Origin of the sequence: Kitasatospora sp. CB01950 (genome assembly GCF_001905465.1) — a bacterium.
In the GTDB taxonomy this organism is placed as follows: Bacteria; Actinomycetota; Actinomycetes; order Streptomycetales; family Streptomycetaceae; genus Kitasatospora.
Genome location: NZ_LISX01000001.1, coordinates 1 through 115343, shown reverse-complemented (window position 1 = coordinate 115343; position 115343 = coordinate 1). Strand labels below are relative to the sequence as shown.

The window sequence follows — 115343 nt, the reverse complement described above, 5'->3', positions numbered from 1 at the left end:
ATCGAGCTGGCGTGAATGTCCTTCAGCCGGGCCCGGCTCGCCTCGTCCAGAGGCGCCGCCCGCACTTCCTCCAGCAGCTGCTTGATCATGCTGCCGATCCGCATCACCTTCGCGGGCTGCTCGACCATCTCGGTCACCGGCAGCTCGCGCGGCTCGTCGTCCTCGCCACCCCGGCCGAGCCCGCCGGCCGGGGCGGTGCCCACCGCCATGCCGTCCGGTCCGACGATCAGCACCGTCGGGCCGTCCTCGGACTTCCCGCTCGACGTCTGGCGAGGCTCCTGCTGCGACCGCTCGTTCATCGGGTTGGTCATAGCTCCTTCATATGCTTCGTCCATTGCGGAGGTCAACGGACCTGGCCCCCGGATCGTCCCACCCTGCGGGTACCCGCGTCGCGCGACCTCACCGCCGACGCAGCCGCATTCCGACCAGGCCGAGACCCAGACCGATCATGCCCAGTCCGACGCCCAACGGCAGCTGTTTCGCGGACGGGTCGCCCAGGCGCAGCGGGCCGACCGGCACCACCGGGCCGGCCATCGGCGCACCGCCCGCGACCACCGCATCGTCCCCGCCCGCCCCCGCCGCCGGCTCGACCGCGTCCTCGTCGCTCCCCGCCGCCCCCTCACGCTGCGCCCCCTGATCCGGTCCGGCTGTCCCCACGGACGGCTCCGCCTGCACCCGGGCCGGGGCCTGCGCCGGTGACGGTGCCGGTGCCGGTGGCACGGCTGGCCGGTGGTGGTGCCCGCGCCCGGGCCGGCCGGGCGGCGGGCCGCCCGCCGGTTCCTCGCTCGGCACTCGCACCGGGGGCTCGGCAGAGGGCTGTGCCGAGGGCTCCGGCCTCGGGCTCGGCTCCGACGTCGGCTCCGGCTTCGACGCGGCCGCAGTGGGCTCGCTCGGCGCGGGGCCGGCCGCGGACGGCGCGGCGACGGGTATCGGTGTCCGGGACGACACGGACGGTACGGACGGCACGGACGGCACGGACGGCACGGACGGTGCGACGGGAGCGGGGCTCGGGGAGCCTGCCGTCCGGGTCGCGCTGGGAGCGGCGGGCACCGGAACCGGTACGGGGACGGTCGGGACCGCCCCGGATATCGCGCCGTCGGTCGGCGCGGCCTGCTGCCCGGACTGCCCCGACGCGGCGGCCTGCCCGAGCTGCTCCTCGGCCTGCCCGCGCGCGGCGTCGAACTGCTCTCCGGCCTGCTGCCGGGCGGCGTCCACCTGCGCCTGGGTCTGCTGACGGGCATCGGCCGCCGGATCGACGGCGAAGACGGGGGCGGCCAGCAGCAGCGGCAGCGCCAGGCCGGTCAACGCGGCCCTGCGGAGCAGCGCGCCGGGGCGGGCGGTGGGGGTGCGGCGCGGGGCCGGGGGCACGGGGCGGCGGCGAGCGAGCATGGAAAGCAGGTCCTCCCGACGGCCGCCCGCAACGAGGTGCGGGCGGAGGCGGAACAGCTTTCGACCAGCCTCACACACCCGGGCATTTCGGGCATTTCCGCCGCCCCGGGCCCCGGTCTCACACCTCCAGGACGACCTTCCCGACCTGGCTGCCGGCCTCCACCACGCGGTGCGCCTCGGCGGCCTCGGCGATCGGCAGGACCCGGTCCACCACCGGCCGGACCACACCCGACTCGACCAGCGGCCAGACGTGCTCGCGGACGGCAGCGACGATCGCCGCCTTCTCCGCGAGCGGCCGCCCGCGCAGGTTGGTGGCGACCACGGCGGCCCGCTTGCGGAGCAGGGTCGCCAGGTTGAGCTCGGCCTTGACGCCGCCCTGCATGCCGATCACCACCAGCCGGCCGTTGACGGCGAGGGCGTCCACGTTCCGCTCCAGGTACTTGGCGCCCATGATGTCGAGGATCACGTCGGCCCCGCCGAGCGCGGCAAGCTCGGCGACGAAGTCCTGCCGCCGGTAGTCGATCAGCACGTCCGCGCCGAGTTCCGCGCACCGGGCGAGCTTCTCCGGGCTGCCCGCGGTGACCGCGACCCTCGCCCCGACCGCCTTGGCCAACTGGATCGCCATGGTGCCGATGCCACTGGCGCCACCGTGCAGCAGCACCGTCTCGCCGGGGCGCAGGTGCGCGACCTGGAAGACGTTCGACCACACCGTGCACGCCACCTCGGGCAGCGCGGCGGCCTGCGCCGGCGTCAGCCCCTTCGGCACCGGCAGCAGTTGACCGACCGGCACCGCCACCTGCTGGGCGTAGCCGCCGCCCGCCAGCAGCGCGCACACCTCGTCGCCCACCGCCCAGCCCGCAACACCCGGGCCGAGCGCGGAGATCCGGCCCGCGCACTCCAGGCCCGGATAGGGCGAACTGCCCGGCGGCGGATCGTAGAAGCCCTGACGCTGCAGCAGATCGGCCCGGTTGACCGCGGTCGCGACGACCTCGACCAGCACCTCGCCGGCCGCCGGAACAGGATCGGGAACCTCGGCCCACACCAGCCGCTCGGGGCCGCCGGGCTCGGGAATCGTGATGGCTCGCATGGCCGCCACGCTACGCCCCCGCCCACCGGACACCCCCTCCCCCCGCCGTCAACCGGCAGTCCGTCAAGGGCTGCCGCCGGTACCGGACAGGGTGGCGACACTCCGCCCCCGGGGTCGGCCGGTGACGCCTCCACCCCTCATCCTTGTGCCTGTGCCGAACTCCAATCCGCCCGCCGACCAGGGCGCCCGGCCGTCCCGGCTGACACTCAGTCGCTTCCGGGACCAGGGCGCCGAAGACACCGACCCCGCCCGCCGGATCGCGCTGCCCGCCCGCCGAACCCGCCCACCGACGCGGCAGGTCGCCTTCCGCCTGCTGCTCGCGCTGGGCGTGCTGGTCGCCACCACGCTGATCGTGTACCTGGATCGCGGCGGCTACAACGACAACGCGGACACCTCGGTCAGCTTCCTCGACTCGGCGTACTACGCCACCGTCACCCTCTCCACCACCGGCTACGGCGACATCACTCCGGTGAGCGACAGTGCCCGCCTGGTCAACATCTTCGTGATCACGCCGCTGCGCGTGGTCTTCCTGATCATCCTGGTCGGCACGACTCTCGAAGTGCTCACCGAACGCACCCGCCTGCAGTGGCGGATCGAACGCTGGAGGCACACCGTGCGGGACCACACCGTCGTCATCGGCTACGGAACCAAGGGCCGCAGCGCCGTGGACACCCTGCTCGGACAGGGCGTCCCGAAGGACTCCATCATCGTCGTCGACCCGCAGGCCCGCGCCATCGACCAGGCCACCCACGACGGCCTGGTCGGCGTCCTCGGCGATGCCACCCGCACCGCCACCCTGATGCGCGCCGAGCTCCCCCGCGCCGCCCAGGTGGTGGTCGCCCCCGAACGCGACGACACCGCCGCCCTGATCACCCTGACCGCCCGCCAGCTCAACCGGGGCGCCACCGTGGTCGCCGCCGTCCGCGAGGACGAGAACGCCCCGCTGCTGCGACAGAGCGGCGCCGACGTGGTCGTCACCTCCTCCAGCTCCGCCGGCCGCCTGCTCGGCATGTCGATGCTCAGCCCGAACGCCGGCGCCGTGATGGAGGACCTGCTCACCTACGGCAACGGCCTGGACGTCGCCGAACGCCCCGTCACCAAGGCCGAAGCCGGCCGCAGCCCGCGCGAACTGCCCGACCTCGTGGTCGCCGTGGTCCGCGGCCGCCGCGTGCTCAACTACACCGAACCGGAGGCGGCCGTGCTCCAACTCACCGACCGCCTGATCGTCATCAAGCCCGGCGCACCCGTCCCCCAGTGACCCCCGGTTCCACGTGGAACACCCCACCCGGCCCGGGTTCGGCAAGGATGCGCGGCCCGGGCCGGGCAGGTGTTCCACGTGGAACACCCCCCAGTCCGCAGCGACATCGCCGGACCACCGTGCACCGGCGGGACGAACCCGCCCGGGCAGGGCGCAACGGCGGAATCACGTCCGGGCAGGTCAGGGCAGGGGCAGGACCTCGACGTGCTCCCCCGCCGGCAGACCGCCGGGCGGCACCACGGCCAGCGCCTCCGCCCGGGCCAGGCCGCGGAGCATGGCCGGGCCGTCGTGCGGCAGCGGGACGAGGCCGGCCGGGGTGCGGCGGACGGGGTGCAGACGGGTGTCCGCCGGGTGGCCGGGCAGTGCGGCGGCCAGCGTCCCGGTGGGCCCGGCCGCGACGGCGGCGCCGCGCCCGGACAGGGCGTCCAGCAGCGGCAGCGCGAGCGTGACGGTGCCCGCGACGGCCGCCAGCGGATTGCCCGGCAGCCCCACCAGGCACCGGCCGCCGGGCAGCGCCGCCAGCAGCATCGGGTGCCCGGGCCGCACCGCGACCCCGTCCACCAGCAGGTGGCCGCCGGTCGCTTCCAGCGCGGCGTGCAGGAAGTCCACCGGCCCGGCGGCGGTACCGCCGGTGGTCAGCACCAGATCGGCGGGCGAGTGCCGGATCGCGTCCCGCAGCAGCCCGAAGTCGTCCCGGACGTAGCGGCTGCCGAGCAGTTCCGCCCCGGCCGCGGCCAGCCACGGTGGCAGCAACGGTCCCAGCGCGTCCCGCACCCGGCCCGGCGCGGGCAGCCCCGAGGTCAGCAACTCGTCGCCCAGCAGCAGCAGTTCGACGGTCGGACGGCGCCGAACGGCCAGCCGGTCGTGCCCGGCGGCAGCCGCCAGCCCGAGCACCGCCGGGGTCACCGGCAGCCCGGCGGGCAGCAACTCCTCGCCCCGACGGCACTCCTGGCCGCGCGGCCTGACGTCCTGGCCCGGGCCGACCTCACCGCACAACTGTCCGGTGCCGTCCGGGAGTTCGACCAGCCGGCCGTACTCACGGCGGAGCACCCCGGTGGCCCCCGGCGGCAGCTGGGCACCGGTGGCGATCTCCACCGCCGCACCGTCCGCCAGCGGGGCACAGTCCTGGCCCGCCAGCACCCGCCCCGACAGCCGCCACGGACCCGGACCCGCCACCGCCCAGCCGTCCATCGCCGAGGTGTCGAAGGCGGGCAGATCGGTGAGCGCGGCCAACGGCTCGGCGAGCGTCCGGCCGACCGCGTCCGCCGACGGCACCCGCTCCACCGGCAGCGGACCCGCCACCGCCAGCGCGGCGGCACGCCGGGCCAGCGGCCACGGGCAGCCGCGCAACGTCTCCGGGCGCGCGGACGTCCGCACCTCGCCGACCGCCCCGCCGCTCACCGCTCCGCCGGGCCGTCCGCCTCGGCGGCCCACCGCTCCGCCAGCACCGTCGCCTTCGCGGACGCCTCGGCCACGGCGGCCGGCCCACCGCCGTTCAGCGCCGCCGCGTACCCCACCAGGAACGCCGTCAACGGCGCCGCCGGACGCTCCACCCCGTGCGCCACCACCCGCGTCATGTCCAACAGCCCCCGGACGTCCACCGCCAGGTCCAGCCCCAATTCGGCGGCGGCCACGGCCATCCACTCGTCCAATGTGCGCTCCATGACGCCCATGCTGCCCGATCGCGCCTGCCGCGGGCCCCCTCCACCACCAGCGCCACGCGCCCATTCACGAGTACCCACCAGCTCCGGCGCTCCCCCCGCACCGACCACGCCGCCGAGCCGGCAGGCCCGCACCCGCCGGGCGGAGCCACGAACGCACGGGAGCCGTTGGCCTGCAACACCGCCAACCGCCCCGGCGCTCGTTCGCCGCCCAAGCCCCCAGTTCGCCTCCGTCTGCCCACCCGCCCACCGCGGCGCAGCAGCCTGCAGCCCGAGGTCCACTCAGCATTCTCCCGCTGCCCGGCGGCGGGCCGCCGCCAGTTCCTCCGGGGTGTCGCAGTCGAAGGACGCCCCCGCCTCGTCGGGCACCCGGGCCAGGGTCAGGCCGCGGGTGAGGGCGCGCAGCGGACGGCCGGTCGGGTCGGCCTGCGCGGCGAGCGCCTCGCGCAGGGCGGCCGTGCGGTACGCACCCGTCAGCGGCTGGTCGCGGCCCTCGGCGTCCACCAGCAGGGCCCCGTCCGCGTCGCCGACCGCGTCGAGCAGCCGGGAGACCGTCGCCGCGCCCAGGAACGGCAGGTCGGCGGCCAGCAGCAGCACCAGCGGCGCCGCCACCTCCGGCAGTGCGGCGGCCACCGCCGCCAGCGGGCCGCCGCCCGGCGGGTCCTCGCGCAGCCAGTGCACCCCACCGCACGCCGTGGGCCGCCGGGGGCCGACCACCAGGATGCGCCGGGCCCCCGCACAGGCCGTCAGCACCCGGTCCAGCAGCGGACGGCCGCCGACCGTCAGGGCCGGCTTGTCCGCGCCACCGAGCCGCCGCCCCGCCCCACCGGCCACGACCACCGCGTCGTACTGCGTCATCCGGGCAGTATCACCGGTCGTCGCCGGCCCCGCCCCCGGCCGAGTCATCGCGGTCCTCGTCCGACTCCTCGACGATCTCCGCGTCCACGATCCCGTTGTCCTCCTCCGGCACGATCGCCCGGGCGACGTTCGCCGCCGCGCCGAGTTCCAGGATGGCCGGCAGGGTCAGGCCGCCGTAGCGCTCGTTCACCGCCGTGGCCAGCGCCTCCGCGTCCTGCGGGTGGTCGGCCAGCGCCTCGTCGAAGTCGCGCAGGTACTCGGCGGTGAAGCCCAGCACCCGGTGCGCCGCGTCGTCCATGCCGGGGGCGCGGTGGCCGGCGATCACCCGGTCGACGCCCAGGTCGGCGATCCGGCTCAGGTTGTGCGACCACCGGCCGCGGGCCGCCGGGTCGGTGTCGGCCGTCCACACGTGGGTGCCGTTGTAGACGAAGTCGCCCGCCACCACGGTGCGGACGCTCGGCAGGTACACCGCCGTGGAGCCCGCGCTGTCGGCCTGGCCGAGCGGCAGCACCCGGATCAGCTGCCCGTCGATCATCAACGGCTGCGGCAGCAGCGGGGCGGGCAGCAGCGGCCGGTCGGGGATGTCGTCGCCGTACACCGGCTTCCACTGCGCGACCTTCGCCGCCGCGGTCTGCCGGATGCCGTCCACCACCGAGGGCGCGGCGAGCAGCGGCGCGGCCGGGAACAGCCGCAGCACCTCCTCCGCGCCGAAGTAGTGGTCGGGGTGCTGGTGGGTGATGACGATCGCCAGCAGCTGCCGGTTCTTGCCCGCGATCCACTCGGCGAGCTCCCGGCCCGCGCTGCGGGTCAGCTGGGCGTCCACCAGGATCGCCGTCCGCTCGCCCATGATCAGACTCGACGTGGCGAAGAACGCGCTCTCCGGGCCGGTGAAGACCTCGACCTCCAGCGGGCGGAACGGCGGCACGGCACCCGCCCCACGGCCCTCGGCGCTCTCGTCGGGCGACGACGCGGTCACGGCTGCTCCCCTGGTCGGTGTTCGGTGGCGGGCCCGATCGAGCCCGGTCACCGTCCACCCTCTCCGGAACACCCCTCCGATGCCGGGTCGGCGCGCCCAGGAGAGTGATCACCGGGCACCATCGGGCCGCCGGATACGTCAGCTATTGTCGGTGGTCCTCGCGCACCGGCCACCCCAGCGCACGCACGTCCGCACGCATCTTGGAGTACTTGATGGACCGGCTCGACAACACCGTCCGCGACTACGCCTGGGGGTCGGCCACCGCCATCCCCGCGCTGCTCGGGCGGGCCGCCACCGGGGAGCCGCAGGCCGAACTGTGGATGGGAGCCCACCCCGGCGCGCCCTCGGTGATCGACCGCGGCGACGGCCCGGTGCCGCTCGACCGGGTGATCGCCGCCGACCCGGCGGCCGAGCTCGGCGCCGCCGCCGTCGAGCAGTTCGGGCCGACCCTGCCGTTCCTGGTGAAGGTGCTGGCCGCCGCCGTCCCGCTGTCCATCCAGGCCCACCCCACCCGCGCCGAGGCCCGGGCCGGCCACGCCGACGAGGAGCGCCGCGGCATCCCGGTCGACGCCCCGCACCGCAACTACCGCGACGACAACCACAAGCCCGAACTGATCTGCGCGCTCAGCGAGTTCGAGGGCCTGTGCGGTTTCCGGACGCCCGCCGACGCGGCCGACCTGATGGCCTCCCTCGACGTGCCCGGCCTCGACCCGCTGATCGACCTGCTGCGCAACAAGCCGGAGTCCGAGGCGCTGTCCGGCGCGCTCGCCGAGGCGCTCGCGCTGACCGACGAGCAGGGCCGCGCCACCGTGGACGCGGTGGCCCGCGCCGTCACCGCCGCCGCCCCGTCCGACCCGAGCGGCGCGCTGGCCGGCTACGCCTTCGCCGCCGCCGAGTACCCCGGCGACGCCGGCCTGGTCGCCGCCCTGCTGCTGAACTACGTGCGCCTGCAGCCCGGCGAGGCGCTGTACCTCGGCGCCGGCCTGCCGCACGCTTACCTGCGCGGCACCGGCGTGGAGATCATGGCCAACTCCGACAACGTGCTGCGCTGCGGGTTCACCCCGAAGCACGTGGACGTCCCCGAGCTGCTCAAGGTGGTGGGCTTCCACGGCGGCAGCCCCGAGATCATGCGCCCCGAGCCCGGCGCGGACGGCGAGCGGCTGTACCCGGTGCCGATCGACGAGTTCCGGCTCTCCCGCTACGACCTCGCCGAGCAGCCCGTCGTACTGCCCGGCGACGCCCCGCAGATCCTGCTCTGCACCGGCGGAACCGTCGAACTCGCCTCCGGCGGACAGACGTTGACGCTCCACCGGGGCGAGTCGGCGTTCCTCCCGGCGAACGGGGCCGCGACCACCCTGACCGGCCCGGGCGCCGCCGTCTTCCGCAGCACCGTCACGCTGGCCTAGGCAGTCGGGAAGAGCGCCTGGTACGCCAGGCGCTCCTCCGCGCCGTCGCCGATCGCGGTGAGCAGCTCGTCCAGCGCGAGGAACACCTCCCACCGCTCGCCGCCGCCGGCCCGGGCCGGCGCGGTGACCAGCAGGTCCTCCAGGTCCGGGACGCGCCTGTTCTTCCAGGCCTTGTCGGCCAGCGACACCAGCAGGTCCTCCACGGCGGAGTCCGGACCCCACTGCGCGTGGCCGGCCGCGAAGCGGGCCAGCTCCGGGGGGACGCCCGCCGCCAGCAGCAGGCCCCGGCCGGCCGGCTCGTGCGCCGACCCGGGGGCGGACAGCTCCGCACGGTGCACGGTCTTCCCGATGTCGTGGGTGGCCGCGCCGAACAGCACCGCCGCCCGGTCGAACGCCAGGCCCGGGCAGTACGCCGCCACCCCGTCCGCCAGCCGCACCGCCACGTCGTGCACCAGCCGCAGGTGCGCCACCAGGCGCGGCGGCGCCGCCAACTCGGCCAGCAGCAGCGTCACTTCGTCGGGCAGCGGGCGCAGCCGCAGATCGTTCCGATCCGTCACGACGGGCGAGGCTACCAGTCGCAAATTCGCTTGACCCGGGGCGCGCAGGCCGCATGCACTGAGGCCCCGAAACGGCGACTGCAGGGAGACAGCACAGCCATGGAGATCCGTTCCACCACCGAGAAGGACCACGACGTCTTCGTCGACACCGTGTTCGCGGCGTTCGGGAAGCACCCGACGCCGCCGAACGAGGACGGCACCGGCGTCTGGTGGTCCGCGCTCGAACTCGACCGCGGGCTGCTCGCCGTCACCGACGAGGGGCGGCCGATCGGCACCACGTGCGCGTACTCCTTCGAGCTGACGCTGCCCGGCGGGGCGACCGTCCCGGTGCCCGGGATCTCCTGCGTCGGCGTGCTGCCCACCCACCGGCGGCAGGGCGTGCTCACCGCGATGAAGCGCCGTCAACTCGCCGACCTGCGCGAACGCGGGGAGCTGATGGCGGTGCTGCTGGCCTCCGAGGCGGTGATCTACCGACGGTTCGGCTACGGGCCGGCCACCTACACCCGGAAGCTGACCGTCCCCCGGCACCGGGCCGCGCTCACCCCGCCGCGGGCCGGCCAGGAGCCCGCCGGCACGGTCGAACTGCTCCGGCTCGGCGACTGCCGCGAGCTGGTGGAGCAGATCTACGACCGCTACCGCCGCACCCAGCCCGGCGCGATCTCCCGCCCGCCCCGGTGGTGGTCCCGCCAGGCCGGCCACCCGCCGACCGCGCCCACCCAGCGGTACATCGCCCTCCACCGGGACGCCGACGGCACCCCGAACGGGTACGCCAGCTACTCCCTCGACGACTCGCTCGCCATGCTGGTCGACGAGATCATCACCCTCGACGACGCCGCGTACGCCGCGCTGGCCCGCTGCCTGCTCGGCCACGACCTGGTCACCGAGGTCGCCTTCCGGCACTTCCCGCCCGGCAACCCGCTGCGCTGGCAGCTGACCGACTTCAACGCCGGCGCGGTCACCAACGACACCGACTGGCTCTGGGTCCGGCTGCTCGACATCCCGCGCGCCCTCACCGCCCGCAGCTGGTCCGCGGACGGCGAACTCGTCCTCGACGTCGACGACCCGTTCCTCGGCGAGCACACCCGCCACCTGCTGACCGTCACCGACGGCCGCGCCGAGTGCACCCCCACCGACCGCGAGCCCGACCTGTCGATGGACGTCAGCGACCTCGGCTCGATCTACCTCGGCGGCACCACCCCCGGCACGCTGGTCCGGGCCGGCCACATCCGCGCCCACCACCCGGACGCGGCCGCCCGCGCCGACGCCATGTTCCGCGCCGACCGCGAACCGCACTGCCTGCACTGGTTCTGACGGCCCGCCGGCGGACCGGCCGTCAGGTCACGTCGCGGGTCATGTCCACGAAGCGCGAGTAGTGGCCCTGGAACGCGACGGTGATGGTGGCGGTCGGGCCGTTACGGTGCTTGGCCACGATCAGGTCCGCCTCGCCGGCCCGCGGGGACTCCTTCTCGTAGGCGTCCTCGCGGTGCAGCAGGATGACCATGTCGGCGTCCTGCTCGATCGAGCCGGACTCACGCAGGTCGGAGACCATCGGCTTCTTGTCGGTGCGCTGCTCGGGGCCACGGTTCAGCTGGGAGAGCGCGATCACCGGGAGCTCCAGCTCCTTCGCCAGCAGCTTCAGGTTTCGGGACATGTCCGAGACCTCCTGCTGGCGGTTCTCGGCCCGCCGCGAACCGCCGGACTGCATCAGCTGCAGGTAGTCGATGACCACCAGGCGCAGGTCGTTGCGCTGCTTCAGCCGACGGCACTTGGCGCGGATCTCCATCATCGACAGGTTCGGCGAGTCGTCGATGTACAGCGGCGCGGCGCTCACCTCGGGCATCCGCCGGGCCACCCGCGTCCAGTCGTCGTCCGTCATGTTGCCGGAGCGCATGTGGTGCAGCGCCACCCGCGCCTCCGCCGAGAGCAGACGCATGGCGATCTCGTTGCGGCCCATTTCGAGCGAGAAGATCACGCTCGGCAGGTTGTTGTGGATCGAGCAGGCCCGCGCGAAGTCCAGCGCCAGCGTGGACTTGCCCATGGCGGGACGGGCTGCGATGACGATCATCTGGCCGGGGTGCAGGCCGTTGGTGAGCTGGTCGAAGTCGGCGAAGCCGGTGGGCACGCCCGACATTTGGCCGGAGCGGGAGCCGATCGCCTCGATCTCGTCGAGGGCGCCCTCCATGATGTCCGCGAGCGGGGCGTAGTCCTCGTTGGTGCGCTGCTCGGTGACGGCGTAGATCTCGGCCTGCGCGGCGTTGACGATGTCGTCGACATCGCCCTCGGCGGCGTAGCCCATTCCGGCGATCCGGGTGCCGGCCTCGACCAGGCGACGCAGCACGGCGCGCTCGTGGACGATCTCGGCGTAGTACTCGGCGTTGGCCGCGGTGGGCACCGAGTTGACCAGGGTGTGCAGGTAGGAGGCGCCGCCGACGCGGACCAACTCGCCGCGCTTGGTGAGCTCGCCGGCCACGGTGATCGGGTCGGCGGGCTCGCCGCGGGCGTACAGGTCGAGGATCGCGCCGTGGATCAGCTCGTGCGCGGGCCGGTAGTAGTCGGCGGGCTTGAGCACCTCGACGACGTCGGCGATGGCGTCCTTGGAGAGCAGCATGCCGCCCAGCACCGACTGCTCGGCCGCCAGGTCCTGCGGGGGGACGCGCTCGAAGCCCTCGCCGCCGAAGCCGCCCTCGCGCTCGCCGTCCCGGTCGCGCCGCTCGCCCTTGCCGGGGAACCGGTCGCCCTTGCCGAAGCGCTCGCCCTTGCCGCCGCCCTGCGCGCCGGAGCCGTTGACGGCGTTGTTCGAGCGGCGGGTGACGGGAAGGCGGTCGCCGGGCACGTCGGGGAAGGCGTCCAGCGGGAAGGCGTCGTCGGACGGCTGCCAGTCGTCCTCCGGGGGCGGAGGGGCGTCGTGGTCGTCGTACTGGGGGCCGGTCACGCGTGTTCCCCGATCAGCGGTTGGTGCGAGTTGGTGCGGGCCTGTCCGGTGCGGCGCTCTGTCCTTCATACGCCACCGAGCCGACAGTTCCGGCCGTGTGCGGGGCGGTGTCGCGCGGTACCGGGGGTCTGGTCCTGAGCCACGGTACGGGTGGCCGGGCGGTTCCTCCAAGACGGTTATCCACAGGGCATGTGGACAACTGTCCGCAGGCTGTGGAGAACCCCCGGAAAGCTGTGCACAACCCTGTGGACACCGCTGTGGATAACCACACGATCGCCCTGGTGTCAACTCGCTGACCTGCGAGGACCTCATCCACGGCCTGTGCATGAGAAATTCTTCACACAGCGGGGAGCGAAGCCGCCCAGCTGTTCGATCGACCGTTCGATCCGCCGTCCGTCCACAGGAAAGGTAATAGTCACAAGCCAGTAGCAATCATTACCTGTGGATGAGTAGGGTGAACCCCATGCCCGCGACGCCCGTCCGTCCCACCCCCGCCCCCGAACGCCGCCGCCACGACCGCGAGATCCTCGCCCTGGCGGTCCCGGCCTTCGGCGCGCTGGTCGCCGAACCGCTCTTCCTGATGGCCGACTCCGCGATCGTCGGCCACCTCGGCACCGCCCAACTGGCCGGCCTCGGCATCGCCTCCGCCGCCCTCACCACCGCCGCCGGGATCTTCGTCTTCCTCGCCTACGCCACCACCGGCGCGGTCGCCCGCCGACTCGGCGCCGGGGACCGCCGGGCCGCCGTCCAACAGGGCATCGACGGCATCTGGCTGGCCCTGCTCCTCTCCGCCGGCATGGTCGTGCTCACGCTGGCCTTCGCCCCGCAGGCCGCCCACCTGCTCGGGGCCTCCCCCACCGCCGCCCCGTACGCCGTCACCTACCTGCGGATCAGCGCCCTCGGCGTGCCCGCGATGCTGCTGGTGCTGGCCGCCACCGGCGTGCTGCGCGGGTTCCAGGACACCCGCACCCCGCTGCTGGTCGCGATCGGCGGGTTCACCGCCAACCTGCTGCTCAACCTCGGCCTGGTCTACGGCGCCGGCCTCGGCGTGGCCGGCTCCGCCTGGGGCACCGTGATCGCGCAGAACGCGATGGCCGCGGTGTACGTGGCCGTGGTGGTCCGCGGCGCCCGCCGGGAGGGCGCCGGCCTGCGGCCCGACCTCGCCGGGATCAAGGCCTCCGCCCGGGCCGGCGGCCCGCTGATGGTGCGCACCCTGAGCCTGCGCGCCGCCCTGCTGCTCGCCACCGCGGTGGCCGCGCGCCTGGGCGACACCGAGATCGCCGCCCACCAGATCACCATGACCATCTGGTCGTTCACGGCCTTCGCGCTGGACGCCGTGGCGATCGCCGGGCAGGCCATCATCGGCCGCTACCTGGGTGCCGGAGACCTGCCGGGCACCCGGGCGGCGACCCGGCGGATGATCGAGTGGGGCGTCGGCGCGGGCGTGCTGCTGGGCCTGCTGATGGTGCTGGCCCGGCCGCTGTACGTCCCGCTGTTCACCGACGACCCGTCGGTACGGGCCCAGCTGTCCACCGTGCTGCTGCTGGCGGCGCTGACCCAGCCGCTCGGCGGCCTGGTGTTCGTGCTGGACGGCGTGCTGATGGGCGCCGGCGACGGCGGCTTCCTCGCCTGGGGGATGCTCGCCGCCCTGCTGCTGTTCGCGCCGGCCGCGCTCGCGGTACCCGCCCTGGGCCTGGGCCTGGTCGGGCTGTGGTGGGCGATGAACCTGTTCATGCTGGCCCGGGCCGCAGTCCTGTCCGGCCGGATACGCACCGGCCGGTGGATGGTCACCGGAGCAGTCCGGGCCTAGACCCGGCAGGCCGAGCAGGCCTGCCACGGCAGCCCGCCACCGCACGGCGAAGGGGCCGGACTCCGAGTGGAGTCCGGCCCCTTCGTCAGCTCTGCGGCAGAGATCAGGCAGCGACGACGGCGACGTCGAGGTTGGCCTGAACGTCCGAGTGCAGCTTGACCGAGACCTTGTGGGTGCCCACGGTCTTGATCGGCGAGCCGATCGCGACGGCGCGCTTGTCCACGGCCGGGCCGTTGGCGGCCTTGATGGCCTCCACGACGTCGGCCTGGGTCACCGAGCCGAACAGGCGGCCGGCGTCGCCGGAGCGAACGGCCAGCTTGACCTGCAGGCCCTCAAGGGTGGCCTTGACCTCGTTGGCGGCCTCAAGGGTCTGGATGGCGTGGATCTTCCGGGCGCGACGGATGGCGTCGACGTCCTTCTGACCGCCCTTGGTCCAGCGGATGGCGAAGCCACGCGGGACCAGGAAGTTACGGGCGTAGCCGTCCTTGACCTCGACGACCTCGCCGGCGCTGCCGAGGCCGGGGACCTCGTGAGTGAGGATGATCTTCATTGTTCGGTCACCCTCTCTTAGCGCGTGGTGGAGGTGTAGGGCAGCAGGGCCATCTCACGGCTGTTCTTCACGGCCGTGGCGACGTCACGCTGGTGCTGGGTGCAGTTGCCGGTGACCCGGCGGGCACGGATCTTGCCGCGGTCGGAAATGAACTTCCGCAGCAGGTTCGTGTCCTTGTAGTCCACGTAAGTGGCCTTGTCCTTGCAGAAGACGCAAACCTTCTTCTTCGGCTTGCGAGCAGGCGGCTTCGCCATTGTGTGCTCCGTTGAGTACGAGATCTGTCAGCGTTGCCGGTCCCACGGGAGGACCGACATGCACCGCTTTAGAACGGGGGCTCTTCCGAGTAGCCGCCACCGGACGGGGCGCCCCAGCTACCGCCCTGGTTGCCACCGGACGGGGCGCTGGACGCCCACGGGTCGTCGGACGGGCCGGACTGACCGCCACCGGAGTTTCCACCCCAGTTGCCGCCGCCCTGCTGGCCGCCGCTGTAACCGCTGCCGCCCTGCTGGCCGCCGAAGCCGCCACCGCCGCCGGGACCGCCGGAGCGGTTGGCACGGGTGACCTTGGCGGTCGCCGAGCGCAGGCTCGGGCCGACCTCATCGACCTCGACCTCGAAGACCGTCCGCTTCTCGCCTTCCTTGGTCTCGTAAGACCGCTGGCGCAGTCGGCCCTGCACGATGACGCGCATGCCGCGCTGCAGCGACTCGGCCACGTTCTCCGCCGGCTGACGCCAGACGTTGCACGTGAGGAAGAGGCTTTCGCCGTCCTTCCACTCGTTGGTCTGACGGTCGAAGGTGCGCGGGGTCGACGCGATGCGGAACTTGGCCACCGCGGCGCCCGACGGAGTGAAACGCAGCTCGGGGTCGTCGACGAGATTGCCGACGAGGGTGATGACGGTCTCGCCTGCCATGTGGTGATGACCTCTCGGAAAGAAGTTCTGCGGTGCTCGTCAGCGGTGTTCCACGTGGAACACCGGACGCGAGCCCTCCGGCATCAGTGCCGGAAGTGGGCTCAGTGGGTGTCCGGGCGCAGGACCTTGGTCCGCAGAACCGACTCGCTCAGGCTGAGCTGGCGGTCGAGCTCCTTGACGACCTCGGGCGTGGCCTTGAGGTCGATGACCGAGTAGATGCCCTCGGACTGCTTGTTGATCTCGTACGCCAGGCGACGACGGCCCCAGGTGTCGATCTTCTCAACCTTGCCGCCGCCGGTGCGGACGACGTTGAGGAAACCTTCGATCAGGGGGGCGACAGCGCGCTCCTCGACCGACGGGTCGAGGATGACCATCAGCTCGTAGTGACGCATGTGAACCCACCTCCTTTGGACTCAGCGGCCACGGTCTCTCCGTGGCAGGAGGGTTGTGCGCGTCAACACCGGGATCGGGGCGTGCGGGCACGCTCCTACACCAGTGCAGAGGGGCCAGCCTACCGGGTGAGCCGACCGACGGACAAAACGCGGGATCCCCGGGTTGTCATTTCGGGCATATCGGTCGCAATCTGGACGGAGCGAACGTTCCCTCCACCACGGGAGGTGGGTCCTATGGCGCAGAACGTCCACCGGCCGCAGTTCACCCTCAACACCGACGGCAATCCGCACCCGCGGGAGAACGCCCTCGTCGGGGTGACACTGCTCCTCGGCGCGGTCGCCTTCGTCACCTCGTTCTTCTACCACCTGCACCTGCTCAGTTCGTGGACCGGACTGGCCGGGATCATCACCGGAATGATCGGCCTCTTCGTGTCGGTCACCACCGCCGAGCGCTTCCTGGTGGTGATCGGAACGGGCGCCGCCGCATTCGGACTGTTCCTCGGCGTGGCGCACGGAGGACTGTTCGGGGGCGTGTGGTGACCTTCGCGCGCGGCGGAGCCGGGTGAACCCGGCGAAGAGCGCGCAACCTCCTGTGCCCTCCCGGCGTAGTACCTGTGCCAGCACAGGTGCGAGCGGGAGGGCACAACCATGTCGGACCGCTTCCCGGCCGAATCGGACCATTCGGGCGATAGGGTCACCTTGGACAAGCCCGACGAGGAGGAGCACGGAGCATGAGCCTGCGTCTGCGGACGATCACGCGTGAGGAACACCTGGCTTTTGTGCAGAGCCGGCCTTCGGCGAGCCACATGCAGGTGCCCTCCTGGGCGGACGTCAAGGCGGAGTGGCGCGCCGAGAGCCTCGGCTGGTTCGACGCGGCCGGCGAGCTGGTCGGCGCCGGGCTGGTGCTCTACCGCCAGCTGCCCAAGGTGAAGCGGTACCTGGCGTACCTGCCCGAAGGCCCGGTCATCGACTGGTTCGACCCGGACCTCGACCGCTGGCTGAAGCCGATGCTGGCGCACCTGAAGGCGCAGGGCGCGTTCACGGTGAAGATGGGCCCGCCGGTGGTGGTCCGCCGCTGGGAGGCCTCCACCATCAAGGAGGCGATCGCGGGCAAGGAGGCCAAGCGGCTGCGCGACGTCGAACCGGACTGGTCCGAGCCGCGCGCCCTGGAGGCCGCCGAGCGCCTGCGCCGCTCCGGCTGGCTGCAGGGCGAGGACGGCGGCGCCGGCTTCGGCGACGTCCAGCCCCGCTACGTCTTCCAGGTGCCGCTCGCCAACCGCTCGCTGGACGACGTCCAGCGCGGCTTCAACCAGCTGTGGCGGCGCAACATCAAGAAGGCCGAGAAGAGCGGCGTCGAGGTGGTCCAGGGCAGCTACGAGGACCTCGCGGTCTTCCACCAGCTGTACGTGGTCACCGCCGAACGCGACCACTTCACCCCGCGCCCGCTGTCCTACTTCCAGCGGATGTGGAAGGCGCTCACCGCCGAGGACCCGAACCGGATGCGGCTCTACCTCGCCTACCACGACGGCGAGGCGCTGGCCGCGACCACCATGCTCACCGTCGGCGAGCACGTCTGGTACTCCTACGGCGCCTCCGCCAACCACAAGCGCGAGGTCAAGCCGTCCAACGCCATCCAGTGGCGGATGATCCGCGACTCGTACGCGCTCGGCGCGAGCGTCTACGACCTGCGCGGCATCAGCGACACCCTGGACGAGAACGACCACCTGTTCGGACTCATCCAGTTCAAGGTCGGCACCGGCGGCCAGGCCGCGGAGTACCTCGGCGAGTGGGACTACCCGCTCAACAAGCTGCTGCACAAGGCGCTCGACCTCTACATGTCGCGCCGCTAGCTCACGTCAGAACTTTCACGGGGAGAACGCGATGACCTTGACGATGTACGTGGACGGCGACCGCTGGCGCGCGCACCAGCGCGGGCTGCTGGCCGAGTTCCCCGGTCTCGTCCCGGTCGCCAAGGGCAACGGCTACGGCTTCGGGAACCGGCGGCTCGCCGAGGAGGCGGCCCGGCTGGGCAGCCCCCTGCTGGCCGTCGGCACCGCGGACGAGGCCGCGGCGATGGCCGACGCCTTCCCCGGCGACCTGCTGGTGCTCACCCCCTACCGGGCCGGCGAGCCCGAGGTGGAACTGCCCGCCGACCGGGTGGTGCGGACGGTCGCCCACCCGGAGGCGCTGGCCGCACTGCCCGCCGGCGCCCGCGTGGTGGTGGAGTGCATGACCAGCATGCGCCGGCACGGCATCCGGATCGGCGACCTCGCCGAACTGCCGGTCGGCCACCTGAAGGTGGAAGGCTTCGCACTGCACCTGCCGCTGGACCGGCCGGACGGCTCGGACCCGGTGGACGAAGTGACCGGCTGGGTCCGGGCACTCGAAGCCGCCGGGCTCCCCACCGGCACCGCCTACCTCAGCCACCTGGCCGCCAAGGACGTCCAGCGGCTGGCCGAACGCCACCCCGACACCGAGTTCCGCTCCCGGATCGGCACCCGGCTGTGGCTCGGCGACGTGGGCGCGCTGTCCTCCCGGGCCACCGTCCTGGACGTCACCCCGATCGGGCGCGGCGAGCGCTACGGCTACCGGCAGCACAAGGCCCCGTCCGCCGGACACCTGCTGGTGGTGGCCGGCGGCACCGCGCACGGCGTCGGCCTGGAGGCTCCCAAGTACGTCAACGGGATACTGCCCCGCGCCAAGGGCCTGGCCCGGGCCGGCCTGGCCACCATGAACCGGACGCTCTCCCCGTACACCTGGCAGGGCAAGCAGCTGTGGTTCGCCGAGCCGCCGCACATGCAGGTGTCGATCCTGTTCCTGCCCGGCGAGCTGAAGGCGCCCGCCGTGGGCGACGAACTGTCGCTGACGATCCGTCACACCACCACACACTTCGACCAGGTGGTCGAACGCTGAGACCGGCCGCTCAACGGGCCGAGCCCGCCTCCCTTCCGGGAGGCGGGCTCGGTTGCTTCCGGCCTACTTGGGCTGCTGCTCGGGTTCGATCTTGACCAGCCAGTCGGCCTCGCCCTGCGGGGCGTAGTCGGCGTAGCTCTCCTCCTCGCGCAGGCCGCGCGCCGAGCCGAGCACGAACCGGTCCGGGGCGCCGTCCAGCACACCGCCCGACGGGTCGTCGCTGCCGTCCCAGCGCACCGGATCGCGGTCCGGGTAGAGGATGTCGCGGACCACCAGGTAGCAGATGTACAGGGTGCCGACCAGGTGCAGCGCGATCGAGAAGTGGTACCACTGCAGGTCGATGCCGTGGTGCTTGGTGTCGCCGTTGTAGGCCAGGTACGACCAGATGCCGAGGAAGTACAGCACCTCGCAGGCCTGCCAGATCAGGATGTCCCGCCAGCGCGGCCGGGCCAGCACCGCCAGCGGGATCAGCCAGAGCACGTACTGCGGCGAGTACACCTTGTTGGTCAGCACGAACGCGGCGACCACCAGGAAAGCCAGCTGCGCGAAGCGCGGGCGGCGCGGGGCGCTGATTGCCAGCCAGCCGATCGCCAGGCAGCTGACCACCAGCAGGATCGCGATCCAGGTGTTCAGGCTCTCCAGGTGCTGCCCGTTGCGTACCGCCTGCATCAGGATCAGCCAGAACGAGCCGTAGTCCTCGGTGCGGACCTGGCTGAAGCTGTAGAAGGTCAGCCAGCCCTTCCAATTCGCCAGCATGATCGGCACGTTGACGATCAGCCAGGCACCGGCCGTGCCGCCGAAGACCAGGCCGAAGTCCCTCCATTTGCCGGTTCTCAGACAGAGCACCAGCAGGGGTCCGAGCAGCAGCAGCGGATAGAGCTTCGCGGCGGTCGCCAGACCGATGAACACACCCGCCAGGACCGGCCTGGAGCCCGACCAGTACGCCATCGCCACGGCGGCCAGTGCCACCGCGAGCAGGTCCCAGTTGATGGTGGAGTCCAGCGCCAGGCACGGGGCCAGGGCGAACAGCAGCGCGTCCCACGGGCGGCGGCGGTTGGTGCGGGAGACCGCGACCACCGCGATCACCGCGCAGATCAGCAGCATCCCGGCGTTGACCAGCCAGAACCACTGCTCGCGGCTCATCATGTCGCCGCTGTGGGTGGTCAGCCAGGCCGCGATCTGGATGAACAGACCGGTCAGCACCGGGTACTCCAGGTACTGCATGTCCGGCGAACCCTGCGGGATCGGGTCCAGGTACGGCCGGCTGCCGTCCGCGAAGCCGCGCGCCGAGAACAGGTGCGGGATGTCGCTGTAACAGGCGTGCGTGTACTGGCTGGTGGCGCCGAAGAACCAGCCCTCGTGGAAGCACGACGCCTTCTGGAACAGCCCCAGCACGTAGACGACGATCACCGCCACCGCCAGGAACTTCGCGGGCGTCCACCAGGACACCCCGAGCAGCGCCCGACGCCCGGGCGGCCCGCCCAGCAGCTCGCTGCCGGCCTCCGCCACCGGGTCCTCGTCCGCAGGCACCACCACGGTGTTCGGCAGCGGCCCCGCGGCCGGAGCCGGTCCGGGCGCTGAGGTCTCGTCACGCAGGCTGGACGTCATGGCGCACATACTGCCGCACCCTCGCCCGCAACCGAAGAGGGGCACAGGATCGCGGTCCGCGATCCGGTGCCCCTCTGTGGCGGTTGCGCCGGGATTCGACCAGACCTGGCCCCGCCACTGTGGCCAAGAGGTCAGGCCTGCCTACCGGCCAGGCGCTTCGCGGCCTCCAGACGCTCGGGCTGGAGCGGATCGGTCATGCTCCCCGCACCCCGTCCGGGGGTGAAGGCCCACTCGCGGAGCCTGCGCAACCGGTCACCGTCGGGGCCCGGGGGTGGGTACCGCCGCATGACCGGGCACCGCGAACACCTGTGATCCGATCACGGCGCCTGCGGCAACGCCACTGGCACGGCGCAGCACGCTGCGCCGAGGAGTGTTCGCCGTCACGGGGTTCTCTCCTTGGTTCGAACGATCGCGAATGCGGTGAGCGTCACGGCACAGACCACGAGCACGGCCAGCACCGGGTTGATGTACGAAGGGACGACCACGGAAGCCGTGTGGCCATCGGAGCCGATGCAGTCGAACCGCAAGGGGACGAACGAGGGGTCGTACCCCACAAGGGACTTCCCCAACGCCGCGTCGCACGCCCTTGCCTCGGTGTAGTCGTCGGCTATGAACAGGTGCAGCAGGCCCCAGGTGTAAAGACCGATCGTCATGGCCCACGCCAGAACGGAGCCTGCCACCAAGATCGCCGCCCGGGAGACGGCTTGCCTGGCACGGAGCAGTCCCCTGACGCCGTAGAGGATCAACACCGGAGTGGTGAGAAAGCCGAACAGCAACATCAGGAGGACGACGGTCCCCTCGTGCCTGACAAACGGCTGGTCTGCGGGCATCGCGCTCTCAACTCCACTAGCGGTTGCGGGAGATGGCGTTGTACTTCGCCATGATGCAGTAAAGCCCAACCCGCTTCTTGGCCTCGTCGTACACCTCCTGTCCAGGCCCCTGGTAACGGCGCAGCACGTCGTAGATCTCCGAGTCCACGTAGTCCAGGCGCGGTGACCTCATCGCAAGGGCATCCAGATGCAGCCGCGCGCAGCCGCCCAAAACTGCCTCAACGCCTGGGGCAACACCGGCGCGGGCGGCACACGCTCACACCTGCCTGGACGTCTCCAACGAGAACTCCGCCTGACGGGTCGTTCGCCGGCCTGCCCGCAATACACCGAAGAGGGGCACCGGATCGCCGTCCGCGATCCGGTGCCCCTCTGTGGCGGTTGCGCCGGGATTCTGCTGGTGCGCTAGTGGCCCATGAGTCCGACCAGGCCGCCGGGCCCGCCGCCCGGCGGCGCGCTCGGGCTGCCGCTGGCGCTCTCGCTCGGGCTCTTGCTCGGCTTCGGCGACCGGGAAGGACCGCAGTTGCCGTTGCCGTTGCCATTGCCCTGGCAGGTCGAGCTGCCGCTCGGCGACGGCGACTCGCCGGCGTCCGGCGACTTGGAGCCGGACGGCTCGGTCGACGCGCTCGACTCCGCGGACGTCGAGGACGAGGCCGAGGCGGGCGCCGACGGGCTGATCGGGGCGCCCGAGGAGTCGACCTGGGTGCCCCACGGCGCGGGGTTCGGGAAGTCCTTGATCGGCTTGTCCTTCATGACGATCTTCATGTACCGGGTGAAGATGTCGGTCGGGAAGTCACCACCGTGCACGGACTCGTGGCCCGCGGTGCCGTTCAGCGACAGCAACTTGGGGTTGCCGGGCTCCTCGCGCCACATGCCGACCGCGGTGGACAGCTCCGGGGTGTACCCCACCCACCAGGCCGAGGTACCGGCATCGGTGGTACCGGTCTTGCCGGCCACCGGCCGTCCGAGCGAGTTGGTCTTGGTGCCGGTGCCGTTCTTCGCCACGTTCTCCAGCACGTCGGTGACGTTGTCGGCGACCGCCTGCTCCAACACCTTCTTCGGCTGCGGGTTCCTGGTGAGGTTCGGCATCTCCTTGCCGTCGCGCTCCACCTTCGACACCGAGTACGGGTCGATCTGCTGCCCGCGGGCCGCGAACACCGAGTAGGCCGAGGCCATCCGGATCGAGCTCGGGTGCGAGGTGCCCAGCGGGAAGGTGATGGTCGAGGACGGCTCCAGGCTGCCGGGCAGGATTCCCAGCTCGGTGACCATCTTCTCCACGGTCTTGCCGCCCACGTCCTGGCCGAGCTGCACGAACGGGACGTTGTACGAGTTCTGCATGGCCCGCTTCAACGACACGTAACCGGGCTTCCCCGGGCCGTCGTTGCGCTGCTTGTAGGGCTTGCCGTCGTCGCCCGTCAGCGGCTTGCCGTCCTTGGAGTAGATCGGCGACATGTTGTCCGCGAGGTACAGCGAGTCCGAGTTGATCTGGGTCGGCTGACCGTTCGCGCCGCTCTTGGTCTGCACGCCGTACTGCATCGCGGCAGCCAGCACGAACGGCTTGAAGGTCGAGCCGACCGGGACCTTGGAGTCCGCGTTGTTGCTGTAGTGGCCGTTCTCGATGCCGTCGCCGCCGTACATCGCCACGATCGCACCATTGCTGGGGTTCACCGAGGCAGCACCGACCTGGACGAACTTGTCCGCCTCACGCTTGTTGGTGTCCAGCGACTCATTCTTGACCTGGTCCACGGCCGTCTTCAGGGCATCCACCTTGTCCTTCTCGAAGGTGGTGTGGATCTGGAAGCCGCCGCGGTTCAGCTGGGCCTCGTTGATGGACTTGTCATTGGCCATCACGAACTGGTTGGCGGCCTCGACCAGGTAGTAGACCTCGCCCTGCATGCTGGCCGGGGCCTTCACCGAGATCGGCTCGGGGAACTTCTGCCCGCACTTGGCGCGCTCCTCGGCCGTGATGACCTTGGTGGCCTCCATCCGGTTGAGGACGTACTCCCAGCGCTCCTGCATCCGGTCGTGGTTGCCCTGGTTCAGGGTCGGGTCGTACAGCGCCGCACCCTTCAACAGGCCTGCCAGCATGGCGCCCTGACAGACGTCCACCTTGTTGGCGTCCACCCCGTAGTACGCCTGCGCGGCGGCCTGGATGCCGGTGGCGCCGCGGCCGTACCAGCTGGTGTTGAGGTAGCCGGTGAGGATCGTGTCCTTATCGTCCGCGATCTTCAGCGCGATGATGAATTCCTTGGCCTTGCGGCTGAGCGTCTGCTCCTGCGACAGGTAGACGTTCTTCACGTACTGCTGGGTGATGGTCGAGCCGCCCTGGGTCTCGCCGCCGCTCGCCATGTTGTAGACGGCGCGGGCGATGCCCTTGGGGTCGATGCCCTTGTCGGTGCGGAAGGTCTCGTTCTCGGCCGCGATCACCGCGTCCTGGGCCGGGCGGCTGATCTCCGAGAGCTCCACCCACTGCTTGTTGGTGTCGCCCTTGCGTGCCATCTCGGAGCCGTCGGCCCAGTAGTAGATGTTGTTCTGGAGCTTGATGGAGTCCTTGGCGTTCGGCACTGGAATGAAGGCGAACGCCGCGCCTATGGCGGCCACACTGCCGCCGAAGAAGATCAGGAACAGGCTCAGCACCTGTTTCCAGGACGGCATCCACCGCTTGAAGCCGGACTTGCCGAAGCGCGGGTAGTCGATCAGCCGCTTCTTGCCCGGCTTGCCGTTGCGGCCGGCATTCCGACCGTTCGGCGGACCGTCGGAACCGCCGCCCCCGCCGCCCTTGCGGGACTGCTTGCGCATCTCCGCCCGGGTCAACCTGGGCTGCTGGGCCGTCTCCCGCGGCGCACGGCGGCCACCGGCGGGGCCGGGCCCTCCCGGACCGGGACGACCGGGACCACCGGGGCCGGCCAACTGGTCGCGCGCGTAGTCGGGTGCACCCTCGACGGGACTGCCGTAGGCATACGGGCGCCCGGCGGATGCCCGCCTGGGGGGCTGCTCTTCGCCCCCGGGGTTGGCCGACCTACGCCGGTGTTCGCTCATCTCTCAGCAAGCTCCTCGCTCAGGGTGCACAGGCGACAGAGTACGGCCCCCAGAAAGGTCTCCAATCGGGCATCGGAGGCCAACCCGGACGAACCGACCGGGATTCATTACACGCCCGTTGCCCAAAGGCCTTGTGATCGCGGTTACGCGTGCCCCTCTTGCTCCTTCCGTGACCCAGGGTTACTGTTGCCGATATATCGAGCCGATACATCGGCGCGACACATCGGCTCGGCATACCCTGCGGGCCGGGCCCGCATCCGAAGAGCAGGACCCCGCTACGGAAGGAGGAAGGCGGCATGAGCCGACGCTCCGGCGTCCTCGAATTCGCCGTCCTCGGCCTGCTCCACGACGCGCCCATGCACGGGTACGAGCTGCGCAAGCGGCTCAACGTCCTGCTGGGCTCGTTCCGGGCCTTCTCCTACGGAACGCTGTACCCGTGCCTGAAGAACCTGGTCGCCCAGGGCTTCCTGGTCGAGGACAACCCGGACGTCGAGTACGTCCCGGCCACCGCGCTCAACGGCAAGCGGTCGAAGATCGTCTATCGGCTCTCCCCCGAGGGGAAGCAGCGCTTCGAGGAGCTGCTCGCCGAGTCCGGTCCGGACGCCTGGGAGGACGAGCACTTCGGTGTGCGCTTCGCCTTCTTCGGCCAGACCGACCGGGCCGTCCGGATGCGCGTGCTGGAAGGCCGCCGCAGCCGGCTGGAGGAGCGGCTGGAGCGGATGCGCAGCTCCATCGCCCGCACCCGCGAGCGGTTCGACGACTACACCCTCGAACTCCAGCGCCACGGCCTGGAATCCGTGGAACGCGAGGTCCGATGGCTCAACGAGCTGATCGAGACCGAGCGGGCCACCAGAAACGGACGCGGCCCCGCGTCCCCCCCAACTTCGGACGGCCGTGGTCCGGCCGCCGGGTCCTCGGACCCGCCCGGGCCACCGTACGACCGCCCGGGGCGCTCCTGACCGGAGCGCTGTAGCAGCACCGCGCCGGCCTTGCCGCCGCTCGCGGCGAGGCGTGGGCGCCCCGCGCGCCCGTCAGACAGTCAGAACAGATGTGGAACGAGTGCCGCCACACCACGGCGACCCTCATGAGATTCAGGGAGCAACCGGAATGGGTTCGGTTCGCGTAGCCATCGTCGGCGTGGGCAACTGCGCCGCCTCGCTGGTGCAGGGTGTCGAGTACTACAAGGACGCCGACCCGGCCGGTAAGGTCCCCGGCCTGATGCACGTCCAGTTCGGCGAGTACCACGTGAAGGACGTCGACTTCGTCGCCGCCTTCGACGTGGACGCCAAGAAGGTCGGCTTCGACCTGGCCGACGCCATCGGCAACAGCGAGAACAACACCATCAAGATCTGCGACGTGCCGCCGACCGGCGTCACCGTCCAGCGTGGTCACACCCTCGACGGCCTGGGTAAGTACTACCGGGAGACCATCGAGGAGTCCGACGAGACCCCGGTCGACGTCGTCCAGATCCTCAAGGACCGCCAGGTCGACGTTCTCGTCTGCTACCTGCCGGTGGGCTCCGAGAACGCCGCCAAGTTCTACGCCCAGTGCGCCATCGACGCCAAGGTCGCCTTCGTGAACGCCCTCCCGGTGTTCATCGCCGGCACCAAGGAGTGGGCCGACAAGTTCACCGAGGCCGGTGTCCCGATCGTCGGCGACGACATCAAGTCCCAGGTCGGCGCGACCATCACGCACCGCGTGATGGCCAAACTGTTCGAGGACCGCGGTGTCATCCTCGAGCGCACCATGCAGCTGAACGTCGGCGGCAACATGGACTTCAAGAACATGCTCGAGCGCGAGCGCCTGGAGTCCAAGAAGATCTCCAAGACCCAGGCCGTCACCTCGCAGATCCGCGACCGTGAGCTGGGTGCCAAGAACGTCCACATCGGCCCGTCCGACTACGTCGCGTGGCTCGACGACCGCAAGTGGGCGTACGTCCGCCTTGAGGGCCGTGCGTTCGGCGACGTTCCGCTGAACCTGGAGTACAAGCTCGAGGTCTGGGACTCCCCGAACTCGGCCGGTGTCATCATCGACGCCGTGCGCGCCGCGAAGATCGCCAAGGACCGCGGCATCGGCGGCCCGATCCTCTCCGCGTCCTCGTACTTCATGAAGTCCCCGCCGGTTCAGTACTTCGACGACGAGGCCAGGGAGAACGTCGAGAAGTTCATCCGCGGCGAGGTCGAGCGCTGAGCGCAGGCGAAGCCTGCTCGCTGCAGTGGCTGAGCGCTGAGCGCAGGCGAAGCCTGCTCGCTGTAGTGACTGAGCGCTGAGCGCAAGCGAAGCCTGCTCGCTGCAGTGACTGAGCGCCGAGCTTGTGAGCTCTGAGCACTGACGTTCGTCAGTCTCGACCTGAGGGCCGTCCCGCACACGCGGGGCGGCCCTCAGGCGTTTGCGGCGCCTCTCAGTTCCAGGCCTCGTTCCAGGTGACCGGCCCGACCACGCCGTCCACCGACAGGCCGTGGCGCTGCTGGAAGGCCCGGCAGATCTGCGCCGAGGCGGGGCCGTACCAGCCGTCGGCGGTGATCGCCCAGCCGCGCCAGGCCAGCCGCTGCTGCCACATCAGGACGTCGTCGCCGTGCAGCATCGGCGACTGCACCCGCAGGTAGCGGCCCGGCCAGGTGGGCGTTCCGGGCGCGGGGGTGGTCGACTGCCCGGACGTCCGCGCCGCCGGGATCCCCCCGAGCGCCGGGTCCGCCGAGACCGTGCCCTCCGGGTAGGCGGGCACGCCGTAGCCGTACGGGGAGCCGGGGCCACGCCGGGCCCGGGACTTGCGGTAGACCCCGTCGCCCTCGGTGGAGCCGGAGTCGTTGGTGTTGCCCTCCACCGTGTAGATGGTGTCGGCGTCGTAGGCGTAGACGACGCCGGTGTGATCGCCGCCGCCGGGGCCGAGGTAGAAGGGACCGCCGAGGACGGGGTACGGCGTCCAGCGGTTGTGGCCACGCCACCAGGCGACGGCATCGAGGCAGGACGCCGTCATCGGCCAGATGCCGTCCATACCGGTGCGGTGTGCGCCCCAGGCCTCGAAGGTGGCGCACCAGGGCTGGCCGTCGGACCATTCGAGGCCGGGGGTTTCCTCGCTGTAACGCTGGCGGTTGTTCCAGGTGCCGTCGCCGTCCCGACCCTCGTGGTAGCCGGTTTGACCGAGCAACAGGGCAGTGAACTCGTCTCGCATGGGAGCCTCCCGTCGTTCCGAGATGGTTCTTCCCCCTCAAGTGCCCAACGACATCGATTCGGTGACGTCACCGGTAGTGCGGGGGTGCACAGGGGGCGCGCGCCGCACGAAGTTGGCGAATGTTTCACGTGAAACGCCGTCGGCCTCGTGGCACCCTTGGCGGGTGATCACCGAACGGCCCCCGCGAGAGGCCACCCTGCGCGGTCTGCTGCACGGCGCCGGTTTCCGCCGCCTGCTGACGGTGCGCCTGCTCTCGCAGCTGTCGGACGGGGTGTTCCAGGCCTCACTGGCCAACTACGCGATCTTCTCCCCGGAGCACCAGTCCTCCCCCGCGGACATCGCGGTGGCGCTGGCGGTGGTGACCCTGCCGTTCTCGGTGGTCGGCCCGTTCTCCGGGGTGCTGCTGGACCGCTGGCGGCGCCGGCAGGTGCTGCTGATGGGCAATCTGGCCCGGTTCGGGCTCTGCCTGGCCGCCGTCGCCCTGATCCTGGGCGGGGCGCCGCGCTGGTCGTTCTACACGGCTGCACTGCTGATGATGGCGCTCAACCGGTTCATCCTGTCGGGGCTGTCCGCGTCGCTGCCCCGGGTCGTGGCCCCGGCCGACCTGGTCACGGCCAACGCCGTCTCGCCGACGCTGGGCACGGTCGCGGCGGCCGGCGGCGCCGGTCTCGGCTTCCTGGTGGGCGTGGCGGTGCCGTCCGGCTCGGGCGCGGAGGCCTTGACGGTGCTGCTGTCCGCGCTGCTGTACCTGTCCGCGGCGCTGGCCGCGCAGTGGATCGGGCCGGACGAACTGGGCCCCGCGCACCGGGCCGCACTCCCCTCGCTGCGCGAGGCGTTGGCCACCGCCTGGCACGACCTGTTGGCCGGCCTGCGGCACCTGGTGCGGGACTGCCGTCCGGCCGCCCACGCGCTGGCCGCCGTCACCCTGGCGCGGTTCTGCTACGGCATGTTGACCGTCATGGTGCTGATGCTCTCCCGCTACACCTTCAACAGCGCCGAGGACACCGCGGGCGGCCTGGCCACCCTGGGCCTGGCGGTCGCGATGTCCGCGGCGGGCTTCGGGCTGGCCGCGGTGATCAGCCCGTGGTGCACCCGCCGGCTCGGCCTGGCCGGGTGGATGACGGTGTGTCTGGCGGGCGCGGCGGTGTTCGTCCCGGCGCTCGGACTGCCGTTCCGGGAAGGGCCCGCGATGATCGCCGCGCTGCTGCTGGGCGTGGTCACCCAGGGCACCAAGATCTGCGCCGACACGCTGGTGCAGGAGTCGGTCGAGGACGAGTTCCGCGGCCGGGTGTTCGCGATCTACGACGTCCTGGTGAACGTCGCCTTCGTCGGTGCCGCCGGAGCAGCGGCGCTGGTCCTGCCCCTGAACGGCCGTTCGGCGCCGGTCGTGCTGGCCCTGTCGGCGCTGTACGCGCTCGGCGCGCTGCTGTACTTCCGCGCGGCACGCCGTACCTGACCGGGCAATGGCCGCTAGGGTACGTGGGCGCACGGCACCGTCTTCGTCGCCATTGGGGGGAACACAATGAGCACGCCGCCACCGCCCGGCCCCTACGGCCAGCCCGGCCCGTACGGCCAGCAGCCTCCCGCGCCGTACGGCCAGCAGCCTCCCGCGCCGTACGGACAGCCCTCCGGCTACGGCCAACCCGCCCCGGCATACGGCCAGCCCTCCGGCTACGCCCAGCCCGCCCCGGCATACGGCCAGCCCCCGGCCTACGGCGAGCAGCCGCCCGCGTACGGCCAGCAGCCTCCCGCCCCCGGGCAGGAGCCCCCGTACGGCCAGCAGCCCGCGTACGGCCAACCGCCTGCGGGGGACGGCCAGTTGCCCGCCTGGGGGCAGCAGCCGCCGCCCCCCAAGCCGCTCAGCCGGCGCTCCAAGATCCGCAGCGTGACCGTCGGCCTGGGGCTGATCGCCGTCGGCATCGGCGCCCTGCTGGGCTTCCGCGCGCTGACCGGCGGGAGCGACAAGGGCGCGAACGTCGGCGACTGCCTGACCGCCGACCACAAGACGGTGACCTGCAGCGCGGCGGACGCCCACTGGAAGGTCGTCGGGCGCCACACCGGCCTCATCAGCACGTACAACTGCGCCAATGAGCACCCGGGGACGACGGCCTACGACAGCCAGTACCGGTCCAAGAAGAAGACGGTCAAGTACCGGCTGTGCATCGGCCCGCTGAACGGCGTCCCCGCTCCCGCGCCCACGAAGCACTGAGCGGACGTCAGTCCTGCGGCTGCGCCGCCCACCACTCGCGCAGCGCGGCGACGGCCGCCTCGTGCTCCATCGGGCCGTGCTCCAGGCGCAGTTCGAGCATGTGCTTGTAGGCCCGGCCGACCGCCGGGCCGGGGCGCAGGCCCAGCAGCTGCATGATCTCGTTGCCGTCCAGCGCGGGCCGGATCGCGTCCAGTTCCTCCTGCGTCTGGAGGACGGCGATCCGCTCCTCCAGCGAGTCGTAGGTGCGGGCCAGCGCGGCGGCCTTGCGCTTGTTGCGGGTGGTGCAGTCGGAGCGGGTCAGCTTGTGCAGGCGGGTCAGCAGCGGGCCGGCGTCGGTGACGTAGCGGCGCACCGCGGAGTCGGTCCACTCGCCGCCGCCGTAGCCGTGGAAGCGCAGGTGCAGCTCGACCAGCTTGGACACCTCGGCGACCAGCTCGTTCGAGTACTTGAGCTCGCGCATCCGCTTGCGGGTCATCTTGGCGCCCACCATCTCGTGGTGGTGGAAGGAGACCCGGCCGTCGGACTCGAAGCGGCGGGTGCGCGGCTTGCCGATGTCGTGCAGCAGCGCGGCGAGCCGCAGCACCAGGTCGGGGCCCTCGGTCTCCAGCGCGATGGCCTGCTCCAGGACGGTCAGCGAGTGCTCGTAGACGTCCTTGTGACGGTGGTGCTCGTCGCTCTCCAGGCGCAGCGCCGGGAGTTCGGGCAGCACGTGGTCGGCGAGGCCGGTCTCGACCAGCAGCCGCAGGCCCTTGACCGGGTGCTCGGCGAGCAGCAGCTTGTTGAGCTCGGCCTGGACGCGTTCGGCGGAGACGATGGTGATCCGCTCGGCCATCGCGGTCATCGCGGCGACCACCTCGGGCGCCGGCTCGAAATCCAGCTGGGCGGCGAAGCGAGCGGCCCGCATCATCCGCAGCGGGTCGTCGGAGAAGGACTCCTCGGGGGTGGCGGGGGTGCGCAGCACCCGGGCCTCCAGGTCGTCCAGGCCGCGGTGCGGGTCGACGAAGCTACGGCCGGGCAGGTCGACGGCCATCGCGTTGACGGTGAAGTCGCGGCGCACGAGGTCCTGCTCGATCGAGTCGCCGTAGCTGACCTCGGGCTTGCGGGAGCTGCGGTCGTAGGCCTCGCTGCGGTAGGTGGTGATCTCGATGAGGAACGAGCCCTCGGGAGTGTCCTTGCGCGCGCCGACGGTGCCGAAGGCGATGCCGACGTCCCAGACCGCGTCGGCCCAGCCCTTGACCAGCTTGAGGATCTGCTGCGGGCGGGCGTCGGTGGTGAAGTCGAGGTCGTTGCCGAGCCTGCCGAGCAGGGCGTCCCGGACCGAGCCGCCGACCAGCGAGAGCCGGTGGCCGGCGTCCTGGAAGCGGCCGGCGATCTCGTCGGCGACCGGGGAGACCCGCAGCAGCTCCTGCAGGCCGAGGGTCTGCGCCTCGGTCAGTCCGGGCAGGGCGACCCGGTCGGCGGAGCTGGAATGATTGGTGCTGGACGCATTGGCAGTGGACACGGCTCACAAGGGTACGTGCCCGCCCTGCCCCGCCGCCTTCCCGTTCCGTTCACCCCACCGCTCCTCAGCTTCCGGCCCGCAACACTGCGGGCCGCACAGCGTCGTTACCATGCCGGGTGAATGCTCCGTGTCGGAGGCCGCCGGGGTCGGGCGGGGCCGCGTCGGTGCGTGGGGCGATCGAGACGACCAGGAACGGCGAGGACGCGCGTGAACGAGCGGACCGGGCGGGGCGCGGCAGGGGCCGGGCACCGCGGACGGTGGACGGGCCTGCTGGCCAGGAGCACCGCCGCCCTGCTGGCAGGTGGGCTGGTCGGGGCCTTCGCGGCCGCCCCTGCGGCGGCCGGGCCGGGCACTCTGGTGACCGCGGCGGGCGAGTACCCGGCGGCGGTGCAGATCGACACGGTGCAGGTCGGCACCGGCGCGCCGAGAATCGCGCACGAGAACGACACCGTGACGATCACCGGCAAGGTCACCAACTCCGGTTCGGAGAAGCTGAAGTCGCCGAAGGTCATGGTGCGGGTGCCGTCCGCGGGAAAGCCGATACTGGCCACCCGCAGCGACATCGACCTGATGGGCTCCTGGAACACGCCGAGCACCAAGGACGGCACCGCGCTGGAGAGCCCGACCCAGGAGGTCGGCGACCTCGACCCGGGGCAGAGCAAGGACTTCACCCTGCCGGTGCCGGTGTCCGCACTGGGTGCCAAGGAGACCGGCAGCTACGAGCTCGCGGTGGACCTCTGGGGCAGCACCTCCAACGAGGCGGCGCACCCGCTGGGCATCGCCCGCACCTACCTGCCGTTCCAGGGCCGCACCAACGCCCAGCCCTCCAAGGTCTCGGTGGTCTGGCCGCTGACCCACGCGCCGGTGCTGGTCGCGCAGACCATGCCGGACCAGGACCAGACGCCGGTGCTGCGCGACGACAGCCTGGTCGGCGAGCTGACCGGTGACGGCCGGCTGAACAAGCTGGTCGAGCTCGGCGCCACCATGCCGGGCCTGACCTGGGCGATCGACCCGGACCTGCTGGACACCGTGCTCGCGATGACCAAGCCGTACCGGGTGCAGAAGCCCGGCACCTCCGGCGAGTCCGCACGCGAGGACAACACCGTGCCCGGCACCGGCCGCGACGCGGCGACCGCCTGGCTGACGAACCTGCGGAAGGCGGTCGCGGCGCAGCCGGACTCCGAGGTGGTGTCACTGCCGTACGCCGACCCGGACCTCGCCTCGATCGCGCACAACGGCGCCCACCTGAACGGTATGGACGCCGCGCTGCGCAAGGCGATGACGGCCGGGCAGGTCACCACCGAGGCCCGTCTGCCGGTGGACGCCCGCTCGGACGTCGCCTGGCCGTACCGCGGTCTGCTGGACCAGCGGACCGCCTCGGTGGCCGGCGCGGCGGGCGGCCGGCTGGTGCTGGTCAACGGCACGTCGATGCCGGAGTCCGACAAGCTGACGTACACGCCGAACGCGGCCCGTCCGATCGGCAACGGGCAGACCGCGGTGGTCTCCGACGCCGTGCTCGCCTCGCTGTTCCAGGGCGACCTGAGCAGCCCGCACGACCGCACCATGGCCCAGCAGCGGTTCCTGGCCGAGACCCTGGCGATCGCCCACCAGGAGCCGGAGCACCCGCGCGGCGTGCTGGTGCTGCCGTCCCGGTCGCTGACCGTCGGCACCGCGCAGGCGCTGCACGACTCGATGCAGGCGGCCACCGGCAACGGCGGCCCGGTCGCCCCGGTCTCGCTGCAGAAGGTCGCCGACCTGCCCGCCGACCCGAACGCCAACACCAACGTCCCGAACGACTACCCGGGCGACGCCACCGGCGCCGAGCTGTCCGCCGCGGAGATCAGCGCCACCATGGGCCTCCAGGACGGCGTGGACCAGCTGATGATAATCCTCACCCAGCCGGAGCGGGTGCGCGGGCCGTTCAGCGCGGCCATGGTGCGCTCGATGTCCACCAGCTGGCGCGACCAGCAGAAGGCCGGCGTCGCCTACCGGGCCGGGGTGCAGCACTACCTGGACAACCTGAAGTCGGCCGTCCGGGTGCCGAAGAAGAGCACCGTGACGCTGCCCGGCGACAACGCGACGCTGCTGATCAGCGTGAAGAACGACCTCACCCAGGCCGTCGGCAACCTGGAACTGCGGGTCACCTCGATCCAGCCGAACCGCCTCAACGTCGGCGAGAACCAGCCCGTGGTGCTGGACGCCACCACCGCCCGCACCTTCCGCTTCCCCGCCGAGGCGCAGGTCAACGGCCAGGTCCAGGTGACCGCGGAGCTGTGGACCACCGGCCCGAACCCGCAGCGCTACGGCGAACCGGTGGAGTTCACCGTCGACGTCACCTCGGTGGCCAGCGGCGTGACGTACGTGATCGCCGGCGGCACCGCGCTGATGATCCTCGCCGGCATCCGGTTCTACCTGCAGCGCAAGAAGCGCCGCGCGGCCGGCGAGATCGACGAGGACCCGGACCGTCCGCTGTCGGACGGCGGCGGCACCGACGGCAGCGACGGCAGCGACGGCCCGGACGGCGACGACCGGAACGACGGCAAGGACGGCGGCAAGGACGACGGCAAGGACGACGGCAAGGACGGCGACGACGGGAAGCCGGCCGACGCGGACCCCCCGTCCGACCGCGATGTCAGCGATCGGGTCGCCGGTGATGAGAAGGTGGATCACTAGCGCCTCACCCCCCGGGCGCACGTCCCCCCTCTGACGTGGATTGGTGGCATGAACGAGCGGAGCGAGCGAGCAACACAGGACCAGGGCGGAGGTAGGCCCCAGGACCGCGCCGCCGCCGCAGGCCCCGCCGCCGACTGGTACGTCGCCGACACCTACGCCCGTGACCCGTACGCCGCCGAGGCGTACGGGAGCACGGACCCGTACGGCGAGGTCGACCTGCCGGACGCCGTCCCGGACGCCGCGGGCGCCCAGGACGCCCCGGAAGGCACGGCGGCGGTGCCCGGCCAGTCCAGCCGCGACGCCGACGACACCCTGCAGCTGACCGCGCCGGCCCCGCGCTGGGCGTCGATCGCCGCCGAGGTGGCCGCGGAGGCCGCCGAACCGGCCGGGTCGCGCCGGGACGCCGAGGCCGCCGAGTACGTCGGCGTGGAGACCCTGCTGGCGGCCCCGGAGCAGGCCCCGCCGGCCGCGCCGCCGGTGCCCCCCGCGCCGGCCGCCACGCCCGCCCCGGAGGCTCCACAGGCCGCTCCGGAGGACGCCGAGGGCCTCGCCGGGCCGGCCCAGGCCCTCGGCCCCGAGCCGGCCCCCGCCGCGGGCGAACGCCACCCGTACGTGCCGCCGATCGAGTTCGACCCGCCGCTGTCCGAGGAGGAGGCGGTGATGCGGGCCGACGCGGCCGTACTGGAGGCCAACGCCGCCGCCGCACCGATCGCCCCGGCCGCGCCGACCGCCGAACCCGCGCAGGCCCCGACCCCGTCCCCGTCCCCGGAGGGGCCGACCGGCGGTGGCGGCGCCGGCCGGGTCACCGGGCTGCTCAACTCCAGCGCCATCATGGCGGCCGGCACCCTGGTCTCCCGCGGCACCGGCTTCCTGCGCACCATGGTGATCGCCGCCGCGATCGGCGTGGCCTCGATGGGCGACTCGTACAACGCCGCCAACACGCTGCCCACCCTGCTGTACATCCTGATCGGCGGCGGCGCGCTGAACGCGGTGTTCGTCCCGCAGCTGGTCCGCAGCATGAAGAACGACGAGGACGGCGGCACCGCCTACGCGAACCGGCTGCTCACCCTGGTGGTGACCGGCCTGGCGGGCGTGGTGTTCGTCGCGGTGCTGGCCGCGCCGGTCCTGGTGCAGCTGATCTCGCACGCGCTGATGCGCGACCAGCAGAGCGCCGAGACCACCGTCGCCCTGGCCCGGTACTGCCTGCCGACCATCTTCTTCATGGGCGTGCACGTGGTGATGGGCCAGATCCTCAACGCCCGCGGCCGGTTCGGCGCGATGATGTGGACGCCGGTCCTGAACAACCTCGTGGTGATCTTCACCTTCGCGATGTACATCGGCGTGTACGGCACCTTCCAGCACACCGGGGTCACCCCGCAGGGCATCTCCCCCGAGGGCGTCCGGCTGCTCGGCATCGGCACCATGCTGGGCCTGGCGGTGCAGGCGCTGTCGATGATCCCGTACCTGCGGTCGGCGGGCTTCTCGTTCCGGCCGCGCTTCGACTGGCGCGGCCACGGACTGGGCAAGGCCGCCCGGCTCGCCAAGTGGACCTTCCTGTTCGTGCTGGCCAACCAGGCGGGCTTCCTGGTCGTGACCCAGCTGGCCACCGCCTCCGGCAAGGCCGCCGAACACGACGGCCACCTCGGCGTCGGCCTGGCCGCGTACTCCAACGCCCTGCTGATCTGGCAGCTGCCGATGGCCGTCATCACCGTCTCGGTGATGAGCGCGGTACTCCCCCGGCTGTCCCGGGCGGCCGCCGACCAGGACGCCGGGGCGGTCCGCGACGACCTCTCCTACGGCCTGCGCACCTCGGCGGTGGCGATCGTCCCGGCGGCGTTCCTGTTCCTGTCGCTGGGCCCGGTGATCGGCTCCTCGATCTACGGCCTGGGCAACGGCGGCGCGGCCGCGCACGGCACCACCGCGGTCGGTTTCATGCTCTCCGCCTTCGCCCTCGGCCTGATCCCGTACTCGGTGCAGTACGTGCTGCTGCGCGGCTTCTACGCGTACGAGGACACCCGCACGCCGTTCTCCAACACCGTCTGGGTGGCCCTCACCCAGGCCGGCACCGCGGTGCTGTGCTGGCTGGTGCTGCCCGCGCAGTGGGCGGTGACCGGCATGGCGCTGGGCTACGGCCTTTCCTACGCGGTGGGCGTGGCGGTCGCACTGCCGAAGCTGAAGGCGCGGATCGGCGGCCTGGACACCGCCCGGATCACCAAGACCTACGTCCGGCTGGCGATCGCCTCGCTGCCGGCCGCCGTGGTCGGCCTGGTGATCGAGGTGTTCGCGCTGCAGGCGCTGGACGGCTGGGGCTGGCTCGGCAACGTCCTGACGCTGGCGGCGGCGGCCGTCGTCCAGCTCGCGGTGTTCCTGCTGCTGGCCCGCCGGATGCGCATAGAGGAACTCAACGCGCTCACCGGAATGGTCCGGCGGCGGCTCGGCCGCTGACCGGAGCGCCGGTCACGGGTTGACGACGCGTCAATCGGAGTGCCGACGATCCGTCGGTGACTCAGTCCCCCTACGGTGGGCCGGAGTCGGGGCGAACCCCCGATTCCGGCCCATTCGTCTGCCGTTCGCCCGGAAGTGGGTAAGGGGGCAACCCCTCGGCACTCTCAGCGGTCGTACCAGGGTGCCGGGAGTGGGCACAATTGACCTTGCAGCACAGCCGACCACTCCGGCAGCGGCTCGTCGACCGTCCCGGCCCGTACCGGGACGACACAAGGGGAGGCAGGACCACGGTGGCTGACGGCACCAAGGCGATCGTCGACACGTCCGAGACGGACGGGGCGGCGACCGAGGCCGCGCCCGGAACCTCGCAGCGCGACACCGGACCCGACCGCGGCCCCGCCGCGAAGGGCGCCGCCGACGGCGCGGTGAAGAGCACCGCGAACGGCTCCCCGAAGAGCGCGCCCAAGGGCGCCTCGAAGACCGGGGCGAAGGACACCCCGGCCACCCCGCTGCGGCCCTCCGCCGCCACGCCCGCGAGCGAGGAACCGCGGCCGCCCGCCGACGCCACCGCCCCGCTCTCCGCGCAGGAGATCGACGCCGAGCTGTCCGCCCAGGGCAACCGCCCCGAACGCCCCTCCCGCAGCCGCGGCGTGCGCCGCCCGCTGCCCCCGGTCGAACCCTCCGAGCCCGCCCCGGCCACCAGCACCGAGACCCTGGACGCCGACACCGCCACACTGCCCGCCGTGCTGCCCGCCCCGCAGCGGCACAGCGGCGACAAGATCGGCGCCCGCTACCGGCTGGAGGAGTGCATCTCCGAGTCGGACACCTTCACCAGCTGGCGCGCCGTCGACGAGAAGCTCCGCCGCGCCGTCGGCGTCCACCTGCTCTCGGCCGGCCACCGCCGCGCCAAGTCGGTGCTCACCGCCTCCCGCAGTGCCGCCCTGCTCGGCGACCCCCGCTTCGTCCAGGTGCTGGACGCGGTGCAGGAGGGCGAGCTGGTCTACGTGGTCCGCGAATGGCTGCCCGGCGCCCGCGACCTCGCCGAACTGCTGGCCGACGGCCCGCTGGAGCCGTACGACGCCTACCAGATGGTCCGCCAGGTCACCGACGCCATCGCCGCCGCCCACCAGCGCGGCCAGGCCCACCTGCGGCTCACCCCCAAGTGCGTGCTGCGCACCGACGGCGGCCAGTACCGGATCAACGGCATCGCGGTGGACGCCGCCCTGCGCGGCCTGCCCACCGAGGACGCCGAACTGACCGACGTCCGTGCGATCGGCGCCCTGCTGTACGCCTCGCTCACCCACCGCTGGCCGTACCCGGAGGACCGCTACGACCTCCAGGGGCTCCCCAAGGACCTCGGCTGCGTCCCCCCGGACCAGGTCCGGGCCGGCGTCCACAAGGGCCTGGCGGAGCTCGCGGCCCGGATCCTGTGCGAGCACAAGGAGCCGATCACCACCCCCGCCGAACTGGCCGCGGCGATCGCCGAACTGCCGAAGATCCGCCCGCCGGAGCAGCCCGCTCCGCCCGCGCTGCGCGCCCTGTCCACCTCCCGGCCGCCGCGCTACTCCGCCGCCGCGCCCACCCAGACGATCCCCGTCGCCGAGCCCGCGCCCGCCCCGGCCGCCCCCCGGCCCGCCCCGCGCCGACGCCGCCGCGGCCTGCGCCGGGTGCTCAAGTGGACCGCCTCGCTGGTGGCGCTGTCCGCCGTCACCGTCGGCTCCTGGCAAGCGGTGGATCACTACAACAAGCAGGGCGGGACACCCGCCAACCACAGCGCGCCCGCCCCCGACCCGACCGGCAAGGCCCCCGTCACCACCGGCGAGAAGCTCGCCATCACCTCGATCTCCCCGTTCAACGCGTTCGGCGAGACCAAGGACGAGCACCCCGGCGAGATCCCCTACGCCACCGACGGCAACCCGACGACCGCCTGGACCACCCAGCGCTACAACGACCAGTTCGGCACCTACCGGCCCGGCACCGGCCTGCTGATCGACCTCGGCTCGGCCCGCCCTGTCAGCTCGGTGGACGTCCAGTTCATCGGCGACACCAAGGTCGAGCTGAAGGCCGCCCCGGCCGGCGCCACCACCGCGCCCACCACCGACGAGAGCGGCTACCGGACCCTCACCACGATCGCCACCGGCTCCGGCAGCAAGGCCACCCTGAAGCCCACCGCACCGGTCAACACCCGGTACCTGCTGGTCTGGCTCACCGCCGTGCCCAGCACCGACGAGGGCTACCGCGGCAAGATCGCCGAGATCCAGGTCAACGGCTGAGCCACGGAGAGGCCGCGCCTCCTGATCCGCCGCGCCTCCTGATCCGCCCCGGCTCTTGATCCGCCCCGGCGGATCCCCAACGATGGTGACCCACGGCCGCCGGAGCGACGGCCGGACCGCAAGGAGGGGGCGGATGGCCGAGGAGCCCACCGACGCCGAACTGCTCGCCCGGCACACGGCGGGCGACCCGGACGCCTTCGGGCTGCTGGTGCACCGCCACCGCGACCGCCTCTGGGCGGTCGCGGTGCGCACCCTCGGCGACCGCGAAGAGGCCGCCGACGCGCTCCAGGACGCCCTGGTCTCCGCGTTCCGCGCCGCGGCCGGCTTCCAGGGCCGCTCGGCGGTCACCACCTGGCTGCACCGGATCGTGGTCAACGCCTGCCTGGACCGCGCCCGCCGCGGCGCCGTCCGCCGGGCCGACTCGCTCGACCAGCACCCCGGCGGCCCGACCGACACCGCGCTCGGCACCAGCGAGGGCGCGGAGAGCCACGCGGTGCGCGCCGAGACCCGCCGCGAGGTGGCCGACGCCCTGGCCGCGCTGCCCGCCGACCAGCGGGCCGCCCTGGTGCTGGTCGACATGCAGGGCTACCCGGTCGCCGAGGCCGCCGAGGTGCTCGGCGTCCCGGTCGGCACCGTGAAGAGCCGCTGCGCCCGCGGCCGGGCCCGCCTGCTCCCACTGCTGCGCCACCTCGGCCCGGGCGATGTTCCACGTGGAACATCCGGCCCGCGGGAGGCCGGCTCACCGGATTCCGCCACCGGTGTTCCACGTGGAACACCGCCCGCGCCCCGGTCCGGGAACCCGCACCGGCCCTCCCCCGTCCCACCCACGGATCCCGCCACCGCGCTGGAAGGAGATGCGACCCCGCGATGACGCCGCACCCGCCTTCCGAGCACCCCGAGCTGGACGCCCTGGCCGATCTCGCCGAGGACCTGCTGCCGTCCGAGCAGGCCGAGCCGCTCCACCGCCACCTGGCCGCCTGCCCGGCCTGCGCCGAGGACTACGCCGCGCTGTGCGGCCTCCCGGAGCTGCTGGCGGACGTCCCCGCCCCGCCGATGCCGCAGGAGGTCGCCGACCGGCTGACCGCCGCACTGGCCGCCGAATCCGCCGCCCGCGCCCAGACCCGCGCCGAGGACCCGCCGAAGCCCGCCGCGGCCCCGTCCGGCCCGACCGCCCCGCTGCGCACGGACGCTCCGGCCGGCGCCCCGCGCGCCGCCACCGGCCCGGGACGCCCCGCCCGCCCCCGCCGTCGCCGCCGCACCGCGGGCCTGCTGCTCGGCACCGCCGCCGTGGCCCTCGCCGCCACCCTGGGCGGGCTGCTGATCGCCCGGAACCAGCCCACCGGCAGCTTCCCGACTGCCACCGGCGACAGCGCCGTCGACGCGGCCTCCGGCGGCAGCTCGCACCCCCACCCGAACGCCGCCGGCGGGCAGCTGCCGGAGTTCACCGCCGACCGACTCCCGGCGCAGATCCGCGAACTGCTGGCTGCCAAGCCCGCCGCCGGACTCTCCCCCGCCGACCCGGGCAGCGACACCCCGACCTGCATGCTGGCCGCCGCCGGACACCCGGCCGACCCGCCGCTGACCACCGGGCCGGGGACCTACCGGGGCCGCCCGGTGCTGGCCCTGGTGTTCCGCCCCCCGGGCGGCAGCGGACCGCTCGACGTCTACCTCGCCACCCCGGACTGCCCCGGATCGACGATCCTGCTGCACAGCACCGTCCCGGCCCCCTGATTCCTCACCGTTCCCAGCCACCCACGCCCGGACCGCGGGTGGCTGGTGCGGTCGGGCCTGGGAATGCGGGAGACTGGTAAGCCGTTGTCCGGGGCGGTGGAACATCCGCCCTCCTCCGCGCAAGCGGGACGCCATGCCAACCAGGAGATGCAGTGAGCGACGACGTCCGTAACGTGATCATCATCGGTTCCGGCCCGTCCGGGTACACCGCTGCGTTGTACACCGCGCGCGCCTCCCTGAAGCCGCTGGTCTTCGAGGGCGCAGTCACCGCCGGCGGCGCGCTGATGAACACCACCGAGGTGGAGAACTTCCCCGGCTTCCGCGACGGCATCATGGGCCCGGAGCTGATGGACAACATGCGCGCCCAGGCCGAGCGCTTCGGCGCCGAGCTGGTCCCGGACGACATCGTCTCCGTCGACCTCACGGGCGACATCAAGACCGTCACCGACTCCGAGGGCACCGTGCACCGCGCCCGCGCCGTGATCGTCACCACCGGCTCCCAGCACCGCAAGCTCGGCCTGCCGAACGAGGACAAGCTCTCCGGCCGCGGCGTCTCCTGGTGCGCGACCTGCGACGGCTTCTTCTTCCGCGACCAGGACATCGCGGTCGTCGGCGGCGGCGACACCGCGCTGGAGGAGGCCACCTTCCTCTCCCGCTTCGCCCGCAGCGTCACGATCGTCCACCGCCGCAACACCCTGCGCGCCTCCAAGGCCATGCAGGAACGCGCCTTCGCCGACCCGAAGATCCGCTTCGAGTGGGACAGCGCCGTCGAGGAGATCCACGGCGACCCGAAGCTCAGCGGCGTCACCCTGCGCGACACCAACACCGGCGACCTGCGCGAGCTCCCGGTCACCGGCCTGTTCATCGCCATCGGCCACGACCCGCGCACCGACCTCTTCAAGGGCCAGCTCGACCTGGACGCCGAGGGCTACCTCAAGGTCGACGCCCCCTCCACCCGCACCAACGTCCCCGGCGTCTTCGCCGCGGGCGACGTGGTCGACCACACCTACCGCCAGGCGATCACCGCCGCCGGCACCGGCTGCTCCGCCGCGCTGGACGCCGAGCGCTACCTCGCCGCGCTGACCGACGCCGAGGCCGAGACCGCCGCCGTCGCGGTCTGACCTGCCGGGGGCCGAGCAGCCCCCCGGCCGGGGGCGGCCACCGTTCCGGCACCGAAACAGAACCGCCCCCGCCGTTGTTACACCTCTCGCACCTCACCTCCGACCCCAAGGAGTTCCCGTGGCCGGCGCCACCAAGGAAGTAACCGACGCGACGTTCGACGCCGAGGTTCTCAAGAGCGACAAGCCCGTCCTGGTCGACTTCTGGGCCACCTGGTGCGGCCCGTGCCGCCAGGTCGCCCCGGTCCTGGAGGACATCGCGGCCGAGCACGGCGACAAGCTCTCCGTCGTCAAGCTCGACGTGGACGCCAACCAGGAGACCGCCGCGGCGTACAACGTGATCTCCATCCCGACCCTGAACGTCTACAAGGGCGGTGAGTTGGTGAAGACCATCACCGGCGCCCGCCCGAAGGCCGCGCTGCTCCGCGAGCTGGCCGAGTACCTGTAGTCCGTTCCGGATGCCGTCACCGAGGCGGCCCGCCCGGGGAGTCCTCTCCCCCGGGCGGGCCGCCTCGGTGTTTCCGCAGCCTCGTCTCCGCAGCCTCCTGAGGATTCGTCAGGATGCCCCGGGAGCCCTGGCGGCCGGCTCCGCACCGAAGGGCCCGGAGCGGAGAAAGCCTCCCTCAGAACGGCCGCAGCGCCGGTTCTTTGCGCCGCCCGCCGAGCAGCCGCTCCAACGCACCCTCCATGTCACCCCGCCAGGACAGCGTGGAACGCGCCTCCAACCGCAGCCGCGGGTACCGGTGGTGCGGCCGGACGGTCTTGAAACCGACCGCCAGCAGATGGTCGGCGGGCAGCAGACAGCTGGGGACCTCGCTGCCCTGCGCACCGAACGCCTCGATCGCACGGAAGCCGCGCCGGATCAGGTCCTTGGCCACCGTCTGCACCAACACCCGCCCCAGGCCCTGCCCCTGAAACTCCGGCAGCAGCCGGGAGACCATCAGCTGCACCGCGTCCGGGGAGATCGGGCTGGTCGGGAACGACTGGCCGCGCGGCACGTACGCGGGCGGCGCGTAGAGCACGAAACCGGCCGGACGGCCGTCCACGTAGACGACTCTGCCGCAGGACCCCCAGTCCAGCAGCACCGCGGAGATCCAGCCCTCCTTCTCCAACTCGCCCTTGCCGGCGTCCTGCGCGGCCCGCCCACTGACCGGGTCGAGCTCCCAGAACACGCAGGAGCGGCAGGTGTTCGGCAGATCGGAGAGGTTGTCCAGCGTCAGCGGAACGACCCTTCGCCCCACGCCCGTACCTCCTCCTCCACGCGGAAACGGCCCAGAAGTCCAGTCTGCGCCGCCCAACGAAACGGGTGCACGTTTCACGTGAAACATGCACCCGTTGTTCGCCGTTCGGGGTCACCGACGTCAGGACAGCCGCAGCCCCTGCTCGCCCGGCGCGAGGCTGTCCAGGATCCGGTTCAGATCCTCGGCCGAGGCGAACTCCAGCACCACCTTGCCCTTGCCGATCCGCCCGTCGCGCTGCGCGGCCTCGACCTTGACCCGGGTCTCGAAGCGGTCCGAGAGCCGGTCCGACAGCTCGCTGAAGGCCGGCGAGTCCATCCGGCCCGCCCGCGGGGCGGCCTTCTTCGGCTTCGGCGTGCCACCGGCCATCAGCCCGGCGATCTCCTCGGTGGCCCGCACCGTCAGCAGCTCGGCCACCACCCGCTCGGCCAGCAGCTCCTGACCCGCCGCGTCCGGCACCATCAGGATCGCCTTCGCACAGCCGGCGCTGACCGTCCCGGCCGCGACCTTCAGCTGCACCGAGACCGGCAGCTTCATCAGCCGCAGCGTGTTGGACACGTGCGAACGGGACTTGCCGACCCGGGCGGCCAACTGGTCGTGCGTGCAGGCGAAGTCGCGCAGCAGCTGGTCGTACGCGGCGCCCTCCTCCAGCGCGTTCAGCTCGGCCCGGTGCAGGTTCTCCAGCAGCGCGTCCAGCAGCAGCTTGTCGTCCTCGGTGGCCCGGACGATCGCCGGGATCACGTCGAGACCGGCCTCCCGGGAGGCCCGCCAGCGGCGCTCACCCATGATCAGCTCGTAGCGCTCCGGCCCGGTCTGACGGACCACCACGGGCTGCAGCAGGCCGACTTCCTTGATGGAGCTGACCAGTTCGGCGAGCTTGGTCTCGTCGAACACCTCGCGCGGCTGGCGCGGGTTGGGGCTGATCGAGTCCAGCGGCAGCTCGGCGAACCGGGCGCCCTCCACCGGGGACAGCGCCGCCTCCAGCACGCTGCGGCGCTTGTCGCCGGCCAGCTCCCGCAGACTCTCCGCGGCGGCCTTGGCGGCCACCGTGCCGCGATCGGTGGGAACCACCGGGGCCGGCGGGTCCGCCGGTGCGGCCGTTCCCCCGGCCGCCGGCTGGGCCGCCGGAATCAGCGCCCCCAGACCCCTGCCCAGACCCCTGCGCGTACCACTCACCGATTGCCCTCCATCGAACTGTGCTGTGCCGTCGACGCGGACGGCTCCGCGCCGCTGCGCGGCGGAACGACCGCCGCGCCTGCCCGGTGACGACCGCCCTCGGCCTTGACGACCGCCCGCAGCGCCAGCTCGCGGCCGGCCTCCAGGTAGGAGAGCGCACCGCTGGAACCGGGGTCGTAGGTGAGCACGGTCTGCCCGTAGCTCGGGGCCTCGGAGATGCGCACCGATCGCGGGATGGCGGTGGGCAGCACCTCGTGCGCGAAGTGCGTCCGCACCTCCTCGGCGACCTGCGCGGCCAGCCTGGTCCGGGCGTCGTACATGGTCAGCAGGATGGTCGACACGTGCAGCGCCGGGTTCAGGTGCGCCCGCACCAGCTCCACGTTCTTCAGCAGCTGGCCCAGGCCCTCCAGCGCGTAGTACTCGCACTGGATCGGGATCAGCACCTCCTGACCGGCCACCATGGCGTTGACGGTCAGCAGCCCGAGCGAGGGCGGACAGTCGATCAGCACGTAGTCGAGCGGCTGCTCGTAGGCGGCGATGGCCCGCTGCAGCCGGCTCTCCCGGGCCACCAGCGAGACCAGTTCGATCTCCGCGCCGGCCAGGTCGATGGTCGCCGGGCAGCAGAACAGCCCCTCGACGTCCACCACCGGCTGCACCACGTCGGCCAGCGGCTTGCCCTCCACCAGCACGTCGTAGATCGACGGCACCTCGGCGTGGTGGTCGATGCCCAGGGCGGTCGAGGCGTTGCCCTGCGGGTCGAGGTCGATGACCAGCACCCGCAGGCCGTGCATGGCGAGCGAAGCGGCCAGGTTGACGGTGGTGGTGGTCTTGCCCACCCCACCCTTCTGATTGGCCACCACCATGACCCGGGTGACGGCGGGTCGGGGAAGCCCCTCCCCGGCGTACCCGGTGACCGGGACGGTGGCGTGCGCGGCACGTGCGACGGGGGTTTCATCCACCTGATCGACGATCTCCGACTCCTGCATGGGGGTCAGTGTTTCACGTGAAACCGGAGCCGCGACAGTCACTGCCCGGTCCCGTTCACGGGTCCGCTGCAGCTCCTGATCAAGGATGCCGGTCAACAGGAAGCGACGTTTCACGTGAAACACGATGCCCGGAATGTCCGGGTCCACCGGGCCGACACTCCGGGGCGCCGACAAGCGAACGGGGCGGGTGACCCGATCGCCACCCGCCCCGCCGACACATCCTCAGAACTCAGCGCCGCCCGCGGCCGCCGCCACCACGACGGCCCCCGCCCTCGGCGCCCTTGCCGCCGCGACCGGCCCGGGCCGCCTTGGCCCGCCGGGTCGCCGCCCTGACGCCGCCCGGGCTCTCGCCGGCCTCCACCCGGACCACCCGGGTCTGGGTCTCCAGCACGCCCTCGCCGACGCCGATCACCGACCACTTCACCGCGCCCAGCCGGGTCAGCGCCGCCCGCGAGTCGGTCAGCTCCTGCTCCGCGGTGTCGCCCTTCAGCGCCAACATCTGGCCGTAGGGCCGCAGCAGCGGCATGCCCCAGCCGGCCAGCCGGTCCAGCGGCGCCACCGCGCGGGCGGTCACCACGTCCACGGCCAGCTTCCCGACCGTCTCCTCGGCCCGGCCCCGCAGCACGGTGACGTTGTCCAGACCGAGCTCGCGGACCACCTCCTCCAGGAAGGTGGTGCGCCGCAGCAGCGGCTCCAGCAGCGTCACCGAGACGTCCGGCCGGGCCAGCGCCACCGGGATGCCGGGCAGACCGGCACCGGAGCCGACGTCGCACAGCGAGACCCCGGCGGGCAGCAGCTCGGCCAGCACCGCGCAGTTGAGCACGTGCCGGTCCCACAGCCGGGGCACCTCACGCGGACCGATCAGTCCGCGCTGCACTCCGGCGGTCGCCAGCAGCTCGGTGTAGCGCACGGCCTGCGGCAGCCGATCACCGAAGACCCGTCCCGCCGCCTCCGGGGCTTCGGCCGGCCCCTCCAGCGGCGCCTCGGGCACCGTGCCGTCCCTGTCCATCTCTGCCTCTCCGCTCACCGTCGAATCCACCCACCCGTCCCACACTGTTCCACGTGAAACATCAGTCCACCGCAAAGGCAACGACCCCGCCCGCGAGAGGCGGGCGGGGTCGGACGCCGTTCCGACGGCACCACCGGCATCAGGCCGGCAGTACGACCACACAGCGCTGGGGCTCCTCGCCCTCCGACTCGCTGCGGAGACCCGCGGCGGCCACCGCGTCGTGCACCACCTTGCGCTCGAACGGGGTCATCGGCCGCAGCTTGACCTGCTCGCCGGTGCTCCTGACCCGCTCGGACGCCTCGGCGCCCAGCTCCGCGAGCTCGGCCCGCTTGCGGGCCCGGAAGCCCGCGACGTCCAGCATCAGTCGGCTGCGCTCACCGGTCTCCCGGTGCACGGCCAGCCGGGTCAGCTCCTGGAGCGCCTCCAGCACCTCGCCGTCCTGGCCCACCAGCCGCTGCAGCGTCCGGTCGTCGCCCTCGCCCACGATGGAGACCAGTGCCCGGTCCCCCTCGACATCCATGTCGATGTCGCCGTCCAGGTCCGCGATGTCCAGCAGACCCTCCAGGTAGTCGGCGGCGATGTCACCCTCGCGCTCCAGACGCGCAAGGGCGCTCTCACCGGCCGGCGCGGTGTCGACGGCGGAAGTGGTGCCATCCGTCACAGGTGGACTCCTTCAGAAATGGGGCCCTCGGATCGGGGGCCGAGAACGAGGGGTCGGGACTACTTCTTCTTCGGCCGCTGGCCCTGGCCGCCGCGCCGCGGCTGCTGGCGCTGGCCCTGGCCCTGGCCCTGTCGGTCCGCCGGCTTCGCCCCGTCCGGCTTCGCATCGGACTTCCCGTCCCCGGCCGGTTCGGCGTCCGCCTCGTCCGCCGGGCCCGGCTCGTCCGCGCCGTGCGCCTGGTGCGCCGCCGTGGCCTGCCGCTGGGCCTTGCTCTGCTTGCGCGGCTGCTGCCGGCGCACCTGCACGCTCTCCTCGGCCACCGCCTTGGCCTCGGCCTCGGCGCTGTTCTTGGAGCCGGTCAGCGAGGCCAGCACGCCGACCTTCTTGATCGAGCCGTCCGGGTTGATCCGGCCCTGCTTCTTCAGCCGCACCTGACGCTCGTTCCAGGCCTGGCTGCCGGGCGTCGGGTTGTTGCGGATGACGATCAGCTGCTGGCCCATCGACCAGACGTTGGTGGTGAGCCAGTAGACCAGCACACCGACCGGGAAGTTGATGCCCATGCCCGCGAAGATGATGGGGAAGACGTACATCATCATCTTCTGCTGCTGCATGAACGGCGTCTTGACCGTGAGGTCCACGTTCTTGGTCATCAGCTGGCGCTGCGTGATGAACTGCGACAGCGACATCAGCACGATCATGACCGCGACGACGATCTGCACCTGCAAGCTGTCCGCGCCGACGAACTTCGCCGACAGCGGGGCGCCCAGGATGTGCGCCTGCTTGGCGCTCTCCAGCAGGCTCTGGTCGATGACGCCGATCGGCTTGTCGTTGGCGACCGAGGCCAGCACACCGTAGAGAGCGGTGAAGAACGGCGCCTGAACGATGATCGGAAGGCACGAGGAGAACGGGTTGGTACCCGCGTCCTTGTACAGCTTCATCATCTCTTCGGACTGGCGCTGCTTGTCGTTCTTGTAGCGCTCCTGGATGGCCTTCATCTTCGGCTGGATCGCCTGCATGGCCCGGGTCGCCTTGATCTGCTTCACGAAGAGCGGGATCAGGCAGATCCGGATGACGACCACCATCATCACGATGGACAGGCCCCAGGCCCAGCCTCCGTCAGGATCGAAGACGTGGCTGAACAGCGAGTGGAACTGGACGATGATCCAGGACACCGCGTAGTAGAGGGGACTCAGAAAACCGAAGGTCACCGGTCAGACTCCTTGGACGTCGGGCTTCGCCACCGGCTCCGGCTCGGCGGTCCCGCTCGTGGGGCTCAGCAGATTGCGCAGCCGGCGATGCCACACCGGATGCTTTCGCGGAGGAACATGGTCGACCCCACCGGGAGACCAGGGATTGCAGCGCAGGATGCGCCAGACGGTCAGCCCGCCTCCCTTGATCGCCCCATGGACGCGCACCGCCTCGTACCCGTAGCGGGAGCACGAGGGGTAGTAACGGCACACCGGGCCGAGCAGCGGACTGATCGTCCACTGGTAGAGCCTGATCAGGCCCATCAGCAGGTACTTCATCGCCCTGTTCCCGTCGGGGCACTGCCGGCCGGTTCCGACCTGAGCAGGCGGCGCAACGCCGCGTCCAGGTCGTGCCCGAGTTCTGCGTACGAGGCCGTCGCCGCAGCAGGCAGCGCCCGTACCACTATCAGGCTACCTGCGGGCAACCGGGACAGACGCTCGTGGACCAGGTGGCGCAGCCGACGCTTCACCACGTTGCGCACCACAGCAGGCCCCACGGCCTTGCTCACGACGAAACCCGCACGCGCCGAAGGAAGCCCCTCGGCGACGTGCGGGCGGGAGTCGCTGTTCCGGTCGGCGCCCTCGTCGGGTCCAGTCTCTCTGTGGAGGTGGACCACCAGGAGGGGCCGACCGGCGCGGCGACCGCGTTTCACCGCGGTCGCGAAGTCCTGGCGCCGCCGCAGCCGATTCTCGGTGGGCAGCACTGCAGACCCTTTTCGCGGATCAGGCGGACAGGGCGCTGCGGCCCTTGGCGCGGCGCGTCGCCAGAATGGCGCGACCGGCACGGGTACGCATGCGCAGCCGGAAGCCGTGGGTCTTGGCGCGACGACGGTTGTTCGGCTGGAAGGTGCGCTTGCTCACTCGGGGGCTCCTGGGGTGAATCGTAGGATGACGGGGGGTCGCTTGGCCGTCACCGTGCGTCCGCGCGATCTCCCCTTGCACTTGGGAAATCCCGTCCCGGGACCCAGATCTGCTGGACCGGGACCACCACGGCGCCCGTGCTGCGCGCGTCATGGAAGCGGGCGGACCCGCGGACATGCGGCAGCGGCCATCGACAACTCGACCTGGTTACGGTACGTGGCATCAGGTCCGAGGGTCAAACCCGGTGGATGTCGGCCCGTTGCCCACAGCCTGTGGACAACGACTTGAATCAGCTCTGCGCGCTGACTACCGTTGCAGGACTTGTCTCTTTTGTTCTGTGCCGGCGGCCGCCTCCGTGCCGCAGCGCCCCAACCTCTCCCGCCCTTGACTGACTGCCCCTGCCCGGGGAACGAGAAAGCGTGTACCAGTGGCTGATGTCAACAGCGATCTCGTCCTGATGTGGTCGAGGGTCGTCGAGCGACTGGTCAGCGACAGCGATGTCGTGGAGAAGGACAAGCAGTGGATCCGCCGCACCCAGCCGATGTGGATGATGCACGACACGGCTCTGCTCGCGGCGCCCAACGAGTTCGCCAAGCACGTGCTGGAGGGCCGGCTGCTGCCGCAGCTGACCGAGGCCATCTCGCAGGAGTTCGGCCGCCAGGTGCGGATCGCCGTGATGGTGGACGCCAACGCCGCCCCGCCCGCCGAGCCGGAGCCCGAGCCGGAAACCGGTGGCGCCGAGCAGTGGCCGCACCCGCGGGGTGAGCAGGGCTACCCGTCCGAGCAGGGTTACCCCGCCGAGCAGGGCTATCCGTCCGAACAGGGCTACCCCGCCGAGCAGCAGGGCTACCAGTCCGGCCCCGCCCACCAGCCGCAGCCGGGTGCCTGGCCGGGCCGTCCCGTCGACGACTACCAGCGCCCCGCGTACCAGTCGGGCTACCCGCCGGCCGAGCCCTACGGCTCGGTGCCGCAGGACCCGTACCGGGAGCAGCCGGACGCGAACGGCGGCAGCTGGGAGCCCCAGGCGGCGCCCGAGCGCCGTCCGGAGCCGGCCCCGCGGCGGACCAGCCGTCCGGGCCCGGACTCCGCCCAGGGCGACCTGTTCGGCGGCGCGCTGGGCTCCCCGGACGAGGACCGGCCGCGGCACGGCGGCGCCCGGCGGGGCGCCCACCGTCCGGCCGACCGACCGGGCCCGCCCGAGCGGCGACCCGCGCCCGGCGTCCCCGCCCCGCCCGGCGCTCCCCCGGCCGGCGGCTCGCGCAAGGACGAGCCGAACGCCCGGCTGAACCCCAAGTACCTGTTCGACACCTTCGTGATCGGTGCCAGCAACCGCTTCGCGCACGCCGCGGCGGTGGCCGTCGCCGAGGCCCCGGCCAAGGCGTACAACCCGCTGTTCATCTACGGCGAGTCCGGCCTCGGCAAGACCCACCTGCTGCACGCCATCGGGCACTACTCGCGCAGCCTGTTCCCGGGCACCCGGGTGCGGTACGTGAGCTCGGAGGAATTCACCAACGAGTTCATCAACTCGATCCGGGACGGCAAGGCGGACGCGTTCCGCAAGCGCTACCGGGACATCGACATCCTGCTGGTCGACGACATCCAGTTCCTGGCCAGCAAGGAGTCGACGCAGGAGGAGTTCTTCCACACCTTCAACACCCTGCACAACGCCAACAAGCAGATCGTGCTCTCCTCGGACCGGCCGCCCAAGCAGCTGATCACGTTGGAGGACCGGTTGCGCAACCGGTTCGAGTGGGGCCTGATCACCGACGTCACCCCGCCGGAGCTGGAGACCCGGATCGCGATCCTGCGCAAGAAGGCGATCCAGGAGCAACTCAACGCTCCCGCCGACGTGTTGGAGTTCATCGCGTCCCGAATCACCCGCAACATCCGGGAGTTGGAGGGCGCGCTGATCCGGGTCACCGCGTTCGCCAACCTGAACCGGGCGCCGGTCGACCTGGAACTGGCCGCGGTCGTCCTGAAGGACCTGATCCCGGGCGGGGACGAGGACGCCGGGCCGGAGATCACCGCGCAGGTGATCATGCAGCAGACGGCCGCCTACTTCGGCCTGGGCGTGGAGGACCTCTGCGGATCCTCGCGCAGCCGGGTGCTGGTGACGGCCCGTCAGATCGCGATGTACCTGTGCCGGGAGCTGACCGACCTGTCGCTGCCGAAGATCGGTGCGCAGTTCGGCGGCCGGGACCACACCACGGTGATGCACGCGGACCGGAAGATCCGCTCGCTGATGGCCGAGCGGCGGTCCATCTACAACCAGGTCACCGAGCTCACCAACCGCATCAAGAGCTAGCCGCCGGGCGGCAGTTGACGCATCGGGAAGGGGAGTCCGGCCAAGCGGGCCGGGCTCCCCTTCGGCGTGCCCGCCCAAGGCTCGCCCAAGGCCCGCTAGGGGCTTCGCGGCGCCCGTCCGAGGAATCCGGGCGGCCGGCGGGTGTGTGGAAGGGCCGCCGGCGGGGCAGGAGTCGTCCGAACAGCCGGGGCGGCCGATCCGCCGCCCGCCCGAACATTTGCTCAGCAATTCGAACCGTTCGGGTGCGTACGGGAGTTGTCCACAGGAACGGGTGATTTTCCCCGTCCACAGGCTCCACCGGCCGAAAGTTATCCCGAGGTTCCTCCACAAGGGGATCGCAGCTACGCTCTTCGGCGCAGGTCAGACCCCTGTGGACTTGTGCACAACAGTTATCCACAGCCTGTGGAGAACTGAGCACCCGTCAGGATGACCCCAGGACTGTCCACAGCTCGTCCACAGGACGCGGGCAGTTGTCCCCAGGTTTTCCACAACGGCGTCCACAGTTCGACAACATCAACTCCCTTGTCAGGCCTGAGTGTGAAAGGCGTCACGTGAGGTTGATCGACGCCCGTGGATAACCCGGACGATTTCTGTGGATGAACCTGGGGACAACCTGTGGATACCGAGGGTGCCCTGTGGATTACGCTCCGCTGTCCACAGCAGGCCCTGCTTGTCCACAGCGGCCGTCCACAGTCACTGTGGACAAAAAACCTGCTCTGACCTGCGGAAACAGGGTTATCCACGGTATCCACAGGCCCTACTACTACTGCTACACATAGAGACCAGGTGACTTGATCAACAGTGGGGGTGGCCCGAATCTGTGGACAACCGGGCCCCGACATCTGTTCGGCCTGCTTCCGCCCATCTGCCCCGACTGTCGGCCGAGTACGTCAGACTGTCCTTCGGCACCTGGAAGCCGAGCGGAGCGAATCCGGTCGGCGGGGAGCCGGAAGACGATCAACAGCGCCGGTCGGACGTACGAGTCGACGGCGCGGCGACAGCAGCCAGGAGGCGGTTACCGGTGAAGTTCCGGGTGGAGCGTGATGTCCTCGCGGAGGCGGTGGCCTGGGCCGCCCGCAGCCTCCCCGCGCGGCCGCCGGTGCCGGTGCTGGCCGGCCTGCTGCTGACGGCACAGGAAGGCACGCTGGCGCTCTCCGGGTTCGACTACGAGGTGTCGGCCCGGGTCGAGCTGGAGGCGGACGTCGAGGAGGCCGGCACCGTCCTGGTCTCCGGCCGCCTGCTCAACGACATCTCGCGCAACCTGCCGAACCGCCCGGTGGAGATCTCCACCGACGGCATGCGGGTCAGCGTGGTCTGCGGCAGCTCGCGGTTCACCCTGCCGACCCTGCCGGTCGACGAGTACCCGTCGCTGCCGCAGATGCCGACCGCCACCGGCACCGTCCCGGGCGACGTGTTCGCCTCGGCGGTCAGCCAGGCCGCGGTCGCCGCCGGCCGCGACGACACCCTGCCGGTGCTGACCGGCGTCCGGGTCGAGATCAACGGCAGCGGGATCACCCTGGCCGCCACCGACCGGTACCGGTTCGCCGTCCGCGAGCTGCTGTGGAAGCCCGAGCAGGACGACATCAACGCCGTCGCGCTCGTCCCGGCCAAGACCCTGCAGGACATCGCCAAGTCCCTGGGCAGCGGCGACCACGTGTCGATCGCGCTGTCCACCGGCGGTGCCGGCGAGGGCCTGATCGGCTTCGAGGGCGCCGGCCGGCGGACCACCACCCGCCTGCTGGAGGGCGAGTTCCCGAAGTTCCGGTCGATCTTCCCGACCGAGTTCTCGGCGGTCGCCGCGGTGCAGACCCAGCCGTTCCTGGAGGCGCTCAAGCGCGTCTCGCTGGTGGCCGAGCGCAACACCCCGGTCCGGCTGAACTTCGAGCAGGGCGTGCTCACCCTGGAGGCCGGCTCGGGCGACGACGCCCAGGCCTCCGAGCGGGTCGAGGCGGACCTCGAGGGCGACGACATCTCGATCGCGTTCAACCCCGGCTACCTGGAGGAGGGGCTCAAGGCGATCGACGCCGCGTACGCGCAGCTGAGCTTCACCACCCCGACCAAGCCGGCCCTGCTCACCGGCAAGGCCGCGGTCGACGCGGAGCCGGACGAGGCCTACCAGTACCTGATCATGCCGGTTCGGCTGTCCGGCTGACCCGAAGTCACGTCCACAGGGGCGCGAGAGGCACCGGCCTCCGCGCCCCTGTGGCTGCCCGGAGCGGCCTGATCGTCGGCGTAGGCTCGGGGAGCGCGGCAACGGCGCCGCCGTCAGGCACGACACCACAGTGAAGGACTTGTCATGCAGCTCGGCCTCATCGGTCTCGGCAAGATGGGCGGCAACATGCGCGAGCGCATCCGCCGCGCCGGCCACACCGTCATCGGCTACGACCGCAACCCCGACCTCGCCGACGTCGACAGCGTGGAGCAGCTGATCGCCAAGCTCGAGGGCCCCCGCGTGGTGTGGGTGATGGTCCCGGCCGGCGGCCCCACCCAGGAGACCGTCGAGCACCTGGCCGAGCTGCTCTCCCCCGGCGACGTGGTGGTGGACGGCGGCAACTCGCGCTGGACCGACGACATCCAGCACGCCGAGCTGCTGGCCGCCAAGGGCATCGGCTTCGTCGACTGCGGCGTCTCCGGCGGCGTCTGGGGCCTGGAGAACGGCTACGCGCTGATGTACGGCGGCGACGCCGCGCACGTCGCGAAGGTCCAGCCGATCTTCGACGCGCTCAAGCCCGAGGGCGAGTTCGGCTCGGTGCACGCCGGCAAGGTCGGCGCCGGCCACTTCGCGAAGATGGTCCACAACGGCATCGAGTACGCGATGATGCAGGCCTTCGCCGAGGGCTGGGAGCTGCTGGAGGCGGCCCCCGAGGTCACCGACGTGCGCGAGGTCTTCCGCAGCTGGCAGGAGGGCACCGTCATCCGTTCCTGGCTGCTCGACCTGGCGGTCCGGGCACTGGACGACGACGAGCACCTGGCCAAGCTCAAGGGCTGGGCCGCCGACTCCGGCGAGGGCCGCTGGACGGTCGAGGCCGCGATCGACCACGCGGTGCCGCTGCCCGCCATCACCGCCTCGCTGTTCGCCCGCTTCGCCTCCCGCCAGGAGGACTCGCCGCAGATGAAGATGATCGCCGCGCTGCGCAACCAGTTCGGCGGCCACGCGGTCGAGTCCAAGTAAGTACCCACGGCCAGAAGGCGAGCGCAGTCCACCGTCATGCACGTCGCGCACCTGTCGCTCGCCGACTTCCGTTCCTACGCCCGAGTCGAGGTTCCGCTCGACCCGGGCGTCACCGCGTTCGTGGGGCCCAACGGGCAGGGCAAGACCAACCTGGTCGAGGCGATCGGCTACCTCGCCACGCTGGGCAGCCACCGGGTCGCCTCCGACGCCCCGCTGGTGCGCCTGGGCGCGGAACGCGCGGTGGTCCGGGCCAGTGTGGTCGGCCAGGGCGGCCGGACCACCCTGGTGGAGCTGGAGATCACCCCCGGCAAGGCCAACCGGGCCCGGCTGAACCGCTCCGACAACGTCCGCCCGCGCGACGTGCTGGGCGTGCTGCGCACCGTGCTGTTCGCCCCCGAGGACCTCACGCTCGTCAAGGGCGACCCGGGCGAGCGCCGACGCTTCCTGGACGAGCTGCTGACCGCCCGCGCGCCCCGGCTGGCCGGGGTCCGCTCCGACTACGAGCGGGTGCTGAAGCAGCGCAACGCCCTGCTGAAGACCGCCGCGACGGCCCGGCGGCACGGCGGCGGCAAGGCCGCCGACCTGGCCACCCTGGAGGTCTGGGACGGCCACCTGGCCCGCACCGGCGCCGAACTGACCGCCTTCCGGATCCAGCTGGTGGCCGCCCTCCAGCCGCTGGTCGCCGAGGCCTACCGCCAGCTCGCCCCCGATGCCGGGGAGACCGTGCTGGAGTACCGCCACTCCTTCGAGGGCGAGCTGCCGAGCAGCCGCGAACAGGCCGAGCAGCAGCTGCTGGACGCCCTGCAGGCGGCCCGGCCGCAGGAGGTCGCGCGCGGCCTGACCCTGGTCGGCCCGCACCGCGACGAACTGCTGCTGCGACTCGGCCCGCTGCCCGCCAAGGGCTACGCCAGCCACGGCGAGTCCTGGTCGTACGCGCTGGCCCTGCGCCTCGCCTCCTACGAACTGCTGCGCTCCGAGGGCGGCGAACCGGTGCTGATCCTGGACGACGTCTTCGCCGAACTGGACGCCCGCCGCCGCGACCGGCTGGCCGAGCTGGTGGCCGGCGGCGAACAGGTCCTGGTCACCGCCGCGGTCGCCGAGGACGTCCCGAAGGCCCTCACCGGCGCGCGCTACGCGGTCTCCGACGGCGCCGTGACCCGGCTCACGCCGTGAACCCCGCCGAGCCCGTACCCTGGACCGCTCGTCGAGTCGGTTGTCCACAGCCTGGGGATGGAGCGTGATGTCGGAGGGCTCGGAGCTTTCGGGTGTGGACCTGGCCCGGGTGGCGCTGCGCGCCGCCAAGGAGCAGGCCCGCCAGCGCGGGGAGCAGGTGCGCGAGCGCCGGGAGGCCAAGCGCACCGGCCTGCGCAGCGGCGCCCGCGCGGACGGCCGCGACCCGGTGCCGCTGGGCGCCGCACTGAACCGGCTGATCACCGAACGCGGCTGGGAGGCCCCGGCCGCGGTGGGCGGTGTGATGGGCCGCTGGTCGCAGATCGTCGGGCCGGACATCGCTGCGCACTGTGAACCCAAGTCGTACGCGGAAGCCGAGGCGGTGCTCACCGTGCAGTGCGACTCCACCGCGTGGGCCACTCAACTCCGGCTGCTGGCACGCCAGTTGGTGGCCCGGCTGAACCACGAGCTGGGGCACGGCACGGTCCGCGTGATCAAGGTGCTGGGCCCGGACGCCCCGGTGCGCGGTTACGGGCGGTTGCGGGCGCCCGGCAGCAAGGGACCCGGGGACACCTGGGGCTGAGCCCGGCGGAGCGGATCGGGGCCCTCCGGAATCGCTGACGGCCCGTCCAGGCGCTCTGAGCCCCCCTGCCAAGTATCGGGACTCGTCCCGAGGGGATTCAGGGCGGCACATCTGCCCTCAGGGGCTGCCAAACGCCCCTCTCTGTCGCTCGTACCGGTAGACTGAACCGCAAACACCGTTGCGTAGAGCAACAGAGTCGAAACGCCGTGGTCGCACACCTGCCCGGGAAGCGGGAAGGGGCGCGGCCCCGCTGTGCCAGAGAGGGCGCTTCGTGGCCGATTCCGGCAACCCCAGCCAGACCCCAGACCCGTCCGACAACAAGGCGTACGACGCCAGCGCGATCCAGGTGCTGGAGGGACTCGACGCCGTCCGCAAGCGCCCCGGCATGTACATCGGCTCGACCGGCGAGCGCGGCCTGCACCACCTGGTCTACGAGATCGTCGACAACTCGGTCGACGAGGCGCTGGCCGGCCACGCCGACACCATCGACGTGACGATCCTGGCCGACGGCGGCGTGCGGGTGGTGGACAACGGCCGAGGCATCCCGGTCGGCATCATGCCCGGCCAGGACAGGCCGGCCGTCGAGGTCGTCCTGACCGTGCTGCACGCGGGCGGCAAGTTCGGCGGCGGCGGCTACGCGGTCTCCGGCGGTCTGCACGGCGTCGGCATCTCCGTGGTGAACGCGCTCTCCAACCGCCTCGCGGTGGACATCCTCACCGACGGCGCCCGCTGGACCCAGGAGTACAAGGCCGGTGCCCCGACCGCCCCGCTGGCCAAGCACGAGGCCACCGAGGAGACCGGCACCACCGTCACCTTCTGGGCCGACCCGGAGATCTTCGAGACCACCGTCTACTCGTTCGAGACGCTCTCCCGGCGCTTCCAGGAGATGGCCTTCCTCAACAAGGGCCTGACCATCTCGCTGACCGACGAGCGCGCCGAGCACGCGGACGAGGAGGGCAAGCCGCTCTCCGTCACGTACAGGTACGACGGCGGCATCGCCGACTTCGTCGCCCACCTCAACTCCCGCAAGGGCGAGGTGATCCACCCCTCGGTGATCGACTTCGAGGCGGAGGACAAGGACCGGCGGATCTCCGCCGAGATCGCGATGCAGTGGAACTCGTCCTACACCGAGGGCGTGTACTCGTTCGCGAACACCATCCACACCCACGGCGGCGGCACCCACGAGGAGGGCTTCCGGGCCGCGCTGACCGGTCTGATGAACCGGTACGCGCGCGACAAGAAGCTGCTCCGCGACAAGGACGACAACCTCTCCGGCGAGGACATCCGCGAGGGCCTGACCGCGATCATCTCGGTCAAGCTCGGCGAGCCGCAGTTCGAGGGCCAGACCAAGGACAAGCTCGGCAACACCGAGGCCAAGACCTTCGTGCAGAAGGTGGTCAACGAGCACCTGGCCGACTGGCTGGACCGCAACCCCAACGAGGCCGCGGACATCGTCCGCAAGTCCATCCAGGCCGCCAGCGCCCGGGTCGCCGCCCGCAAGGCCCGCGACCTGACCCGCCGCAAGGGCCTGCTGGAGTCCGCCTCGCTGCCCGGCAAGCTCTCGGACTGCCAGTCCAAGGACCCGGCCGAGTGCGAGATCTTCATCGTCGAGGGTGACTCCGCCGGCGGCTCCGCCAAGCAGGGCCGCGACCCGCGCACCCAGGCCATCCTCCCGATCCGCGGCAAGATCCTGAACGTCGAGAAGGCCCGGATCGACAAGGTGCTGCAGAACACCGAGGTCCAGGCGCTGATCTCGGCCTTCGGCTGCGGCATCCAGGAGGACTACGACGCCGAGAAGCTCCGCTATCACAAGATCGTGCTGATGGCCGACGCCGACGTCGACGGACAGCACATCCGCACCCTGCTGCTGACCCTGCTGTTCCGCTTCATGCGCCCGCTGGTCGAGGCCGGGTACGTCTACCTGGCGATGCCCCCGCTGTACAAGATCAAGTGGGGCCGGGACGAGTTCGAGTACGCCTACTCCGACCGCGAGCGCGACGCGCTGATCGCGGCCGGCGTCGAGGCCGGCCGCCGACTCCCCAAGGACGACGCCATCCAGCGCTTCAAGGGCCTCGGCGAGATGAACGCCGAGGAACTGCGCATCACCACCATGGACGCCGCGCACCGCCTGCTGCTCCAGGTCACCCTGGAGGACGCCGCCCGTGCCGACGACCTGTTCTCCGTGCTGATGGGCGAGGACGTCGAAGCCCGCCGCTCCTTCATCCAGCGCAACGCGAAGGACGTCCGCTTCCTGGACGTCTGACGTCCGCCCAGGATCGTTGAAAGGAAACTGACCACCAGTGGTCGACGACAACCGTCCGGACGGCGGCGAGCAGCCCGAGGACAGCACCACCCCCACCCAGAGCGGCAACCGGGTCGAGCTCATCGAGCTCGAGACCGAGATGCAGCGCTCCTACCTCGACTACGCGATGAGCGTCATCGTGTCGCGCGCCCTGCCCGAGGTCCGCGACGGCCTCAAGCCGGTGCACCGACGCGTGCTCTACGCGATGTACGACGGCGGCTACCGGCCCGAGAAGGGCTACTACAAGTGCGCCCGCGTGGTCGGCGACGTGATGGGTAACTACCACCCGCACGGCGACACCTCGATCTACGACACCCTGGTGCGCCTCGCCCAGACCTGGTCGATGCGGATGCCGCTGGTCGACGGCAACGGCAACTTCGGCTCCCCGGGCAACGACCCGGCCGCGGCGATGCGCTACACCGAGTGCAAGATGATGCCGCTCGCCATGGAGATGATGCGCGACATCGACGAGGACACCGTCGACTTCGCCGCCAACTACGACGGCCGGCAGCAGGAACCCACCGTCCTGCCCGCGCGCATCCCCAACCTGCTGATCAACGGCGCCACCGGCATCGCGGTCGGCATGGCCACCAACATCCCGCCGCACAACCTGCGCGAGGTCGCCTCCGGCGCGCTCTGGGCGCTGGAGCACCCCGAGGCCTCCAACGAGGAGCTGCTGGAAGCCCTGATCGAGCGGATCAAGGCCCCCGACTTCCCGACCGGCGCGCTGATCGTCGGCCGCCGCGGCATCGAGGACGCCTACCGCACCGGCCGCGGCTCGATCACCATGCGCGCCGTGGTCGAGGTCGAGGAGATCCAGGGCCGCCAGTGCCTGGTCATCACCGAGCTGCCCTACCAGGTCAACCCGGACAACCTCGCCCTGAAGATCGCCGACCTGGTCAAGGACGGCCGGATCGCCGGCATCGCCGACGTCCGCGACGAGTCCTCCTCGCGCACCGGCCAGCGCCTGGTCATCGTGCTCAAGCGCGACGCGGTCGCCAAGGTCGTGCTCAACAACCTGTACAAGCACACCGACCTGCAGACCAACTTCGGCGCCAACATGCTGGCCCTGGTCGACGGCGTGCCGCGCACCCTCTCGCTGGACGCCTTCATCCGGCACTGGGTCGCCCACCAGATCGAGGTCATCGTCCGCCGGACCACCTTCCGGCTGCGCAAGGCCGAGGAGCGCGCCCACATCCTGCGCGCGCTGCTCAAGGCCCTCGACCAGATCGACGCGGTGATCGCGCTGATCCGCGCCTCGGAGAGCGCCGACGCCGCCCGCACCGGCCTGATGCAGCTGCTGGAGATCGACGAACTCCAGGCCAACGCCATCCTCGAGATGCAGCTGCGCCGCCTGGCCGCCCTGGAGAGCGCCCGCATCCTCAGCGAGCACGACGAGCTCCAGACCAAGATCAACGAGTACAACGCGATCCTCGCCTCGCCCTCCCGGCAGCGCGAGATCGTCTCCGAGGAGCTCACCGCCATCGTCGAGAAGTACGGCGACGAGCGGCGCTCCACCCTGATCCCCTCCGACGGCGACCTCTCCATCGAGGACCTCATCGCCGAGGAGGACATCGTCGTCACCATCACCCGCGGCGGCTACGTCAAGCGCACCCGCTCCGACCTCTACCGCTCGCAGAAGCGCGGCGGCAAGGGCGTGCGCGGCGCGCAGCTGAAGCAGGACGACATCGTCGACCACTTCTTCGTGACCACCACGCACAACTGGATCCTGTTCTTCACCAACAAGGGCAGGGTCTACCGCGCCAAGGGCTACGAGCTGCCCGACGCCGGGCGCGACGCCCGCGGCCAGCACGTCGCCAACCTGCTGGCCTTCCAGCCGGAGGAGCACATCACCCAGGTGATGGCGGTCCGCACCTACGAGGACAAGCCCTACCTGGTGCTCGCCACCCGCGGCGGCCTGGTCAAGAAGTCCCCGCTCAAGGACTACGACTCCCCGCGCTCCGGCGGCCTGATCGCGATCAACCTCCGCCAGGACGAGGAGGGCCGGGACGACGAGCTGATCGGCGCCGAGCTGGTCTCCGCCGAGGACGACCTGCTGCTGATCTCCAAGAAGGCCCAGTCGATCCGCTTCAAGGCCACCGACGAGGCCCTCCGTCCGATGAGCCGCGCCACCTCCGGCGTCAAGGGCATGTCGTTCCGCGAGGACGACGAACTGCTGTCGATGAACGTGGTCCGGCCGGGGACGTACGTCTTCACCGCCACCGACGGCGGTTACGCCAAGCGGACGTCGGTCGACGAGTACCGTGTCCAGGGACGCGGCGGATTCGGTATCAAGGCTGCGAAGATCGTCGAGGGCCGGGGCTCGCTGGTCGGCGCCCTGGTGGTCGAGGAGACCGACGAGATCATGGCCATCACGCTCTCCGGAGGAGTGATCCGGACCAGGGTTTCCGAGGTTCGTGAAACCGGACGTGACACGATGGGCGTCCAACTGATCAACCTCGGAAAGCGCGACGCGGTGGTGGGCATGGCCCGCAACGCGGAAGCCGACGAGGAGGAGGGCGCGGACCTCGACGCCGAGGCGACCGAGACCGCGACCGCCACCGAGCACGAGGCGGACGGCACGCCCGACCAGGGCTGACGCACGACCGCGACCGTGGTGCCCGTTCCGCTTCCGGCGGGGCGGGCACCGCGGGTTGACCGCAGGCCAACCGGGCAGGCGGAGCGAGCACAACACGGACCAGGCGGTTCGATCGGCCTGGCGGACGGTTCGGGAGGACCACGGTGAGCGGAGCCACGGGTGCTGGAGGTGCCACGGGCGGGCTGTCGGGCGGACCGGGCGGGACACCGTACGGTGCGCCGCAGCGCCCCGAGAACCCTGCCACGTCCACCTCGGTGATGCCCCAGGCCGGCCAGGGCGCCGCCGCCCAGCCGGGCTACGGCGGCCAGACCCCGCCCGCCCCCGGCAACGCGCCCGCCGGCGGCTTCTCCCAGCCCACCACGTACGCCAAGGGCCAGCCCACCCCGGCCCGCGGCACCCTCACCGGCGGCCCGGGGCCCCAGGGCGGCGCTCCCGGTGCCCCCGGCGGTCAGGGCGGCGGCCAGGCCCGTCGCCCCGGCAGCCCCGCGCAGAACGCCGCCGGCGGCGGCACCGGCCGGGTCCGCCGGGCCCGGCTGCGGATCATCAAGGCCGACCCCTGGTCGGTCATGAAGGTCAGCTTCCTGCTCTCGCTGGCCGTCGGCGTGATCGTCATCGTGGCCTCCGCGGTGCTCTGGATGACCCTGGACGGCCTCGGCGTCTTCGACTCGCTGACCAGCACCCTCAAGGACGTCACCGGCACCGACAGCTCCGGCGCGTTCAACCTGATGGACTACATCGGGTTCGGCAAGGTCATGATGTTCACCACCCTGATCGCGGTGGTCGACGTGGTCCTGATGACGGCGCTCTCCACCCTCGCCGCGTTCATCTACAACACCGCGGCCGGCTTCACCGGCGGCATCGAACTCACGCTGGCCGAAGAGGACTGATCCCGCGTCAGTTCGGCGGAATTCCCCGGGCCCCGAAGGCTGTTGAAGCCTTCGGGGCCCGTTCGTCGTCTCCGGCGGCAATCGGGTGACCGGGCGGCGCGCCGGGATCCGCGGCACCGCTCCCGCATGGACAAATGGAATACGCGAACGAGCACGGGGCCGGCCGGCCGCGACAGCGGACACCGGGCGGCCCGGACGGGTACGGCCGGTCGGGAGGTCCGTGATGGCGGAGAACGCACAGCAACTGGTCCGAGCGCTCGAAGGCCTGATCGGCCGTCGGCTCCCCCTGCGGGTCCGCACCTGGGACGGCTCCCAGGCCGGCCCGCCCGGCGCGCCCACCGTCGTCCTGCGCAACCGGCGGGCCCTGCGCCGACTGGTCTGGTCCCCCGGCGAACTCGGCCTGGCCCGCGCCTACGTCTCCGGCGACCTCGAACTCGACCCCGGCACCGACCTCTACGAGGTGCTGGACGCCGTCGCCGCCTTCGCCGAGGACCCGGACGTCCGCGGCCTCCAGCTCGGCCCGCGCCGACTCCTCGGGGCCCACGGCCGCCGGCTGCTCGGCACCGCCCTGCGCCTGGGCGCCCTCGGCCCCGCGCCCACGCCCCCGCCCGAGGAGGTCCGGGACCGCCGCGGCAGCGCGCACAGCCGCCGCCGCGACCGCGCCGCGATCAGCCACCACTACGACGTCGGCAACGACTTCTACGGCCTCGTCCTCGGCCCCACCATGGTCTACTCGTGCGCCTACTGGACGCCCGCCGCGAAGAGCCTGGAGGACGCCCAGGAGGCCAAGCTCGACCTGATCTGCCGCAAGCTCGGCCTGCGCCCCGGCATGAGGCTGCTGGACGTCGGCTGCGGCTGGGGCTCCCTGGTCCTGCACGCGGCCCGCCACTACGGCGTCCGGGCGGTCGGCGTCTCCATCTCCACCGAGCAGGTCGCGCTGGCCCGCGAGCGGGTCGCCGAGGCCGGTCTGACCGACCGGATCGAGATCCGGCTGCAGGACTACCGGGAGATCCCCGACGGCCCCTTCGACGCCGTCTCCAGCGTCGGCATGGCCGAGCACGTCGGCTCGGCCCAGTACCTGGTCTACGCCCGCCACCTGTACGACCTGCTCGCCCCCGGCGGCCGCCTGCTCAACCACCAGATCGCCCGCCGCCCGCTGGAGCCCGGCGAGAAGTACCGGCTCTCCCCCTTCATCGACCGCTACGTCTTCCCCGACGGCGAGCTCTCCCCCGTCGGCACCACCGTCACCCGACTGGAGGAGGCCGGCTTCGAGGTGCGCGACGTCGAGGCCCTCCGCGAGCACTACGGCCTCACTCTCCGCGAGTGGGTCGCCAACCTGGAGGCCCACTGGCCCGACGCCGTCTCGCTGGCCGGCCGCGGCCGGGCCCGGGTCTGGCGGCTCTACATGGCCGCCTGCGCCCTCGCCTTCGAGCAGAACCGCATCGGCATCAACCAGGTCCTCGCCGTCCGCCCCACCCCCGCGGGCGCCTCCCGGCTCCCCGCAACCCGCGCCCAGTGGCTCGCCGAACCCCCTGAGCAGCACCGTCCGACGGACACCGCGGATACGGATTTGGGAGATCGGCCATCGGTCCGCTAATCTTTCAGTGCGGCAAGGGCCTATAGCTCAGACGGTTAGAGCGCTTCCCTGATAAGGAAGAGGCCACAGGTTCAAGTCCTGTTAGGCCCACCGGCGCGAAGGCCCCGATCACCTGGTGATCGGGGCCTTCGACATTTTCCCCGTAACCTCCGGCCGCGACGGCTCGTTGAGTCTGGTGCGCAGAGGCGAAACACAGGGTGAGTTGACTCGAAACTGATGTGAAGTCGGGGATAGCCGGGCGACAGACCCGGTCATTGGGTGACGTGGGACACAGCGCGACCTCTGCTCCGGCCGGCGGATGACCGGCCCCGCCCGCCCCGGGCACCCGGGCGGTTCCCCCGTCACGTCTTCTTTCACCCTGTGAGGCATTCCCATGTCCATGGAAGCCGCCCTGCTCGAATCCAGGACACTCCGAAGCGGCCTGTGCGAGCGCACCGAAGTCCTTGACGAGGTCAAGGCCCTCGTCCTGCTGCCCGACGGGCTGCACGTCACCACGCGGATGGTCGCCGACTACTTCGGGGTCGGTGAGAACGTCCTGCGGCAAATGGTCCGGCGCCACCGCCAGGAGTTGGAGAGCAACGGGTACACCGTCCTCAAGCCTGTGGACAACCCCGGCCACCAGAGTGACAAGGTGTCACTCTGGCAGGTCGGTGGCCTGCCGCAGGCGGAAGCGGGCGATCCGTCCGTGAGCCCTGTGGATAACTCGGCCGACCAGACCTTCAAGATGAAGGTCTGGCAGGTCAGCGACCCGGAAGGCCCCGCCGGGCGTCGTCCCCAGGGCGGCGGGAACGGTGTCGCGCTGTACTCGCCGCGGGCCGTGCTGAACGTCGCGATGCTGCTGCGGGACAGCGAGGTCGCCCGTGCGGTCCGCAGCCGGCTGCTCGATCTGGTCGAGCGGGCCGCGGAGCCGCCGGGGGTACGGCCGTTCCGGGCGCGGCCGTGGAAGCGGTGGAGCGAGTTGCGGTGGGACGAGGAGGAAGCGGTGCGGCGGGATCCGGCCGTGGCGGCGTGGCGGCGGCGGATCGACGGGCTGGAGCCGCTCGAGGAGTGCCTGCCGGCCGCGCCGCCGGTGGGGGAGGAGTGGGTGGATGTCGCCGAGCTGGTCGACGCGCTCGGGTCGGTCGACCGGCGGTTGGAGGCGCAGGGCGTGGTGATCTCCGCGATCAGTGCGCGGGTCGCCCGGCAGGAGTCGCGGCTGGACGCCCACGGCGGCCGGCTGGACGCGCTGAGCGAGGACGTCCGGGCGATCCGGCGGGATGTCGCCCTTCTGCGCAGGCGTCGTCGCGGATAGTTGGCGGGTGTTCGAAAGGCCCGTCGCCGGTGCGGAACCGACGGCGGGCCCGACTCGTCGGTACTCGAGGGAGGGAGTGGGCTCGCAGTCCGATGACCGTACTGGTTCGGAAGCGTCAAAGGCGCTTGCAGATCGGCCGGTTGACGGTGGCGGGGCCGCTTCTGAACCGGTTACCGGTGTGTATCATCGGCCCCAGGGCGGTCTTCAGCCTGACCGCTGGTTCGTACCCTTACATCCAAGCAAGCAAGAAGGACGAGGTCCCGCGGTGAAGAAGCTTCTCCTGGTCGCCCTGGTCGCCCTCGGCGGCTTCTTTGTCTACCGTCAGGTCCAGGCGGACCGCGCCGAGCAGGACCTGTGGACCGAGGCGACCGACCCGGTCCCGGCCGGCCGCTGAGCTGACGCACGAGTCTTCCTCGGACCGGCCCGCGGAGCACCTGCCGGGGCCGGTCCGAAACCCGCGTGGGGCGTTGCCCAGGAGCGGGTAGGCTAGTGCCCGTTGCTCGGGGCCTTAGCTCAGTTGGTAGAGCGCTGTCTTTGCATGGCAGATGTCAGGGGTTCGACTCCCCTAGGCTCCACTCGATACGACTCCGCCCGACCGCACCAGCTGCGGTCGGGCGGAGTCGTTTTCTGCTCTCCGGGCCTGCGCCGTCTCAGTGCGGCTTGCGCGGGTCGTGCGGCTTCGGACGGTCGTCCTCCTCGGCGGGATGGCCGACCGACGGGCCCGACTTCGGCGCGGGCGAGGCGCCGGCCGACTCCGAGGCCTCGGCGGCGCCCGCGGCCTCCGGATCGTCGTTCGGGACGGAGCCGTTCAGGGTGGCCCCGCCGACCGGCGCGCCGGTGGCGGTGCCGGGCCGGGCGGCGGTGGTGGCGGACGGGGCGGTGGCGGGCTCCGGGGGCTCGACCAGCCACTCGGGGTTGTTCTGCCTGCGGAGCCACTGCCAGGCGACCACGCCGGTGCCGATGGCGACGGCGCCGGCCACCGCGAGGCCGGTCGCCCAGCCGTTGCACCGCTTCTTCTTGGCGTTCTTGGCGGCCAGTTCGCCGATCTCGGCGGCGCTGACGTTGCCCTGCAGCGCGGTGATCGCGGCGGCGCCGCGGGACTGGGCCTCCTGGGCGAGCGGGACGACGCTGTCCTTGGCGGCCTGGAAGGTCTCGACGACCTTGGGGGCGACGTTCGTCCGGGCCTGGCAGGCGGCCTGACCGGCCGACAGCTTGGCGGCGAGCGCGGCTTCCTGGGCCCGGTGGACGGCCTTCAGGGCGGCCTTCTGGGTGTCCGGGGGGAGGCTGAAGAAGGCCTGCTCCAGGTGCGGGGCGAGGTGCTTGACGTACTGCACCCGGGCGGCCTGCGCGGCCTGGCCGGCTCCGCTGCGGGCCTGGGCGCCGGCGGCCGCGGCCTTCGGGCCGAGCGCCTCCAGCTTGGGGCCGAGCACCTGCTTGGCCTCCTCGGCGTAGTGCAGGGCGGTCTCCTTCGCGGAGGCGGCGTAGGGCGCGACGGCGTCCTTCGCCCGTGCGGCGGTCTCGCGCGCAGTGTCCGTACGGCTCACGGGCTTCTCCTTCTCGGCGGGTGTCCGGCGTTGTCCGGTATGCACCTTTCCACCTGATAGGAGATCATGCATCCTGCTTATCTGCCGAGCACCTTCGACTGAGCCGTCTGCGGCGATCATGGGATGATTCCCCGGATAGTCAGCTAAAAGACAGGAAGGTACTCCCGTGGCCGAGGAACTCACCGCCACCCTGAAGACGAACCGCGGCGACATCGTGGTGAAGCTCTTCCCGAACCACGCCCCGAAGACCGTGGCGAACTTCGTCGAGCTGGCCGAGGGCACTCGCGAGTGGAAGAACCCGGAGACCGGCGAGGTGGCCGCCAAGCCGCTGTACGACGGCACCGTGTTCCACCGTGTGATCGACGGCTTCATGATCCAGGGCGGCGACCCGCTGGGCAACGGCACCGGCGGCCCGGGCTACAAGTTCGCCGACGAGTTCCACCCGGACCTGTCGTTCGACCGCCCGTACCTGCTGGCCATGGCCAACGCCGGCCCGGGCACCAACGGCTCGCAGTTCTTCATCACGGTGGCCCCGACCACCTGGCTGAACCGCAAGCACAGCATCTTCGGCGAGGTCGTGGACGCGGCCAGCCAGAAGGTCGTGGACGCGATCGGCACCACCGCCACCACCAAGCCCTACGACCGCCCGGTCCAGGACGTGGTGATCGAGTCGGTCGTCGTTTCGCGCGGCTGATTCGCGACCCTGCCGCCCTTCGGGGCGGTCCCGCGCGCCCCGGCGCGCAGTAGCCTGGACGGTCCCGGCGGTGCCCCGTTTCGCGCGGCGGCGGCGCCGGGACCGTTTCGTCGAGGAGGGACTGCGCCGATGCTTCCGGAGGAACCCGTGCGGCCGATGCCCGTGGACGGCCAGGGATCCGGGCTGCCCCGGTGCCACCGGCACCCGGAGCGGGAGACGGGCGTGTCCTGTGCCCGGTGCGGGCGGCCGGTCTGCCCGGAGTGCATGGTGTCCGCCTCGGTGGGCTTCCAGTGCCCGGACTGCGTGCGCGGCGCGGCCGAACAGGCGCCCCGGCAGCGGACCTCGTTCGGCGGGGTGCTGGCGCTCGGCGACGGGGCGCTGGTCACCAAGGTGCTGATCGGCCTGAACCTGCTGGTGTTCCTGCTGACCGAGTACGTGTCCAGGGACTGGCAGGTCAAGCTCGGCCTGGTCAGCTGGGCGCCGCTGCCGGGCCTGCGGTACGGCATGGCCGAAGGCCCGCAGGAGTGGTACCGGCTGGTCACCGCGATGTTCGTGCACGGCGGCCTGCTGCACATCGCGACCAACATGTTCTCGCTCTGGGTGCTCGGGCCCCAGCTGGAACGGGTGCTGGGCCGGGTGCGGTTCGTCGTGCTGTACCTGGTGTCGGGCATCGTGGGCAACGCGCTGTCGTTCATGCTGACGGCGGGGCCCAACCAGCTGTTCACGGTCGGCGCGTCCGGGGCGATCTTCGGTCTGCTGGGCGCCACCGCGGTGCTGTTCCGGGTGCGCCGGGTGCCGATGCAGCCGGTGATCGCGCTGCTGGTGGTGAACCTGGTGATCACGTTCTCGCTGAAGAGCATGATCGACTGGCGGGCGCACATCGGCGGCCTGGTGGCGGGCGCCGTCATCGCCGCGGGCATGATGTACGCCCCACGGGCGCACCGGAACCTGGTGCAGGGGTTGACGACGGTCGCGGTGCTGGCCGTCGGCCTGGCGCTGGTGCTGCTGGGGATGGCCCGTCTGCCGGGCTGACCGGCGTCATCCCGCGCTGTCCACAAGAGGTGCGCGGCGGGCGATTGGATTTCCCTGGTCTACGCGCGTTATCCTGCTTCGTTGCGAGTTATCCACAGGACTGGCGGAAGTTTTCCCCAGTGTGGACAACCCTGTGGATAAACGTTCGGACGCTCTGTGACCGACCGACGCCCGGGCGCGCCGAACACCGCCCCGGCCCGGAGGTCGAGGCGGTGCGGAGGCGGATCAGGCCGACAGCCGCCCGGCGGGCGGCAGCGGCCTCACTTCCACTGTGTGGAGACGCCGAATCCCGCCGCGATGAAACCGAAGCCGGCCAGGATGTTCCAGTTGCCCCAGCTGCGGACCGGCCAGGTGCCGCTGGTCACGTAGTAGCTGACGATCCAGGCCAGGCCGATCAGGAACAGCACCAGCATCAGCGGTGCCACCCAGCTCCGGTTGCCGGAGCCGATCTTCACGGGGGTCGCGGCGGTCGGCGGCGGCGTGTAGTCGGCCTTCTTGCGGAGTCGAGACTTCGGCACGAGGGGCTCTCCTGTCGATGCGCTGTGACCGCGCAGGTGGTCAGTGGGGGCGAGGTGGCACACGGGACCGGATCCGTACGGTCGGAGCTCCGCACATGCCACCGGCGTCCGTTAGCGTAGTGGCTCGCCGGGTCTGAGGGAGATAAGGGTACGGTGCCTGATTCCACGATTTCTTCGCCGATCCCGGCTGCGCGCCCGCGCCGGGGTCGAATTGTCGGACGTGCCCTGACCTGCACCGTCTTTGCACTCGCCGGTCTGCTGTTCTACGTGAGCGGTCGGACCGCCCACGGCACCGACCTGCGCACCGACAACTCGCTGCTCAAGCTCAGCGATGTCATACAGCAGCGGTCCACCCAGAACCAGCAGCTCCAGGAGCAGGTCGCCGCCGACCAGGACCGGGCCGACGGCCTGGCCCGCGAGCAGGGGCAGAGCCCGGACGACGCCGCCCGGCTGGCCGCGCTGCAGCAGGCCGCCGGGCTGGACCCGCTGCACGGGCCCGGGCTGACCGTCACGCTGGACGACGCCCCGCCGAACGCCACCGCCCGGATCCCCGGCGTCCCCGAACCCGGGGTGAACGACCTGGTGATCCACCAGCAGGACATCCAGGCCGTGGTGAACGCGCTCTGGCGGGGCGGCGCCGAGGGCATCCAGGTGATGGACCAGCGGCTGATCTCCACCAGCGCCGTCCGCTGCGTCGGCAACACCCTGCTGCTGCAGGGCCGGGTCTACTCCCCGCCGTACGTGATCCGCGCGGTCGGCCGGAGCGACGCGCTGCGCGCCGCGGTGGACGCCGACCCGACGATCCGCAACTACCTGGGCTACGTGGCCGCCTACGGACTGGGCTGGAAGGTCCAGGAGGGCAACGAGCTGAGCCTGCCAGGGTACGCCGGATCGATCGACCTGCGGGCCGCCTCCGCCCAGTAGGCCGCCGCGCAGGGTCCGTTGCGCGGATACCCGCCTGGGGCGGGCGGGTGGGCGTCTACGCTTGGGGCGACCCGAGTGACGAGGAGCACCATGTACGGCTGGATCTGGCGGCATCTTCCGGGCCCTTCGCCGGTTCGTGCGCTGATCGCGCTGGCGCTCGTCCTCGGAGTGGTCTACGTCCTGTTCCAGTTCGTGTTCCCGTGGGCCGAGCCGCTGCTCCCCTTCGGGAACGTGACGGTGGACCAGGGCGGCGGCGGCTGAACCGGCTCCGGTTCCGCCCGCCCTTCGACGCACGCACACCCCAGGAGTTAGCGATGACCTCCGCCGGCCACCCGCCCCGGATCCTCGTGGTCGACAACTACGACAGCTTCGTCTTCAACCTCGTCCAGTACCTGTACCAGCTGGGCGCGGTCTGCGAGGTGGTCCGCAACGACCGGCTGACGGTGGCTCACGCCCGGCCCAGGGAGGGCGCGGAGGGCTACGACGGCGTGCTGCTGTCCCCCGGGCCCGGGACGCCGGAGGAGGCGGGCGTGTGCGTGGAGATGGTGCACCACTGCGCGCGGATCGGGCTGCCGCTGTTCGGGGTGTGCCTGGGGCTGCAGTCGATCGCGGTGGCGTACGGCGCGGTCGTCGGCCGGGCCCCCGAGCTGCTGCACGGCAAGACCTCCTCGGTGGTGCACGAGGACGGCGGGGTGTTCGAGGGCCTGCCCTCGCCGCTGACCGCGACCCGCTACCACTCGCTGGCCGTCGAGCCCGACACGGTGCCCGCCGAGCTGGTGGTCACCTCGCGCACCGACAGCGGCGTGATCATGGGCCTGCGGCACCGTGAACTGCTGGTCGAGGGCGTCCAGTTCCACCCGGAGTCGGTGCTCACCGAGGGCGGGCACCGGATGCTCGCCAACTGGCTGGCCGAGTGCGGGTTCCCGGAGGCGGTCGGCCGCTCGGCCGGCCTCGCCCCGGTGATCGGCCGGAGCTGACCGGATGACCGCCGTGCGCCCGGAGCGGGGCGTCCCCGAGGAGATGGGCGAGCCGGACGGCTGGAGCGTCTACGAGCCGGCCCCGGAACAGACCCTGCAGCTGCGGCTGCCGCCCACCGAGCCGGACCGGGCCGCGATACCCGGGCCGGACGACGGTGCCGGACGGCGGCGCGCCCAGGGGCCGGTGGGCCTGCGGGCGGGCACCGGCCGACGGCGGGCGTCCGGGCGGGCCCAGGGGGCGCGTCCGCCGCGGCCCAAGGAGCGCAAGCGGGTGGTGCTGGCCCGCGTGATGGGGGAGCTGTTCATCTCCCTCGGCGTGGTGATGCTGCTGTTCGTCTCCTACCAGCTGTGGTGGACCAACGTGGTGGCCGACAACGCCGCCAACGCCGCCGGCAAGAAGCTGGAACAGCAGTGGGCGCAGCCCGCCGCACCGTCGACCGACGGGACCACGCCCGCGCCGCCGACCACGTTCGAGCCCGGCAAGGGCTTCGCGATCATCCACATCCCGAAGCTGGACCTGACCTACCCGATCGCGGAGGGCACCAACAAGCAGCAGGTGCTCGACAAGGGGCTGGTCGGCCACTACACCGGCACCGCGATGCCCTCCGACCAGGCCGGCAACTTCTCGGTCGCCGCGCACCGCACCACGCACGGCCAGCCGTTCCGGGAGATCGGCAAGCTCGTCCCGGGGGACAAGATCGTGGTGGAGACCGCGACCGCCTACTACACGTACGAGGTGGCGGGCGGCATCCCGGAGACCCCGCCGAGCAATGTGTCGGTGATTCAACCGGTGCCCAAGGGCTCGCCGTTCACCGCGCCGGGCCGCTATCTGACCATGACGACATGCACGCCGGAGTTCAGTGCCCGGGGAAGGCTGATCGTGTTTGGCAAGATGGTCGACGAACGGCCGAGGAGCCAGGGGCAGCCGGAGGCGCTGACCGGGCAACACTGAGCAGCGAGGCACGGCACCATGGGCAAAGCCATTCGGGGCGGGCGAGGACGCGGACGGGTGGCTACGGCCCTGGGCCTGATGGGGGAGCTGCTGATCACCCTCGGCCTGGTGCTGGCCCTGTTCGTCGGGTACTCGCTCTGGTGGACGGACGTCGTCGCCGAGGCGGCCGCGGGCCGGCAGGGCGACCGGCTGCGGCAGACCTGGAGCGCCCCGGCGGCCGCGCCCGGCGACCAGGCCCCCGCCCCGGAGTACGAGGCGGGGGACGGCGTGGGCTTCCTGCACGTCCCGGCGTTCGAGAAGAGCGACCAGACCATACTGATCCGGATGGGCACCAGCACGGAGGTGCTCAACGAGGGCGTGGCCGGGGTCTACGAGGAGCCGTACCGCTCGGCGATGCCCTGGGACGCCGAGGGCAACTTCGCGCTGGCGGCGCACCGGGACGGGCACGGCGCGAAGTTCCACGACCTGGACCGGCTCGGCGAGGGTGACACGGTGGTGGTGGAGACCCGGGACGCCTGGTACGTGTACCGGGTCGCGGGGACGCTGCAGCAGACCTCCAAGTACAACGTGGGCGTGGTCGCGCCCGTCCCCGAGGGCTCGCCGTTCACCGGCCCGGGCAAGTACCTGACGCTGACCAGCTGCACGCCCGTGTACACCTCCCGCTACCGGATGGCCGTGTGGGCGCAGCTCGTCCGCATCGACGCGATGGACACCCACCGCACCCCGCCGCCCGAGATCCGCTGACGCCCGGTCAACGAGAAGGGGCCGCACCGTCGTCGGACGGTGCGGCCCCTCTCACAGTGCGGTGCCGGTCAGGGCGTGCCCGGCGTCTTGTCCGCGGGCCTGAGCGTCAGCACCACGGTGTCGTCCGCGGTGATCTGCGTCCCGGCGCTCGGGGTGAAGAGGTAGACGATCGCCTGCGGGTCCTGGGGGCCGATCAGCTGGTACTTCGTGATCCCGTTCGCGGTCAGCGCCTTGATCGCGTCGGACAGCTTGAGGTTCTGCAGCGGCGGCACCGTCAACTTGTCGGCCAGCTTGCCGATCGTGAGGGTGACCTTGGTGTTCTTCGCGACCGGGCCGGTCTTGTCCTGGGCGATGACCTGGCCGACCTTGGCCTGGTCGGTGGCGCTGACGGTCTTGGTGACCACGGCCACCTGCAGGCCGAGGTCGGAAAGCGTCTGGGAGGCGTTGTCCTGGGACTGCCCGACCAGGTTCGGCACGGTGACCTTCTGCTGGCCGGAGGAGACCACCAGGGTGATGCTGGCGTTGGCCGCGGCCTTGCCGTTCACCGACTGCGAGATGACCTTGTCCGGCTCGACCTTGTCGTCGTTGCTGTAGTTGACGGTGACCTGGAAGCCCTTGCCGGTCAGGGTCGCGGTGGCGGCGTCCTTGGTCTGGCCGGTGACGTCGGGGACGTCGATCTGGGCCGGGCCGGAGGACAGGTGCACGGTGATCTTGCCGGTGGTGGCGATCTCGGCGCCCGCGGCCTGCTCCTGGGTGCAGACCTGGTCCTTCTGGATCTTGGTGTCGGGGCAGGCGATCGGGTCGCCCGCGACCACGGTGAGCGAGGCGTTCTGCGACTTGGCCGCGGCCTCCGCGTCGGAGAGCGTCTTGCCGATCAGGTTCGGGACGGTGGTCTTGGCGGTGGAGCCGGTCTTCACCATCGCCTGCACCACGAAGAACGCGCCGACCAGGACCAGCACCGCCGCGACGGCGAGCACGATCCAGGAGGTGTTGTTCTTCTTCGGCTGCTCCTCGCGCCGGCGGCCGGCCCGGCCCTCGTAGCCGTTGTCGTCGTAGCCGCCGCCACCGTTGCCGTAGCCGTCGTCCTGGTAGCCGCCGTAGGGGGCGGGCTGCTGGTGGCCGACCGGCGGCAGCATGGTGGTGGGGCCGCCCTGCTGGGGCAGCATGTTGGTCTGGCCGTACGGGTCGTACTGCGCGCCCTGGTCGTAGCCGTAACCGCCCGGGCCGGCCCCGTAGGCGGCCTGCTGGGCGGCGGCGACCGGGAGGCCGTCAAGGAAGCGCTCGATGTCGTCGCGCATCTCGTCGGCGGACTGGTAGCGGTAGTCGCGCTCCTTGGCGAGCGCCTTCAGCACGATCGCGTCGATCTCCGGGCGTACCTCGGGGTCGTACACGGACGGCGGCGAGGGCTCCTCGCGGACGTGCTGGTAGGCCACCGCGACGGGGGAGTCGCCCACGAACGGGGGACGCACCGTGAGCAGTTCGTACAGCAGGCAGCCGGTGGAGTACAGGTCGGAGCGGGCGTCGACGGTCTCGCCCTTGGCCTGCTCGGGGGAGAGGTACTGGGCGGTGCCGATGACCGCGGAGGTCTGCGTCATCGTCATGCCGGCGTCGCCCATCGCACGGGCGATGCCGAAGTCCATCACCTTGACGTTGCCCTGCCGGGTCAGCATGACGTTGGCGGGCTTGATGTCGCGGTGCACGATGCCGGCGCGGTGCGAGTACTCGAGCGCCTGCAGGATGCCGATGGTCATCTCCAGCGCGCGCTCGGGCAGCAGTCGCCGCCCGGTGTGCAGCAGCTCGCGCAGGGTGGAGCCCTCGACGTACTCCATCACGATGTACGGGATGGAGATCCCGTCGATGTAGTCCTCGCCGGTGTCGTAGACGGCAACGATGGCGGGGTGGTTGAGGGAGGCCGCGGACTGCGCCTCACGGCGGAAGCGGGCCTGGAACGAGGGGTCGCGGGCCATGTCGGTGCGGAGGGTCTTCACTGCGACCTGGCGGCCGAGCCGGGTGTCGTGGGCGAGGTACACCTCGGCCATGCCACCGCGTCCGAGAACGCCGCCGAGCTCGTACCTGCCGCCTAGACGACGAGGCTCTTCCATATCTCCGACCCTCTCCCCCACCGGCCGGTGAGGATATGACGTAGTGTCCCCGCACGCTCTGTCTTGACGCGGCCGCCGCCGCGGTGGTTTCACGGTGTCGGCGAGCCCACGGGGTGGCCGCGGGCCGGCTGCGGGTACACCCGCTGCTGGCGAATACGCTACCGGGCGAACCTCACCGCCCTCGTGCAGGCAGCCAGCTGAGACCAGACCGGTATCGACCAGGACCGTCCCATTGTGACAATTCCGGCCACCGATCGAGGATCGATGGCCGGAATGTGACGGATACGACCGACCTACTTCCCGAGCGCCGCCTGCATCATCGCCTTGGCGATCGGCGCGGCCAGCGAGCCGCCGGAGATCTGCTGCGCCTCGCTGGAGCCGTCCTCGACCACCACCGCGACGGCGACCTGCTTGCCGTCCTGGCCCTTGGCGTAGGAGACGAACCAGGCGAACGGCAGACCCGAGTTGTCCTGGCCGTGCTGGGCGGTGCCGGTCTTGCCGCCGACCGTCACGCCCGGGATCTTCGCGTTCGTGCCGGTGCCGTGCTGCACCACCGACTCCATCAGCTGCTGGAGCTTCTGCGCGGTGGCCGGCGAGACCGCCTGCGACAGCTGGTGCTCGGTGTGGGTGGAGATCACGTTCCCGGCCGAGCCCTCCTGGGCGACCAGGTAGGGCTCCATCAGCGAGCCGTTGTTGGCGATCGCGGCGGCCACCATGGCCATCTGCAGCGGGGTGGCCCGGGTGTCGTGCTGGCCGATCGCGTCCATCGCGGTGCCGTCGGGCTTGGAGCCGGACGGGAAGTGGCTGGCGTCGGCCCGGATCGGGATGGTCACTTCCTTGTTGAAGCCGAACTTCTCGGCCTGCGCCCGCAGCTTGTCGCCGCCCAGCTCGGCGCCCATCTTGCCGAACACCGTGTTGCAGGACAGGTCCATCGCGTGTTGCACGGTGGCGTTCCCGCAGTCCTCGGTGGGGCTGGCGTTGATCAGCGGGGTGCTGGTGCCGGGCAGGATGTACTGGTCCGGGGTGTCGGTGACGTCCGACGGGCTCTGGTACTTGCCGGTCTCGAACGCGGTCGCCGCGGTGACCAGCTTGAAGGTCGAGCCGGGCGGGTAGGTCTCGCGCAGCGCCCGGTTCAGCATCGGCTTGTTCGGGTCGCTGTCGAGTGCCGTCCAGGCCTTCTCGTCGTCCTTGGTGCCGCCCGCGAAGGTGCCCGGGTCGTAGGACGGGGTGGAGACCAGCCCGAGGATCGCCCCGGTCTTCGGGTCGATGGCGACCGCGGCGCCCTTCTTGTTGCCGAGCCCCTCGAAGCCGGCCTTCTGCACCTTGGGGTCGATGGTGGTGACCACGTCGCCGCCCTGCTTGGGCTTGCCGGTCAGCATGTCCAGGGTGTTGCGGAAGAACAGCCGCGAGTCGGTGCCGGAGAGGATGCCGTCCTCCAGCTTCTCCAGCTGGCTGGCGTCGTACGTCTGCGAGGAGTAGCCGGTGACCGGCGCGTACATCGGCCCGTCCACCCAGGAGCGCTTGTACTTGTAGCGCAGCCCGTTGACGAAGTCGGACTTGGTGACGGCCTGGCCGCCGACGATGATGTTGCCGCGCGGGTAGGCGTACTTGTCGTACTTGGTGCGGTCGTTGTGCGGGTTGTTGGCCCACGTCGACGCCTGAACGCCCTGCACCCAGTTCACCCGGAGCATCAGGGCCAGGATCAGGACCAGGCAGAAGATCGACACCCGGCGGATCGGCTTGTTCACGAGGTCGCTCCCCTGCTCTCGTCCGGCGCGCCCGGGCCGGCCCCGAGCCGTTCCGGCCCGGCCGGTTCCGGGATGGCGGCCGGTTCGACGGCCGGCCGACGGGCGGTGTCGCTGATCTTCATCAGGATGGCGATCAGGGCCCAGTTCGCCACCAGGGAGGATCCGCCCTGGGCGAGGAACGGCATGGTCATACCGGTCAGCGGGATCAGGCCGGTGACGCCGCCCGCGACCACGAACACCTGCAGCGCGAACGCCGAGCTCAGGCCGACCGCCAGCAGCTTGCCGAACGGGTCGCGGGCCGCCAGTGCGGTGCGCAGGCCGCGCTGCACCACCAGGCCGTAGATCATGAACAGCGCCATCAGGCCGGTCAGGCCCAGCTCCTCGCCGAACGAGCCGAGGATGAAGTCGCTCTTCGCCGCGAACTGGATCAGCCAGCTGCGGCCCTGCCCCAGCCCGGTCCCGACGGTGCCGCCCGAGCCGAGCGACATCAGGGTCTGCCCGATCTGCTCCGAGGACTGCGAGGGCGGCTTCGGCCCGAACGCCGCCATCGGGTCGAGCCAGGCGTTGATACGGGTCTTCACGTGCGGTTCGGCGGAGGCCACCACGGCCGCGCCGCCGAGCGACATGGTCAGACCGAAGACGATCCAGCTGGTCCGCTCGGTGGCGACGTACAGCATCACCACGAACAGGCCGAAGAACAGGAAGGAGCTGCCCAGGTCGGTCTCGAACACCAGGATCAGGATCGACAGCAGCCAGACCACCACGATCGGGCCGAGGTCGCGCCCGCGCGGCAGGTACAGGCCCATGAACTTGCGGCTGGCCAGGGCCAGGGCGTCCTTCTTGACCATCAGGAAGCCGGCGAAGAACACCGTCAGGATGATCTTGGCGAACTCGCCGGGCTGGATCGAGAACGAGCCGAAGCGGATCCAGATCTTCGCGCCGAAGTCCTCGGCCCGGGACGGGAAGAAGGCCGGCGCGGCCAGCAGCACCAGTGCCACCACCATCGAGATGTAGGTGTAGCGCTGCAGGATGCGGTGGTCCTTCAGCAGGATCACCACGCCGATGAACATCGCCACGCCGAGCCCGGACCACATCAGCTGGTTGGGCGCCGCCGCGAAGTTCTTGATCAGCAGCTTGCCGGCCTTGTCGAGCCGCCAGATCATCACCAGGCCGAGCCCGTTCAGCAGCGTCGCCAGCGGCAGCAGCAGCGGGTCCGCGTACGGCGCGAACCGCCGTACCGCCAGGTGCGCGCCCACCGCCAGCGCGCTCATGCCCAGCCCGACCTTCAGCATGCCGGCGGGCAGGCTGCCGTCCATCGCCAGGCCGACGTTGGCGTACGCCAGCATCGGGATCACCAGCGCGAAGCCCAGCATCAGGAGTTCGGTGTTGCGCCGGTTCGGGGCGTCGCCCGCCGAGGACCGGCCGACGGCGCGGCGCCGCCCGGTGGTGGGCGTGCGGCCGCTGCTCACGTCGAATGTGCTCATGCCTGGAAAACCCCCGGGATCGCCCGCGGCTACTGCCCGGAGCAGGAAACGGCGAGTTGCTGTTCCTGCTCGGTCAACGGCGGGGCGGACGGCGTGGCGTCCCCGGTGGCCGGGGCGGCCTTGGACTCGGCGACCTTCTTGCAGACGTCGGCCTGCGCGCGCAGCGTCTCGACCTGCTTCCGGGCGTCGTCCAGGCTGCTCGCCTGGATGTTCTTGGCGACCTGGTCGCGCTGGAACGCGGGCAGGTACTTCAGCTCCACGTCGGTGAACTGCTGGTAGACCGAGCTGAGCTTCAGTCCGGCCAGGTTCTGGTCGGTGCCGCGGAACACGGCGAGGTGGCCGTTGTCGGTGCCGACGTAGTACTGGTTCTGGTTCCACTGCCAGGCGAAGAAACCGCCGCCGCCGAGCAGCGCGAGCACCAGCACCCCGATCAGGGTGAACTTCAGGCCGCTCTTCTTCTTGCGCCGACTCGGCGGGGCCTCGCCCTCGTAGGGGTCGGGGTCGCCGTACTCGGCGCCGTCGCCGGGCGGGAAGCCCGCCGGGTCGCCGTAGCCGCCCGACTGGTCGAAGCCGTCCTGGTAGCCCTCGGCGGGGCCGAAGTCGCCGGCCGGGCCGCCGTAGCCACCGGGCTGGTCGTAGCCGCCCTGGTAGCCCTCGGCGGGCCCGAAGGCGCCCTGCGGGGCCTGCGGGGCGCGGCCGAGGCCGGCCGCGCGACCGGCGGGCGTGTCCAGCAGGTGCGGGTCGTGCATCGGGTTCGCCTGGGTGTCGGCGACCGCGCCGACCACCTCGGGGGCCTGCTTGACCTGGCCGCTGAGGGTGTCCGTGGCGCCGACGTCGATCACGTCCGCGACGATGCAGGTGATGTTGTCCGGGCCGCCGCCGCGCAGCGCCAGCTGGATCAGCTCCTGGACGGTCTGCTGCGGCGCGTAGTAGCTGCCGAGCGTCTCCTCCAGGGTCTGGTGGCTGACCGGGCCGGACAGGCCGTCGGAGCAGATCAGGTAGCGGTCGCCGGCCCGGACCTCGCGGATCGACAGGTCGGGCTCGACCTGGCCGCGGCCGTCCAGGGCGCGCATCAGCAGCGAGCGCTGCGGGTGGGTCTCGGCCTCCTCGGCGGTGATCCGGCCCTCGTCGACCAGCCGCTGCACCCAGGTGTGGTCCTGGGTGATCTGGTCGAGCCGGCCGTCCCGCAGCAGGTAGGCGCGGGAGTCGCCGATGTGCACCTGGCCCATCCGGTGGCCGTCCCACAGCAGCGCGGTGAGGGTGCAGCCCATGCCTTCGAGCTGCGGGTCCTGGTCGACCATCTGGCGCAGCCGGTCGTTGGCCGTCTGCACCGCCTCGCCCAGCAGGGACAGCAGGTCGGCGCCGGGTTGTTCCTCGTCGAGGCGGACGATCGACCCCAGCACCTCGGAGGAGGCGACCTCACCGGCCGCCGCCCCGCCCATGCCGTCGGCCACCGCGAGCAGCCGGGGTCCGGCGTAGCCGGAGTCCTCGTTCCCCTCGCGGATCAGGCCCTTGTGCGAGCCGGCGGCGAAGCGCAGCACGAGACTCATGCTGTCCGGGCCCTCCTTCGGGTGGAGCTGGTCCTCATGCGCTGACTACTTCCGCAGTTCGATGACGGTCCTGCCGATTCGGATCGGCACCCCGATCTGGAGCGGCGTCGGCGTGGTCAGCCGCTGTCGGTCCAGATAGGTGCCGTTGGTGGAGCCTAGATCCTCCACGGTCCACTGCCCAGCCTGATCCGGGTAGATCCTGGCGTGACGGGAGGACGCGTAGTCGTCGTCCAGGACGATCGTGGAGTCGTGTGCCCGGCCCAGCGTCACGGTCTGGCCGTGCAGTGCGACCGTGGTGCCCGCCAGCGACCCCTGGGTCACCACCAGGTGGGTGGGCTGGCCGCGGCGCTGCCGGGCCTGCTGCTGCTGGGCGCCGCCGGGCTGCCCCTGCGGCGGGCGGCCCGCGCCGGCCGCGGTGGGGGCGGTGGGCGCGGCCCGGTGCCCGGAGCGCGGGGCGGCGCTCTTGGTGGTGAACAGGTCGCTGCGGATCACCTGCACCGCGACGATGACGAACAGCCACAGCACGGCGAGGAAGCCCAGCCGCATGACCGTGAGGGTCAGATCAGACATACCGGCCCGCTTCTACCCTTCGACCTGTCGGTAGACGATGGTGGTCGACCCCAGGACGATCCGGGAGCCGTCGCGGAGCGTAGCGCGCTGGGTGTGCTGCCCGTCCACCACGATGCCGTTGGTGGAGCCGAGGTCCATGACCATCGCGGGCGTACCGGGGCGGATCTCCGCGTGCTTGCGGGACACCCCGGGGTCGTCGATCCGGATGTCGGCCTCGGTGGAGCGGCCCAGCACGACCGCGTTCTGGCTGATCTGGTGGCGGGCGCCGTTCACCTCGATCCAGCGCCGGGTGCCGGCGCCGCCGTGGCCCGCGCCGGGGAACGGCCGGACGTTGTTGCCGGGGGCCGGCGGGGCGGGCGGCATCGCGGGCGGGGCGGAGGGCGGCGGCGGAGCGCCGTACGGGGCGCCGCCGCCCTGCTGCCAGGGCGCGCCCGGGGCCGGCGGCGTCGGCGGGCGGCCGTAGCCGGGCGCGGCGGCGGGCGGCGCGGGCGGCTGCTGCGGCTCCTCGGACGTCAGCGTGCGGCTGCGCACCCGGTACAGGCCGGTGTCCAGGTCGTCGGCCTTCTCCAGGGCGACCTGCAGCGGGCCCATGAAGGTGTAGCGCTGCGCCTCGGCGTACTCGCGGACCATGCCGGCGAGCTCGTTGCCGAGCTGCCCGGCGTAGGGGCTGAGGCGCTCGTGGTCGTGCGGGCTGAGTTCGACGATGAAGTCGTTCGGGACGACCGTGCGGTCCCGGTTCCAGATGCTGGCGTTGTTGTCGCACTCGCGCTGCAGGGCGCCGGCGATCTCCACCGGTTGGACCTCGGACTTGAACACCTTGGCGAAGGTGCCGTTCACGAGACCTTCGAGTCGCTGCTCGAACTTCTTCAGGACTCCCACGGTGCACCCCCTTTCAGGGCGTCGGTCGGGCCGGCTTCTCGGCTGGAAAGCGGTACTTCCGTACTGATCGTATCCACGCCCGGCCCTTCCGTACGGTTCCCCGGCCAGGTCGCGCCCGGAGGGTACCCACTGGGCGGTCCGCTCACCCGTTCGGCCCGGCCCCCGGTTGCGGCCCGGTGGGAGGCGTGCAGGGGGCCCGGCGGAATGGATTCGCAGGTGGGGCTCGGGGCGTGCTAATGTTTTCCATGTCGGAAGGGGCACCCGCAAGGGAGCCGAACGGAAGACCCGGAGAGATGCGCTAAGCTTCTCGAAGAGTCGAAAGAGCGACAAGCTCCCGAAGACAACACCCATGCGCGGGTGGCGGAATAGGCAGACGCGCTGGATTCAGGTTCCAGTGCCCGAAAGGGCGTGGGGGTTCAACTCCCCCCTCGCGCACAGCGAAGCCCCGCAGATCTCAGGATCTGCGGGGCTTTTTTGTTGTTCCCGGAAATGCCGCCCTGCCGCGTCGTCGGCGCGGGCTCAGGCAGGCAGCGCGGGCTCAGGCGGGCAGCACGGCGTGCAGGGCGAAGCCGCCGTCGGGGGTGGGGCCGGCGGTGAAGGTGCCGCCGAGCAGGGCGGCGCGCTCGCGCAGGCCGACCAGGCCGTGTCCGCCGCCGGGCAGCGGGGCGGCGGGGGCGGGGCCGGTCGGCGGGCCGTTGCGGACCTCGATGTGGAGCTTCTCGCCGCGGGCGGCGACCCGGACGGTGACCTGGGCGCCGGGGGCGTGCTTGCTGATGTTGGTGAGGCCCTCCTGGACGGTCCGGTACGCGGCCCGTTCGACGGCCTCGGGCCAGTCGCGGCGGCCGGGGTCGAGCCGGTGGGCGACGGGCAGGCCGCTGCCGCCGATCAGCCGGGGCAGGTCGGCGAGGGTGGGCTGCGGGGTGAGCGGGGTGCCGCTGCGGGCGCCGTCGGCGCGCAGCACGCCGACCATCTGGCGGAGTTCGTCCAGGGTGCGGACGGAGAGTTCGCGGATGGTGCGGGCGCCGTCCCGGGCGGCCGGGTCGGTGCTGGCGACCTGGATCGCCCCGGCCTGGATGGAGATCAGGCTGACCTGGTGGGAGACCACGTCGTGCATCTCGCGGGCCAGCCGGGCGCGTTCGGCGGTCAGCACCCGTTCGGCGATCAGCCGGCTCTCGCGCCGGCGGCCCTGGGTGAGTTCGGTGACGCGTTCGCCGAGTTCGCGGCGGGTGCGGGTGAGCATGCCGAGCGCGGCCGGTCCGGCGCCGAGCATCACGCACTGGATGGCGTACAGCGCGTTGTCCCGGCTGAGTGCGAACAGGTCCGGGGCGAAAGGCCAGTGGAAGAACTCGACCAGGGCGAAGGAGACCGCGCAGGCGACCGGGATCCGGGGCTTCGGGTAGGCGGCGGAGACCGCGTACACGGCGGTGAGCGGGGCCAGCCAGATCTCGTTGAAGAACGCGCCGGGCAGCGCGAGCAGGGCGACCGTCAGCGGGTAGCGGCGGCGGGCGAGCAGGGCGACGACGGACAGCGCGGACAGGGCGATCTGCCAGGGCTCGGAGCCCTTGGCGACCAGGGCGGAGTCGACCGCGGCGGCCGCGACCGGGACCAGCAGGGTGGTGCGGGGGGAGCGCAGCCAGGCCCGGCGTCGCGGGACGGCGGCGGCCCCGACCTCGGCGGTGGCGTCGGTCACTCCCCGTCCCGGCGTTCGCGGACCAGGCCGGCGCGGTGCGCGACGACGGCGGCCTGGACCCGGTTGGCGGCGCCGAGCTTGGCCAGGATGGCGCTGATGTGGTCCTTGACGGTGCCGGTGCCGAGGAACAGGCGGTCGGCTATCTCGGCGTTGGAGAGGCCCTCGCCGAGCAGCGCCAGTACGTCGAGTTCGCGGCCGGTGAGCCGGTGGGTGAGGGCGGTGGCGGTGAGGTCGGGGCCGCCGCCGTCGACGTAGCCGGTGATCACGGTGCGGGCGACGGTCGGGGAGAGCACGCTGCCGCCGGACGCGAGCACCCGGACGGCGTGCACCAGCTGTTCGGGCGCGGTGTCCTTGAGCAGGAAGCCGGCGGCCCCGGCGCGCAGCGCGGTGCCGATGTACTCCTCGGTGTCGAAGGTGGTGAGCATCGCGACGACCGGCGGGTCGGGCAGTGCGCGCAGCCGGCGCAGCACGCTGATGCCGTCCAGGTCGGGCATCCGGACGTCGAGCAGCACCACCTCCGGGGAGAGCGCCAGGGTCTGCTGTTCGGCCTGGCCGCCGGAGCAGCCGCCGACGACCTCCAGGTCGGGTGCGGAGCCGACGATGAGGCCGAGCCCGGAGCGGACCAGCACCTCGTCGTCCACGATCAGGACCCGGGTCGGCGGCATGTCTCTCCCTCGTGGGGGTTTCGGTTCGGTCCCGGGAACGGCCCGGGACCCCCGCCGATCGGCGGGGGTGGGAATCCGCTACCGGATTCACGCAATTCTCATCTCCGCTGGGCAACCATGGAAATCGGGGCCGAGTGCGCAGACTGCGCGCGGATGCGCCCCGAGTTTCGATCGTCTGGAATGGTTGCTGTGTCCACAGTGAAGACGGCTGCCTCGGCCGTGTCCCCCACCCGGGGCGAAGGCCCCGGTCCGCTGGAGCGCTGGCGGCGCCGGGCCGCCGGGTCGACGGTCTGGTACCTGCGACTGGTCGCGCTGCTCAACCTGGTGGCGGTGCTGTCGGTGCCGTTCCGGAACCAGGTGCAGCGTCACAACGAGGGGGAGTTCTTCACCCCCTACCTGGTCACCGCCGGGCTGACCGCGGTCGCGCTGTCGCTGTTCCTGGCGGTGGCGATGCGGCGCCGCAAGCGGGCGGCGTGGATCTTCAACACCGTCGCGGCGGGGCTGACCTTCGCCACCTTCCTGGCGCTGATGGTCTGGGGGGAGCACTTCACCTCGCACCCCCTGAACTGGTTCTCGGTGGTGCTGACCGGTCTGTTCCTGGTGGCGCTGCTGGTCTCGCGCCGGGAGTTCACCTCCAAGGGCGACCGCTCCAACCCGAAGACCGCGGTCGCGGCGGGCGTCGGCGGCGTGCTGCTCGGCGGCCTGATCGGCTCGGTGCTGGTGCAGCTGACCAACCACATCAGCGGGGCGGGCTTCGGCACCCGGTTCAGCTACTCCGTGCACCGGATGATCACCGTGACGCCGTCGGCGAAGGTGATCGACGTGGTCTCCGTGCCGACCTGGGTGAACGCGGCGATCAACGTGATGGGCGCGCTGCTGTTCCTGGGCGTGGTGTACGTGACGTTCCGCTCGCCGCGCGGCGAGGAGCTGCAGACCGACGAGGACGAGCAGAAGCTGCGCGAGCTGCTGGAGAAGCAGGGCGAGCGGGACTCGCTGGGCTACTTCGCGCTGCGTCGGGACAAGGCCGTGGTCTTCTCGCCGAGCGGGAAGGCGGCGATCGCCTACCGGGTGGTCGGCGGCGTCACGCTGGCGTCCGGCGACCCGATCGGCGACCCGGAGGCCTGGCCGGGCGCGATCGACGCCTGGCTGGCGGAGGCCCGCGAGCACGCCTGGGTGCCGGCCGTGATGGGCGCCTCCGAGGAGGCCGGGGTGATCTACGCCCGGCACGGCCTGGACGCGCTGGAGCTGGGCGACGAGGCGATCGTCGAGCTGGACGAGTTCTCGCTGGACGGCCGCGCGATGCGGGTGGTCCGGCAGGCCTACAACCGGGTCAAGCGGGCCGGGTACACGGTGCGGATCCGTCGCCACGAGGACATCCCGGAGACGGAGATGGCCGAACTGGTCGCCAAGGCCGACCACTGGCGCGACGGCGCGACCGAGCGCGGCTTCTCGATGGCGCTCGGCCGGCTCGGCGACGCGTGCGACGGACGCTGCGTGATGCTGGAGTGCTTCGACGGGGACGGCGAGCTGCGGGCGCTGCTGAGCTTCGTCCCGTGGGGCGTGCACGGCCTGTCGCTGGACCTGATGCGGCGCGACCGGGACAGCGAGAACGGCCTGATGGAGTTCATGGTCATCGAACTCCTGCAGCGCGCGAAGGAGGTCGAACTGGAACGGGTCTCGCTGAACTTCGCGATGTTCCGGTCGGTTTTCGAGCGCGGCTCCAAGCTGGGCGCCGGACCGGTGCTGCGGCTGTGGCGGGCGGTGCTGGGATTCTTCTCCCGCTGGTGGCAGATCGAGTCGCTGTACCGGGCGAACGCGAAATACCGGCCGATCTGGGAGCCGCGGTATCTGCTCTTCCAGAAGAGCAGCGAGATTCCGCGGATCGGTATCGCCTCCGCCCGCGCGGAGGGTTTCATCACGGTGCCGACCATGCCGGCGCTGTTCCGGCGACGCCACGCCCGCAAGGGCTGAGCCACGGGCTTCCCGGCCCGACGGGTCCGGGACGGTGGTCCCTCCGCCGGGGGGCGGAGCGGGCCGGGAGATCAGACTCCGGTAGGACGTGATCGGGCTTCGAAGCTGATGCCCTTGATACGTCCGCTGCGTAGTGTCGAAGAAGAGGCGTGGAACGAGGCGCGAAACAGGACGGACGTCGGGAAAAGCCGTACGTCGGAAACGGGAGAATCGGGACGTGAAGCAGAACACCCACGCGGGGGGCGTGCGATCGGGGCCGGGGGCGGTATTCCGCCGGGCCGCGGTCGCCGAGTGGGGGGCGCTGTTCGGCGCCGTGAAGGAACGGGTGCTGCGGCGGAAATTCGCGGCGGTGCCGCTGGCGACCGCGGCGACCGCGCTGGTGCTGCTGTTCTCGATCGTCCAGCACCTGCCGGGCGGGGCCCGGTTCGTCGCGGACATCGGGGTGGTGAAGGCGGCGCTGCCGCTGGACGTGTCGCTGCTGCGTACGCCGCTGTCGCTGTACGTGCCGGCCCTGGACCTGCCGGTGTGGGGGGCGCTGGCGCAGGTGTTCCTGGTGTTCGGGGTGGCGGAGATCGTGCTGGGGCGGCGGCTGACCCTGGTGGTCGCGTACGTCTGCACCCTGGCGGGGACGCTGTTCGCCCGGGTCGCGGTGGCGCTCGGCCCGCACCACCTGCTGGGGTTCCCGCGCTGGGTGGCGCACGTGCGCGACACCGGGCCGTCGGCGGCGGTGGTGGCGCTGGCCGTGGTGGTGGCGTTCCGCTGCCGGGCCTGGTGGACGGGCGGCGCCGTGGTGCTGGCGATGGTGGTGGAGGCGGCGCTGCTGCCGAACCTGGCGGGTCTGGAGCACCTGGTGGCGATCAGCACGGCGGTGCTGATCTCGGTCTGGGTCGAGGTGTTCGGCGACTACTGGCCGCGGGTGCTGTCCGGGGTCGGCGCGGCCGCCTCGGTGGCGCAGGGCGGGGCCAGGGCCGTCACGCCCTGACCCCGACGGGTGCTCAGCCGCGGGGCAGCGGCATCTCGAAGTAGACGACCTTGCCGACCGCCTTGCGGGAGGTGCCCCACTTCTCGGCCAGCTTGCTGACCAGGTTCAGGCCGCGGCCGTGCTCGGACAGCGAGTCGGCGGGCTCCAGCGACGGCAGGTTGTGGTTGTCGTCGCTGACCTCTACCAGCAGCTTGTCGACCCGGATCAGCTGCAGCTGCACCTCGGAGCGGGCCACCCGGACGGCGTTGGTGACCAGTTCGGACACCAGCAGCTCGACCGTCTCGCCGATGGCCGTCAGCTGCCAGGCGGCGAGCTGGTCGCGCACCAGGCGGCGGGCCCGGCCGACCTCGGCCTCGGTGACGCCCAGCTGCCAGGTGGCGACCTCGGTCGGCGGGACGCCGTCGAAGCGGGCCACCAGCAGCGCGATGTCGTCCTGCCGGTCGTCCGAGTGCAGGGTGTTCAGCACGGTGTCGCAGGCCTCGTCGGGGGTCTGCTTGGGGTCGATCAGGTTGCCGCACAGCGCGGCCAGACCTTCTCCTATGTCGCCGCCGCGGACCTCGACCAGGCCGTCGGTGCACAGCACCAGCATCGAGCCGTCCGAGACGTCGATCCGGGTGGCGACGAACGGCACCCCGCCGACGCCGATCGGCGCGCCCGAGGGCAGGTCGAGCAGTTCGCCGCGCCCGTCGGGGTGGACCAGGACAGGCGGGACGTGGCCGGCCGAGGCGAGTTCGCAGGTGCGGTTGATCGGGTCGTAGACGGCGTACAGGCAGGTCGCCAGGTGGTCGTCGCCGATCTTCAGGGCCAGGTTGTCGAGGTGGCGCAGCAGCTGGCCGGGTGGCAGGTCGAGGGCGGCGAGGGTCTGCATGGCGGTGCGGAAGCGGCCCATCGCGGCGGCCGAGTGCAGGCCGTGGCCCATCACGTCGCCGACCACCAGGGCGACCCGGCTGCCGGGCAGCTGGATGGCGTCGAACCAGTCGCCGCCGACCTCGGCCTTGCGGTCGCCCGGCATGTAGCGGTGGGCGATCTGCACGCCGGGGATCTTCGGCGGGCGGGTGGGGATCATCGAGCGCTGCAGGGTGGTGGCGACCTTGGACTCGGCGCGGTGCAGCCGGGCGTTGTCCAGCGACAGGGCGGCGCGGGCGGCGATCTCCTTGAGGGTGTCGGCGTCGGCGCGGGTGAACGGCGCCCGGTCGGACAGCCGCAGCAGCTTGAGGATGCCGAGCACCGCGCCGCGGGCGGACAGCGGCAGCACCAGCATCGAGCGGCCGACCACGGTCGGCTCCAGTTCGGGGCCGCCCAGCGAGGCCGCGTAGTCGACCGCGACGTCCGCGGAGATCAGCGGCACCAGCACCGGCTGGTTCTCCTGCAGGGCCAGCCCGGGCGGGGTGGCGCGCGGCATGGTGAGCAGCGAGCCCTCGTCCAGGACGTGGTTCCAGCGCGGCGAGCCGGCGTTGAAGGTGCGGGCGACGCGGCGCAGCACGGTGCGGTCGTCGGGCGGGTCGGCGGGGAGTTCGCCGTCCGAGAGCAGCCCGTCGAGGACGTCCACGCAGGCGAAGTCGGCGACCCGGGGGACCAGCACCGCGCACAGCTCGCGGGCGGTGGTGTCCAGGTCGAGGGTGGTGCCGACCTGGCTGCCGACCGAGGCCAGCAGCGCGAGGTCGCCGTCGTCGGGCAGGCCGCGGACCACCTCGACGCCGGCGCGGGCGGCCCTGGCGGGGCCGGGCACGGCGGCCGGGGCGGTGGCCGGTTCGGGTGGGGCGGCGGCGGGGTCGATGGCGGGGCCTCCCGGGGTCGGGCCGTGGGCGGCGGCTTCGCGTGGGCTGGGCACGGTGCTGCCGGGCACCCGCGCGTTCTCCGCGGACCCGGCAGCCTGTATCCGTACCCCGAGCGGGGCGCGGGCACCCGTGCCGCGCTGCGGCTCCGCGGGGCGCCGGACGGTGCGCTCGCGCTGCTGGGCGGCCCGCTGCTGCGGTGTCGGGTAGCGGCGGCCGATGCCGGCGGCGACCCGCGCGGTGCCGGACGGCCCGCCCGGCGAGGACTGGTACGGGGCGACCGCGAGCAGCGTCGCGCCGTCCACCCGCAGGGCCGGCGGGCCGGCCGCGGACAGGGCGGCCAGCAGGCGGGCGCGGAGCTCCGCGGAGCCCGGCGGCAGCAGCGCGGCCAGCGCCTCGGGGGCCTGCCCGACGGGCGGCGCGAGGGCGGCCGCGACCTGCTGCGGGCGGACCGCGGCGGGCGCGGCGGTGTACGGGACGAGACGCTCGCCGAGGGCGATCCGGGGGCCGGCGGCGCGCAGCGGGCCGGCGTCGGCGGCCAGCACCAGCAGTGCGCGGCCGGCCGGTTCGGCCAGCGGGTAGGCCCACCAGAGGATGTCGCGCGGCCGTTCCTCGCGGTCGTGCACCGTCATCCCGCCGGCCCACGGGCCGTCGGCGGTGAGGTCGTCGAGGGTGTCGAAGGCGTCGCAGCGGTGCGCGGGGGCGTCCGAGTCGTGGCGGGGGCAGAGGGCGGGCAGCAGACCGTGCGCGGTGCGGCCGACGGCGACGGCCGCGCGATGGCCGAAGAGTTCCTCCGCGGTGCGGTTCCACACCGCGATCCGGCCGTCCGGATCGACCAGCACGGCGGCCACCCGCAGCAGCGCCACCACCCCGGCGGGGAGGCCGCCCGGCAGGTCCGCCCGGTCGGGTGCGGAAATGGGCTGGTCCACCATGGATATCGGTCTGCCCCTTTGAGTTCTTGCTGCTCCTCCTGGCCGGTGCGCGCGTCCTTGCGTGCGTCCTCCAATGAAGCACGGAGATGCCAATGGGAGGTAGTTAATCGGGCAGATTCGTCCGTATCAGTTGCGTGTCGTTGACGGCGCGCCCCCGGTGTGCTCCGTCATCACCCGGTCGGGCGGCGCGGCGGCCCCGGTAGGGTTGCCCGGGTGAGCGTACCGAGCGTCGAGGTGTGGGCGGATCCGGAGCGGCAGGAGCTGGAGGAGCGGGTCGCGGCGGCCGAGCTGGCCTGGCTGACCCTGGACGTGGACGTGGCCACCCTGCGGGTGGAGATCGACAACTTCGCGCTCGCCCACCACCAGCTGCTCGGCCCGCTGTACGCCGAACTGGACGAGCTGGACGCGCTGATCGCCGAGGCGGTGGCGGCGCTCAGCGGCGACCCCGAGGACCTGCGGCGGGCGGCCGAGGCCCGGGAGCGGGTCGAGCCCGCCGAGCAGCGCGGCCCGCGCGAGGGCGAGCCGGAGGCCCGCCGGGTGCGGCCCGACAGGGACGCCCAGCGGGTCTACCGCGAACTGGCCCGCCGCGCCCACCCCGACCTGTCCACCGACCCGGCCGAGCAGCAGCGCCGCTCCGCGTTCATCGCCCGGGTCAACGAGGCGTACGCGCTGGCCGACACCGAAGGGCTGGAACGGCTCGCCGAGGAGTGGTCCACCGACCCGGAGTCCGCGCCCGCCGTCGACTCCCCCGACCGGCTGGCCTGGCTGCGCCAGCGCCTGGAGTGGCTGAGCGGCCGGATCACCGCGCTCGCCACCGAGCAGGTCCGGCTGGAGCGCACCCCGATGGGCGAGCTGCTGCTGCTCCGCCCGGACGAGCCGGAACGCCTGCTGGAGGACCTCGCCGAGCAGCTGCTGGCCACCGCGTCCGACCGGCAGTCCCGGCTGGCCGCGCTGCTGCCGGACAATGGCCCGAACGATTCGCCCCGACCCCAGGAGACCGCCCCGATGTTCGCTCAGCTGCCCACCACCGACGCCGCCTCGGTGCCCGCCGACGCCGCCCTGCTCGACGTCCGCGAGCAGGACGAGTGGGACGCCGGCCACGTGGACGGTGCGCTGCACATCCCGATCGGCCAGGTGGTGGCCCGCCTCGACGAGCTGCCCGACGCCCGGCTGTACGTGCTGTGCCGGGTCGGCGGCCGCTCCGCGCAGGTCGTGCAGTACCTGGTCGGGAACGGCCGGGACGCGGTGAACGTGGACGGCGGCATGTACGCCTGGGAGGCCGCCGGCCGCCCGATGGTGGGCAGCGGCGGCCAAGACGCCTTCGTCCTGTAACAGCGGCCCCTCCCGCCCCTGTTCGAACGGGTGCGCGGTGCGGCAGGATGGCCGCCGTGCGCGTCTGGTCGAAGCCCGCCCGGGCGGTGCTGACGTTCGCCGGGGCGGGGCTGGGGGCCGGCACCCTGGCGTTCCTCGCCGCGCTGTTCCTGCACGTGGCGCCGGAGAACGCGCTGTCCCGCGAGTACCGCGTCGAGCTGAACGCCGTGGTGTACCCGGAGTTCGAGCAGAACTGGCAGCTCTTCGCACCGGACCCGCTGCAGCGTGAGGTCACGGTGTTCGCCCGGGTGCAGACCATCGCCGACGACGGCCGGATCACCACCCGCGACTGGCGCTCGCTGACCGCCGGCGACCTCGCCGCGATCCGGCACGACCCGGCGCCCAGCCACCTCGACCAGAACCTGCTGCGCCGCGCCTGGGACTTCTACGCCACCACCCACCCCGACGGGGACGGCCCGTCCGCCGGCGGCTCGCGCGGCCGACTTGCCGAGGAGTACCTGAAACGGATCGCCCTGCAGCGGATCGGCTTCGGCGGGGAGCGGGTGCTCCAGGTGCAGCTGCGGGCCGACACCCGGGCCGTCGCCCCGCCCGCCTGGAGCGACGAGCAGGTCGACACCTCCCCGCACGCCCGGGAGCTGCCCTGGTGGCCGGTGCAGGACGAGGACCGGCGGGGCCTGTCGTGAGGTTCGAGGCGCTCCGGGCCGCCCTGCCGCGGCTGCTGACCACCCTCGCCCCGCACCAGGCGGCGGCGGTGCGGATCGGGGTGGCCGGCACCTGGGGCGCCTACCTGCTGCGCGAGTGGCCGAACCGCCGACTGCTGTACGGGGACCGCTCGCCCTGGTCGGCGGAGCTGAACGACCGGCTGCTCGCCGAGACCCACGCCTTCACCGCGCTGTCGTGGAGTGACGGACGCGGGTGGTTCGAGGCGGTGTACCTGCTGGCGCTGGTCTCGGCCGCGGCCCTCGCGCTCGGCTGGCGCACCCGGGCGAGCGCCGTCGTCTTCGCGCTGACCGTGCTGTCCCTACAGAACCGCAACGTGCTGGTCGGCGACGGCGGCGACAACCTGGTCCACCTGCTGGCGATCTACCTGGTGTTCACCCGCTGCGGCGCCGTCTGGTCGCTGGACGCCCGCCGCCGCGCCCGCCGACCCGCCCCCGACCCGGACGCCTGGAGCGAGCCGCGGGCGCTGGCCGACGCGCTGGCGGCGATGCTGCACAACTGCGCGATGCTGGTGATCGCCGTGCAGGTGGTGCTGGTGTACGCCACGGCCGGTTGGTACAAGGTGCAGGGCGCCCGCTGGCAGGACGGCACCGCCGTCCACTACCCGCTGCACCTGGCCTCGTTCACGCCCTGGCCGGGCCTGTCGGCGCTGCTCGGCGGCAGCCTGCTGGTGACCTTCCTGCTCAGCTACGGGACGGTGCTCGCGCAGGTGGGCTTCCCGTTCGCACTGGCGAGCAGGCGGCTGAAGAACGTGCTGCTGGTGCTGATGGGGGCCGAGCACCTGGCGATCGCGGTGGTGCTCGGGCTGCCGTTCTTCTCGATGGCGATGCTCTCCGCGGACGCGGTGTTCTGGCCCACCGGGGCGCTGGTGGCGGTGGAGCGCGCGCTGACGGGCCGGCGGCGGAAAAGTCGCTAAGCTCCCGTTATGTCCTGGTTCACGGCCCTGCGCGAGACCGCGAAGGCCGGGCTGACCGTGGACTTCTCGCTCACCAACCCGCGCCGGTCGCTGCGCGCCGCGGTCGCCGCCGCGCTGGTGATCTTCCCGACGATGGCGATCTACGGGCCCGCGCACGCCGCGTCCGCCGCGATGGGCGCGTTCATCGCCGGGGTCGCGACCTTCCAGCGCTCGTTCCGGCCGCGTGCCTCGCTGGCCCTGGTGGCGGGCGCCGGGCTGGGCGTGTCGACCTTCCTCGGCTACCTGGCCGTCGGGATTCCCGGGGCCTTTCCGGTGCTGCTCGCGCTGTGGGCGTTCGGCGCCGGTCTGGCCTGGGCGATCAGCCCGACCGCCGGGGTGGTCTCCGCCAACACGCTGTCCGTGATGCTGGTGGTGGTGCAGCTGCCGGTGTCGGTGTCCGCCGCACTCGGCCACGCCCTGCTCTGCTCGATCGGCGGCGGCGTGCAGGCGCTGGTGGTCACCGTGTGGCCGATCGACAGCTGGCGGGCGCAGCGCGACGCCCTCGCCGACACCTACGCGGGGCTCGGCGACTACGCCCGCAGCCTGCGGCACGACCCGGTGGCGCACGTCGACCCGGAGCCGTTCATCGTCGCCCGGCAGGCCGCCCGGCTGACCGCCCGGCAGGCCCGCCGCCGCCCGCCCGAGCTGCGCGGCCTGCGCACCGTCGCGGAACGGATCCGGCCCGCGCTGGCCGCGCTCGCCGACCCGCGGGTCGGCGCCGCCGAGGAGGGGCCCGAGCGCGACCGGGCCCGCGAGGTGCTGGCCGCCGCCGCCGAGGTGCTGGACGCGCTGGCCCGGGCGATCCGCACCGGCGAGGCGGTGCGCCTGCCCAAGGACACCCCCGGCCTGGCGCTGGCCCGCCCCGGCACCGGCGAGGACCTGCTGCGCGGCGGCGCCCGCCGCTCCGCGCGCCGGCTGTCCGGGCTGCTCGGCCGGGCTGCCGACCGGCTCGACCGGCAGGACCGGACCGCCCTCCCGGCCCGCGCCGACACCGGACTGCGCCGCCCCCCGCTGGTCAAGGTCGCGCCCGCCGCGCTGGCCACCGTCGGCCGGCAGCTGCACCAGCACTCGGCGATCTTCCACCACGCGATGCGGATGTCCGCCGTGGTCACCTCCGCCTACCTGGCGGCCCGGCTGCTGGGCATCGAGCACGGCTACTGGGCGCCGATGGCCTCCGCCATGGTGATGCGCCCCGACTTCGCGCAGACCTTCAGCCGCGGCGTCGCCCGGATCGCCGGCACCGTCGCCGGCGTGCTGGTGTCCACCGCGATCGTGCAGGTGTTCCAGCCCAACGACTGGGTGCTGGCCTCGCTCGCCGTGTTCTCGATGGGCATGTCCTACATGATGCTGAGCACCGGGTACGCGCTGCTGACGGCCGCGATCTCCTCCTACGTGGTGTTCCTGCTCGGCCTGCAGCCCGGCGAGCCCGTGCAGCTGGCCTTCGACCGGGTCGCGATGACGCTGCTCGGCGGCGCGGTCGCGCTCGGCGCGTACGCGCTGTTCCCGACCTGGCAGACCGCCCGGCTGCCGGAGCGGCTCGCCGAGTGGCTGGCCGCCGCCGGGCGGTACGCGGCCGCCGTGTTCACCGCGTACGGCGAGCCGGCCGGCGGGCATGCCGAGGGCGACGTGCGGGCCGCGCTGCTGGACGTTCGGGAGACCCGCGCCGAGATGCTGGCCGCGCTGGACCGGGCCGAGCTGGAACCCGTGCACCACTTCGCGAGGACGCCGGAACTCAGCCGCAAGCAGTTCGACCGGGCCCGTTCCGCGGTCGGCATGCTGGACCGCTCCACCGTCCTGCTGGAGGCCCACCTGCCCGCCGAGGACGCCCCGCCGCTGCCCGGCGCCGGCGCGTTCGGCGAGGAGCTGCGGGACGCCACCGCGATCGCCGCCGCCGCGATCCTGCTCGGCCAGAACGTCGACTTCTCCCAACTGCGCGAGGCCCACCGCAGCTGGGACTACCTGCTGGCCTCGCTCCCCCGCGACGAGGGCATCGACGTCACCCGGGCCGGGGCCCGACTCGTCATGCAGGCGCTCACCGAGCTGGAGAAGGCCGTCCGGACGCGCCCGCAGCCGGCCCGGGAGGAGCCCGTACCCTCGACTGCGTGAGCGACACCTCGGTGCCCCAGCAGGGCGAGCAGTACGACGACGGACACCTCGCCGACGACCGCGAGATCGGCGTCGGCCCGCACCCCGAGCCGTGGCCCGACGACCCCCGGCTCGACCCCGAGCTGCTCGCCGCCGGCGACCGCCGCAACGTCACCGACCAGTACCGGTACTGGCGGCACGAGGCGATCGTCGCCGACCTCGACACCCGGCGGCACGGCTTCCACGTCGCCGTGGAGAACTGGCAGCACGACTTCAACATCGGCTCCGTGGTGCGCACCGCCAACGCCTTCCTCGCCGGGGAGGTGCACATCGTCGGGCGGCGCCGCTGGAACCGGCGCGGGGCCATGGTGACCGACCGCTACCAGCACGTGCGCCACCACGACTCGGTGGCCTCGCTGGCCGCGTACGCCGCCGAACGGGGACTGCCGATCATCGGCATCGACAACCTGCCCGGCGCGGTGCCGCTGGAGACCTACCCGCTGCCCGAGCGCTGCGTGCTGCTGTTCGGTCAGGAAGGCCCGGGGCTGACCGACGAGGCGTGGGCGCACTCGACGGCGGTCTGCTCGATCGCCCAGTTCGGCTCCACCCGCTCGATCAACGCCGGGGCGGCCGCGGCGATCGCCATGCACGCGTGGGTGCGGGAGCACGCCGCCGTCGGCGCGCTCCCGCAGGGCTGAGCAGTCGCCGGTCGCCGGTCGTCGTGCGTCAGGAGAACAGCAGCTTCCAGGTGTGCGGGCCCGGGTAGCCGTCGGCCTCCGCGCCGGTCCAGCCCTGGGCGCGTTGGAAGGCCTCGGTGGCCTTCCGGTCGGCCTCGCCCCAGTCCGGGCTCGGGCCCTCGCGGTAGTAGCCGCCGAAGCCCTTCTTCACCAGCTGCCGGCCGAGCTGGGTGACGTAGTCGTTGACCTTGCCCGGCCCGAACTTGTCCGCGCCCGGGAACGGCGGCAGGGCCTGGGTGGTGGGCGGGGGCGGCGCCGGGGCGCCGGTGGCGGGCGGGATGTCCTTGCCCTTGTGGTGGACCAGGAAGTCCCAGGTGTCCTTGCCCGGGTAGCCGTCGGCCTCCGCGCCGCGCCAGCCCTGGGCCAGCTGGAACGCCTCGGTGGCCTTCCGGTCGGCCTCGCCCCAGTCCGGGCTGGGCCCCTCCCGGTAGAACCGGCCGCCGCCGCGCTCCACCAGCAGCTTCCCCAGCCGCGTCACGTAGTCGTTGACCTTGCCGGGCCCGAACGTGTCCGCCCCCGGGAACGCGTCCGAGCCGTCCGGGGCCGGTGACGGCCGGGTCAACCCCTTGTAGCGGTACGGCTGGTAGCCGCTGGAGTTGTGCCAGTAGGCGTACGGGGTGCTGCGTTCGGTGGTGCCCGGGCGGGTCTGCTCCAGGGCCGTGTACTTGGTGTGCGCGCCGTCCGCCCAGCCGCCGAACAGCACCGCGTGGGAGCCGCCCTGCGGGTCGTCGGCGTTGTTGTAGATCAGTACGTCGCCGGGCTGCAGGTCGTCCTTCGAGATCCGGTCGGCGAAGTCCGGCAGCGTCCAGGTGGTCTGACTGCTGCCCAGGCCCCAGGCCATCGACACGAAGCCGGAGCAGTCCTGCCGGTAACCGTCCGACCAGTACTGCGACATGCTGTACGGCACCTTCTGGTCCACCCAGGACTGCGCCCGCCGCATGATGTCCGTCCGGGTGGTGGCGGGCAGGGCCAGTGACCGGCGGGCCGTCGGCGGTGCGCCGAACAGGCCCGCGACCCCGCCCTGCGGCGTGGTGGCGGTCTGCGGGCTGTCGGTGCGCGGCGCGGCCGCGGCTATCGACGCCACCGCCCCGCCGCCGAACACGCTGCCGACGGCGGCCAGCAGCACCGCCGCCCGCCGCGCGCCGCGGGCCTGCACCGAGACGCCTCGGCCCGACCGGACGGCGAGGTGCCTGGCCCGGCGGCGGGCGGTGCAGCCGCCGCAGGCACAGGACTCGTCCGGTTCGACATCGCTGAACTCCATCAGCACAGGGGACCTGCCTTTCCTCGGTGAGTGGGTCTCACATTTCACGGAGGCAGCAGCGCGGACCACCTGATGGGCGGTCGGACTGGGCAGAACGGGTGAACGGCGGGGAGACCGTGCGGCGTGGCGTCGGGCCGGGGGAGCGGTAAGGCGGTGGGACTGACGGTCGGTCAGGCGAAGGATCCGGGCCGGTGGTTATTCCCACTGCCAGCGGATGCCCACCTGGCCGGGTTGCTGGTCGGCGGTGAGGACGTGGGCGCTGGCGGAGGCGCCGATCCAGAGGGGCTCGCGGTGGCGGTCGGTCTCGGTGCCCGGGGTGCGGTCGAAGCGCTCGCACTGGACGGGGACGGCGGCGGGGTCGAAGTGGACCTGCAGGACGTATTCCCGCACGGGGGCGGCGAAGAACCGGCCGTAGTCGGCGGTCGGGCCGGCGTCGGGGATCTGCACCTCGTACTCGAGGACGGTGGAGTCGCCGAGGGCGAGCGGCCGGTCGAGGAGGAGTTCGGCGACCAACAGCCCGCTCTCCGGGCGGCGGCGGACCCGGCCGAGGCGGGCGTGCCGGACGTTGGTGATCTCGGGGCAGGTGTCGGTGCCCTCGTCGGACTTGTGGACCACGACGTGCCGGGTGACGCCGTCCACGGTGGCGCGGACCACCTGGCGCATCCGCAGCAGGTGGCCGCGGCGGGAGGCGTCGACGTAGTAGGCGTCGTGGATGGACTGCCGCTCCAGCTGGCCGGCCGGCGGGGCGTCGAGTTCGGCGAACACCTCGCCGAGTTCGGTCTGGCCGGGCCAGACCTGCTCGACCCGCAGGCCGTCGGGGGCCGGGCCCTGGGTGACCCAGCGGCCGCGCGGGCGGGGCGGGCCGAGCAGCGCGGTGAGGGCGGCGTGGCGCAGGCCGAGGAGTTCTTCGAGCAGGTGGACGGCGCGCAGCGAGGTGGCCCGTTCGGGCTGGCTGCGGCCGCGACGCCAGTAACTGAGCGTGGTGACACTGACTCTGACGCCCTGTTTGGCGAGCGCGGCGCGGATCCGGTCGAGGCTGAGCCCGCTGTGCTCGATCGCGGCGTTGAGGACCTCGGCGAAGCCTCCCTGCGGGGAAGCGGGTGCTGCGGGCGCGATGGGAACGGCGGGAATGGCAGGCGCGACAGGAATGGCGGGAACGACGGGAACGACGGCGGCGGTGGCCGTCGCGGCGACGGCGGCCTGTGCGGTGACGGCGGCCTGTGCCGCGGGAGCGGATACGGGTGCGGCGGAGTTGCGGACGGCTGCCTGCGGGCCGGCCGGCGCGGCCGGTCCGGCCGGTGGCCGGTCACCGCCGTGTTCGCGCTGGCCGACCAGGCGGAGCCGGCCGGCGTGCTGTGGTTGCTGTGAGCCCATGCGACACCTTCCCCACCCGGCGGGTTCGGTGGGTTCGCCCCGGCTCCGCGGTGCGTCGGAGGTGCGCCGCCGAGTGTGGGGGAACCCTATGCAGGGTTGAGAGGCTACGTCATCAATCAGGACATATGACAGTGGTCACGACAAGTATTTCGCAGACGGATCGCACTGGAAACACTCCTGACACACAGGTGCCGGGAGGGCCCGTGGAGACCCTCCCGGCACCCGCGTTGAACGCGGGTCAGGAGACGTTCAGCGCGGTGTCGTCGATGACGAAGCTGGTCTGCAGCGAGGCGTCCTCGACACCGTTGAACTTCACGGTGACGGTCTGTCCGGCGTAGGCGGACAGGTCGATGCTCTTCTGCGTGTAGCCGGTGTTCTTGTCGAGGTTGGAGTACGTGGCCACCGAGGTGCCGTTGACCGACACGGTGAGCTTGTCGTACGCCGTGGTGGTGCTGGTCTCGGCGGTGTCGACGTGCAGCCAGAAGGACAGCGTCGCCTTGCAGCCGGCCGGGATCGCCACCGACTGGGAGACGGAGTCGGTGTGGGCGGAGCCGTAGCCGTCCATCCAGGCCTTCCAGGAGCCGCTGTGGGCGGCCTCGGAGGCGGAGTTGTCGACCACGCCGGTGCTGGTGGTCCACGGGGCGGCGGTGCCGGTCTCGAAGCCGGGGTTGCCGAGCAGCTGGGCGGCGGTGCAGCCGCCGGTGGGCGGCGGGGTGGTGCCGCCGGTGCCGAGCAGGGCGTTGGCGAGGCCGTCGGCGATCGGGGTGCCCCAGCCGGTGACCTGGTCGTAGCCGGTCTTCGCGGCGAAGTCCTGGTTCGAGCCGCTGGTCACGTCGTGCAGCGCGGTGCCGTACGAGCTGCTGTTGGCGACGGTGTACAGCTTCGGGTTGACCTCGCCCAGGTTGGGCTTGGACGCGGCCTTGGCCTTCTGGTTGTACAGCGCGGCGAAGCCGGACCACAGCGGGGCGGCCGCGGAGGTGCCGCCGTAGACCTGCCAGCCGGCGCTGCTGGTGCCCTGGGTGTAGATCGCGAAGCCGCTGTTCGGGTCGGCGTTGGACGCGATGTCGGGCACGGTGCGCATGGTGCCGGTGACGTTGGTGCCGGTCTGCCAGGTCGGCTTGGCGAACTGGGTGGAGACGCCGCCGCCGGCGGTGCTCCAGGCGCTCTCCGAGCTGTAGGCGGTACCGGAGACCTTCAGGTTGGTGCCGCCGACGCCGGTGTTGTACGGGCTGGAGGCGGGAAAGTCCACGGCCTTCACGGAGGAGCCCGAGGTGGAGCGGGTGCAGTCCCGGGAGCCGTCGTCGCCGGACGCCGAGAAGATCGAGATGCCCTGGGCGGCGGCCTGCTTGAAGGAGTTGTTCACCGCCGTCATCGAGGAGGCGGTGGTGTCGGGCTCGCAGGAGCCCCAGGATATGGAGATGACCTGGACCCGGTTGTCCGAGACGATCTTGGCGGCCATGTCGATCTCGCCCTGGTCGCTGTTGGGGGCCTCGTAGACCAGCTGGGTGGCCTTGGGGGCGACGCCGCGGACGATCTCCGAGTCCAGCTCGACCTCGCCCTGGCCGTCGCCGGGCTTCGAGTCGTAGCTGGCACCGTCCACCGAGACGGTGCTGACCGCCGGGCCGGACAGGCCGAACTGGCTGTCGTAGGTGGTCAGGTTGGAGGACTTGTAGCCGTCGAACTCCCAGAGCGCCACGGTGCTGCCGGTGCCGTCCGCGCCCAGCTGGTCGAGGCGGTAGGCGCCGTCGTAGCCGGCCGGGCCGAAGCCGCTCGGGGTGGCGTGCGGGGTGGCCGCGTCGGGCTTGGCGATCCGGGTGGTGCGCACGGTGTGGTCGTTGAGGCCGCTGACGCCCTCGACCACCCCGGCCAGCGAGGCCGGCAGCGTGGCGGCGGCGTCGTTGGCGAAGAAGGTCCGGTTGCCCTGCTGCGGGTCGCTGTAGGTCGACTCGTGGGTGCCGAACGCGGCGGCGACCTTCGAGGCCGAGCCGCTGGCGTTCACCACCTGGCGGTTGGCGCTGACCGAGTCGACCTTCAGGCCCTGGGCGGCGAGGAACGCGCGGACCTGGTCGACGTCGGCCTGGGTCGGGCCGAAACGCTCGTTGAACTGCTCCGGCGTCAGATAGTGCCCGAACTCCGGGGTGCCGGGCGTGCCGACCGCCGCGAGGAATCGGTCCAACTCGGCGGTGTTGCGCAGTTTCAGGCTGACGGCCACGGATATCTTCCGGTCGGCCGGGACGTCTCCCTGCTTGTGGGAGCGCGCCACCGCCGGGGTGACGGTCTGCGGGAGCGCCACCCGGGAGCCGGCGTTCGGCGTCGGCGCCGCCTGGGCGGTGCCGACGCCGAGCGAGACGGCGGTCAGGGGCAGGACAGCCAGGGCTGCGGCAAGGGCGAGCGAGCGGGGTCGCACGGGGTCCTCCGGAAGTCTGGGGGCGTTCCGGTTTTCGAAAACGCTCGCCAGAATCTTTCAGAGAACCTTCAGGAATTGGCCCATGCCTGGGCAATTGCTTACTAAAGAACAGTCAACTGTGGAGCGCTGCACGGCTTCGGTGAATGAACAGAATGTCCACAGATCAATTCAGTGAATAAGGATCAGGGGCGGCCGAGCCACTGGCTGAGCGCGGCCCGCAGCTCACCCCGGGTCGGGTCGACGCAGGCCCACGCCGCGTAGCCGTCCGGGCGGACCAGCAGCACGGTGTCGCGCAGCTTGCCGTGCGGGTCGGCCGGGGCGGCGGTGACCACCCGCTCCGCCCAGGAGTCCGCCACCGACAGCTCGTCGTTGCTGATCAGCACGGCCTTCCCGGCGCGCAGCGCCTCGTACAGCCGGGACGGGCCGCCGGGCGCGTCCACGGCCAGTCGCAGGTCCGGGACGCGGCGGCCGGCCAGCGGGTGGGCGCCCTTCTCGGCGGGGTAGGCGTAGCCGATGCCGGAGATCTGCTTGGCGCCCAACTCGGCCAGCGGGCCGAGGTGTTCGGCGACGGCGCCGATCGCGGTGCGCAGCACCCGGGTGGTGGCGTTCCGGCCGAGGGCGAGCCGCACCAGGGCGCCGGAGCTGCGCAGCACCGTCCGGCCGACCGGGTGGCGCTCGGTCTGGTAGGTGTCCAGCAGCGCGTCGGGGGCCCAGCCGCGGACGGCGGCGACCAGCTTCCAGCTCAGGTTGGCGGCGTCCTGCAGGCCGGTGTTCATGCCCTGGCCGCCGGCCGGGGAGTGGCAGTGCGCGGCGTCGCCGGCCAGGAACACCCGGCCGGAGCGGTAGCTCGGGGCCTGCCGTTCGTCGCTGTGGAAACGGGACGTCCAGCGGGCCTCGGCGAGGCCCAGGTCGCGGCCCGTCACCTCGCGCATCAGGTCGGCGAGTTCGGCGAGCACCACCGGCTCGGAGTCGGCCACCTGGTGGTCGCGGTCCCAGCCGATCGCCCGGTGCCAGCCGTCGCCGTAGGAGGCGAGGAAGACGAAGCCGCGCTCGGTCGCGCCGGCCGTCAGCGGCTCCTCCGGCTGGTGCTCCAGCCGGACGTCGGCCAGCATCACCGAGCGGACCACCGACTCGCCGGGGAACGGGATGCCCAGCAGGTCGCGCACCGCGGAGTGCACGCCGTCGGCGCCGACCGCGTAGCGCGAACGCAGCCGCTGCTCGCCGTCGGCGGTGCGGACGGTCAGCGTGACGCCCTCCGCGTCCTGCCGCAGGCCGGACAGTTCGGAGCCGCGGCGCAGCTCGGCGCCCGCCTTGACGGCCCGGTCGCGCAGCACCCGTTCGGTGTGGGACTGCGGGGTGACCAGCACGAACGGGAACCGGGTGGGCAGCGCGGAGAAGTCCGCCCGGAGCCGGCCGAAGGCCTGCAGGGACGGCATGGTCAGGCCGGTGGCGATCAGCTCGTCGGCCACGCCGCGGGCGTCGAGCTGTTCCAGCGTGCGGGCGTGCACCGCGAACGCCCTGGTCAGGTTGGACTCCTCGGCACGCTTGTCGACCACGGTCACCCGTAGTCCGGCCGCCGCCAGATCGCCGGCCAGCAGCAGGCCGGTCGGGCCGGCCCCGACCACCACCACGTCTGCGGTGAACTCCGTCTCGGACATCCGTCTCTCCCGTCGTCATCCCCCGTCGGCCGGTGGTCAACGGACCGGAGTCCCACGGCTTTCGGGTTCTCAGAGCGCTTTCAGACTGCCATCATCGCGGCCCCATTCGGGGCTGTGAACCTCCTTCCCATGACTCAGCCAGCGATGCGTCACCCGCTCCGCTCCGTTCCGGCGGTCGACGGCCGGTCCGCGGCCGTGGCCGCGGTCAGAACCCGGCTCGTGGAGATCGTGGTGCCGGTGTACAACGAGCAGCACTCGTTGGAGCGTTGCGTCGAGCGGCTGCAGGCGTACCTGGCGGAGACCTTCCCGTACGACTGGCTGATCACGGTGGCCGACAACGCCTCGGTGGACGGCACCTGGGAGGTCGCCACGGCGCTCGCCGAGCGGTTCCCGCAGGTCCGGGCGGTGCACCTGGACCTGAAGGGGCGCGGCCGGGCGCTGCGGCAGGTGTGGGGGCAGAGCGAGGCGGACGTGGTGGCCTACATGGACGTCGACCTGTCCACCGGGCTGGACGCGTTCCTGCCGCTGGTCGCGCCGCTGCTGTCCGGGCACAGCGACCTGGCCATCGGCAGCCGGCTGCACCGGGGTTCGGCGGTGGTGCGGGGCCCGAAGCGGGAGTTCATCTCGCGGACCTACAACTTCCTGCTGCGGGCCACCATGGCCGCGAAGTTCTCCGACGCGCAGTGCGGGTTCAAGGCCGGGCGCACCGAGGTGGTGAAGCGGCTGCTGGAACGGGTCGAGGACAACGCCTGGTTCTTCGACACCGAACTGCTGCTGCTCGCCGAGGCGTCCGGGCTGCGGATCCACGAGGTGCCGGTGGACTGGGTGGACGACCCGGACAGCCGGGTGGACATCGTCCGCACCGCGCTGGACGACCTGAAGGGCATGCTGCGGGTGGCCCGGCACACCCTGGCCGGCCGGGGCGCCGTCGACCTGCCGGCCCGGGTGCGACAGGCCCAGGTGCCGCCGGGATTGGGCTGGCAGTCCGTCAGCTTCGCCGTGATCGGGGTGCTCTGCACGCTGGCCTACCTGCTGCTGTTCCTGGTGCTGCGGCGGCCGCTGCCGGCGCTCCTCGCCAACGCGCTGGCGCTGGGCGTCACCGCCGTGTTCAACACCGCGGCGAACCGGCGCTTCACCTTCGGCGTGACGGGCCGTCGGGACGCCCTCAAGCACCAACTGGAGGGCGGGATCGCGTTCCTGGTGGGCCTGGCGCTGACCAGCGGGGCGGTGGCGGCGCTGCACGCGGCCTCGCCGCGGGCCGGGCGCGGGCTGGAGCTGGGCGTGCTGGTGGCGGCCAACGCGGCGGCCACCGTGGTGCGGTTCGTGCTGCTGCGGGCGTGGGTGTTCAACCCGCGCCGCGGGCGGCCCTGTTGACTCCCTGCCGAACTCCCCCTGGGGCAGGGAACGCCGCGGGCCCGGACGGATTCGTCCGGGCCCGCGGTGCGCGTCCGCTGTCTGCGGACCCCGACTACTTGCGGATCTCGACGGTGCGGAACCGGTTGGCGACGAACGCGGCGTCGCAGTAGGCCGAGTTGGCGGCCGGGTTGGCGCCGGTGCCGTGCAGGTCGGAGAAGGCCGCGGTCTGGTTGACGTACACGCCGCCGGTGAGGTTGAGCGACAGCGAGACGCCGGCGTCCAGGCAGGCGTCGATCAGCGCGGTCTCGACCTCGGGGTCGGTGGTGTACGCGCCGGCCGTCATCGCGCCGTGCTCGACCGTGGTGCGGTGCAGCAGCTCGACGGCGGCGGCGGTGGACTCGACGGCGACCGCGAAGGCGATCGGGCCGAAGCACTCGGTGAGGAAGCGCGCGAGGTCGTCCGGCTTGCCCGCGTCGGCCTTCACCAGGGCGGGCGTGCGGATGGTCGCGCCGGGGAACTCCGGCGAGGCCACCACCCGCGGGGCGAGGGCGAGTTCGCCGAGCTCGCCGCCGGCCGCGGCGGCGCTGCGCTGCAGCACGCCGGGGTTGACCACGGCGCCGAGGATGGTCGCGGCGCGGGCGTCGTCGCCGAGCAGGCCGTCGACGGCGGCGGCGAGGTCGGTCACCACCTGCTCGTAGGAGCGCTCGCCGTCCTCGGTGCGGATGCCGGTGCGCGGGATCAGCAGGTTCTGCGGGGTGGTGCACATCTGGCCGCTGTACAGGCTGAGCGAGAACGCCAGGTTGTTCAGCATGCCGCGGTAGTCGTCGGTGGAGTCGACCACGACGGTGTTCACGCCGGCCTTCTCGGTGTACACCTGCGCCTGGCGGGCGTTGTCCTCCAGCCAGTCGCCGAAGCCGGTGGAGCCGGTGTAGTCGATCAGCTTCACCTCGGGGCGCACCGCCAGCACCTGGGCGATCGCGGAGCCCTCGCGCTCGGCGGCCAGGCAGACCAGGTTCGGGTCGAAGCCGGCCTCGGCGAGCACCTCGCGGGCGATCCGCACGGTCAGCGCCAGCGGCAGCACGGCCCGCGGGTGCGGCTTGACCAGCACGCCGTTGCCGGTGGCCAGCGAGGCGAACAGGCCCGGGTAGCCGTTCCAGGTCGGGAAGGTGTTGCAGCCGATCAGCAGCGCGGTGCCGCGCGGGACGGCGGTGAACTCCTTGGTCATCACCAGCGGGTCGCGCTTGCCCTGCGGCTTGGTCCACTGCGCGGAGCGCGGCAGCCGGGTCTGCTCGGCGTACGCGTACGCCACCGCCTCGACGCCGCGGTCCTGGGCGTGCGGGCCGCCGGCCTGGAAGGCCATGCCGTAGGCCTGGCCGGTGGTGTGCATCACGGCCTGCGCGAACTCGTGCGAGCGGGCGTTGATCCGGGCCAGGATCTCCAGACAGACCGCGGCGCGGGCGGCCGGGCCGGCCTTCGCCCACGCGGGGCGGGCGGCCTCCAGCGCGGCCAGCAGCGCGTCCGGCTCGGCGTGCGGGTAGCCGATGCCCAGCTCGATGCCGTACGGGGAGGCCTCGCCGGTCACCGGCTCGCCGCCGTCGGGGTGGCCGGGCAGCTCGAACTCGCGGCCCAGCAGGGCGTCGAAGGCGGCCTTGCCGTCGGCGGCGGCGCTCTCGCCGTACGCCTTGGGGAACTCCGGGTACGGCGACCAGTAGTCGCGTGACCCGGCCGCGGCGACGGCGTGGTCGAGGGTGTCCTGGTGGCGGGCGATCAGTTCGTCGACCGGCTGGGGGGTCGCGGCGGCCATGGTGCGCTCCTCACGGGGGCGGGGCGGGACACAGCTCAGGGTAACCGAACGATCGGTCGGTGCAAGGGTTCTTCAAACCCCCGGTCCTCGTCGGTTGCGGAGACTTCTGTGCGGGCGCCGCTCGGGGTGCGGGCGGTCGGCGATCCCGGTGGGCTGCGCCTGCCTGTTCGACGGATTTCCGGCGGTGCCGCTCACGCCGAACCGGCCGGGCGCGAGCGGCGGTTCGGCGGTTTACGGGATGCCGAGCTGGAAGATGACGTAGCCCGCGTACCAGCCGGAGGAGAGGGCGGCGACGCCGAGGACGGTGGCGAGGTTGCGGAGGCGGACGCGGGCGAGGGCGACCGCGAGGGGGATCAGCAGCGGGAAGATCGGGAGGACGAAGCGGGACAGCGTGCCGAACATCTGCTGGCTGCCGAGCACCATCACCAGCGTGCCCAGGGTGTAGACGGCGAGCACCAGCGGTGGGCGCTTGGACATCAGGGACACCAGCAGGATCGGCAGGGAGAACAGCACCACGACCGCGATCAGGTCCTCGGTCGGGTACGCGAACAGGTAGTTGGTCTCGCCGCGCAGTACGTTGGTGGCCGCCCGCAGGGTGTAGCGGCCCCAGTCGAAGAAGTGCAGCCAGCCGCCGCGCTGCAGGGTGATGTAGCCGTCCAGGTGCCCCATCCGGTAGCCGACCCAGGCCAGGTAGCCCAGGCAGCCGATCGGGGGCAGCACGATCGCGGTGAGCGGTCCGACCACTCCGTCGCGGCGTTTCCACAGGGCGACGGCGGCGGCCAGCGCCACGCCGGCGATCAGCGGCACCGAACTCGGCCGGGCCAGGCCGGCCATGAAGGCCACCACGGCGGCGCTCAGCCAGTTGCGGTCGATGACGAAGAAGCAGGCCCAGGCGGCCAGCGCGACGAACACCGACTCCGAGTAGACCGCCCACTCCACGCCGGAGCCCGGGAACGCCGCCCACAGGCCGGCCGCGATCACGCCCGCCCGGTGGCCGTACAGCCGGGACACCACGGCGAAGATGCCGGCCGCGGCGACGAACGAGGCGACGATCGACACCAGCATGCCCGCGCCGTACAGGCCGAGGCCGGTGTTCGTCACCAGGCGGATCAGCCCCGGATACATCGGGAAGAACGCGGCGGAATTCTGCTTGATGGTGAAGAAACCCTGCTCCGGAATGAGCTGCGGGTCGTAGCCGAGCTGCGCGACCTTCTCGTACCAGAGGCCGTCCCAGGTGCCGAGCACATCCCAGGGGTGGACGCCGCCGCCGAAACGCGGGTCGGTGGTCCGGTAGTGGCCGCTGGTTTCCAGCAGCCACATGAAAGCGGCGAATCCGGCGAGTTTCACCGCGCCGTACAGGGCGAGCGCGGGGCCGAAACGGTGCGCGGCGGCGCGGAATCCGGAAGCCGTCGCGGAGCCGGGCTCGCGGTCGTCGGCGGTTTCCTCCGCCGGTTCCTCCGCCGGTTCCTCCGCCGGTTCGTCCGCCTCGACCGGGAGGTCGGCCTCGGTGGTGGTCGCGCTCTCGGTCGCGCTCTCGGCGGAGGTCGGTGGACGACCCGCCATCCCTTGCCGGACGACACCCACGGGCCGCCTCCATCCTGTGCCATTTCGGGCCGCCGGGGGCGGCGGTGCGGACAGTGTAAGGCTGCGTCAGGGCTGGCCAAAGGCCTTGCGGGGCGGGTGGGTCGGCCTCCGCGCGGCGCCGCCCGGGCCACCGGTGGAACCACTCCTGGTAGCGGCCGTACCAGCGGCGATCGGGCCGGTCGGCGGTACTGCCGGAGCAATGCGGGGAATTCCCGGGCGGAACCCGGCACGTATTGGCAAATGCGGCCGGACGTGACTCGCTATTCCTGATTTTTGCGCCGATTTCGGGCGGCCGGAACTCCCGGGCCGGGCGTTTCGACGGCGGGCCGGGAACCGTACCCCGGCTGACGGGGCGGAGCGGACGGGGCGATACTCGTTGCCATGGCCGAAAACCTCACGCGCGCCTCCTACACGGTCGAGTCGCTGCTCGCCGTCACGGTGCGGGTCTTCAACGAGCGCGGTTACGACGGCACCTCGATGGAGGACCTGTCCCGGGCCGCGGGGATCTCCAAGTCCTCGATCTACCACCACGTGCGCGGCAAGGAGGAGCTGCTGCGGCTGGCGGTCGGACGGGCGCTGGACGCGCTGTTCGCGATCCTGGAGGAGCCGGCGGCCGTCCGGGGCCGGCCGGTGGACCGGCTGGAGCACGTGGTGCGGCGGACCGCCGAGGTGCTGTTGGCCGAACTGCCGTACGTGACACTGCTGCTGAGGGTCCGCGGGAACACCGTGACCGAGCAGTGGGCGCTGGAGCGGCGCCGCGACTTCGACCACCGGGTCGCCGAACTGGTCCAACAGGCCGTCGACGCGGGCGAGTTGCGGGCGGACGTGGAACCGCGGCTGGCGACCCGGCTGCTGTTCGGCATGATCAACTCGGTGGTGGAGTGGTACCGCCCCGGCCAGCGCGGCGTGGAGGACCTGCCCGAGGCCGTGGTCCGGCTGGCCTTCGGCGGTCTGCGGGCCCGGTGAGCGCAGTCGATCCGGAGGAACCCGGGGCGCTGCGCGACCTGCTCACCTCGTGGGCTGCGCACCGGGACGAGCCGGTCGCCGTCGGCCGGGCTCAGGGGGCGTCCGAGGGGATGTGGTCGGTCTCCTCGAAGACCAGCATGGTGCGGGTGCCGAGCACCTGCGGGATCGACTGGATGCTGCCGAGCACCAGCTCGCGCAGCTCCCGGTTGTCGGCGGTGTGCACCAGCATCAGCACGTCGTAGTCGCCGCCGACCAGCGCGATGTGCGCGACCCCGGGCAGCTGCAGCAGCTGCTCGCGCACGGTGCGCCAGGAGTTCTGGACGATCCGCAGCGTCACGTACGCGGAGGCGGTCTGCCCGGCCCGCTCGTGGTCGATCCGGGCGGTGAAGCCGCGAATCACCCCGTCCTCGACCATCCTGGAGATCCGGGCGTAGGCGTTCGCCCGGGACACGTGCACCCGCTCGGCGACCGAGCGGATCGAGGCGCGACCGTCCTGCCGCAGCAGCCGCAGGATCGACCGGTCGACACGGTCGAGTCTGGACACCTGTTCAGCCGACATGGCCCCCCACCCCTCGCGATTGGACGTGCTGGCCCCAGCAGACCGCCCTTTCGGCCGACTGTCCACCGTCTTGGCGTGGATATGGTCAAGATGAACAGACGACCGAACAATCGGTAGGGAGCCCCCACCACCCCGGAGGTGCCCCACATGACCGTTCTGGACCACAGGGACCAGGCCGACCCCGACCTGGTGCCCGGCTGGCTGCCCGGCGCCACCGCGCCCCGCACCGACCCCGCCCCGCTGCTGCCGGACGCCGAACCGCTGCGTGTCCTGGGGACCCCCGCCGCGGACAAGGCCGACCCCGGCCTGCTGCGCGAGCTGTACCGCCGGCTGGTCGCCGGCCGCCGCTACAACCAGCAGGCCACCACCCTCACCAAGCAGGGCCGGCTCGCCGTCTATCCGGCGTCCACCGGCCAGGAGGCGTGCCAGATAGCCGCCGCCCTGGCGCTGCGCGAGGACGACTGGCTGTTCCCCTCCTACCGCGACACCCTCGCCGTGGTCGCCCGCGGCGTCGACCCGCTGCAGGCGCTGACCCTGCTGCGCGGCAACGCCCACACCGGCTACGACCCGCGCGCCACCCGCACCGCCCCGCTCTGCACCCCGCTGGCCACCCAGGTCCCGCACGCCGTCGGCCTCGCCCACGCCGCCCGGCTGGCCGGGGACGACACCGTCGCGCTGGCCCTGCTCGGCGACGGCGGCACCAGCGAGGGCGACTTCCACGAAGGCCTGAACTTCGCCGCCGTGCTGCACGCCCCCGTGGTCTTCCTGGTGCAGAACAACGGCTACGCGATCTCCGTCCCGCTTACCCGGCAGTCCGCCGCGCCGACCCTGGCTCACAAGGCGGTCGGCTACGGCATGCCCGGCCGGCTGGTCGACGGCAACGACGCCGCGGCCGTCCACCAGGTACTCACCGAGGCCGTCGAACGCGCCCGGAACGGCGGCGGCCCCACCCTGGTCGAGGCGCTCACCTACCGCGTCGAGGCGCACACCAACGCCGACGACGCGACCCGCTACCGGCAGGCCGACGAGGTCGCCGCCTGGCAGGCCCACGACCCGATCCGGCTGCTGGCGGACGCGCTGCGCGAACGCGACCTGCTGGACGACCAGTTGGTCGCCGAGGCCGCCGAGGAGGCGGAGGCACTGGCCGCCCGGATGCGCGCCGAGTTCCACGCCGACCCCGACCTCGACCCGATGTCGCTGTTCGCGCACGTCTACGCCGAACCCACCCAGCAGCTGCGCGAACAGGCCGCGCAGCTGGCCGCCGAGCTGGCCGCGGAGGCCGAGGTGCACACTCGATGACCACCGTCACCCGTGAACAGCACGGCCTGCGCACCGGCACCATGGCGCAGGCTCTGAACACCGCCCTGCGCGACGCGATGCGCGCCGACGCGTCCGTGCACGTGCTCGGCGAGGACGTCGGCGCCCTCGGCGGCGTCTTCCGGATCACCGACGGCCTGACCGCCGAATTCGGCGCCGACCGCTGCCTGGACACCCCGCTCGCCGAGGCCGGAATCCTCGGCACCGCCGTCGGCATGGCCATGTACGGGCTGCGCCCCGTCGTCGAGATGCAGTTCGACGCCTTCGCCTACCCGGCGCTGGAGCAGCTGTTCTCGCACGTCGCCAAGATGCGCAACCGCACCGCCGGCAAGCTCCCGCTGCCGATCACCGTCCGCGTCCCGTACGGCGGCGGCATCGGCGGCGTCGAGCACCACAGCGACGCCTCCGAGGCGTACTACGCGCACACCCCCGGCCTGCACGTGGTCACCCCCGCCACCGTCGCCGACGCGTACGGGCTGCTGCGGGAGTCGATCGCCTCGGACGACCCGGTGGTGTTCCTGGAGCCCAAGCGCCTGTACTGGGGCAAGTCCGAGTGGGACCCGGCGGCGGGCGTCGAACCGATCGGGAAGGCGGTGCTGCGCCGGCCCGGGACCTCCGCGGTGCTGATCAGCTACGGGCCGTCGCTGCCGGTCTGCCTGGAGGCCGCCGAGGCCGCGAAGGCCGAGGGCTGGGACCTGGCCGTACTGGACCTGCGCTCGCTGGTGCCGTTCGACGAGGCCACCGCCTGCGAGGTGGTGCGCTCGCTCGGCCGGGCCGTGGTCGTGCACGAGGCCACCGGCTTCGGCGGGGCCGGCGCGGAGATCGCCGCCCGGCTGACCGAGAAGTGCTTCCACCACCTGGCCGCGCCGGTGCTGCGGGTCACCGGGTTCGACATCCCGTACCCGCCGCCGATGCTGGAGCACCACCACCTGCCCGGGGTGGACCGGATCCTGGACGCGGTCGCCCGGCTGCAGTGGGAGGAGTGATGGCGATGCCGGTGGTCCGCGAGTTCACGCTGCCCGACCTCGGTGAGGGACTCACCGGGGCCGAGGTGGTGCGCTGGATGGTCGAGGTCGGCGAGGTGATCGCCGTGGACCAGCCGGTGGTGGAGGTGGAGACCGCCAAGGCGGTGGTCGAGGTGCCCTGCCCGTACGGCGGCGTGGTCACCGCGCGGTTCGGCGAGGTCGGGCAGGAGGTGCCGGTCGGCGCGCCGCTGGTCACCGTGGCCGTCGCGCCCGGGCAGGTGTCCGAGGACGTCGCGCCCGAGCCCGAGGTGGAACGGCCGCTGGTCGGCTACGGCGTGGCCGAGACCCGCCGGGCCGGCCGCCGCCGGGTCGTGCCGGGCGGCGCCGCGGCGCCTGCCTTTCCGGTCGCTCCCGTGGTGGCACCGCCCGCGCCGTCCGCCCCGGCGGTGTCGTCCGCCCCGGCGGTGCTGGCGGTGATCTCGCCGCTGGTGCGCCGGATCGCCCGCGAGCACGGGCTCGACCTGGCGCGGGTGGCCGGCAGCGGTCCCGAGGGGCTGATCACCCGGCGGGACGTCGAGCGGGCGATCGAACGGGCAGGGGCCGTCGAGCCGGCAGCGGTCGAGCCGGCAGCGGTCGGGGCGGCGGAGGTTCCGCGTGGAACCGACGACGAGCTGGTCCCGCTGCGCGGACTGCGCCGCACCGTCGCGGAGAAGCTCACCCGCAGCCACCGGGAGATCCCGGCGGCAACCTGCTGGGTGGACGCCGATGCGACCGAACTGATGGCACTGCGCGCCCAGTTGAACCAGGTGCCGGGCCCGAAGGTGAGCGTGCTGGCGCTGCTGGCGCGGATCTGCCTGGCCGGCCTGGAGCGCTTCCCCGAGCTCAACTCCAGCGTCGAGGGCGACGCCGTCCGCCGGCACCGCGCCGTCCACCTGGGCTTCGCGGCGCAGGGGCAGCGCGGGCTGCTGGTGCCGGTGGTGCGGGACGCCCAACTGCTGGGCACCGAACGGCTGTCGGTGGAGCTGGCCCGGCTGACCGAGGCGGCCCGGGCCGGGTCGCTGGGCCCGGCCGAGCTGACCGGCGGGACGTTCACGCTGAACAACTACGGCGTGTTCGGGGTGGACGGCTCCACGCCGATCCTCAACCACCCGGAGGCGGCGATGCTCGGGGTGGGCCGGATCACCCCGAAACCGTGGGTGCACGAAGGGCAGTTGGCGGTCCGTCAGGTCACCCAGCTGTCGTTCACCTTCGACCACCGGGTCTGCGACGGAGGCACCGCGGGCGGGTTCCTGCGGTTCGTCGCGGACTGCGTGGAGCGCCCGGGGATGCTGCTGCGGGGGCTGTGAGCCCGGTTCGGGTGCGGAGCGCCCGGTGCGCGCCGCACCCGGGCGGGGAAGGGTAGCGGTCCGAGGGTCCGGTTGTCCGGATTTTGCCGGAATTGCCTGATCTGCTGTGCGGCCGGTGGCACTGTGCTGACGGCGTCAGCAGATCGGTCGACCGGAAGCAGAACGATTCCCTTGGCTACTCGTCAGCTCGCACTCGACACCAGGCCGCTCACCCCCGTGCCGGCCGTCCCGGCGAAGCCCACCCGGCCGCCGACGGTGCCCGCGCCGCCGGCCCCCGCGCCGCCCTCGCCCGCCGCGGTCGAGTCGCTGTTCCGGCCGACCCGGACGCCCAACTGGGTCGGCCCGGGCGACCGTTGGTCCCGGGCGTGGGGAATGCCCGGCCCGGGGCCCGCCCCGGTGCAGCCGGTCGGCGCGGTGCGGCCGGTCGCGCCCGTGGAGCCGCCGGACGCGGCGGAGCTGGCGTCGATCCGGGCGGTGCTGGCGGCCGTGCAGCCGGTCGCGGACCGGACGATGGCGCAGTTCCACGCGCTGATGTTCCTGCGCCACCCGGAGCTGCGGGCGGTGTTCCCGGCCGCCATGGACGAGCAGCGCCAACTGCTGTTCCGGGCCCTGCAGGAGTGCGTCCGGCACGGCGACGACCCGGCCGCGCTGCGCGCCCACCTGGTGCCGCTGGGCCGCCGCCACCACACCTACGGCGCGCTGCCCGGGTACTACGCCTCGGCCGAGGAGTGCCTGGTGCAGGCGCTGGCCCGGTACGGCGGCGACGCCTGGGACGAACGGGCCGAGGCGGCCTGGCGGCGGCTGCTGGCGCTGGTGTCGCGGCTGCTGGTCGAGGGCCTGGAGGAGACGCGGGCCACCCCCGCGTGGTGGCAGGCCGAGGTGGTCGGGCACCGGCAGGCCGCCGACGACGTCGCGGTGCTGACGCTCCGCCCCGACCAGGCGTACCCGTACCGGGCCGGGCAGTACGCGGCGGTGGAGACGCCCTGGTGGCCGCGGGTCTGGCGGCCCTACTCGTTCGGGTCGGCGCCGCGTGCGGACGGGCTGCTGACGCTGCACGTCAAGGCCGTTCCGGCGGGCTGGGTGAGCAACGCCCTGGTGCACCGGGCGCGGCCGGGCGACGTGCTGCGGCTGGGCCCGGCGGAGGGCGGCATGACGGTGAACCACAGCTCGGGGGAGAACCTGCTCTGCCTGGGCGGCGGCACCGGCATCGGGCCGATCGCCGCCCTGGTCGAGGAGGTCGCCGCGCACGGGCCGGGCGGCCGCCGGGTCGAGGTGTTCTACGGCGCGCGCCGGGCCGCCGGGCTGTACCGGCTCCCCGAACTGCGCGAACTGGCCGTCCGGCACCCCTGGTTGACCGTCCGGGCGGTGCTCTCCGAGGGCGGCGGCGCGGACGGGACGCCGGCCGGCGAGCTCCCCGACGTGGTCGCCCGGTACGCCCCGTGGCACGGCTACGCGGCGTACCTGAGCGGCCCGGAGGCGATGGTCCGCGCCGGAGCGGCCGCGCTGCGCCGCTGCGGGATGCCGGCCGACGCCGTCCGGCACGACCTGGCGGGGGACTAGCTCAGGTCTTCGGCGAGCAGGGCCCGGATGCCTTCGATGTTGGCGGCGAGGTAGGCGCGGAGGCTGGGCGGGACCACGTTGACCGAGGTCACGCCCTCGCGGGTGAACGGCACCCGGACGATCGCGTACTCGCCGTTCGGCTGCTCCACCTCGGGGCCGTGGCGGCGGGACGGGTCGAAGTCGGTGAGCCGGCAGACGAAGAAGTGCTGCACCTTCACGCCGTGCGGGTGGGCGGGCGTCCCGTCCTCGTGGTGGGAGTGCGCGACGGTGTCGACGAAGGCGGGCACCACGTCGGTGATCTTCGCGCCGAGTTCCTCGTCCACCTCGCGGTGCAGGGCGTCGATCACGCTGGCGTCGGAGGACTCGACGCCGCCGCCGGGGGTGATCCAGTACGGGTGCGGGGAGCCGGGGCGGACCCGGCGGATCAGCACCAGCGAGGCGGGGGCGTGCGGGGCGGCCGGATCGAACTCCAGCAGGATCGCGCGGGCGGTGCGCTTGACGACAGGACGGACCGGGCCCGACATGGCTCCCACCTCCGGTGGCGCGTGCGTTGTGCGGGAGAGTCTCCCGCGTGCCGGTGGGTACGAAACCCGCACGCGGGAACGGATCGGAGGAGTCCGTTCCGCCGACCTCCCCCCTCGTCACCATCATGCGCCGCCCCGGTGGGGCGGTTCGTTCACCATTTGAAAAAGCACACCTTGTCCACATCGCCGTCAAACCAGGACGATGAGGTCGAACAGGGAATCCGGGGACAAAGAACCGACAGCCATCCGATAGATGCCCGACCCCACCGCTCGACCCTCGGCGTGCCGGGCGGGCAGAACGAGAGGTACTGGCGCATGCACAGCACGGTCCGAGCCCATATGGCGATGCACCTCGTGGTGTCGAGCGAGCTCTCCTTCCGAATCGCGGTCGACCTGGACTACGACGGCGGCGACCCGTTCGCCGTCCGGCTCACGTTCCATCTGCCCGGCGACGAACCGGTCACCTGGGTCTTCGCGCGCGAACTGCTGGTCGACGGGATCGGCCGGGCCAGCGGCGAGGGCGACGTGCACATCCACCCCGTCGGCGAGGACCTCTCCCAGGTCGACCTGGTGCTGCGCTCCCCCGACGGCGACGCCCGGATGCGGGCCGCAGCCCCGCCACTCCTCGCCTTCCTCGCCCGTACCGACCTGGTGGTGCCGATGGGCCAGGAGACCGCCGCCGGCGACCTCGCCCAGGAGCTGGCCGGCATCCTGTCCGCCACCGGTCGCGAGAGCTGACACCGCACTGCCGGTAGCGCGACCGGCCGTCCGACAGCCGCAGGGAGCTGTCCGACGGCCGGTCGGTCGCCGCCTGCACCTGGCCTCAGTCGTCGTCGCCGAAGGCCAGGTGCAGGCCCCAGGAGACCAGGCTGATGATCAGCGAGCCGAGCAGGGCCGCCCAGAAGCCCTCCACGTGGAAGTCCAGGTTCAGCCGGTCCGACGCCCAGGACGTCAGCCAGAGCATCAGGGCGTTGATCACGAAGGTGACCAGGCCCAGCGTGAGGATGAACAGCGGCAGCGAGAACAGCTTCACCAGCGGCTTGACGGAGAAGTTCACCACACCGAAGACGAGTGCCACCGCGAGCACGGTGACCGTCTTGTGCTGCCAGTCGCCGCCCGCCAGCGTGATCCCATTGACGATCCAGGCGGCGATCCAGATCGCCACCGCGTTGATGAGCGTTTTGATCACGAAATTCTTCATGCTGCGGATGGTGGCAGGCCCGCGCGTCGTGCGGAAGCTCCCCCGAACAACCGTGATGCGGAGTGTTGTTGAATGGGCCCGGACCGGGAGAGGAGCCGTGCCCCGATGAAGCTGTTCCGGCTGGACGAACTCGACGCCGAACGCGCCGCCGGCGACGGCGCGTACCTGCGCTTCCTGAAGCAGCCGACGATGTCCGCCGGCCTGTACGCGCTCTCCCCCGGCGACACCGACCCGCAGACCCCGCACGCCCAGGACGAGATCTACCTGGTGGTCAGCGGCCGGGCCGAGCTGACCGTCGGCCGGGAGACCGCGACCGTCGCGCGCGGCAGCGTGGTGTTCGTCCCCGCCGGGACGGAGCACCGCTTCCACCACATCACCGAGGAACTGCGGGTACTGGTGGTGTTCTCCCCGCCGGAGGACTGACCGTGCCGCGCACCGCACTTGAGCATTCGAACGAGGAGCAGCCAGTGACACTCACCGACGAACTGTGGGCGGCCGTCGAGCCGATCTACGGCCGCATCCTCGACCACCCGTTCCTGGCCGGCCTGACCGACGGCACCCTGCCGCGCACCGCGTTCCGCCACTTCGTCGTCCAGGACTCGCACTACCTGCGCGACTACGCCCGGGCGCTCGCGGTGTGCGCCGCCAAGGCCCCCGGCGAGGACGAGGTGCTGGCCTTCTGCAACGACGCGGTCGGCGCGATCGCCGCCGAACAGGAGATGCACGCCGACTTCCTGCACGCCTTCGGCGAGGACGGCGCGGCCGCGGCCGCCGAACCCGTGCTCCCCACCACCCGCGCCTACACCAGCTACCTGCTGGCCACCGTCTACGGCGGCTCCTTCGCGGAGGCGCTCGGCGCGGTGCTGCCCTGCTACTGGATCTACGCCCGGGTCGGCGAGGAACTGCTGCGCCGCTCCTCCCCCGACCCGCTGTACGCCAAGTGGATCGCCGCGTACGGCGGCGAGGAGTTCCAGGCCGTGGTGCGCCGCGTCCTGGAACTCACCGACCGCATCGGCGAGGACCTCTCGGCGGGCGAACGGCGGCGCGTGATCGAGCACTTCACCACCACCTCGCGGTACGAGTGGATGTTCTGGGACGCCGCCTGGCAGGGCGAGACCTGGCCGGTCTGACCTTGACCCTGAGGGTTCTCCCGGGCCGGGGCTCAGGGATGGATCTCCGGGTTCTCTCCGGGCCGGGAAACCTCGATTCACCCGTCCGGGCGACCTACGATCGAAGTGTCGAGATCGAGGGAGCGGGAACGCAGCCGGAACCACCGGCACCGAGCCCGAGGGGAGAAGGTACGGACATGGCTGAGTTCTGGAAGTCGCTGCCCTCGTGGGTGCGCAACATCGTCGTCCCGATCGTCCTGCTGGTGATCGCCTGGAAGATCTTCTGGACCATTGTCGGCGCGGTGCTGGGAGCGATCGGCTTCGCGGTCAACGTCCTGGTGCTGGTCGGCATCGCGGCCGCAGTGGTGATCCTGATCAAGAAGGCCGCCAAGAACTAGGCTCTGTCTCGTA

The 115343-nt window shown here is 72.2% G+C and carries 100 protein-coding genes, 3 tRNA genes and 1 pseudogene (1 of these 104 running past the window's edge); 56 read left to right on the top strand and 48 right to left on the bottom strand.

Translation table 11 applies throughout. From position 1 onward, the window contains the following. The 3 genes from AMK19_RS00510 to AMK19_RS00500 all read right to left on the bottom strand — a co-directional run. Positions 1 to 311 carry the 5' portion of a bacterial proteasome activator family protein gene (locus tag AMK19_RS00510; protein WP_073807150.1) on the bottom strand. 301 nt of this gene lie to the left of the window's left edge, so the window shows 311 of its 612 coding nt (coding positions 1–311); its start codon is at positions 309 to 311; its stop codon lies off the left edge, out of view. A gap of 88 nt (positions 312 to 399) precedes the next feature. Continuing rightward, on the bottom strand, positions 400 to 1389 hold the full coding sequence (locus AMK19_RS00505; protein ID WP_073807148.1) for a hypothetical protein: 990 nt from the start codon (positions 1387 to 1389) through the stop codon (positions 400 to 402). A 118-nt stretch (positions 1390 to 1507) separates the two neighbouring features. Then, positions 1508 to 2476, bottom strand: coding sequence for an NAD(P)H-quinone oxidoreductase (locus AMK19_RS00500; protein ID WP_073807147.1), 969 nt, complete (start codon positions 2474 to 2476; stop codon positions 1508 to 1510). Positions 2477 to 2627: 151 nt separating this feature from the next. On the opposite strand from AMK19_RS00500, the gene AMK19_RS00495 reads away from it, so the two are divergent. Then, the gene (locus AMK19_RS00495; protein WP_241844180.1) at positions 2628 to 3734 is read left to right on the top strand and encodes a potassium channel family protein; all 1107 of its coding nucleotides are present in this window, start codon (positions 2628 to 2630) and stop codon (positions 3732 to 3734) included. Between the two features lie 180 nt (positions 3735 to 3914). Here AMK19_RS00495 and AMK19_RS00490 read toward each other — a convergent pair whose 3' ends face one another. The 4 genes and pseudogenes from AMK19_RS00490 to AMK19_RS00475 form a co-directional block, all read right to left on the bottom strand. Continuing rightward, positions 3915 to 5111 carry a molybdopterin molybdotransferase MoeA gene (locus tag AMK19_RS00490; protein ID WP_443134985.1) on the bottom strand — a complete coding sequence of 399 codons (1197 nt, stop codon included), beginning with the start codon at positions 5109 to 5111 and terminating at the stop codon, positions 3915 to 3917. Between the two features lie 20 nt (positions 5112 to 5131). Next, entirely contained in the window at positions 5132 to 5398 is a 267-nt protein-coding gene (locus tag AMK19_RS00485; RefSeq protein WP_241844179.1) for a DUF6457 domain-containing protein, read from the bottom strand. A gap of 297 nt (positions 5399 to 5695) precedes the next feature. Next, positions 5696 to 6253: pseudogene (gene mobA / locus AMK19_RS00480) on the bottom strand (molybdenum cofactor guanylyltransferase); the annotation flags it as partial. A gap of 10 nt (positions 6254 to 6263) precedes the next feature. Continuing rightward, positions 6264 to 7229 (bottom strand): MBL fold metallo-hydrolase, encoded by a 966-nt coding sequence (locus AMK19_RS00475; RefSeq protein WP_073807142.1) that lies wholly within the window; start codon positions 7227 to 7229, stop codon positions 6264 to 6266. Between the two features lie 212 nt (positions 7230 to 7441). Between AMK19_RS00475 and manA the strand changes: the two genes are divergently transcribed. Then, positions 7442 to 8635, top strand: a complete 1194-nt coding sequence (gene manA, locus AMK19_RS00470; protein ID WP_073807141.1) for a mannose-6-phosphate isomerase, class I — start codon at positions 7442 to 7444, stop codon at positions 8633 to 8635. Here the strand turns inward: manA and AMK19_RS00465 are convergent. Next, entirely contained in the window at positions 8632 to 9192 is a 561-nt protein-coding gene (locus AMK19_RS00465; protein ID WP_143199996.1) for an HD domain-containing protein, read from the bottom strand. The two genes, manA and AMK19_RS00465, sit on opposite strands and share 4 nt — an antisense overlap. A gap of 99 nt (positions 9193 to 9291) precedes the next feature. Between AMK19_RS00465 and AMK19_RS00460 the strand changes: the two genes are divergently transcribed. Further along, entirely contained in the window at positions 9292 to 10503 is a 1212-nt protein-coding gene (locus AMK19_RS00460; protein WP_073807138.1) for a GNAT family N-acetyltransferase, read from the top strand. Between the two features lie 22 nt (positions 10504 to 10525). Here AMK19_RS00460 and dnaB read toward each other — a convergent pair whose 3' ends face one another. Next, positions 10526 to 12043, bottom strand: a complete 1518-nt coding sequence (gene dnaB, locus AMK19_RS00455; RefSeq protein WP_073808242.1) for a replicative DNA helicase — start codon at positions 12041 to 12043, stop codon at positions 10526 to 10528. A gap of 544 nt (positions 12044 to 12587) precedes the next feature. Between dnaB and AMK19_RS00450 the strand changes: the two genes are divergently transcribed. Next, positions 12588 to 13934: an MATE family efflux transporter gene (locus AMK19_RS00450; protein WP_143199995.1), complete on the top strand. Its 1347-nt coding sequence runs from the start codon at positions 12588 to 12590 to the stop codon at positions 13932 to 13934. A gap of 103 nt (positions 13935 to 14037) precedes the next feature. Here AMK19_RS00450 and rplI read toward each other — a convergent pair whose 3' ends face one another. From rplI to rpsF, 4 genes are all read right to left on the bottom strand, one after another. After that, positions 14038 to 14484 carry a 50S ribosomal protein L9 gene (rplI, locus tag AMK19_RS00445; RefSeq protein ID WP_073807135.1) on the bottom strand — a complete coding sequence of 149 codons (447 nt, stop codon included), beginning with the start codon at positions 14482 to 14484 and terminating at the stop codon, positions 14038 to 14040. Positions 14485 to 14501: 17 nt separating this feature from the next. Beyond that, positions 14502 to 14738, bottom strand: coding sequence for a 30S ribosomal protein S18 (rpsR, locus tag AMK19_RS00440; RefSeq protein ID WP_030457605.1), 237 nt, complete (start codon positions 14736 to 14738; stop codon positions 14502 to 14504). Between the two features lie 68 nt (positions 14739 to 14806). Next, positions 14807 to 15394, bottom strand: a complete 588-nt coding sequence (locus tag AMK19_RS00435) for a single-stranded DNA-binding protein (RefSeq protein WP_073807133.1) — start codon at positions 15392 to 15394, stop codon at positions 14807 to 14809. A gap of 101 nt (positions 15395 to 15495) precedes the next feature. Next, positions 15496 to 15786 carry a 30S ribosomal protein S6 gene (rpsF, locus tag AMK19_RS00430; RefSeq protein WP_035864400.1) on the bottom strand — a complete coding sequence of 97 codons (291 nt, stop codon included), beginning with the start codon at positions 15784 to 15786 and terminating at the stop codon, positions 15496 to 15498. Between the two features lie 234 nt (positions 15787 to 16020). Between rpsF and AMK19_RS00425 the strand changes: the two genes are divergently transcribed. The 3 genes from AMK19_RS00425 (at position 16021) to AMK19_RS00415 (ending at position 18699) form a co-directional block, all read left to right on the top strand. After that, on the top strand, positions 16021 to 16326 hold the full coding sequence (locus AMK19_RS00425) for a hypothetical protein (RefSeq protein WP_073807132.1): 306 nt from the start codon (positions 16021 to 16023) through the stop codon (positions 16324 to 16326). Positions 16327 to 16517: 191 nt separating this feature from the next. Further along, positions 16518 to 17636 (top strand): lipid II:glycine glycyltransferase FemX, encoded by a 1119-nt coding sequence (locus tag AMK19_RS00420; protein WP_073807130.1) that lies wholly within the window; start codon positions 16518 to 16520, stop codon positions 17634 to 17636. A gap of 31 nt (positions 17637 to 17667) precedes the next feature. Then, on the top strand, positions 17668 to 18699 hold the full coding sequence (locus AMK19_RS00415) for an alanine racemase (protein WP_073807129.1): 1032 nt from the start codon (positions 17668 to 17670) through the stop codon (positions 18697 to 18699). Between the two features lie 63 nt (positions 18700 to 18762). On the opposite strand, the gene AMK19_RS00410 is transcribed toward AMK19_RS00415, so the two are convergent. The 4 genes from AMK19_RS00410 to AMK19_RS00400 form a co-directional block, all read right to left on the bottom strand. After that, positions 18763 to 20316, bottom strand: coding sequence for a glycosyltransferase family 87 protein (locus tag AMK19_RS00410; RefSeq protein WP_443134979.1), 1554 nt, complete (start codon positions 20314 to 20316; stop codon positions 18763 to 18765). 371 nt (positions 20317 to 20687) lie between these two features. Continuing rightward, a complete protein-coding gene (locus tag AMK19_RS00405) occupies positions 20688 to 21137 on the bottom strand; it encodes a hypothetical protein (protein ID WP_073807126.1) in 450 nt (149 codons plus the stop codon). 16 nt (positions 21138 to 21153) lie between these two features. Further along, positions 21154 to 21309 (bottom strand): hypothetical protein, encoded by a 156-nt coding sequence (locus tag AMK19_RS35775; RefSeq protein WP_158071845.1) that lies wholly within the window; start codon positions 21307 to 21309, stop codon positions 21154 to 21156. Between the two features lie 230 nt (positions 21310 to 21539). Then, positions 21540 to 23933: a transglycosylase domain-containing protein gene (locus AMK19_RS00400; RefSeq protein WP_241844178.1), complete on the bottom strand. Its 2394-nt coding sequence runs from the start codon at positions 23931 to 23933 to the stop codon at positions 21540 to 21542. Positions 23934 to 24469: 536 nt separating this feature from the next. On the opposite strand from AMK19_RS00400, the gene AMK19_RS00395 reads away from it, so the two are divergent. Further along, entirely contained in the window at positions 24470 to 25132 is a 663-nt protein-coding gene (locus tag AMK19_RS00395; RefSeq protein WP_073807124.1) for a PadR family transcriptional regulator, read from the top strand. 148 nt (positions 25133 to 25280) lie between these two features. Continuing rightward, positions 25281 to 26363: an inositol-3-phosphate synthase gene (locus AMK19_RS00390; RefSeq protein WP_073807123.1), complete on the top strand. Its 1083-nt coding sequence runs from the start codon at positions 25281 to 25283 to the stop codon at positions 26361 to 26363. Positions 26364 to 26574: 211 nt separating this feature from the next. On the opposite strand, the gene AMK19_RS36375 is transcribed toward AMK19_RS00390, so the two are convergent. After that, positions 26575 to 27345 (bottom strand): peptidoglycan-binding domain-containing protein, encoded by a 771-nt coding sequence (locus AMK19_RS36375; RefSeq protein WP_073807121.1) that lies wholly within the window; start codon positions 27343 to 27345, stop codon positions 26575 to 26577. A 163-nt stretch (positions 27346 to 27508) separates the two neighbouring features. Here AMK19_RS36375 and AMK19_RS00380 point away from each other — a divergent pair, with 163 nt between their 5' ends. Next, positions 27509 to 28801 carry an MFS transporter gene (locus AMK19_RS00380; RefSeq protein WP_073807120.1) on the top strand — a complete coding sequence of 431 codons (1293 nt, stop codon included), beginning with the start codon at positions 27509 to 27511 and terminating at the stop codon, positions 28799 to 28801. A gap of 66 nt (positions 28802 to 28867) precedes the next feature. Beyond that, on the top strand, positions 28868 to 29554 hold the full coding sequence (locus AMK19_RS38405) for an LppU/SCO3897 family protein (RefSeq protein WP_073807118.1): 687 nt from the start codon (positions 28868 to 28870) through the stop codon (positions 29552 to 29554). Between the two features lie 7 nt (positions 29555 to 29561). On the opposite strand, the gene AMK19_RS00370 is transcribed toward AMK19_RS38405, so the two are convergent. Further along, positions 29562 to 30998, bottom strand: coding sequence for a CCA tRNA nucleotidyltransferase (locus AMK19_RS00370; RefSeq protein WP_073808238.1), 1437 nt, complete (start codon positions 30996 to 30998; stop codon positions 29562 to 29564). 264 nt (positions 30999 to 31262) lie between these two features. On the opposite strand from AMK19_RS00370, the gene AMK19_RS35770 reads away from it, so the two are divergent. From AMK19_RS35770 to trxA, 7 genes are all read left to right on the top strand, one after another. After that, positions 31263 to 33728 carry a DUF6049 family protein gene (locus AMK19_RS35770; protein WP_073807117.1) on the top strand — a complete coding sequence of 822 codons (2466 nt, stop codon included), beginning with the start codon at positions 31263 to 31265 and terminating at the stop codon, positions 33726 to 33728. A gap of 48 nt (positions 33729 to 33776) precedes the next feature. After that, positions 33777 to 36173: a murein biosynthesis integral membrane protein MurJ gene (gene murJ / locus AMK19_RS00360; protein ID WP_143199994.1), complete on the top strand. Its 2397-nt coding sequence runs from the start codon at positions 33777 to 33779 to the stop codon at positions 36171 to 36173. A 290-nt stretch (positions 36174 to 36463) separates the two neighbouring features. Beyond that, complete coding sequence (locus AMK19_RS00355) at positions 36464 to 38446, top strand: protein kinase family protein (RefSeq protein ID WP_143199993.1); 1983 nt, start codon at positions 36464 to 36466, stop codon at positions 38444 to 38446. A 133-nt stretch (positions 38447 to 38579) separates the two neighbouring features. Continuing rightward, positions 38580 to 39317, top strand: coding sequence for an RNA polymerase sigma factor SigM (sigM, locus tag AMK19_RS00350; protein ID WP_083646405.1), 738 nt, complete (start codon positions 38580 to 38582; stop codon positions 39315 to 39317). Next, a complete protein-coding gene (locus tag AMK19_RS00345; protein ID WP_073807115.1) occupies positions 39314 to 40177 on the top strand; it encodes an anti-sigma factor family protein in 864 nt (287 codons plus the stop codon). Before sigM ends, AMK19_RS00345 begins: the two co-directional genes overlap by 4 nt. A gap of 152 nt (positions 40178 to 40329) precedes the next feature. Beyond that, on the top strand, positions 40330 to 41298 hold the full coding sequence (trxB, locus tag AMK19_RS00340) for a thioredoxin-disulfide reductase (protein WP_073807113.1): 969 nt from the start codon (positions 40330 to 40332) through the stop codon (positions 41296 to 41298). Between the two features lie 118 nt (positions 41299 to 41416). Beyond that, positions 41417 to 41743 carry a thioredoxin gene (gene trxA / locus AMK19_RS00335; RefSeq protein WP_033254162.1) on the top strand — a complete coding sequence of 109 codons (327 nt, stop codon included), beginning with the start codon at positions 41417 to 41419 and terminating at the stop codon, positions 41741 to 41743. Between the two features lie 175 nt (positions 41744 to 41918). On the opposite strand, the gene AMK19_RS00330 is transcribed toward trxA, so the two are convergent. The 9 genes from AMK19_RS00330 to rpmH all read right to left on the bottom strand — a co-directional run bounded on the left by AMK19_RS00330 (position 41919) and on the right by rpmH (position 48473). Continuing rightward, positions 41919 to 42536, bottom strand: a complete 618-nt coding sequence (locus tag AMK19_RS00330; protein ID WP_073807111.1) for a GNAT family N-acetyltransferase — start codon at positions 42534 to 42536, stop codon at positions 41919 to 41921. Between the two features lie 120 nt (positions 42537 to 42656). Further along, positions 42657 to 43709 carry a ParB/RepB/Spo0J family partition protein gene (locus AMK19_RS00325; protein WP_073807110.1) on the bottom strand — a complete coding sequence of 351 codons (1053 nt, stop codon included), beginning with the start codon at positions 43707 to 43709 and terminating at the stop codon, positions 42657 to 42659. Next, on the bottom strand, positions 43706 to 44668 hold the full coding sequence (locus tag AMK19_RS00320) for a ParA family protein (protein WP_241844220.1): 963 nt from the start codon (positions 44666 to 44668) through the stop codon (positions 43706 to 43708). Before AMK19_RS00320 ends, AMK19_RS00325 begins: the two co-directional genes overlap by 4 nt. A 256-nt stretch (positions 44669 to 44924) precedes the next feature. Further along, positions 44925 to 45704, bottom strand: a complete 780-nt coding sequence (rsmG, locus tag AMK19_RS00315) for a 16S rRNA (guanine(527)-N(7))-methyltransferase RsmG (RefSeq protein WP_073807107.1) — start codon at positions 45702 to 45704, stop codon at positions 44925 to 44927. Positions 45705 to 45843: 139 nt separating this feature from the next. Beyond that, positions 45844 to 46365, bottom strand: a complete 522-nt coding sequence (locus tag AMK19_RS00310; protein ID WP_073807106.1) for a Jag family protein — start codon at positions 46363 to 46365, stop codon at positions 45844 to 45846. 59 nt (positions 46366 to 46424) lie between these two features. Further along, a complete protein-coding gene (yidC, locus tag AMK19_RS00305) occupies positions 46425 to 47573 on the bottom strand; it encodes a membrane protein insertase YidC (RefSeq protein ID WP_073807105.1) in 1149 nt (382 codons plus the stop codon). A 3-nt stretch (positions 47574 to 47576) separates the two neighbouring features. Then, positions 47577 to 47891 (bottom strand): membrane protein insertion efficiency factor YidD, encoded by a 315-nt coding sequence (gene yidD / locus AMK19_RS00300; RefSeq protein ID WP_073807103.1) that lies wholly within the window; start codon positions 47889 to 47891, stop codon positions 47577 to 47579. Next, a complete protein-coding gene (rnpA, locus tag AMK19_RS00295; RefSeq protein WP_073807102.1) occupies positions 47888 to 48316 on the bottom strand; it encodes a ribonuclease P protein component in 429 nt (142 codons plus the stop codon). Before rnpA ends, yidD begins: the two co-directional genes overlap by 4 nt. A gap of 19 nt (positions 48317 to 48335) precedes the next feature. Then, on the bottom strand, positions 48336 to 48473 hold the full coding sequence (gene rpmH / locus AMK19_RS00290) for a 50S ribosomal protein L34 (protein ID WP_073807100.1): 138 nt from the start codon (positions 48471 to 48473) through the stop codon (positions 48336 to 48338). Positions 48474 to 48900: 427 nt separating this feature from the next. On the opposite strand from rpmH, the gene dnaA reads away from it, so the two are divergent. From dnaA to AMK19_RS00230, 13 genes are all read left to right on the top strand, one after another. After that, positions 48901 to 50778 (top strand): chromosomal replication initiator protein DnaA, encoded by a 1878-nt coding sequence (gene dnaA, locus AMK19_RS00285; RefSeq protein ID WP_073807099.1) that lies wholly within the window; start codon positions 48901 to 48903, stop codon positions 50776 to 50778. Between the two features lie 1021 nt (positions 50779 to 51799). Beyond that, positions 51800 to 52930 (top strand): DNA polymerase III subunit beta, encoded by a 1131-nt coding sequence (dnaN, locus tag AMK19_RS00280; protein ID WP_073807097.1) that lies wholly within the window; start codon positions 51800 to 51802, stop codon positions 52928 to 52930. Between the two features lie 144 nt (positions 52931 to 53074). Continuing rightward, positions 53075 to 53950, top strand: a complete 876-nt coding sequence (gene gnd, locus AMK19_RS00275) for a phosphogluconate dehydrogenase (NAD(+)-dependent, decarboxylating) (protein WP_073807095.1) — start codon at positions 53075 to 53077, stop codon at positions 53948 to 53950. 36 nt (positions 53951 to 53986) lie between these two features. Next, positions 53987 to 55123 carry a DNA replication/repair protein RecF gene (gene recF / locus AMK19_RS00270; protein ID WP_073807093.1) on the top strand — a complete coding sequence of 379 codons (1137 nt, stop codon included), beginning with the start codon at positions 53987 to 53989 and terminating at the stop codon, positions 55121 to 55123. 67 nt (positions 55124 to 55190) lie between these two features. Beyond that, a complete protein-coding gene (locus AMK19_RS00265) occupies positions 55191 to 55703 on the top strand; it encodes a DUF721 domain-containing protein (RefSeq protein WP_043915363.1) in 513 nt (170 codons plus the stop codon). A 271-nt stretch (positions 55704 to 55974) separates the two neighbouring features. After that, complete coding sequence (gene gyrB / locus AMK19_RS00260; RefSeq protein ID WP_206745149.1) at positions 55975 to 57966, top strand: DNA topoisomerase (ATP-hydrolyzing) subunit B; 1992 nt, start codon at positions 55975 to 55977, stop codon at positions 57964 to 57966. Between the two features lie 37 nt (positions 57967 to 58003). Then, positions 58004 to 60604, top strand: a complete 2601-nt coding sequence (gene gyrA, locus AMK19_RS00255) for a DNA gyrase subunit A (protein ID WP_073807091.1) — start codon at positions 58004 to 58006, stop codon at positions 60602 to 60604. Positions 60605 to 60861: 257 nt separating this feature from the next. After that, on the top strand, positions 60862 to 61491 hold the full coding sequence (locus AMK19_RS00250) for a DUF3566 domain-containing protein (RefSeq protein WP_241844177.1): 630 nt from the start codon (positions 60862 to 60864) through the stop codon (positions 61489 to 61491). Positions 61492 to 61714: 223 nt separating this feature from the next. Then, positions 61715 to 63088: an SAM-dependent methyltransferase gene (locus AMK19_RS00245; RefSeq protein WP_073807087.1), complete on the top strand. Its 1374-nt coding sequence runs from the start codon at positions 61715 to 61717 to the stop codon at positions 63086 to 63088. A gap of 16 nt (positions 63089 to 63104) precedes the next feature. Then, positions 63105 to 63178: transfer RNA gene (locus AMK19_RS00240), tRNA-Ile, on the top strand. Positions 63179 to 63461: 283 nt separating this feature from the next. Further along, positions 63462 to 64379: a hypothetical protein gene (locus tag AMK19_RS36765; RefSeq protein WP_073807085.1), complete on the top strand. Its 918-nt coding sequence runs from the start codon at positions 63462 to 63464 to the stop codon at positions 64377 to 64379. A 265-nt stretch (positions 64380 to 64644) separates the two neighbouring features. Then, positions 64645 to 64773, top strand: a complete 129-nt coding sequence (locus AMK19_RS36760) for a DLW-39 family protein (RefSeq protein WP_014137031.1) — start codon at positions 64645 to 64647, stop codon at positions 64771 to 64773. Between the two features lie 108 nt (positions 64774 to 64881). Continuing rightward, positions 64882 to 64954: transfer RNA gene (locus AMK19_RS00230), tRNA-Ala, on the top strand. A gap of 75 nt (positions 64955 to 65029) precedes the next feature. Here AMK19_RS00230 and AMK19_RS00225 read toward each other — a convergent pair. Continuing rightward, entirely contained in the window at positions 65030 to 65923 is an 894-nt protein-coding gene (locus AMK19_RS00225; RefSeq protein ID WP_073807083.1) for a DUF5324 family protein, read from the bottom strand. A 166-nt stretch (positions 65924 to 66089) separates the two neighbouring features. On the opposite strand from AMK19_RS00225, the gene AMK19_RS00220 reads away from it, so the two are divergent. After that, complete coding sequence (locus AMK19_RS00220) at positions 66090 to 66617, top strand: peptidylprolyl isomerase (RefSeq protein ID WP_073807081.1); 528 nt, start codon at positions 66090 to 66092, stop codon at positions 66615 to 66617. A gap of 156 nt (positions 66618 to 66773) precedes the next feature. Then, entirely contained in the window at positions 66774 to 67649 is an 876-nt protein-coding gene (locus AMK19_RS00215) for a rhomboid family intramembrane serine protease (RefSeq protein WP_073808232.1), read from the top strand. Positions 67650 to 67909: 260 nt separating this feature from the next. Here AMK19_RS00215 and crgA read toward each other — a convergent pair whose 3' ends face one another. Further along, positions 67910 to 68167, bottom strand: a complete 258-nt coding sequence (crgA, locus tag AMK19_RS00210; RefSeq protein ID WP_073807079.1) for a cell division protein CrgA — start codon at positions 68165 to 68167, stop codon at positions 67910 to 67912. Positions 68168 to 68347: 180 nt separating this feature from the next. On the opposite strand from crgA, the gene AMK19_RS00205 reads away from it, so the two are divergent. The 5 genes from AMK19_RS00205 to AMK19_RS00190 all read left to right on the top strand — a co-directional run bounded on the left by AMK19_RS00205 (position 68348) and on the right by AMK19_RS00190 (position 71764). Continuing rightward, a complete protein-coding gene (locus AMK19_RS00205; RefSeq protein ID WP_083646481.1) occupies positions 68348 to 69091 on the top strand; it encodes a DUF881 domain-containing protein in 744 nt (247 codons plus the stop codon). A 75-nt stretch (positions 69092 to 69166) separates the two neighbouring features. After that, positions 69167 to 69352: a hypothetical protein gene (locus AMK19_RS34875; RefSeq protein WP_143199992.1), complete on the top strand. Its 186-nt coding sequence runs from the start codon at positions 69167 to 69169 to the stop codon at positions 69350 to 69352. Positions 69353 to 69405: 53 nt separating this feature from the next. Further along, positions 69406 to 70068, top strand: a complete 663-nt coding sequence (locus AMK19_RS00200; RefSeq protein ID WP_073807078.1) for an aminodeoxychorismate/anthranilate synthase component II — start codon at positions 69406 to 69408, stop codon at positions 70066 to 70068. Positions 70069 to 70072: 4 nt separating this feature from the next. Next, positions 70073 to 71020 (top strand): class E sortase, encoded by a 948-nt coding sequence (locus AMK19_RS00195; RefSeq protein ID WP_073807076.1) that lies wholly within the window; start codon positions 70073 to 70075, stop codon positions 71018 to 71020. Between the two features lie 57 nt (positions 71021 to 71077). Further along, positions 71078 to 71764: a class E sortase gene (locus tag AMK19_RS00190; protein ID WP_241844176.1), complete on the top strand. Its 687-nt coding sequence runs from the start codon at positions 71078 to 71080 to the stop codon at positions 71762 to 71764. A gap of 68 nt (positions 71765 to 71832) precedes the next feature. Here the strand turns inward: AMK19_RS00190 and pknB are convergent, their stop codons facing one another. The 6 genes from pknB to AMK19_RS00160 form a co-directional block, all read right to left on the bottom strand. Then, positions 71833 to 73866 carry a Stk1 family PASTA domain-containing Ser/Thr kinase gene (gene pknB / locus AMK19_RS00185; protein ID WP_073807073.1) on the bottom strand — a complete coding sequence of 678 codons (2034 nt, stop codon included), beginning with the start codon at positions 73864 to 73866 and terminating at the stop codon, positions 71833 to 71835. 293 nt (positions 73867 to 74159) lie between these two features. After that, positions 74160 to 75614, bottom strand: coding sequence for a peptidoglycan D,D-transpeptidase FtsI family protein (locus AMK19_RS00180; RefSeq protein ID WP_073807071.1), 1455 nt, complete (start codon positions 75612 to 75614; stop codon positions 74160 to 74162). After that, complete coding sequence (locus AMK19_RS00175) at positions 75611 to 77098, bottom strand: FtsW/RodA/SpoVE family cell cycle protein (protein WP_083646404.1); 1488 nt, start codon at positions 77096 to 77098, stop codon at positions 75611 to 75613. The genes AMK19_RS00180 and AMK19_RS00175 overlap by 4 nt, the downstream gene beginning before the upstream one ends. A gap of 29 nt (positions 77099 to 77127) precedes the next feature. After that, positions 77128 to 78648 (bottom strand): protein phosphatase 2C domain-containing protein, encoded by a 1521-nt coding sequence (locus AMK19_RS00170; RefSeq protein ID WP_073807069.1) that lies wholly within the window; start codon positions 78646 to 78648, stop codon positions 77128 to 77130. Between the two features lie 45 nt (positions 78649 to 78693). Beyond that, complete coding sequence (locus AMK19_RS00165) at positions 78694 to 79218, bottom strand: FHA domain-containing protein FhaB/FipA (RefSeq protein WP_073807068.1); 525 nt, start codon at positions 79216 to 79218, stop codon at positions 78694 to 78696. Between the two features lie 12 nt (positions 79219 to 79230). Continuing rightward, on the bottom strand, positions 79231 to 80097 hold the full coding sequence (locus AMK19_RS00160) for an FhaA domain-containing protein (protein WP_073807066.1): 867 nt from the start codon (positions 80095 to 80097) through the stop codon (positions 79231 to 79233). 351 nt (positions 80098 to 80448) lie between these two features. On the opposite strand from AMK19_RS00160, the gene AMK19_RS00155 reads away from it, so the two are divergent. Further along, positions 80449 to 80532 (top strand) — tRNA-Leu (locus tag AMK19_RS00155). A 103-nt stretch (positions 80533 to 80635) separates the two neighbouring features. On the opposite strand, the gene AMK19_RS00150 is transcribed toward AMK19_RS00155, so the two are convergent. Continuing rightward, a complete protein-coding gene (locus tag AMK19_RS00150; RefSeq protein ID WP_083646403.1) occupies positions 80636 to 81787 on the bottom strand; it encodes a sensor histidine kinase in 1152 nt (383 codons plus the stop codon). Beyond that, positions 81784 to 82452 carry a response regulator gene (locus AMK19_RS00145; RefSeq protein WP_073807064.1) on the bottom strand — a complete coding sequence of 223 codons (669 nt, stop codon included), beginning with the start codon at positions 82450 to 82452 and terminating at the stop codon, positions 81784 to 81786. The genes AMK19_RS00150 and AMK19_RS00145 overlap by 4 nt, the downstream gene beginning before the upstream one ends. Positions 82453 to 82632: 180 nt before the next feature. Between AMK19_RS00145 and AMK19_RS00140 the strand changes: the two genes are divergently transcribed. Continuing rightward, entirely contained in the window at positions 82633 to 84423 is a 1791-nt protein-coding gene (locus AMK19_RS00140) for a phosphatidylglycerol lysyltransferase domain-containing protein (protein ID WP_083646402.1), read from the top strand. Positions 84424 to 84640: 217 nt separating this feature from the next. Then, on the top strand, positions 84641 to 85405 hold the full coding sequence (locus AMK19_RS35765) for a hypothetical protein (protein WP_158071844.1): 765 nt from the start codon (positions 84641 to 84643) through the stop codon (positions 85403 to 85405). A 13-nt stretch (positions 85406 to 85418) separates the two neighbouring features. Here the strand turns inward: AMK19_RS35765 and AMK19_RS00130 are convergent, their stop codons facing one another. Continuing rightward, positions 85419 to 88112, bottom strand: coding sequence for a SpoIIE family protein phosphatase (locus AMK19_RS00130; RefSeq protein WP_073807063.1), 2694 nt, complete (start codon positions 88110 to 88112; stop codon positions 85419 to 85421). A 213-nt stretch (positions 88113 to 88325) separates the two neighbouring features. Between AMK19_RS00130 and AMK19_RS00125 the strand changes: the two genes are divergently transcribed. From AMK19_RS00125 to AMK19_RS00105, 5 genes are read left to right on the top strand one after another with little or no spacing between them, the layout of a single operon-like run. Further along, the gene (locus tag AMK19_RS00125) at positions 88326 to 89444 is read left to right on the top strand and encodes a rhodanese-like domain-containing protein (RefSeq protein ID WP_083646401.1); all 1119 of its coding nucleotides are present in this window, start codon (positions 88326 to 88328) and stop codon (positions 89442 to 89444) included. Between the two features lie 47 nt (positions 89445 to 89491). Beyond that, positions 89492 to 90127, top strand: a complete 636-nt coding sequence (locus AMK19_RS00120) for a DUF5819 family protein (protein ID WP_073807059.1) — start codon at positions 89492 to 89494, stop codon at positions 90125 to 90127. Continuing rightward, positions 90124 to 91080, top strand: a complete 957-nt coding sequence (locus AMK19_RS00115) for an HTTM domain-containing protein (protein ID WP_143199991.1) — start codon at positions 90124 to 90126, stop codon at positions 91078 to 91080. Before AMK19_RS00120 ends, AMK19_RS00115 begins: the two co-directional genes overlap by 4 nt. A 9-nt stretch (positions 91081 to 91089) precedes the next feature. After that, entirely contained in the window at positions 91090 to 93225 is a 2136-nt protein-coding gene (locus AMK19_RS00110) for an FUSC family protein (RefSeq protein ID WP_073807057.1), read from the top strand. Beyond that, positions 93222 to 93902, top strand: a complete 681-nt coding sequence (locus tag AMK19_RS00105) for a TrmH family RNA methyltransferase (RefSeq protein ID WP_073807056.1) — start codon at positions 93222 to 93224, stop codon at positions 93900 to 93902. The genes AMK19_RS00110 and AMK19_RS00105 overlap by 4 nt, the downstream gene beginning before the upstream one ends. A gap of 28 nt (positions 93903 to 93930) precedes the next feature. Here AMK19_RS00105 and AMK19_RS00100 read toward each other — a convergent pair whose 3' ends face one another. From AMK19_RS00100 to AMK19_RS00085, 4 genes are all read right to left on the bottom strand, one after another. Continuing rightward, positions 93931 to 95202, bottom strand: coding sequence for a peptidoglycan-binding protein (locus AMK19_RS00100; RefSeq protein WP_073808220.1), 1272 nt, complete (start codon positions 95200 to 95202; stop codon positions 93931 to 93933). Positions 95203 to 95397: 195 nt separating this feature from the next. Further along, the gene (locus tag AMK19_RS00095) at positions 95398 to 96576 is read right to left on the bottom strand and encodes a hypothetical protein (RefSeq protein WP_083646399.1); all 1179 of its coding nucleotides are present in this window, start codon (positions 96574 to 96576) and stop codon (positions 95398 to 95400) included. A 238-nt stretch (positions 96577 to 96814) separates the two neighbouring features. Continuing rightward, entirely contained in the window at positions 96815 to 98983 is a 2169-nt protein-coding gene (locus AMK19_RS00090) for a protease pro-enzyme activation domain-containing protein (protein ID WP_073807054.1), read from the bottom strand. Positions 98984 to 99165: 182 nt separating this feature from the next. Next, positions 99166 to 100641 carry an FAD-dependent monooxygenase gene (locus AMK19_RS00085; RefSeq protein ID WP_073807052.1) on the bottom strand — a complete coding sequence of 492 codons (1476 nt, stop codon included), beginning with the start codon at positions 100639 to 100641 and terminating at the stop codon, positions 99166 to 99168. Positions 100642 to 100770: 129 nt separating this feature from the next. Between AMK19_RS00085 and AMK19_RS00080 the strand changes: the two genes are divergently transcribed. Further along, positions 100771 to 102015 (top strand): glycosyltransferase, encoded by a 1245-nt coding sequence (locus AMK19_RS00080; RefSeq protein ID WP_241844175.1) that lies wholly within the window; start codon positions 100771 to 100773, stop codon positions 102013 to 102015. Between the two features lie 94 nt (positions 102016 to 102109). Here AMK19_RS00080 and paaN read toward each other — a convergent pair whose 3' ends face one another. Then, positions 102110 to 103801: a phenylacetic acid degradation protein PaaN gene (gene paaN / locus AMK19_RS00075; RefSeq protein ID WP_073807049.1), complete on the bottom strand. Its 1692-nt coding sequence runs from the start codon at positions 103799 to 103801 to the stop codon at positions 102110 to 102112. 231 nt (positions 103802 to 104032) lie between these two features. Continuing rightward, positions 104033 to 105385 (bottom strand): hypothetical protein, encoded by a 1353-nt coding sequence (locus AMK19_RS00070; protein WP_198953144.1) that lies wholly within the window; start codon positions 105383 to 105385, stop codon positions 104033 to 104035. Between the two features lie 381 nt (positions 105386 to 105766). Between AMK19_RS00070 and AMK19_RS00065 the strand changes: the two genes are divergently transcribed. Beyond that, entirely contained in the window at positions 105767 to 106351 is a 585-nt protein-coding gene (locus tag AMK19_RS00065; RefSeq protein WP_073807046.1) for a TetR/AcrR family transcriptional regulator, read from the top strand. 91 nt (positions 106352 to 106442) lie between these two features. Here AMK19_RS00065 and AMK19_RS00060 read toward each other — a convergent pair whose 3' ends face one another. After that, positions 106443 to 106910, bottom strand: a complete 468-nt coding sequence (locus AMK19_RS00060; protein WP_073807045.1) for an Lrp/AsnC family transcriptional regulator — start codon at positions 106908 to 106910, stop codon at positions 106443 to 106445. A gap of 147 nt (positions 106911 to 107057) precedes the next feature. Between AMK19_RS00060 and pdhA the strand changes: the two genes are divergently transcribed. The 4 genes from pdhA to AMK19_RS00035 all read left to right on the top strand — a co-directional run bounded on the left by pdhA (position 107058) and on the right by AMK19_RS00035 (position 112098). Next, positions 107058 to 108209 (top strand): pyruvate dehydrogenase (acetyl-transferring) E1 component subunit alpha, encoded by a 1152-nt coding sequence (gene pdhA, locus AMK19_RS00055; RefSeq protein WP_073807043.1) that lies wholly within the window; start codon positions 107058 to 107060, stop codon positions 108207 to 108209. Continuing rightward, entirely contained in the window at positions 108206 to 109213 is a 1008-nt protein-coding gene (locus AMK19_RS00050) for an alpha-ketoacid dehydrogenase subunit beta (RefSeq protein WP_073807042.1), read from the top strand. Before pdhA ends, AMK19_RS00050 begins: the two co-directional genes overlap by 4 nt. Positions 109214 to 109218: 5 nt before the next feature. Next, complete coding sequence (locus AMK19_RS00045) at positions 109219 to 110538, top strand: dihydrolipoamide acetyltransferase family protein (RefSeq protein WP_073808217.1); 1320 nt, start codon at positions 109219 to 109221, stop codon at positions 110536 to 110538. Between the two features lie 171 nt (positions 110539 to 110709). Next, on the top strand, positions 110710 to 112098 hold the full coding sequence (locus AMK19_RS00035; protein WP_241844173.1) for a globin domain-containing protein: 1389 nt from the start codon (positions 110710 to 110712) through the stop codon (positions 112096 to 112098). Here the strand turns inward: AMK19_RS00035 and AMK19_RS00030 are convergent. Continuing rightward, entirely contained in the window at positions 112095 to 112622 is a 528-nt protein-coding gene (locus tag AMK19_RS00030) for an NUDIX domain-containing protein (protein ID WP_073807037.1), read from the bottom strand. The two genes, AMK19_RS00035 and AMK19_RS00030, sit on opposite strands and share 4 nt — an antisense overlap. Before the next feature lie 315 nt (positions 112623 to 112937). Between AMK19_RS00030 and AMK19_RS00025 the strand changes: the two genes are divergently transcribed. Then, entirely contained in the window at positions 112938 to 113360 is a 423-nt protein-coding gene (locus AMK19_RS00025; protein WP_073807035.1) for an SsgA family sporulation/cell division regulator, read from the top strand. An 85-nt stretch (positions 113361 to 113445) separates the two neighbouring features. Here the strand turns inward: AMK19_RS00025 and AMK19_RS00020 are convergent, their stop codons facing one another. Beyond that, positions 113446 to 113823 carry a phage holin family protein gene (locus AMK19_RS00020; protein WP_073807033.1) on the bottom strand — a complete coding sequence of 126 codons (378 nt, stop codon included), beginning with the start codon at positions 113821 to 113823 and terminating at the stop codon, positions 113446 to 113448. Positions 113824 to 113928: 105 nt separating this feature from the next. Between AMK19_RS00020 and AMK19_RS00015 the strand changes: the two genes are divergently transcribed. The 3 genes from AMK19_RS00015 to AMK19_RS00005 all read left to right on the top strand — a co-directional run bounded on the left by AMK19_RS00015 (position 113929) and on the right by AMK19_RS00005 (position 115330). Beyond that, positions 113929 to 114246 (top strand): cupin domain-containing protein, encoded by a 318-nt coding sequence (locus AMK19_RS00015; RefSeq protein WP_073807032.1) that lies wholly within the window; start codon positions 113929 to 113931, stop codon positions 114244 to 114246. A 44-nt stretch (positions 114247 to 114290) separates the two neighbouring features. Further along, on the top strand, positions 114291 to 114953 hold the full coding sequence (tenA, locus tag AMK19_RS00010) for a thiaminase II (protein ID WP_083646398.1): 663 nt from the start codon (positions 114291 to 114293) through the stop codon (positions 114951 to 114953). A 176-nt stretch (positions 114954 to 115129) separates the two neighbouring features. Next, positions 115130 to 115330 (top strand): hypothetical protein, encoded by a 201-nt coding sequence (locus tag AMK19_RS00005; protein ID WP_073807029.1) that lies wholly within the window; start codon positions 115130 to 115132, stop codon positions 115328 to 115330. Positions 115331 to 115343: the final 13 nt, after the last annotated feature.

Excerpts from the sequence above, each read along its gene's own strand:
- AMK19_RS00505 (WP_073807148.1), bottom strand. The coding sequence starts at position 1,389 with ATGCTCGCTCGCCGCCGCCCCGTGCCCCCGGCCCCGCGCCGCACCCCC.
- AMK19_RS00500 (WP_073807147.1), bottom strand. The coding sequence starts at position 2,476 with ATGCGAGCCATCACGATTCCCGAGCCCGGCGGCCCCGAGCGGCTGGTG.
- AMK19_RS00485 (WP_241844179.1), bottom strand. The coding sequence starts at position 5,398 with ATGGAGCGCACATTGGACGAGTGGATGGCCGTGGCCGCCGCCGAATTG.
- manA (WP_073807141.1), top strand. The coding sequence starts at position 7,442 with ATGGACCGGCTCGACAACACCGTCCGCGACTACGCCTGGGGGTCGGCC.
- AMK19_RS00460 (WP_073807138.1), top strand. The coding sequence starts at position 9,292 with ATGGAGATCCGTTCCACCACCGAGAAGGACCACGACGTCTTCGTCGAC.
- AMK19_RS00450 (WP_143199995.1), top strand. The coding sequence starts at position 12,588 with ATGCCCGCGACGCCCGTCCGTCCCACCCCCGCCCCCGAACGCCGCCGC.
- rplI (WP_073807135.1), bottom strand. The coding sequence starts at position 14,484 with ATGAAGATCATCCTCACTCACGAGGTCCCCGGCCTCGGCAGCGCCGGC.
- rpsR (WP_030457605.1), bottom strand. The coding sequence starts at position 14,738 with ATGGCGAAGCCGCCTGCTCGCAAGCCGAAGAAGAAGGTTTGCGTCTTC.
- AMK19_RS00435 (WP_073807133.1), bottom strand. The coding sequence starts at position 15,394 with ATGGCAGGCGAGACCGTCATCACCCTCGTCGGCAATCTCGTCGACGAC.
- rpsF (WP_035864400.1), bottom strand. The coding sequence starts at position 15,786 with ATGCGTCACTACGAGCTGATGGTCATCCTCGACCCGTCGGTCGAGGAG.
- AMK19_RS00425 (WP_073807132.1), top strand. The coding sequence starts at position 16,021 with ATGGCGCAGAACGTCCACCGGCCGCAGTTCACCCTCAACACCGACGGC.
- AMK19_RS00420 (WP_073807130.1), top strand. The coding sequence starts at position 16,518 with ATGAGCCTGCGTCTGCGGACGATCACGCGTGAGGAACACCTGGCTTTT.
- AMK19_RS00415 (WP_073807129.1), top strand. The coding sequence starts at position 17,668 with ATGACCTTGACGATGTACGTGGACGGCGACCGCTGGCGCGCGCACCAG.
- AMK19_RS00410 (WP_443134979.1), bottom strand. The coding sequence starts at position 20,316 with ATGTGCGCCATGACGTCCAGCCTGCGTGACGAGACCTCAGCGCCCGGA.
- AMK19_RS00405 (WP_073807126.1), bottom strand. The coding sequence starts at position 21,137 with ATGCCCGCAGACCAGCCGTTTGTCAGGCACGAGGGGACCGTCGTCCTC.
- AMK19_RS35775 (WP_158071845.1), bottom strand. The coding sequence starts at position 21,309 with ATGAGGTCACCGCGCCTGGACTACGTGGACTCGGAGATCTACGACGTG.
- AMK19_RS00400 (WP_241844178.1), bottom strand. The coding sequence starts at position 23,933 with ATGCGCAAGCAGTCCCGCAAGGGCGGCGGGGGCGGCGGTTCCGACGGT.
- AMK19_RS00395 (WP_073807124.1), top strand. The coding sequence starts at position 24,470 with ATGAGCCGACGCTCCGGCGTCCTCGAATTCGCCGTCCTCGGCCTGCTC.
- AMK19_RS00390 (WP_073807123.1), top strand. The coding sequence starts at position 25,281 with ATGGGTTCGGTTCGCGTAGCCATCGTCGGCGTGGGCAACTGCGCCGCC.
- AMK19_RS36375 (WP_073807121.1), bottom strand. The coding sequence starts at position 27,345 with ATGCGAGACGAGTTCACTGCCCTGTTGCTCGGTCAAACCGGCTACCAC.
- AMK19_RS38405 (WP_073807118.1), top strand. The coding sequence starts at position 28,868 with ATGAGCACGCCGCCACCGCCCGGCCCCTACGGCCAGCCCGGCCCGTAC.
- murJ (WP_143199994.1), top strand. The coding sequence starts at position 33,777 with ATGAACGAGCGGAGCGAGCGAGCAACACAGGACCAGGGCGGAGGTAGG.
- sigM (WP_083646405.1), top strand. The coding sequence starts at position 38,580 with ATGGCCGAGGAGCCCACCGACGCCGAACTGCTCGCCCGGCACACGGCG.
- AMK19_RS00345 (WP_073807115.1), top strand. The coding sequence starts at position 39,314 with ATGACGCCGCACCCGCCTTCCGAGCACCCCGAGCTGGACGCCCTGGCC.
- rsmG (WP_073807107.1), bottom strand. The coding sequence starts at position 45,704 with ATGGACAGGGACGGCACGGTGCCCGAGGCGCCGCTGGAGGGGCCGGCC.
- yidD (WP_073807103.1), bottom strand. The coding sequence starts at position 47,891 with ATGAAGTACCTGCTGATGGGCCTGATCAGGCTCTACCAGTGGACGATC.
- gnd (WP_073807095.1), top strand. The coding sequence starts at position 53,075 with ATGCAGCTCGGCCTCATCGGTCTCGGCAAGATGGGCGGCAACATGCGC.
- recF (WP_073807093.1), top strand. The coding sequence starts at position 53,987 with ATGCACGTCGCGCACCTGTCGCTCGCCGACTTCCGTTCCTACGCCCGA.
- AMK19_RS00265 (WP_043915363.1), top strand. The coding sequence starts at position 55,191 with ATGTCGGAGGGCTCGGAGCTTTCGGGTGTGGACCTGGCCCGGGTGGCG.
- AMK19_RS00250 (WP_241844177.1), top strand. The coding sequence starts at position 60,862 with ATGCCCCAGGCCGGCCAGGGCGCCGCCGCCCAGCCGGGCTACGGCGGC.
- AMK19_RS00245 (WP_073807087.1), top strand. The coding sequence starts at position 61,715 with ATGGCGGAGAACGCACAGCAACTGGTCCGAGCGCTCGAAGGCCTGATC.
- AMK19_RS36765 (WP_073807085.1), top strand. The coding sequence starts at position 63,462 with ATGTCCATGGAAGCCGCCCTGCTCGAATCCAGGACACTCCGAAGCGGC.
- AMK19_RS00215 (WP_073808232.1), top strand. The coding sequence starts at position 66,774 with ATGCCCGTGGACGGCCAGGGATCCGGGCTGCCCCGGTGCCACCGGCAC.
- AMK19_RS00200 (WP_073807078.1), top strand. The coding sequence starts at position 69,406 with ATGACCTCCGCCGGCCACCCGCCCCGGATCCTCGTGGTCGACAACTAC.
- AMK19_RS00195 (WP_073807076.1), top strand. The coding sequence starts at position 70,073 with ATGACCGCCGTGCGCCCGGAGCGGGGCGTCCCCGAGGAGATGGGCGAG.
- pknB (WP_073807073.1), bottom strand. The coding sequence starts at position 73,866 with ATGGAAGAGCCTCGTCGTCTAGGCGGCAGGTACGAGCTCGGCGGCGTT.
- AMK19_RS00175 (WP_083646404.1), bottom strand. The coding sequence starts at position 77,098 with ATGAGCACATTCGACGTGAGCAGCGGCCGCACGCCCACCACCGGGCGG.
- AMK19_RS00170 (WP_073807069.1), bottom strand. The coding sequence starts at position 78,648 with ATGAGTCTCGTGCTGCGCTTCGCCGCCGGCTCGCACAAGGGCCTGATC.
- AMK19_RS00165 (WP_073807068.1), bottom strand. The coding sequence starts at position 79,218 with ATGTCTGATCTGACCCTCACGGTCATGCGGCTGGGCTTCCTCGCCGTG.
- AMK19_RS00145 (WP_073807064.1), bottom strand. The coding sequence starts at position 82,452 with ATGCCGCCGACCCGGGTCCTGATCGTGGACGACGAGGTGCTGGTCCGC.
- AMK19_RS00140 (WP_083646402.1), top strand. The coding sequence starts at position 82,633 with ATGGTTGCTGTGTCCACAGTGAAGACGGCTGCCTCGGCCGTGTCCCCC.
- AMK19_RS00130 (WP_073807063.1), bottom strand. The coding sequence starts at position 88,112 with ATGGTGGACCAGCCCATTTCCGCACCCGACCGGGCGGACCTGCCGGGC.
- AMK19_RS00120 (WP_073807059.1), top strand. The coding sequence starts at position 89,492 with ATGGCCGCCGTGCGCGTCTGGTCGAAGCCCGCCCGGGCGGTGCTGACG.
- AMK19_RS00110 (WP_073807057.1), top strand. The coding sequence starts at position 91,090 with ATGTCCTGGTTCACGGCCCTGCGCGAGACCGCGAAGGCCGGGCTGACC.
- AMK19_RS00100 (WP_073808220.1), bottom strand. The coding sequence starts at position 95,202 with ATGGAGTTCAGCGATGTCGAACCGGACGAGTCCTGTGCCTGCGGCGGC.
- AMK19_RS00095 (WP_083646399.1), bottom strand. The coding sequence starts at position 96,576 with ATGGGCTCACAGCAACCACAGCACGCCGGCCGGCTCCGCCTGGTCGGC.
- AMK19_RS00085 (WP_073807052.1), bottom strand. The coding sequence starts at position 100,641 with ATGTCCGAGACGGAGTTCACCGCAGACGTGGTGGTGGTCGGGGCCGGC.
- AMK19_RS00080 (WP_241844175.1), top strand. The coding sequence starts at position 100,771 with ATGACTCAGCCAGCGATGCGTCACCCGCTCCGCTCCGTTCCGGCGGTC.
- paaN (WP_073807049.1), bottom strand. The coding sequence starts at position 103,801 with ATGGCCGCCGCGACCCCCCAGCCGGTCGACGAACTGATCGCCCGCCAC.
- AMK19_RS00065 (WP_073807046.1), top strand. The coding sequence starts at position 105,767 with ATGGCCGAAAACCTCACGCGCGCCTCCTACACGGTCGAGTCGCTGCTC.
- AMK19_RS00060 (WP_073807045.1), bottom strand. The coding sequence starts at position 106,910 with ATGTCGGCTGAACAGGTGTCCAGACTCGACCGTGTCGACCGGTCGATC.
- pdhA (WP_073807043.1), top strand. The coding sequence starts at position 107,058 with ATGACCGTTCTGGACCACAGGGACCAGGCCGACCCCGACCTGGTGCCC.
- AMK19_RS00050 (WP_073807042.1), top strand. The coding sequence starts at position 108,206 with ATGACCACCGTCACCCGTGAACAGCACGGCCTGCGCACCGGCACCATG.
- AMK19_RS00045 (WP_073808217.1), top strand. The coding sequence starts at position 109,219 with ATGCCGGTGGTCCGCGAGTTCACGCTGCCCGACCTCGGTGAGGGACTC.
- AMK19_RS00030 (WP_073807037.1), bottom strand. The coding sequence starts at position 112,622 with ATGTCGGGCCCGGTCCGTCCTGTCGTCAAGCGCACCGCCCGCGCGATC.
- AMK19_RS00025 (WP_073807035.1), top strand. The coding sequence starts at position 112,938 with ATGCACAGCACGGTCCGAGCCCATATGGCGATGCACCTCGTGGTGTCG.
- AMK19_RS00020 (WP_073807033.1), bottom strand. The coding sequence starts at position 113,823 with ATGAAGAATTTCGTGATCAAAACGCTCATCAACGCGGTGGCGATCTGG.
- AMK19_RS00015 (WP_073807032.1), top strand. The coding sequence starts at position 113,929 with ATGAAGCTGTTCCGGCTGGACGAACTCGACGCCGAACGCGCCGCCGGC.
- AMK19_RS00005 (WP_073807029.1), top strand. The coding sequence starts at position 115,130 with ATGGCTGAGTTCTGGAAGTCGCTGCCCTCGTGGGTGCGCAACATCGTC.